The organism is Ornithinibacter aureus, assembly GCF_009858245.1.
Lineage (GTDB): Bacteria > Actinomycetota > Actinomycetes > Actinomycetales > Dermatophilaceae > Fodinibacter > Fodinibacter aureus.
Genome location: NZ_VMSB01000001.1, coordinates 1,658,077 through 1,773,012, shown reverse-complemented (window position 1 = coordinate 1,773,012; position 114,936 = coordinate 1,658,077). Strand labels below are relative to the sequence as shown.

The window sequence follows — 114,936 nt, the reverse complement described above, 5'->3', positions numbered from 1 at the left end:
CAGCGATCACCCAGTCCGCGTCCGTCACCGTCGAACGGATCACCCAATCCACCGGGCTGCTGCTCGACGCTGGACGCCCCGGGGGTGGCACCTCTCATGTCTAGGAGCGCAGTGAGCCGTCGTGGTGGGTCCGAGCGGGGCTCGGCCGCGCTCGAGGCCGCGATCGGTCTCCCCGCGTTCCTGCTGTTCGTCGGGCTCATCATCTTCGCCGGGCGGGTCGCCATCGCCACCCAGGCCGTGGACTCCGCCGCCACCCAGGCCGCCCGCACCGCCTCCATCGCCCGCACCGCCACCGACGCCGGAGCCACCGCCCGCTCCGCCGCCACCTCGTCCCTGACCAGCCAGCAGGTCAACTGCGTGAGCACCGCCGTCACCGTCGACACCGCCGGTTTCGCCGCACCTGTGGGGACCCCGGCCACCGTCACCGCGACCGTACGCTGCGTGGTCAACCTCGCCGACCTGGCCGTGCCCGGAGTGCCCGGCACCCGCACCGTCACCGCCAGTGCCAGCTCACCCGTCGACACGTTCCGGGAACGCCAATGACACGACAGCAACCAACGAGCCGACACGGGGAGCGGGGGTCGATCAGCATCTGGCTGGTCACCACCGGCTTCGCGATGATCGTCCTCGTCGGGTTGGCCGTCGACCTCGGCGGGCAGGTCCACGCGCAACAGCACGCCCGCGCCGTCGCCGACCAGGCAGCCCGCACCGGCGGGCAACAGCTCGACGCAGCCGTAGCCGTGCGCGGCGACGGGGCCGTGACCGACACGCACTTGGCCCGGCAGGCCGCCACTGCGTACCTGACCGCGTCCGGGCTCACCGGCACCGTCGCAGTCACCGGCGGCACCACAGTCACCGTCAACGTCCGCGACACCTACCCCACCACGTTCCTGGGGATCATCGGCATCAGCTCGATGACCGTCACCGGTCGAGGCCAAGCCCGCATCACCCGATCCGTGGAAGGCGTCGAGCAATGACCCACCCCATCCGCGCCCGCCTTCTCGGCCTGGCCGCCACCGTGGCGATTCTGACCGTCCTGATCGGCATCCCGGCCACCCTCGTCGCGATCGGCGCCAACCCCATCCCCAACGGGCTGCCCACGCTCGACCAGCTCACCACCGCCCTGACCACGCGTGACGACGGCACACTGACCCTGCGAGTGCTGACCGTCGCGGCGTGGCTCGCTTGGGCGTTCCTGGCCGCGACCATCACCCTCGAGCTGGCCGCCCGCCTCCGCGGCGTCACCGCGCCACGTGTCCCTGGTCTCGCGCTGCCTCAGTCCGCCGCCCGCGGCCTGGTCGGCGCCGCCGTCCTCCTCTTCGTCGCCGCCCCCACCCTCGCCCTTCCGAGCATGGTGGCCGCACCGGCCGCCGCCGCAGCCCCTGCCTGGGCCGGCACCGTGGCACAGACCGCACAGTCCACCGCCAGCGCGCAGCAGACCACGACACATCGGGCCACGAGCACGCCACCGGCGAGAAGCGTCGACCCCACCGGCACCCACACCGTGACCCGGGGCGAGTCGCTGTGGTCGATCGCCGCCACTCAGCTCGGCGACGGGCACCGCTGGCGCGAGCTCGCCGACCTCAACCCCGACACGCACGGACCCGACTGGGTCATCCACCCCGGCACCGTCCTGACCCTTCCCGCCTCCGCAACGGCCGCCACGCAGCCACCCAAGAACGGGCAGAGGTACACCGTCGAGGTTGGGGACACCCTCAGCCAGATCGCGCACGACCACCTCGGCGACGCCGAGCGGTACCCAGACATCGTCGAGGCCTCCCGCCACCAGCGGCAGCCCGACGGGCGGCACCTGCGCGATCCCGACCTGATCTACCCGGGGTGGCACCTGACCATCCCCGATACCACCGCCACCACCCAGGGAACCTCGACGCCTGAGCGGTCGCCGACGGCGACGCCCCCGAACGATGCACCGGTGGCCGTAGTCCCCGGCACACCTGGGACCGGGAGCAAGCCGGCGGACCCCGGCCCGTCGTCGCCCGCGGCCCTCAGCAGCGGCGCCGCTTCGGCCAACGGGTCCGTTACACCGACACGCTCGACCTCCGCCGCCACCAGTCCCGCCCCCACACCAGCCGTCGACCCGAGCCACGCCGCCACGACCACCAGCCCAGACGACAGCGCCGAGACCCCCGCGCCATGGCTGCTCGCCGGCCTGGCGGGTGGTCCGGTCCTGGCCGGGTCGATGTGGATCCTGCTGCGGCAACGCCGCGCCATGCAGGTGCGCCACCGCCGCCCCGGCCGCACGGTCTCCACCCCGCCGCCGGTCCTCGCCCCCGTGGAGAAGACGCTGGCCACCGCCGGCTCCGCAATGACGCCCAGCGTCGAGTTCGTCGACGCGGTCCTGCGCCACCTCGCCTCCGGCCGGGCCCACGCCGGGCTGCCCATGCCCGCTGTGGCCGCCGTCGAGCTCGGCCGCCACGGCCTGACCTTGCACCTGCACGCACCAGCGCAGCTTTCGCCACCGTGGGCCGACCTCGGGAACCAGACCCGCTGGTCGCTGCCGTCCGGCACCGACCCCGCAGTCCTTGGGGACCTCATCCCCGACCAGGTCGCCCCCTACCCGCTGCTCGTCACCATCGGCACGAGCGACACCGGCAACGTGTGGCTGATCAACTGCGAGGACCTCACGATCTCCCTGACCGGAGACCCCACCTACCGCGACGACTTCGCCCGCTACCTCACCGCCGAGGTCGCCTGCAACCCCTGGTCCTACTCGGTGGCCCTGAACTGTGTCGGCGTCGCGACCCAGGTCGCCGGGCTCAACCCCGACCGGATCCGCCCGCACACCGGTGCTACCGACCCGGCCACCGGCATCCTGGCCCACGCCGTCAACACCATCGACCGCGCCCACGACCACAACGACGACGTGGCCACCGCCCGCGCCCACGGCGCCGGTGACGACAGCTGGGCACCCAGCATGCTGGTCCTGGACGGCAGCGCGCAGCCCACCCCAGCCCTGACCCAGCTCCTCGCCCTCATCGACGCCCACCCGGGCGCCACCGGCACGGGCGTCGTCCTCGGCGGCACCGACACCACACCTGCGGGCGGAGTGGTCGTCGAGCTCACCGCTGCCGGCCGGGCCCGCCTCCCGCACGCCGGTCTCGACCTCGTCGCGGTCGGCCTCACCAGCGACGAGGCCCAAGGCTGCGCGGCCCTGATCGCCGCCAGCACCGACTACGACGACACCCCCATGCCGGTCGACGAAACCGCCACGACCGGGTGGCGCTCCTACACCGACGCCGCCGGCGCCATACGCCCCCAGCACACGGTTGCCCGGCAGACCCTCGACAAGGACATCCTCGTCGCCACCACGACCCTGCTGCCCGACCCCGACGAGGACTACGTCGCCCACGCCGCCACCACCCCAGACGACCTCGCCGCCCTCGCCCCCAAGGTCCCCACGACCGTGCGCGACGCCCTGCACGAAGCTGACCCCACCCTCGACGATGACGTCGCCGCCTGGTTCGCCGACGACTGCCCCCTACCCCGCCTAACCCTGCTCGGGCCAGTACGGGCCCGCACCCGCGGCACACCCCTGGCCGTGCGCAAGGCGTACATGACCGGCGTCCTGACCTACCTGAGCACCCGACCGTACGGCGCCACCCCCGACGAGCTCGCCGACGCACTGGGCCTCACGACGAGCAAAGCCCGCGGGTACGCCAAGACCGTGCGCGACTGGCTCGGCACCAACCCCCGCACCGGCCAGCCGCACCTCCCCGACGCCCGCCGCACCCCCGAAGCCATCAGCCGCGGCGTCGCGATCTACCAGGTCCAGGACCTGCTCGTCGACGCAGACCTCTTCCGCCGCCTGCGCGCCCGCGGCCAAGCCCGCGGCCACGACGGCCTCGCCGACCTGACCCGAGCCCTCGACCTCGTCCAAGGCCCCCCGTTCAGCCAGCTCAACGGAGACGCCTGGGCCTGGCTCTACGAAGGAGACCGCCTCGACCACCACCTGACCTGCGCCATCGTCGACGTCGCCCACACCGTCACCACCCACGCCCTCAGTGCCGGCGACACCCGCACCGCGCGCACCGCCACAGAGACCGCCCTGCTCGCCGCCCCCGCCGAGGAGATCCCGCACCTCGACCTCGCAGCCGTCACCCGCGCCGAAGGCAGCCCGGGCCAGGCGAACCGAATCCTGCGCGACCAGGTGTGCAACCGCACCGACGACGAAGGGCCACCCCTGGACCTGTCACAGCGTTCACACACCATCCTGCAAACGCGTGGATGGACCGGACACGAGAGGACTGACGGCCCACCCGCCGACCAGGCATCACCCGAAGTGGTTTCCCACGCGCGGGTAGCCCCTCGCATCGGCTCCACGTAGCGCCACACTCGCGAGCAGCGTCTCGACAACATCACCGGGGGGATCCGGCACCAACGGCGGAGCGCGCGATGGCAATCGCGGTCGGCGTCGCAGCGTCCGGCGGGCGGCTTGCGCCTCCAGTCCGGTCGACTCGCGGCGCTATGACGCACCTCGATGCTCGCGCACATGCCGATGAGCGCGTGTGGAACTACTTGCCGTTGATGACGTCAACCGCTGAATTCCTGCGGCTCAGCGGCGGGCTTCCATCAGCGCTCCGGCCCCGTCGCCAGTTAGTTCGCCGTCTTTCACGGGGCGTCCCGATACTGCGAGCAGCAGCGCGATGCTCGTGCCGCAGACTTGTGAACCGTCGCCGACCACGAAGTCAGAGTCAGATGCAACCAGGCGGAGCCGTTCACAACGCTCCCTGCCGCCTCCCCAGGCGAACGAGGTGCGGACCTGGTAACGGAGAGCTGTCGCCACGTGCTCCGCCGGGTAACTGCCATGCAGCCCGATCGCGCGCCTGATGTCTTCGCCGTGGACGAAGGCCTCTACGAGCCGGGTGGCCAGCGGGGCTGGAGGCGTTGTCGTTCGATTGATGACCCCGCTCAGGCTCGCGAGTGTCTCGCGGGGGTCCGCACGGCGTTCTCGCCGAATGCCCCGCTCGTTCGCCTTGTCGAAGTCGAACCGGCAGGCGAGCATGTCGAGCACAAACCCGATTCGAGTCGTCTTCGCGGAATCGACCAGGTGCGCTAAGACGTCGTGAACGTCCCAACCAGGGCACGCGGTCGGTGCCGACCATTGCTGGTCGCTAAGGGAATCCAGGTCGCGAGCCAGCGCTGTTCTCTCGGCGTGCACCGCTGCCCAAAGCATTTCGTTGCCCATGTCACTACTAAAACAGTAGTTGCCACTACTAATCAAGTAGTAGATTGAGGATGTGGCATCGCGACGGACCTACGGCTCCTACAACGACGGTTGCGCGGCTGCGCACGCGCTCGACCTGATCGGGGATCGATGGACCCTCATCGTTGTCCGAGAACTGCTCTTGGGACCTAAGCGCTTCGTTGATCTTGAGCGTGATGTCCCTGGCATCGGCCCGTCGGTCCTGACCCAGAAGCTCGGCGCACTCGAGCGGGCGGGAGTCGTCCGACGCGAAACCTTCGGACCCCCGGTACGGGCGGGCCTGTACGCCCTCACCGAGTGGGGATACGAGCTTGAAGCCGTGAACGCGGCGCTTTCCGCATGGGCCGTGTCCTCGCCTGGCCTTCCGTGGAACGCGGACATGTCACCTGACGCCTTGGTATTAGCCATGCGGGCGCATGCGCGTCCCTTGCCAACTCGAAGCCAGGACTGGGTCGTGGAGCTCGTCCTCACCGACTCGCGAACGGCCGCAGATCCGGTCACCTACCACGCCAAACTCACGTCGGCGGGTACCACCGTCCTCCGAGGTCGAGGCCCCGACGGGAGGGCACACTCCAAAGTGTCCGCGACAACACGAGGCTGGAAACACGTCATCATGTCGGCGACGGCTGCCATCGGAGATGAACCCAACATCGCCGTCGCCGGCAGCAGCGTTGCTGCGCAGGCCCTGCTCGACGCAACGCGGCTCCAGCCAACTTCCGCCTGAGCATGCGTGGAGCAGCCAGTCGAGAGAGCGTGGAGAGCAACCAATATCCACGCCCCTGACGCACTCTCATGCCGCGATGTCGGCGTTTCCTACCGTCGGAATAGGCGACTCCACCGTCGACGGGCTTTGCGGTCGGTCGCCGGCGCCGCGATGGCCTCAGCGGCGTCGCTCTTGGCCACCGCATCCTGTCCGAGGACGATGCCTTGGCGTGAGTTCGCGCGCACGGGGGCCTCGATACCCCCGTGCCTACCGAGCTTGACGGCCTGCACGTTCTTCCACAGGTCGGAGCCGAATCCACCGTTGCCCATTGAGGCACTTCCCTTCGTTGGCTCAGTATTGCGCCGCCGCTCAGGCTCCGCTCGGTCATGCCGCGAGGCGGTGAACGCTACTCCGCCGTTCTACCGGTCTGACGGCGTCGATCGAGCTGGTTTCGGATGGCACGCCGAATGGTCGCCGCCGCTAGCCCCGTCAGAGCCAGCAAGCCCACGATGAAGAACGAACGCGTCGCACTGCCGATCGGCAGCGTGTCACTCATGCGGTCGAAGACGATCGCGGTGAACAGCGCCACAGGTAAGAACGCCACAACCCAGGTGATTGCCCTGAGGGCCGTATCGCTCACAAGTCGAGAGCCTAGGCCAAACTCGCAAGGCGAACTCGAGCAACCGAGATCACCGCATTGAAGGCCGATCAGGGCCCGTCCGCAACTGCCGCGATCCGCGAGCAGGCGAGGACTCCGTTCGAGGCTATTCGGCACCGAGACCCAGGACGCGATCGCGGAAGTAACGAGAGGCCTCATCGTCGAGCCATTCGACTTCAAGAAGTTCGCCCGTGTAGCGCAACCTGTTTTGGGACCAGTCGGCGAGCTCCTCGTCCAGCATGTCCGGGCCGACAAGCCAGTCGTCGAATCCGCCGTCGGCAAAGATGACGTAGCCGTGCGGTACTTCATGTGCGTCGGACCACCTCCGCCACCACAAGTGACCACCTGTCTGCGTCCAACGCGTCTCCATGCGCAGGAAGAGCGTTCCGTCCCGGTCGCCGCGGCTGGTGAGGATCGCGGCACGCTCTCGGTAGGGATCAAGCCGGGCGTCTCTGGCCGTGTGCTGGTTGGGAGGTCGCCACGACATGCACCAGACCTTCTCACGAGCACCCAGGCGCGGCCGCAACCATTTTTGGAACGTCCTGTTCTGCCGCGATCCGGGCGGGCGCATACGACGCGATCAGGCGGCGGTAAGACGCAGGCTGTGACTCGCGCCGGGGCTCGTCTTGCCTGCCCACCTTTTGAGCGCCCTTCACCGCACGGGTCACGGGGATGCAGGTACCGATCCGGGAGTCGTTCGACTTCGATCCGCACCTTGGCGCGTGAGTCACCCGCCGCGCACGAAGATCCTGAGACCTCCGCAGGCGCTGTGGGATGGGCTTGGCCGCCAATCTTCCGGCCCCCGTCTACCGCCTGGCGTCTCTGTCATTTGGTCCGCGGGCGCGCCGGGAGCGAGGTCGAGGTCCTCTACCCACGAAAGGTGGCATCGTTGCGCCTGTGCGCGCGGCGATGGCAGAACGAGAAGCGAGGGGGCGGGGCCGCCGCTTCGCGACAATTCTCGGCCTGCTCAGCGTCACTTGGGTGCTATTGACTCTGATCGGCTCGCTGCTGGAGAGCGATCGGCAGGACCCGCCTCAGAACTTATTTCAGTTTTGCGGTGCGGAGATATCGGGGGAAAACCCCAGGATAGTAGAGCCTGGCACTCCGATAACTATAACTGCTGAAGTTTCGAGTTGTGAGAGCGACAAGTTGGAGTTGCACGTTTTCCCCACCGCCGGTGTTGAAGTTGTCAGAACCGGAGAAGAATCTTGGCTCGCATCTATTCCTGAGGGAACCTACAACTACTGGGTCGCCGTAGATAAACAGCGGGATATGCCACAGGCTGAAACGTTGATCGCAACCTCTGATCTTTCGGATAAGGCAAGACTTAGCCGGTTGGCGAAAGCATTGGGCGCATGGGAGGTCTTGGGTGAGAAGAGACGTTTGACCGTGGGCGAAGAGACAGACGTATCGATCGCGAGTTCATTTCCGGCCAGTGCGGTGCAAAGCGGTCCTCCTGGAGACCTCGCCTCGGCAGAGCTCTGCTTGAGACTAGGCGACGAGCCCGCGCGGTGCCTCAAGCAGTCACTGGACCTAGCCCGGCCCTCGCTGCCCGACAATTCATTCGTATTCACCCCGGACAAGCCCGGCGAGGTGCACCTGCGCGCAGATCTCAGCCTCACGGTGCCTACGAAGAATGGCGACATTGTGAGCCGGAGGTCAACAGTGATTGAAGCTGGTTACGCGGAACAAACTTGGCGAAATCGATTTGTCAACTTCTGGAACGCTATCAGCGGATCCTTTATCTCATTGGCCGCCACGGTAGCGGCAATAGTCGCTATATGCGGGGCCGCAATCCGTCTCGTGAAGTTGGTTAGGCGTCGCGGACTCGCGCGCTCTCGGAATCGAGTGGATGGCCTAGCACGGATCTTGGACCAGCTCGATGCGTCTGCAGAGGACTTCACTTTTCCCGATATTCGGCATCCGAACTACCTCACTATCGATTGTCGCCTTCATTGCTTTGCAGATGCGAGTCGTTGGGCATTGATCGTGGAAACCGTTGGCTGCAAACCCCTTCATGGTGAGGTCCTCGACGTCCTTCACACCTACGGCAACTGCCTCACGCGTGGCCAACCCGGCTTGGAGAGCTCGGACTTTCTCGGCCGTATCGAGAACTCTGACGATATCCAGGACAAAGACGAGCCCGGGACCGCCAGCGGCGCGGCTGTTGTTGTTCGCATGCATCGGCTCGACCTGAGCGCCGTTCCGGGCGAAGACCTGACAAACGTATTCCGCAGGCTGGTCCCCGGGTACCGCGACCTGCTTTTCGCCGATGCCGTGGAGCTCCGCCGCAGGATCCCGGCGGATCTTCCGGAGATATTGCGCCTAGAGGAATGGCATCAGCCCGACCTGTCTGAGACCAAGCCAAGCGAGAGCGAGGTGTACCGACAGGTCGCCGAGGTGCTGGCGACGGCAGATCCAGGCCGCTACAGGCCGACCGAACCGCCGAATACCCATTGGTCCAGCTAGACCACCTCTGGCGATCTGTGACAGTTCGACGGCGCCGCGTTTGCCCGACGGCCCGCGGCGCAAGGACGCACCTTCCCGGACCGGAGGCCGACCAGCAATCAGCGCCGTGGCCTGGGCGACACGCCCGGCTTGACCCGATCCACCTCCGAGCGCATGGCGTGGTGGACTGTGTTCATGCCGCTGGGGGACATCTGGACGTGGGTCAACGACAACGGCGCCGGCCTGCAAGCCATCGCCGTCATCGTTACGGGACTAGTGGCGGTAGCCGCGCTTTTCCGTACCGCCGAAGACAGCCGAGAACGCTCACGACCGATGGTCACTGCCGAGCTTCAGCGAGGACCCAACAGTCATAGCGTCATCGACCTTGTCGTGCGGAACTCCGGGTTGACCGTTGCCCGGGACCTGGCCGTCCGCCTCGACCCCCTTCCCGTTGTCCCTGCCGAAGGGGGCCCGTACGTGACGCCCTTCATGCTGAGGCGGTACGCGCAGCCGATCCCCGTTTTGGCTCCCGGTCAGGAATTGCGAAACATCTGGTGGTCAGGTGAGGTCGTTACAGGCAGCATAGAACTCCAGAACCGGGAGCCCACCACCGACGAAGTCAAGGTGTCAGTGACCTACCGAGGACCCGGCCGTCGCCGGTACTCCGACACCTACTCATTACACGTCGACATCGTGAAGATGACCACGTACGAAGTGTCGTCTGACTCTCTGCCCGGGCGGCTCGAGACCATCGACAAGAGTCTCAGGCGACTGTCAGCCGCCGCCACGAGCATCGCTAGTCAACTCGGCCGGAGCCCGGCGAGCCCGACCTCCCGGTCTCACGAAACCTAGGCAAGGTGCTCGCCTCTCGCGGCGAGTGACGTGCGTCGACCCCCACCGGATAGGCCGATGATCGCTCTGCCTTGGTTGAACATGGTCTCCCTGCGAGTCTTGACGATTGAGGGTCTCAAATCTGCTACCAATAGTGGGTGACTCGGGGCGGCGTTGACATTACCTGGGTCGAGCCGACCAAGGGGTCGGACCTGTTCGTCCGCGCGCGGACTCTCGGTGACCAGTTTGCGAGCACGGTAGGGCACTTGCCGTTCGCGGCTTGGGATGATTACGCGGAGGCGGGTCGCATCCTCGCAGCGACTGACGGAACTTCTGCAGTAGACGGCTTGATGGGCTTTGTCCTCTATCGTCTACCCAGAGACGAAGTTGCAATCGCGCAGCTCGTGGTTGAACCCAACTATCGCGATTCTGGGATTGCGCGTGCGCTGATTCACGAACTGTCAGACCGATATGCCCATTTACGCGGAATCCGCCTCCGGTGCCGGCAGGACTTTGATGTCAATCGCATGTGGCCGCGCTTGGGATTCGTCTCGCGCGGAGAGCGACCCGGAAGGAGAGCCGTCGGCTCGACACTCACGGAGTGGTGGCGCGATCACGGGCACGCTGACCTGATGACTTGGCAAGGTTCTAAGCCTCAGGTCGTGCCGGTCCTGATCGATTCCAACGTCTTCATCGACCTGCATCCTCCGGCAGGGAGCAGGTGTTCGCCGTCGGTAGAGATTCTGAAGGATTTCGAGGGAGATCGCTTAGATATCTTACTAAGCCCCGAAACGCTGAACGAGATACAGCGAAATCCAATAGTTGCCGAGCGCGCGCGCCTGCGAGCGATTGCCAACAATTACCCGCGCCTAGTGGTGAAGCCCTCGGTTCTCGAGGATTGGGAAAGGCGGATCCAGAGCCTGGTGGGGAAGCCGTTGACGCGCGACCAGGACGTTAGCGACCTTCGCCATGTTGCCTACGCCGTGAGCGCGGGAGTCGGAGTTCTGGTCACGCGAGATCGGCCTGCGCGGCGCAGATACGAACGTATCGCTGGGGATCTAGGTGTCCAGGTCACCAGCGTGGACGAGCTAGTGCCGCTAATCGACGCCCAAGAGAACCAACCCGCGTACGCACCGGAAGCTCTGCTCGGAACTGGATATCAGTTGACCGAGATGACCGCGGGGATGAGAGCCCAAGTGAGGCATCTCCTCGACCACGGGGGAGGCGAGCGGCGAGTTGACTTTGATCACCGGCTTGACCTGCTCGCCTCCCTCTTTCATGAGAGTCCGCGGTCGGCGGTCTTGAGCTGGTCGACGTGAGTCGTGGTCGTCCGCGTGGTTTCGGGCGTGGTGGATGGCCGCGTGGCGCTGCGGTGCGGGTCTCCGGGTGGTGCTGGTGGTGGGTGGTCAGCGACGGGCGCTCGGGTTCAGGTCCGCAGGGGGATGGCCATGACGTTGGCGAACGTGGTCACGGCGTCGCTGACCCAGGGCCAGGATGCCGGCAGGCGCAGGTGTCGCCGCCGGGCACCGGTGGTCAGGCGGGCGGGGACGTGCAGGAACCGGTACCGCAGCGCTTTCGGCTCGCACGCCACCAATCGGTCGGGCAGTGCGAGCAGGCGCAGCCACGCGGTGAGGTCGGCGGCGATCGCGACGACGGTCAACCACGCGTCGTTGATGGCGTACTCGCGGGAGGGAAATCGACCGAGCCCCATGTCCTTCGCGACCCGGATCCGGTCCTCGACGCGGGCGTGGGCGCGGTGGCGGGCTTCGAGGAAGGCGACCTGCCCGGTCGTGGTGTTGGTCGCGAACGCCTGGTAGCGCCACCCGTGCTCGGCTTCGAACAGCGACAGCTGCGCCCCGGGGTGGGGGTGCTCCCGGCGGACGATTACCCGCATGTCATCGGGCCAGGCTTCACGGATGGTGGCCGGGAGCAGGCCGGTGATCTCCACGACGTCGGCGTGCTCACGCACGTCCCCGTCAGCATCCAAGGCGACCGACCACACCTTCTTCGGTACCAGGTTGATCGCGTCCCGGACGGCTTCGGTGACCGCGAACCCGACCGAGTACTCCACGGCGCGACCCCGGCGCCCGTGCTTGCGTGCGGTGTTCAACCCGGTGAGCCAGTCCACCAGGTCGTGGGACGCGCCGGCACCGTCGGCGCGCACCAGCAGGTTGCGCCGGTGCTCGGCGGGGACCTGGCCGATCGCCTCGCCGAGGACGGCGATGTGGTCGGCGGCGGTGTTGGACCCGGCGTTGCCCGGGCGCAGCACCCCGGCCAGCAGTTCCTGGGTGTTGTCGCACCACACCGCCAGCGGGTGGTACCCGAAGGTCCGTTTGAACGTGGCCGCGGCGTTCTCCTTTTCGGAGTGGACGGGCACGATCGTGGCGTCCACGTCCAGCACGATGACGTCGGCAGGCAGGACGGTCCCGGCCACCTTCGAGGCGGGGACCCCGCCGCGGATCAGGTCCCACACCCGGGCCCGGGTCTTCGCCTTTGCCGTGGCGACCCGCTTCAACGATGCCGGGGTTAGCTCGTCCAGGGCGCGCCACGCCGTCGGTGGGGACGCGACCGACCCCAGCACCCCCTGCTGGTGGCGCAGCGTGTCGATGTCAGCGATGGCCTCGCCACCAGCGGTGACCATCGTGGCCAGATCGACCAGGACCCGCCCCCGGTCGTGCCCAGGGGTGAACCCCCGCCGAGCCAGGGCCCCCGACAACGCTGCGGTCAGACCCGTGCGGTCGGCCAGCATCCGCACCGCCACGCTCCCTGCGTGCGCCACCACGCCGGTGCCGTCCCCAGACACGACCAACCCTGCCGACCACGCTGTACTCTTCACTTACCAGGTGCCTTCCAGCTCGAGATTCTTGGACCTTCGCAAGTCAAGTATCTCGTTGCAGGACAGGCACTTTGGTGCATTCCGGGGGTGAGTCACCCCCTCAATCGTGAAGGGCCGAGGCTCGCTCGCGACCGGCCCAAGTCCTCGCGTCTCGTGCTTACTGATCCAAACGGCCACACCGTGGCGGCTGTCGGCACAAACCCACATCGAGGCGTTCTCGAAGTTCCGTTACTGCGCGTGGAGGCGCAGGCCCTCGAGGGGACGATCGCGGCGCAACTTGTGAACCTAGTACGGGAGTCAGCAGGGAAATCCGATGTGAACGTCATCCGAGTAACCGACCAGCACTGCGGCCCCACCCTTGGGCAGGCGCTAACAGATGACGGATTTGTAGCTACGGACAGCGGATGGATCGGAATCACCATTCGGCGAGCGCTCCGAACAAGGGAAGTTGCCGAGATCGTCGCGAGATCTGCGAGCGCTTTGGGCTTGAACCCACCAGGTGATGATCTATGGCCAGTTCTCCCTGAGATTCCTTCGGCGGAGCAAGCTCGGGCGATAGAGCACAAACTCCGACCCCTTCGATTGGCCGATGCCGAGATACCCACGTTCATTGTCCCCATAAAACCGAAGTACAGCTCCGACCTCTTTGGATACCCCTCCCACCTTTTCGAGAGGCCACACCAGCTCGGCATCAGCATGGAACATGTCTACTACAGGGCGGCGAACGGCAACGAGCAAGGGCCAGCACGGATCCTTTGGTATCTCTCAGGCGAGAAGTTCAGTGAGGTCTTCGCCTGCAGCACCCTGATCGAGGCGGTTGATGCGCAGCCCAAGACCCTGTACAGACGTTTTCGTCGACTTGGCGTCTACTCCTACGCAGACGTCGCGGAAGCCGCTGAGCCCACGGGGATGGCGAGAGCCCTGCACGTCATAGACACTCACCAGTTCCGGCGTCCCATCAGCGGTCGAGTCCTTCGCGCCCTCTACCAAGAGCACCGTCAGTCGTTCTCAGTACAGTGGCCGACGCTGCTGCAGCCCCCCCTTGCGGCAGACCTGCTGATGAGAGGCTACGACGGTGACCGCTGACTTGTCCGCCCCCGACACGGACCTCATGGTCGTTTCAATCCATCCGCGGCACGTGGCCACCATCCTGTCTGGCGAGAAGACCGTTGAGCTCCGACGTACGCGTCCTCACGTCGCGGCAGGGCAGCCCATCGCCATCTACTCGACAAGCCCGGAGTCCGCGCTTGTCGCCGTAGGCTCTGTGGATCGCGTCCAGGTGAGCACCCCGTCTGCACTTCGAACCCCGTCCCTATTGCTCGACGCCAGGGTCTCCGAGCGGGAGTACGACGCCTACTTCACTGGCACTGACCGGGCTGTTGCCGTCCACCTTCGAGATGTAGCGCCCCTGCAAAACCGCGTCACTCTGTCACACTTGCGGTCACGGAGGCGATACACGCCGCCGCAAACCTGGCACTTTTTCGACGCGGCCGGGCTGCGTGCTCTACTGGGGGACCACGCAGCACACGATGAACTCGTGGCTTGGATCTAGCGCGGCGTCGGTAGAACCCCCGACTGCGCCCCGCACGGTGGCGTCGCGCCCAAGTGCGCTCTTCCGCGTCTGCCGCCCAGTCGGAAGAGCGGACAGGCGGCGCAGTGACGCAGGACAGCTGCAGGGGTCAGGTGGTTCGCTGCGGGTGGCGTGACACCAACCGCCAAGCACCGTCTTCCTCGGTCCAAACGTCCACCACTACTCCCTCGGCGATCACGGGCGCAGACGAGTCCTCATCACCTACGGGTTCGCGGGACTGCTTGATCCAAGACTCGACAATGCGGGTCTGGCCAAGGTCTACCTCGCGGTGAACGGAAACCCGGAACCAGTTCCACGTGACACCCAAGGAGGCTTCGATCCACTGCACCTTGCCGCGCGCGTTGTCCTTCAACGGCATGACCCAGATCATGCGGTCGCTCACCATCGCCTCCACGCGCTCCCGGTCGCCTCGTTGTACCGCGGCCTGAAGATCTTCGATGAGCTGTAGGGCGTCAAACATGCCGCCATGGTTGCGCAAGCTCACTCATGAGAGCCACTGGGGTGCCGCCACACGCGCCGGCAGCTGGCCCGAATGACGGCGCCTGGCGGCGCAGTGACGCAGGTCGACACTTGTCAATGGCCAGTCCTAGGTCACCGCTGGTGGCCAAGTAGAAGTCCCCACTCCTCGCGGGTTGTTCAGCTCGTGGTGGGGCGCCCTCCTGTGCGGGTTCGGGCCTGGAGCATGCGGTAGGACTGGCCGCTGGTGACCACGGTGGTGGCGTGGTGCAGGAGCCGGTCGAGCATGGACACGGCGGTGGTGTGTTCGGACGAAAGTGGACAGCTGGTTGGCGGGCCGTTCTGGAAGCGGAGCGCTCGCGGACGGACTGCATACTGGGTCGTGATGACCGCTGATGAGCAGTTCTCGATCGTCGCCGCGAACCAGGTTGCCTGCGATGACCTGCGGGCTGTGTTCGGCAGCCGTGGCGCAGCAGCGAACTGCCAGTGCCAACGGTACAAACTGCGGCCTAAGGAATCGTTCAACGCTCTCCCCGTCGAAGAGCGTGCTCACCGGCTTTGGGAGCAGACCAACTGCGGTGATCCGGACTCTGCTGAAACGAGTGGGCTGGTTGCCTACCTCGACGACCGAGCGGTCGGCTGGTGTGCCGTTGAGCCGAGACCGGCATTCGGCGGGCTTGTGCGCAACAGCCGTATCCCGTGGCTGGGGCGCGACGAAGAGAAGAGTGACGACAGCGTGTGGGCTGTGACCTGCCTGTTCGCTCGTGCGGGGTTCAGGCGTCGTGGCATCAGCCGAGCCATGGCACGCGCGGCTGTCGATTTCGCCCGTGACCGGGGTGCTCGGGCCATCGAGGCGTACCCGCTGACTCACTCGAACGTCATCGCTGAAGAGCTGCATGTGGGCACGTGCAGCACGTACGCGGCCGCTGGCTTCATCGAAGTCGCCAGACCCACCCCCCGCCGGGCCGTGATGCGTATCGACTTCTGACGGTCCGGATCGGTGGCCGCAAACGATGTGTTTCCGGAAATGCCGCGATCCGGGCGGGCGCATACGACGCGATCAGGCGGCGTAGTGACGCACCTCGATGTTCGCGCACATGCCGAATAGCGGACGATTTGCTGCGCCTCGCACGTCGAGGGATCGGGACACTTCAGCTGAGGGCGGACGGTGCGGCCTCAAGCAAACGCGCCTCCATGCGAGCAGCCGAGAACGAGAGATCCAAAGTGAAGGTCGAGAAATCGAATCCGTCGGCCCCGTCCCAGGCGAAGTCGGAGACCTGACCACCATGTTCAGTGTCCTGCAGCACATCCATGTCGGTCTCCCACCGAGACACCTCCACCTTTGAAAACGTCAGCTCGACCACGGGAGTAGCAAGGGCCTCGGGAGGTGTCCACTCAGCCGAGTAAACGAAATAGAAGCGGAACGTCCCACTCGGCAGCCACACCAAGCCAAGGAAATCGGCGTCGTGGAGATAGACGTGGACGCCGCCATCCGTGAAGAACTCGTAGGGTCCCACTGGCTTCTCGACCCCGCGCCGGGGTTCGGTTGACACGCCGACGAAGTCAGCCACCCGATGCCTGGTCATCACGCGATCCTCAGTTCCGATGTCCTCACGCCCGAAATCTACCTATGGCGCCTTTGCCCGCCGGGACAACATGCATGACACAACCGGATCTGCCGCGGTCCGTGCTTGTTCTCTCACGGTGGCGACGGTTCACCTTGCGGGCTCGAAGGGGCGAATTTCGCCGAGGACAGCCCCTTGCTTGCCGTTGACGAGGACTCGTGGCGATCGACGTCTGCTCGAGGCAAGGATGACCCGGCCGTGCCAAGGCACCCGGACTGTTCGGTCATCAATGCTGACGGACTCGACGTCGGCGCTGGTCCGCAAACCGACGTGGCGTATCCAGCGACCGCTCCATGGCCACCTCTCCGCTCTGCCCTGGCTGTCATGGACCCCGCCGCTGCCGTCGATCACGATCAGCCCGGGATCAAGGCCGGTACCCGCGGTCCATGGCAGGCCAAGGTAGTCCGGTAGTCGGGCGGGGCGCGGGGCGAGGAGGTCATCGTCAGCAGAGCCACTGCCGCCACCGAGCATGTGCCAGCTCGCGCCCCGCTTGGCCAGGACCCAGGTCTCAGATAGGACGCAACCCACGCCTCGCCTAGGAGCGTGGGTCAGTAACACGCCAGCGGGTCCGTCACGGGGACCATGGTGTGCCGTGGAGCAATCGGACCGGGATCTGCCGGTTTTGGCCGGTTCGGGCAGCTGAGCGGGTGATCCCCGCCGGTGAAACCCCTGAGTGGCCTTTGAGGAGCGAGTCAGGTCCGCTGACAGGCGGATTCGTGACCTCGGGGGGCCGGGTCAGGCGGTCCGGAGCCCGTTCAGGCCAGCGACGCCGATGTGACCGTGCAGCTTGCGTAGGTTGTGGCAGGCCGCGAGCAGGAGCCACTCGCCGCGGGCGCCGTCGATCCCGCGGAGCAGGAGGTGTTTCGCGTTCTGCAGGGTGGCCATCTGCCCGAACACCGGTTCCACGATGACCTTGCGTCGCGCGTAGGCGGTCCGGCCCTTCTTGGTGGTGAGTTTGCGGGCCATCCGTTCACGTGGTGTCGCGTCCTTGCGGATCCGGCCTCGCGGCGCGGCCGGGAGCGGCGCGTCGTGCTTGGAGCGGCCGGTGGCGATGAAGAACTCGGTCCCGCTCGCTGCGCTGACCGTGGCGGCCTGCTCCAGGTTGTCGGCCGAGCAGTACCCGGCGTCGGCGAGCACCTCACCCGGCGCATGTCCGGTGTTCACGGTGGTTTGTTCGGTCATCGGCATCAGGTTGGCAACGTCCGCGGCGCAGTCGCTCACCTCGGCCGCGACGATCACCTGATGGCCGTCATCGACGACCGCCTGGGCGTTGAAGCACTGGTGGAATGACCCGTCGGAGGTCTTCATGATCCGCGACTGCGGGTCGGTGAAGTTGCGCTGCGCCTTCGGTTTCGGCACCGCCGCCGCGACCGCGTCGGCGACCCGCTGCGCGGTAGTGTCCTCGCCCTCACCCCGCGTGGCGGCCCTCTTTCGGGCCTCCTGCTCGGCGCGCTCCCGAGCCTCGTCCTCGAGTGCCTGCTTCGCTTCCCGGATCTTGGCCAGCCGCGACTCGCGGCGCCGCAGCTCCTGCGGCAGTTCGTCCCCGCGTGAGTCCTTGCCGAACCGGGCATCCTCGCTCTGGTCGATCGCCTCGGCCTGCGCGAGCAACTCGGACACCTCGTCGGCGAGGATCTTCTCCTTCTCGCTCATCCGCGCGTAGCTCATGGCCTTGCGCCGCGAGGCGTTCGCGCGCAGCTTCGTCCCGTCCAACGCGACCCGGCCCAGCTTGACCATCCCCGCGGCCTGGCACAACGCCAACGCCTGCACGAACAGGTGGCCCAATGCGGACAGGTGCCGCTTGCGAAACCGCGCGATCGACCGGAAGTCCGGACCCGCCCCGGCCGCGAGCCACCGGAACGCGACCACGTCCTGACACGACGCCTCCAACTGGCGTGAGGAGCGCACCCCGGTGGTGTACCCGTACAGCAGGATCCGCACCATCAACCGTGGGTCGTACGGTGGGGCGCCCTTGGCCTTGGTGTACGAGGCGCGGATCCGGGACAAGTCCAGGTGCTCATCAACCAGCTCGGCGATAAACCGAGCCAAGTGCTCGGACGGCAGCCAGTCATCCAGCGACGGCGGCAACAACAAGTCCTGCTCCGGCGCGAACGCCCGGAACGTCTTGCTCACCGGCACTCCCGCCGCCGGCTCCGCCGGCGCCGAGCCCCGACCGGTCGACTCATCGCACAACTCGAACAACACCCGCGCGTCATCATCAGGCACACCAGATTCTCCCCCAAGCGCCCACCTCAGCAGCGGAACCCGACTGGCGTGTTACTGACCCACGCTCCTAGCGAACAGGGTGACCGCTACGTCGTCCGCGACGTCAACGGCCATTGGAGCAAACCGACGCCGCCGGCTCAGCCGAAACACGGGCTCCAGGTGCTCGGACTGGATCAACCGGACGCTCTCAGCGAACGCGTCATAGGCCACGTCCACATGCTAGGAGCGTGGGTCAGTAACACGCCAGCGGGTCCGTCACGGGGACCATGGTGTGCCGTGGAGCAATCGGACCGGGATCTGCCGGTTTTGGCCGGTTCGGGCAGCTGAGCGGGTGATCCCCGCCGGTGAAACCCCTGAGTGGCCTTTGAGGAGCGAGTCAGGTCCGCTGACAGGCGGATTCGTGACCTCGGGGGGCCGGGTCAGGCGGTCCGGAGCCCGTTCAGGCCAGCGACGCCGATGTGACCGTGCAGCTTGCGTAGGTTGTGGCAGGCCGCGAGCAGGAGCCACTCGCCGCGGGCGCCGTCGATCCCGCGGAGCAGGAGGTGTTTCGCGTTCTGCAGGGTGGCCATCTGCCCGAACACCGGTTCCACGATGACCTTGCGTCGCGCGTAGGCGGTCCGGCCCTTCTTGGTGGTGAGTTTGCGGGCCATCCGTTCACGTGGTGTCGCGTCCTTGCGGATCCGGCCTCGCGGCGCGGCCGGGAGCGGCGCGTCGTGCTTGGAGCGGCCGGTGGCGATGAAGAACTCGGTCCCGCTCGCTGCGCTGACCGTGGCGGCCTGCTCCAGGTTGTCGGCCGAGCAGTACCCGGCGTCGGCGAGCACCTCACCCGGCGCATGTCCGGTGTTCACGGTGGTTTGTTCGGTCATCGGCATCAGGTTGGCAACGTCCGCGGCGCAGTCGCTCACCTCGGCCGCGACGATCACCTGATGGCCGTCATCGACGACCGCCTGGGCGTTGAAGCACTGGTGGAATGACCCGTCGGAGGTCTTCATGATCCGCGACTGCGGGTCGGTGAAGTTGCGCTGCGCCTTCGGTTTCGGCACCGCCGCCGCGACCGCGTCGGCGACCCGCTGCGCGGTAGTGTCCTCGCCCTCACCCCGCGTGGCGGCCCTCTTTCGGGCCTCCTGCTCGGCGCGCTCCCGAGCCTCGTCCTCGAGTGCCTGCTTCGCTTCCCGGATCTTGGCCAGCCGCGACTCGCGGCGCCGCAGCTCCTGCGGCAGTTCGTCCCCGCGTGAGTCCTTGCCGAACCGGGCATCCTCGCTCTGGTCGATCGCCTCGGCCTGCGCGAGCAACTCGGACACCTCGTCGGCGAGGATCTTCTCCTTCTCGCTCATCCGCGCGTAGCTCATGGCCTTGCGCCGCGAGGCGTTCGCGCGCAGCTTCGTCCCGTCCAACGCGACCCGGCCCAGCTTGACCATCCCCGCGGCCTGGCACAACGCCAACGCCTGCACGAACAGGTGGCCCAATGCGGACAGGTGCCGCTTGCGAAACCGCGCGATCGACCGGAAGTCCGGACCCGCCCCGGCCGCGAGCCACCGGAACGCGACCACGTCCTGACACGACGCCTCCAACTGGCGTGAGGAGCGCACCCCGGTGGTGTACCCGTACAGCAGGATCCGCACCATCAACCGTGGGTCGTACGGTGGGGCGCCCTTGGCCTTGGTGTACGAGGCGCGGATCCGGGACAAGTCCAGGTGCTCATCAACCAGCTCGGCGATAAACCGAGCCAAGTGCTCGGACGGCAGCCAGTCATCCAGCGACGGCGGCAACAACAAGTCCTGCTCCGGCGCGAACGCCCGGAACGTCTTGCTCACCGGCACTCCCGCCGCCGGCTCCGCCGGCGCCGAGCCCCGACCGGTCGACTCATCGCACAACTCGAACAACACCCGCGCGTCATCATCAGGCACACCAGATTCTCCCCCAAGCGCCCACCTCAGCAGCGGAACCCGACTGGCGTGTTACTGACCCACGCTCCTAGGAGGATGTCGACTTCACAACCTTCGCCCTTTGGTGCGACGTCCGACTTTGCCGCGAGCCGTTGCAGGGATGTCGGCGGCGACGGGTACCTTCCTGAGGATGGAGAAGGGAGCACTACATGGCCAACGATGATCTAGCCGTCGTGGACCCCCGCAAGGTCTTTGTGATCCACGGACGGAACGAGTTGGCCCGAAAGGCGATGTTCGACTTCTTACGCTCCATCGGGTTGGACCCCATTGAGTGGTCCCAGGCGATCACGATGACTGGTAAGGGTTCGCCGTACATCGGCGAGGTCTTAGATGCAGCATTCGGCGCGGCCCAGGCGGTGGTCGTTTTGCAGACGCCGGATGACATCGCCCACCTGCACGAGTCGCTCACCTTTCCCGGGGATCCCGAATGCGATCCACAGATGCAGCCGCGTCCCAACGTCCTCTTCGAGGCAGGAATGGCCATGGGGCGCGACGAGCAGCGCACTATCATCGTCGAGCTCGGAACTGTGAAGAGCTTCAGCGACATTCACGGTCGTCACGTCGTGCGCCTCGATAACTCGACTCAGCGACGCCAAGAGCTGGCAACGCGACTCCGGGTGGCCGGTTGCGCAGTGAACACCGACGGCACGGACTGGCATACAGGGGGGGACCTCACCCCTCCAGTCGCACCTGGTGGTGGGCTGCCACTGGGAAGGAAACTGCCCTCAACGAGGGCCTCCGGTCAGCCCCAGTTGACCGCTCGGGTCACCTCCCGCGGCGGCAACAAGACCACTCCTGTGACCATCACGAACCACGGCCCCGGCGACGTCTACGACCTAGATGTCCATCCGGCCGAGGGCGAGGAGTCAGGCCTCTTTCGGGAAGCTTCCGATTTCCCGATACCCAAGCTCCCTGCGGGCAAGTCGGTTACCGCGCTCTACCGCATGCCGATGTCGATGGGATCGAGCCGGAAGACATACTTCAACGTGGTCATCAGTGGAAAGACCGCCGACGGTACGCCGCTGGAGCAGACCGAATTCGTGAGCGGTGATTGAGGTGAGCGATATGGAGTTCTCGATACCCGTGGAGCTGCCCCTGGACGCCGACGGCTTCATTCGCCGCGAGTGTCCTCACTGCGAGCAGAAGTTCAAGTGGCACTCCGGTCCCGCGAATGCCGAAGCCGAACAGCAGCCAGCCCCGGAGACCTACTACTGCCCCTTGTGCGGGCAGCCTGCCGGACTGGACTCCTGGTGGACGAGGGAGCAGTTGGAATACGCGGAGGAGGCAGCCACGCCGACGATCATGGAGGCGATGGATGCAGAGGTTGACAAGATGTTCAAGGGCGTCAAGAGCACGAACATCAAAGTCACCAGGACCGGGCGGCTGCACACTCCGGAACCCCCGATGCCGATAACGGAGCCCAACGACATGGTCATCGTCACTTCCCCATGCCATGCGTGGGAGCCAATCAAAGTGCCGGAGGAGCGGACTGGCAGACTTCACTGTCTGCTGTGCGGTGCCGCTTTCGCCGTTTGACCTTCTCGCCATTGATCTGGACGACTCAACGTAGTTTTCCACAACACCTCGGTGGCCCTCATGTCCGATGCCGCAGAGGCTTGGAGTAGGCCGGCTCGCGATGTGTCCGCGTTTGCCGCAGATGGATCGTCCTGTGAACTACGTCGATCCGCGGCGTCGGCATTGCGATCCGGCCGCTCCAGCCGGACACGCAGCTTCGAGGAGCCGGAGGGATTGAGCCGTTTCTGTGGGTAACCTCAGCGCCCGAGTTCAGGCGCCGCAACCGGGCCGTCGCCCGGATACGGGTCTCCGAACTGAGCCAGCGCTTCGAGATAGCGACCGCCGATCTGGATGCTTGAGATCTGTTCGTACCTCCACCGGTCGACGTCGGCTGCCCACGTCCCGTCAGGTCGCAAGAAGTGGTGCCAGACACGGTTCTTGCCGGCCTTGACCAGGCGGCCGACCATGAGTTGCTCCTCGCCCTCGTCACCGAGCGCGAAGGCTGAGAGCGGGTGAAGATCGGCAGAGGCAACAACAAGGTCCCGAACCGTCGCGTCCTCGGGACAGGCAAACTCAGCGACCGACTGACCCAGCCCCCGGAGTGCCCGATCGATGTAGCCATGGTGTCCATCGATGACGGTGCTGATGTCCCTCACCCTCATCATGAGCAGGCTGTCGAGGTAGACCCCGTCGTCGAGGACATGCATGACTACCCAGTCGCTGGTGAGCTCGATGATGAAGCCATCCGTGAATCCGGAGTCGTCAAGGTCTCGCCACACCCGAGCAACCCGATGTGCCTTGAGCGCTTCGGCGAGCAGCTTGCGTACCTTCTTGGGCCTCATGTGTCGCAGTATCCAGGACGATCCCGGCGGTCGAGAAGGTTGCCGAGCCATGCTCATGCTCGACAGCAATGAACGTCCGGATCTGCCGCGGTCCGCCTACTGTGCGCCGGAGTCGCCGCTCGAGATGACTCGGCCACCCTCGCCGCTGCTGTTCGGCATGTAGTTGCTGCCGGGCGGCCTCGTGGACGCTGGACTGTCATTGACGACTCGCCCCAACTGGCGGAGTAACCATCGGCCACTCGACTGCGCTGCTGTCAGGAACCTACGCATGTGAACACTCCGTTCTCGGCGCCAGGAGTCGACGTGCCGAGCAATAGTCAAGACCTGTGGATCGGCGTGTCACGCGACTTGCTGATCACCTCCTGATTCGAGGCTCGTGTCTTCGGGTCGTTCGACGAGGATCCCTCGCTCGAAGGTGGCTCCGGCTCGCACGAGCGCGACGAGATGGGGCGCGTTGACCGCCCGCCACCGGGCCTGCGCGGCCTGGATCAGCTTGAACGCCATCGCGACCCCAGCAGCGCGCGAGCCAGGGCCCTTGGTGACCCGCTGACGCAGCCGCACGGTCGCGAACGTCGACTCGATCGGGTTCGTCGTGCGCAGGTGGACCCAGTGCTCGGCGGGGAAGTCGAAGAACGCCAGCAGCACGTCGAGGTCATCGATGATCTTCGCGGCCGCCTTGGGCCACTTGACCCCGTACTGCGCCGCGAACGCCCTCGCCGCCGCGGCGGCATGTTCACGGTCTTCGGCGTTCCAGATCTCCGCGAGGGCGGCCTTCGCGCCCGGCTGCGCCGACTTCGGGAGGCAGTTGAGGACGTTGGCGATCTTGTGGAACCAGCAGCGCTGCTCACGGGTGCCCGGGAACACCTGCCGCACCGCGGCCCAGAACCCCAACGCCCCATCGCCGACCGCGAGCACCGGTGCCCTCATCCCGCGCCGCTGGCACGAGCGCAGCAGGTCCGCCCACGACTCGGTGGACTCGCGGTGCCCGTCGTCCAGGGCGATGAGCTCCTTGGTGCCGTCAGCGCGCACCCCGATCATCACCAGCAGACACACCTTGTCCTGCTCGAGGCGGACCTTGAGGTGGATCCCGTCGACCCACACGTACACGTAGTCGACCTCAGCCAAGGAGCGTTGGTTGAACGCCCTGGCCTCGTCCTGCCAGGCCTTGGTCAACCTCGTGATCGTCGTCGGCGACAGCCCGTGGCCGGTGCCCAGGAACTGCGTCAACGCCGGCGCGAAATCCAAGCTCGACAGCCCGTGTAGGTACAACAGCGGCAACACCTCCGCCACCTGCGGGGACTTGCGCGCCCACGCCGGCAGGATCGCCGAGGAGAACCGGACCCGCTGCCCGCTGACCTCATCGACCCGCCTGTCGTTGACCCGCGGCGCCCGCACCGGCACCGCCCCAGCAGCGGTGGTCACCTCCCGCGGCTCGTGGAACCCGTTACGGACCACCAACCGCCGACCGGCCTCATCACGCTCGTGCGCGTGGGCCTCGATGTACGCGGCAACCTCGGCCTGCAACGCCACCGCGAGCAGCTGCCGGGCACCATCACGCACGACCTGGTCGAGCAACGACCCGCCACACCCGGTGCCCTTCTCGTGCGACTCGTTCTCCTCGTGGACTACCTTGAGCATGGGCGTACCTTCCCGAGCCGGCGCGCCAACGCCGACCCTGATCAGACTTGCATGGGCTTCAGATCTTGCTCGGGAGGTACGCCCTCTTCACGACACCTCGCCGAGGCCCATCCACAGGTTCTGATCATTGCTCCGACGTGCCCCCAGCATGGCATTACGACCCAGATCTGTCGGACAACCTTCTCAGGCATACCGATGCGACCGCTTGTGTCGTCCCGGCTGGCGGCTCTCAACGCTGATGCTGCTTGCCGCTAACCTCGATCAGCGGCCGCACGTACGGCGAGGCTTGGACGTTTCCTCATTTGCCGCGATCCGGGCGGGCGCATACGACGCGATCAGGCGGCGTAGTGACGCACTGATGCCGTTGTTGGACGCGGCTCAACGCCTAGCGTGGGGCACATGGCATTCATGCGGCTTGCGTTCTTCCCCGGCGGCACAACTGAGCAGTGGGCGGCTGTCGTTGGAGCCGTTGGTGACGTCTCATCGCCGGAGGGCCGGCGTGCCTTTGCCGCCGGACCCGTTGAGGACGGTTGGCAGGTGATGCAGTTGTGGGACAGCCGCGAGGGCCTCGAGGGTTTCAACCGCGAGGTCTTCTTCCCCGCGGTCGCTGGTCTTGGTGACCGCGGGTTCACCCAACCCCCTGTCGTCCGTGACATCGAAACCGCCATCGCCTGGATCGGCGAACAGCAGATCTGACGATGCCGACCTGGGCCGGGTCACCGCTATTCGCCTTCGGCAGTCGACATCAGCGACGCCTCCACGCTCATCTCGCGGCGAAGAGACGCACGTTTGTAACGTCGACCTACTCGTGCGTCAGGCTCCGATGCCAGTTCCGCCTACACCGTCGGCCTGTTCCCGAACCGCTCCAAGCTTCTCGAGATCACGCCAAGTCACGCCGTGCAGCTGGTCCATGACGGCGGCTCCGAGGTCGCCGAGAACTGCGTTCAGAAGCTGGTCTCGTTCCATCACCAGGTCGCCCAGAGCGATCCGGTGCTTCTGGTAGACGGCGGCAACGCTGCGCGGTGCCTCAAGCAGTCCTTGGAACGGGGTGATGCCCCTTTGCAGAAGGCTGGCGGTGCTCTTCATGGCCTCTACCAACCCACGCTCGACTCGGAACCCGCCGGGCTCATGAGTCACGTGCACCACAGCGTCGAGGATCGCTCGGCCCCATTCGTGCGCGTCCGGGCTGGCTCCGGTAGATGCCAGCGTCGCTGAAAGGAGGTCAGCCAGCGCGAAGTCGCTGCGGTTGGTATCAGAAGAGCCTTCGTCGCTGAGGGTCGCGGGGTCGCCTCCGATGCTCCACCAATCGATCCTCGTCGGCGGGGGCAGTGCGCTATTTGCGTCGGAGAAGGGGGTGCTCTCGAGGAAGCCACGGTAGGCCCCGAGCGGGGAGGGGTGGGAGGAGGTGATGACGATGTGAGGTGCCGTGATGCGCTTGGCCTTCCGCTTGGCGTCGGCACCCCACAAGATGAACACCACCCGCTTTGGCTTGGCGTTGATGGCGTCAATGACAGCGTCCGTGAAGGTGGCCCATCCCTGTCGCTCCCACCGCCAGCGTCGGTGAACCAGGTGGTCTTGCTTCGAGCCGGCCCGCACGGTCAGGGCGGTGTTCAGCAGGAGGACCCCTTGGTTTGCCCAGGCCTCCAAGTTGCCGTGTGCCGGAGCGTGCCCACCAAGATCAGATTCCAGCACCGCATGGACGTTCCTGAGCGAGGGAGGCTTCTCGACGCCGACTGGGACCGAGAAGGCCAGCCCATGCGCCTCGCCCGGGTTCGGGTAGGGGTCCTGTCCGAGGATCACGACCTTGACGTTGTCGAAGGAGGTCAGCTCGAATGCCCTGAAGGTCTGAGACGGCGGCGGGTAGACCTCGTGCTTGCCCCGCTCATCGCCCACGAACTCGAGGAGCTTCGACCAGTACTCCTTCTCGAACTCCCCTGCGAGGCGATCACCCCAGTCATCCGGGAGGAGTGGTTCGCCGCGCTCGAAAGCCCAGATTTCGGGTTCCTCCAGGCCAGTCTCCTCGGGCCAGGGCGGGGCGGACCCGGACATGTAGACCTCGCCCTCCGTGGGGACCACAAGAGGCCCGTTGCCTACGAGTACCTCATCGGGACGGTCAGGGTCGTGATGCCCAACGATCCAGAGTCCCTGGAGCGGGTTAGGTGTCGCCGAGATTGCCACGTCGGGCATTGCCTGATCGCGAAAGTAGGCATCCGCTTTCGCCATGGCTTCGACGCGAGCTAGCATCCGGCGCGGCGGCAGGCCGGCGAGCCCCTCCTGTTGCGCTGAAACCGCGGACTCCCAGGGGTCCCGCTGGCCGATCTCACCCATCCAATCGCCCAATCTCCCTCACGGGCAGCTTCGTTCACTGCCCTCCCAGACTACTCAGCACATCCGACACCGCCGCAGGACAAGCTGCCCGAGCCCAAGGGTCAAACGCATGCTGTGACGCTCGTGGGGCCTCTGGCCGCAGCGGCGCAGTGACGCACCTCCAGGGATTGGCCGGATGTCTGGCCTCGCACCTGCTAGCCGCACACGGGCTCAGGCTTGCGGGCCGCCTTGTAACCCATTATTGTTGCGGACAACATCAATGGGTTACATCAGAGGAGTTGGCATGGCCCGGTCTTGGATACCAGTGCTGGTCGACATCGAGGACTACCACGAGATCACGGCCATGGTGGCTGAGCGCGCGAGGGCTCGGGGCGCTTCCGGGGCATCAGAGTTGCCGGCGATAGCCGTTGTGGGACCAACGAGCCAAACCTTGAACACCCCCGACGGCGACCAATATGCGCGTACTGCCGCCGCCGCGCTGGAGAGTCAGATCGCGTGGGAACTAGAGGACCTCGAGCGTCTTGCTGATCCCGAAACCCGTTTCGAGACCGCGAGGCGATGGGCGCTCGCCATGGACGCTTGCCTTAAACACATCGACGACCCTTTTCCGTTTATCTCAACGGAGCAGGTCTGCAACGAGTCCGGCATGACCCTTAACCAGTGGCGTGATGCCCCACGCAAACTGCCTGCACACCTCGCCAAGCACTACCCAAACGTGCGGAACTGGCCGTTGGCGGCCATCGAGGGTCGCAAGGTCGGCAGGGACAACCAGATCTATTGGGCTCTGACCCAGGAACAGGCCCAGCGCTGGAGGCAGGTTCGCGGTGCCTGACGTCAGCTTTACGCCCGGCTCGTACCTCCGCGAGCTTCGGGGCGGATCGGCAGCCACGCGCCCACAGGCCATCGCCTACAACAGCGATTGGACGGACTACGACCGGCAGGTCGTGGCACGCGAACTGGACCGTGTGGCTCCCAGGACGGCGTATCTGTGGCGGACTGAAAGCAACGCCTACATCCGGGCCACTGACACTCAGGGGCACGCACTGCTCTACATCGCTGCGGGATACCTGTGGTGGCACGCGGACTATGCGCCGGAACTGCCTCAAGGTGTCGAGCGTGACGGGGACGGGTGGATCCTCGCGTTGTCAACTCGCCGCGAGTCCGGACCCCGCCGTAGCCCAATCGAGGACGAGGCGGCCGAGATCTGTCCGAAGTGCCGCATGTACGTCTTGTCCGCGAGCGGAGTTTGCTTCAAATGCGATGAGTGAGCCCCCTCAACGGCAGCGGCGACGCGCCGGCTCGCGGCGCTAGGACGCAGGTAGAACTTCGCAGATCAGGGGGACTCCGCACTGCTGGGCTTCACGGCAGAGCGGGCTCGCGCTGGTCTTGCTGGAACTGTAGGGCGGCGTCTTCCGTGATCAGTCCTTCGTCCGCGAGCCACTGGATGGCGCGGATCTGGGCCCGGGAATCGCGCAGTGCCTGCCAGGCCGAGATCAGCTCGGGGTGTCCCTGGTAGAGCGCGTTCTTGAAGCGCCGGAATGCGCCCTTGCCCTCCAGCGAGCGGCGCAGGCGCTCGCCGATCCCGCGGTCGCTGATGCCGTCGGCGAAGTCGACCATGTCCTGGTACCAGACGTAGGACGGCAGGGGGTCGATCAGGATCAGGTCCAGCCCGTCGAGCTCGACCGGGTTCTCCCCATCGATTCCCAAATCGCTGGTCCAGAAGGCAACCTCGCCCGTCTTCGGGTCGATCAACCAGCGGCGCCCGTAGTCAGTCTGGTCTGCGAGTGCGGTGGCGATCTCCTCAACGTCGATGGCATCCAGGTCGAGCATCTCCCAAGCGTAGAACCGAGGTTGGTCACGTGCACCGGTCGACGGCTGACGGGTACGCGCGGCTCGCGACGCAGAGACACGAGGAGCGACCCTGCGCACGAGTCCGGCGGCGAGCGGGCGCGGTGGGTGTGCTTGTTGCGGAAGACTGCTCCGAGTGACCGACCTCCATCCCGCGGCGAACTCGGACGAGGGGAAGTGGTTGCTTCGATTCGGCGTGGACTGGCGCGACCTTGTTCGGTACGGCCCGCCGTGCTTCGAGGTCTACGTGCGCGTCGCCTTTGACCACGCGCCTGACAGTGCCGGTCCGGCCGGAGAAGATCCTTCCGTTCGCCTGGCGCTCGCGACGCTCGCCGCATTCACCGCCACGCCCGCCCGTGGGTACGCCGCGGTCTGGGAGGGGTGGACGAGCGAGACCCCGGCCCCTCCAGCGCCACGTGTGCCGATCCCTCATCGAGCGATGCTGCTGTTCACCGGACCGGTCCATGAGCTCCGAGACGCGCCCGCCCTAGCGTGGTTCGGCTCCGCGCAGGGGACGTATCAGGAACCGCACTTGGTGTGGCCGGAGGACCGAATGTGGTGCCTGGCCTGCGAGGTCGACGAGGAGATCGAGTTCACCGTGGGATGTTCCGACGATGCCGCCCGCGCCCTGGACAGTGCGCTTCCCGGGGCTGTGCGGCGGGCCCAGTATGGGGAATCGACGCCGCTGTACCGCGAGCCCCGTCAGCGTTCATCGAGCTGAGCGCGAACGGCTCGCCAGCTGTCAGGCGGCGATGTGGGGTACATCCAGTTGGGTAGGTGGATGCCTGGCGGGAGGACGTCACCAGTGACCCCACGCGACGAGAAGGAGGAGGAAGGCACCAAGCAGATACCACGGGAGACCCGTCGAGAATCCGCGCCATGACTGTGGCCGGAAGGTGCCGTCCAGCGGACCTCGGTTGGGACCTTTGACCTTCTCGGAGATCACGACATCCGACACAATCCCAACGCCCAGGCAGAGCAGCGCGAGAATCAGCACCCCGCTCTGGATCGTCATCGACGACATCCTCTCAGTCTCATGCCCAGCCCGACTCCGCTGGGGCGAGTGTGCGGGCGTGGCCGGTCCACTGACCGCGGTATGACGGCTGCCTGAGGGCCTCTACTCGGGTTGGTTCCACGGGTTGATGATGCTCACGCCGAGGGGTTCGAAGTGCTTGGTGTTGCGGGTGGCGATGGTCATGCCGGCGCTTTGGGCGATGGCGGCGATGAGCGCGTCGTCCAGTGGTGCTCGGTCGGGGACGGGGTAGGTCGCCAGGATCCGCGCGGCGGGCAGGTCGAACGGGAGTACCCGGCCGGCGAAGGCGGGCAGGACGTGCTCCTCGAGCCACCGGCGAAGGACAGCTCCCTGAGCTGGGTCGGTGCGTTCCTTGGCGACGACGCCACGCTCGATCTCGGCGATAGTGAGCGCCGAGACATACTGGTCGGCCACCGGCATCGCCGCCACCCATGCCTGCACCTGCGGCTCGCGGCCGCGGACTCGCAGCGCGGAGACCACGTTGGTGTCCAGCAGGTACCTCACAGCGCAGCGGTGCGCGCCGTCAGGCCGAGCCGGTCCGGCTCGAACTCGATTTCGGCGCCCTCGTCCATGGCGACCAGGTCCACAATCGATGCCGGCTCACTGGCGACCGCCTCGGCGAGGATCTCGCGAGCCTCGGCCTCCACCGATCGGTGGTGCTGCTCGGCGCGGGCCCGGAGCGCCGCCTTGGTGCCGGCGGGTAGGTTGCGGATCAGGATCTGCTCCATGACGCCACTCCTCTCGATATCGCCTCGATGATATCAACATCTCCTGGCGCAGGTCGAGACCTTCCTAGGTAGCCCCTTGTGGGCGATAGGACGCCACCCTGTGGGCGCAGTTGGCCACACCCCGTTGGCGGCGTACGCGCGCGAACCGGCATGTCCAGTCGCCGGGCTGGCCGGTCCGGCGCCCACAACCTGTGGAGTTCCGAGGCGCTCGGTGGATGGAGTTCAGCGAGTGAGCCTTGGCCTGCCGCGTGTGTCGTCGCGCACCTCGACCCGGCCGAGGCTGGTCTGGACGTACCCCGCGTCGAAGGAATTCTGAGAATCCTAGGAACTTTGCGTCTTCGCAGGTCAGCAGCATTGTTCCTACCCGCGGGGCACGTTCGTTCCTAGCTGATGGGGCTCTTGTGGGGACGAATCCGGGTACATGAGATCGAGATCTTTCTGCCGTGAGTCAACGGTGGAAGGAGCTCGAGATGAGTGTCGCGGAGCAGCTGGGTCTGGATGACCCGAACGACGGGTTGCGGGTGCTGGCGCGGGCGCGCTGGGCGTCCTGGGTTGAGCGGTACCCGAGTCTGGGTGTCGCGTCTGGCCCGGAGGACCTGCGCGTCTGGCTGAGGTGCCAGGACCCGGATGAACGCGACGCGGTGCTCGGCGTGCTGGCCCACCTCGGTTCCGCCCGTGGGGGAGATGACTGCGCTGCGGCCGGGCTCCTGCTGTGGGTGCTGCTGCCCGGTGCCACGGCGATGGCGCACCGGCTCCGGCTGCTCTCCCCGCTCATCGACGAGCTGACCGCCGCGCAGCTGTGGGTGGAGGCACGAACCCTGCCTCCCACCGCGACGGGGCGGGTCGCGGCCACGATCCTGCGCAACACTTACCGGGAGGTCCTGCGCGAGCTGGGACATGTCCCGCCACGGGACCCCGTGTGGTCCAGGTGCGACCTGGTGGACCCGTTCTCGCGGGAGTGGCTGGACACCCCGGCACCGGGCGAGGGCGCCCACGCACGGGCCGAGCTGGAGCTGTTGTTGGACCGGGCCTGCCGTGACGAGGTGATCAGCCCCACCGCGCGACACCTGCTGCTGCGCCTGGTCGCCACCAGCGACGCCACGGACCTTCCACGCCGATGTTCACGCGGTGGGGTGACCGCCCACTCGGTGACGGTCGCGGTCGGGGCCGAGCTGGGGGTGGCGGAGCGAACGGTGCGCCGCCGGGCCAAGCGCAGCCTCGACTCGCTCACCAGCGCGTACGCGCTACACAGGGCGACGGCATGAACAGCGGCGGGGGTCGGCGGCAGCAACAGGCACCGCAGTCCCGGGTGGCAGCCGCACCCCTCAACCTCGTACCCCGGCTGGCCGCTGTGGGCCACGAGGACGACCTCGCCCGACTCCCGGGCCTCGGGCCGACCGCAGCGGTGGCCCGCCGCGTCTCGCCGGATCGGCCTGCCGCACCGGTCCGTGTTCGTGGCCAGTGCTCTCCGTCGAGGGAGCGGTCATGACCGCGGTCACCAGCACCCGCCCGGTGGGCGTCGACGAGCTGAAACGGGCCTACCGGGCGGTGCAGGCGGGTACGTTCCGCCGCGGCCACCACCCGAACGTCCGAAGCCCTCGGTGGTCGCCAACTGGCCCGGTGCTCGCCGTGGTGGGCGCCTGCTCCGGATCCGGCGCCTCCACCCTGGCCCTGGCGTTGGGGACCGCGGCCGAGACGGCCCGCGTGGTCGAGTGCTCCACCCCAACGGCAGCCGGCCTGACCGCGGCAGCCACCGCCGAGCTGGGTCGCGACCCGGGCGGCTGGGTCCGCGGCACCCGCGACGCCGTGCTCATCGAGCGTCCCGCGGACACCCTGGGTGGGCCCCACGAGGTGCCCCATCCGTGCCCGAGCGGCGACCCCACCCTTGTGGTGGTCGACGTCGCCTGGGAGCTGGGCACGGTACTCGCCGGGCACGGGTGGCTCACCGATCTCCTCGAGGGCCCGGGTCCCGTCGTGGTGACCGCACCGGCGACGGTGCCCGGCCTGCGCCGGCTGGACGCCGCGCTGGCAATGCTCGAGCACGCCCACCCCGTGGTCGCGCTCATGGGACCGCGCCGCCGCGCCTTGCCCCGGCCGGTGACCAGCGCCTTGACCGCGCTGTGCCGAACTCACGTCCTCACAGGGCGCGTCGTCCACGTCCCCGCCGACACCCGCTTGCGAACGCGGGGCGTCGACTCCACCCCGCTGCCCCCGGCCCTTCTCCGCGCCGCGACCGAGCTCCTGACCCTCACTGACCTGACCCGAAGGGACCACACGTCATGACCACCACTGCCTCAAACACGTTGGCGGGCCTCGCCGCGCAGATCTGCCCGGTCGCCCCACCCGGTGCTCAGCAGTACGCCGACCAGCTCATGGGCTACCTGCTGTGGGGCGTCGGGCTGCTGTTCATCCTCGGGGTGGTCGTGGGCATCGGCGCGATCGTCGGGGGACGCGCGTTCTCCATGCCGCACGCGTCCAAGGCGGGCGTCGTCGGGATCGTCCTGGTGTTCGCGGCGATCATCGGCTACCTCGTCCTGCCCGGGATCGTGCGGGCGATGACCGGGTCCGGGTGCGTCTGATGACCACCATCCAGCAGGCTCCCGGGTGGGGGCGCCGGCGGCTGCTCGTCGCCCTGACCGGGGCGGCGCTGCTGGCGGCGGCCCTGCTCGCCGGGCTGGCCTACGTCCTCGTCGACGCCGTCACCGACCAAGCCCCCGCAAACCCCGTACTGGTCTCCTCAACGGCTTCTCCGGCGTCAGGACTGGGTTGGCGCGACCAGGTCGCCGCCGCGCCGATGCTCCGGGTCGATCCGGCCGCCGCCCGGGAAGGGACCCCGGCCGCGACCCCGGGCCGGGCCATCGTCGTCCCGCCGGCGACCCGTGAAGGACCGGCCGGGGTCCCCACGGGGTACCCGCGCACCAGCGCCGGGGCGGTTGGGCAGCTCGCCGCGATCGACACCACCGTGCTGACCGGCATGTCCCTGGAGCGGACCTGGCAGGTCCACCGGGGGTGGGCGCTGCCCGGCGCCTCGCACGTGGGGCAGTGGGTGATGACCGAGAACGTGCGAGCGTTCCTGGCGGCGGCCGGACCCGCAGCACCGGCCGGGGCACCCGCCGCGGTGGTGGCCATCCCTGCGGGCGGGCAGGTCAAGGGAACTGACGGGCCGAACTGGGTGGTGGCGTGCGTGCTGCTGCGGGTGGACGCCACGATCGCCCGCACCGCCTCGATCGCGTACGGGCACTGCGAACGGATGCAGTGGCACGAGGGGCGGTGGCAGATCGCCCCCGGTACCCAGCCAGCGACCGCCCCGTCGACGTGGCCGGGCACTGAACTGGCCGCTTCGGCTGGGTGGCTGGCCTGGGCCGAGACGGGGCAGCCGTGAACACCATGCCCGTGACCGTCAGTGCTGTCCCCGTCGTGGTGCCGGGGGAGGGCTGGGGTCACCTCGTCAACCCGTTCACCGCCCTTGGCAACGCCGCCGGCAAGGTCGCCGCCGACGCCTGGACCGCCGCGATGCTCTCGTTCTGGAACGCCGGGCTGTGGTTCCTCCAGCTGGTGCTGGGGTTCATCGACACCTTTCTCACCCCCGACCTTCGCGAGTCCGGACCGGTGGGCGCCACCTACCGGACCACGTTCTGGGTCGCGGTCACCCTGGTGGTCGCCCTGACCGTGGTGCAGTCCGGGGTAGCGGCGTTCCGCCGTGACGGCCGGTCCGTGGCGCGGCTGCTGGTCGGGTCGGCCCAGTTCGTCATGGTCTGGGCCGCCTGGGTCTCCTACGTGCTGGTGCTGCTGTACGCCTGCTCCGGCCTGACCAAGGCGATCATGGCGGCCACGATGGGCGTCGACACCTGGGTGGCGTGGCAGCCCTGGGGCGAGGTCTCCGTTGAGGACCTCAGCGACGGCACCCTGGCCACCGTGCTCGGGGTGATGGGGTTCGTGGTGTTGTTCGCCGCGATCGGTCACCTGGTCGTCATGCTCACCCGCGCCGCGGCCTTGGTGGTTCTGACCGCGACCGCCCCGATCGCCGCGGCAGGTCTGGTCTCCGAGGTCGGGCAGTCCTGGTTCTGGAAGAGCGTGCGCTGGACCCACGCCGCCGCGTTCACCCCACCGCTCATGGCGCTGGTCATCGGCGCCGGCACCCAGCTCACCACCGCCGTCGTCACCGACGAGAGCGCGTCCCTGTCGTCAGCGATCGGCACCGCCGTGCCCGGGGTGATGCTGCTCCTGGTCTCCACGTTCGCGCCGCTGAGCCTGTTCAAGCTCCTCGCGTTCGTCGACCCCGGCACCAGCTCCGGCGCCGCGATGCGCTCCGGGATGGCCGCCGTCGGCGGTGTCCAGGGCCTCCTCGGCGGCGGAGCAGCCGCCACCGGGGGCGGGAGCGGTGCCGCGTCAAGTACGGACAGCACCGGCCGCGCCAGCGGCGAGTCCACCGGCGAGGACGCCACCGGCGCCCGCTTCGCCCACTCCATGGGAGGCCTGCTCGGCGCCGTCGCCGGCCCGGTCGGCGCCGCCGCCTCCACCGCCCTGAGCGCAGCCGCCTCGATCGGCACCACCGGCGCCGCCGTCACCGCCGACACGACCAACCTGATGGGCGTCGGCCACAACACGTATGTCCCCGACTTCACCAGCTCCCGCCGCGGCAGCGGTCAGGGACCAGCCGACAGCACCGCCCCCGACGTGCGCGGCGACACCCCCGGCGCCGGCACCCCAACCAGCACGACACCGCCGGTGCCGTCGGCGGCCCCTGCGGCCGGCGCGTCGCCCGCAGCCGCCAGTGGCGCTGGTGGTGGTGGTGCGGGGGCCGCCGCTGGTGCTGGTGGTGCGGCTGCCGCCGTCCCGATCGTCCCCGTCTGACCCTTTGGAGGTCCACGCTCATGAGCCACGTCTACGCCGACTACACCAAGGCCCGGATCGGGTTCTTCTTCGGCCTCACCGCCTGGCAGCTCGCCGCCGTCACCCTTGGGGGTCTGCCGGTGCTGTGGAACGCCAGCCGCGGCGCGTGGGTGCCCGCGGGCGCATGCCTGCTCGCCTGGGCGCTGCTCACCGTGCTGGTGATCACCCCGGTGCGGGGCCGCTCAGCCACCGGCTGGTTGCTCGCCGTGGCCGCCCACACCGCCGGCAGCATCACCGGCTGGGCTCGGTTCACCTCGAATGCCGCCCGTGGGGCCGCTGACGACCTGGACGTTGCCGACCTGCCCGGGGTCCTGGCCGGGGTGCAGGTTCACGACGCACCCCCGACCGGGCCCGACCAGCGCCGGGTCGCGCTCATCCAGGACCACGCCGCCCGGACCTGGGCGGTCACCGCTGCGGCGGTCCACCCCGGCATCGGGATGGCCGGGCCGGCCGAGCGCGACCGGTACGGCGACGGGCTGCCCGCGCTGCTCGAGGCCGCGGCCCGCACCGAGCTCATCGACGAGATCATCGTCATGGTCCGCACCGTCCCTGACGACGGCGCCGAACGCGACCAGTGGATCACCCGGCACCGCCGCGCCGGCGCACCCCGGGCGGCCCGGGCCGTCAACGACGACCTGCAGACCACCCTGACGTCCGCGTCAGTGCGCACCGAGGTCTTCGTCACCGTTGTCGTGCCCGAGTCTCGCCTCGCCAAGGAAGCCCGCCAGTCCGGGGGCGGGTTCGAGGGCCGCGCCCGCGTTCTGGCTGCCCTGACTTCCGAGGTGGAGGCGCACCTGCGCGGCGGGCTCGGCATGACCTCGGTGTCCTGGCTGACCTCCCCGGAGCTGGCCGCGGCCTGCCGGACCGGGTTCGCGCCGGGGGACCGGGTCGGGATCATCGACGCCCTCGCCGCGGCCACCACCGACCCCGGCGTCAACACCGACGTGCCGTGGGCGATGGCCGGACCGTCCGGCGCCAGCGCCGTGGTGCGGCACTACCGCCACGACGCGTGGAACTCGATCTCGGCCACGCTCAAGCTCCCCGTCAAGGGCGCGGTCATGGGCGCCCTGGCGCCGGTGCTGATCCCGGGGGCGGGGGAGCGGCGCTCCTTCATGGTCGCCTACCCGATCATCACCGGCCGCGACGCCAACCGGCAGAGCTCGAACTCGCAGTGGAAGGCCGACATGGCCGACGGGCTGCGCGACAAAGCCAAGATGAGACAGCGCACGGCCTCCGCCGACGAGGCCGACAAGGTCCGCGGCCTGGACCGCAAGCTCGCCCGCGGCAACGCCCTGACCCGCCCATACGCCGTGTGCACCGTCACCGTGCCCACGACCGCAAGGGTCGCCGAGCACGGCCGACGCCTCGACGCCGCGATCCGCTCCGCCGGGTTCGCCCCCCTGCGCCTGGACCTGTCCCAAGACGCCGCGTTCGCCGCCTCGAGCATCCCGCTGGGAACCTCGCTCACCCGAAAGGGGGCATCATGACCACCTACCCGCACCGGTACGGCGACACCGACCGCGCCGTGGAGCACTACGCCACCGCCTGCGTGGCCTCCGCGAAGATCCTGAGCAGCGCAGGACTGCCCGACCAGGCAGCCGACCTCCAAGCCGAAGCCGAACGCGCCCGCGCCCAGACCCACCCAGACCACCCCGACTACCCCGAACTGCCGGGCCACGCGGTCGACCGGCCTGCGCTCGACCGAGACGACCTCGCCCTGTCCGACCCCGACCTGTTCGACGCTGACGGCCAGGTCCCGAGGTGGTGGCGATGACCCGCCCCCGCCGTAGCCGTCCGGGCCGCGACGTGGGCCGGCTGCTCGCCGACTTCGGCCACGACCTACCCGCCGCGGCAGTCGAGCCCGCCCGGGCCAAGGAGGCCCGGCTGTTCACCCGCGCCTCACGCCGCGGGCCACGCCGGGCCGGCCGCGGCTGGGCCGCGTCACCGGCTGCGCCAGTGTCGTCCTGGCGGATGACGAGCGACCAGGCGCCGGTGCTGTGGCCACTGATCGCCACCCCCGGCCTGCCCCCCACCGGTGCGCAGATGGGCATCGACGTCCTGTCCGGCGGGTCGTTCTACGCCGACCCGTTCGGGTGGGTCCTGCGCGACGACGTCCCGGTCACCAACCCCAACGTCATGTGCTTCGGCAAACCCGGCCGGGGCAAGTCCGCCACCACCAAGGCGTTCCTGCTGCGGATGATGGACTTCGGGTACCGCGCCCTGGTCCTGGGCGACCCCAAGGACGAGTACGAACCGCTGTGCACCTTCTTCGGGGTCGACCCGATCCGCATCGGCCCCGGCCTGCCCGCCCGGATCAACCCGCTGTCGTTCGGGCCCCTGGCCGCCGGGTGGGACACCCTGGACCGCCACGGCGCGCACACCCGCTCCGGGATCGTCTTCGGGCGCTGGCTCACCCTGATCCGCGGGCTGGTCGGCTCCCAACGCATCGGTGCCACCCCGGTGCCGTTCGGGCCCGTGGAGGAGCAGGTCGTCAAGGCCGCCCTGCGCGACCTCACCGGGTACGCCACCGGCGCCACCCGACTGGCCGAGACCACCATCCCCGCCCTGTGGCACCAGCTGACCACCCCCACACCGCAGCTCATCGAGGAGTGCCGGTACGCCAGCGCCAGGCAGTTCCTCGACGAGACCCGGCTGCTGCGCGACGCCCTCGGGCAGCTCGTCGACGGGGCGCTGGCCGGACTGTTCGACGCCCACACCACCATCGACGTCGACTGGGACGCCCCCATCGCCTCGTTGTCCCTGTCCCGGTTGATGCCGCTCGGGGACGAGGCCGTCGGCATCGCCCTGACCTGCCTGTCCTCCTGGGGACGGGGGATGCGCGAGAACGCGACACCGGGGGACCTGCGGATCAACGTGCGCGACGAGGTGTGGAAACAGATGCGCCTGGGCCCCGAGGCGGTGAAGTCCTTCGACCAGGACCTTCGCCTGTCCCGAGCCGCCGGTGACATCCAGTGGGTCAACGCCCACAAACCCGCAGACCTGCTCTCCGTCGGCGACGCCGGCTCCCAAGCCGTCACCATCGCCAAGGACCTGCTGCACCTGACCGACGTCAAGATCCTCCACGGCCAGGACCACGGCGTCGCCGCCGACCTCGAAGACCTCCTCGGCCTGGGGCCGATCGCCCGCGACGTCGTCACCCGGTGGGCCATGCAGGGCAAGGGACGCGCCCTGTGGTGCGTCGGGGACCAGCAGTACAAGGTCCAAACCGTCCTGCACCCCCTCGAGGCGGCCCTGACGTTCACCAACGACGCCATCACCGGCGCCGCCTGAACCAGGAAGAAGGAAGGAGGCGAGCATGGGCAGCAGCAGCAGCAGCAGCAGCAGCAGTCGGGTCGGGTGGGTCATCGCCGCCCTGGCCGCCGCCCTGCTCGCGGGGCCGTTAGGGGCCGCGGTCGTCCTGACCGCGGTCATCACCCCGGCCGTCGCCGAGCAGCAGCGCCTGGACTGCGCGACCACCGTGGCGGCCAGCGGGCCCTGGCGGCCACCGTTCCAGCAGGCGTACGTGCGCACCTCGGTGTTCGGGATGCGGTTCCACCCGATCCACCACGAGTGGAGGCTGCACGCCGGGGTCGACCTGGTCGCCCTCCCCGGGCCCGGACCGGTCGTCGCCGCAGCCTCGGGCACGGTCACCGCCGCCGGGGACCGCGGCGGGTACGGCAACGCCGTCGACATCGACCACGGCGCCGGCATCGTCTCCCGGTACGCCCACCTCGCCCGCCTCAACACCACCATCACCGTCGGAACCGCTGTGACCGCCGGGCAGGTCCTGGGCGTCGAAGGGTCCACCGGGACCTCCACCGGCAACCACCTCCACTTCGAGATCCTCATCAACGGCGCCCCGGTCGACCCGGTGGCCTTCATGGCTGAGCGCGGTGCACCCCTGGACGGACGCGCCGTCACACCCACCCCCACCGCTCCGGTGCCGGCGGGGGTGGAGGGCGGGATCGGGTTCGACCTGCCCCCGGCGGGCACCCCGCGCCTGAACTCCCTGCACACCCCTCCCGCCCCCATCCCGGCCACGGTCAAGGCCCTCTACGTTGCGGCGGGGAGCAGGTACCAGCTGCCGTGGACCCTGCTCGCCGGGATCGGGATGGAAGAGACCGCCCACGGACGCACGACCGCCACCTCAAGCGCCGGGGCGCGAGGACTGATGCAGTTCATGCCCGCCACGTTCGCCGCGTACGGCGTCGACGGCGACGGCGACGGCCGCGCCGTCATCACCAGCGACGCCGACAGCGTGTTCTCGGCGGCGAACTACCTCACCCGGTCCGGGGTCACCAGGGGCCAGGCCGGGGTCCGGCGGGCGCTGTTCGCGTACAACCACGCTACCTGGTACGTCAACGACGTCCTTTACTACGCCCACGCCTACGGCGGCGGGCTTGTCCTGGGCGACCCGACGAGCTGCGCTGGCGGGCAGGGCGACCCGAGCGCGACACCGCTGCCGGCCGACCGGGTCGCCGCCGTGCTGGCCTGGGCCGGGCAGCAGGCCGGGGAACCGTATGTGTACGGCGCGAACGGCCCGAACGCGTGGGACTGTTCGTCCTTCACCCAGGCCGCCTACCGGCAGGCCGGTGTGTCCATGCCGCGCACGGCCGGTGCCCAACGCGACTGGCTCGCCGCCGGGGCCGGCACCCGGATCGCACCCGGGCAGGAACGCCCCGGCGACCTGATCTTCTGGGACAGCTACCTCGGTCCCAACGCCATCGGGCACGTCGTCATCGTCAAAGACCCCACGACCAGGACGACGGTCGAGGCCAAGAGGACCCGAGCCGGGGTGGGCACCTTTACCTACCGCTACACCGGCCACTCCATCTTCGAGATCTGGCGGCCCGCCACCCCCACCGGGAGCACCCGATGACGACCACGCCGGAACGTCGCGAGCTGGACATCGTTGCCCTCGTCCGGCGTGACGTCGGAAGGGCCGTCCGTGACGCCGCCGACCACACCCCCTCTCCGTACTTCGCGCACGGGCGACTCGACGGCGCCCTGACCCCGTTGCGGCAGAAGCTCGCCCTGCTCGCTCAGGGGCGACCTGACCTGCACGGCAGGGTCGCAGACCACTTCGACGTGACCGACCCCCCCGATGGCGTCGCCGCAGCCGTGACCCGGTACGCGCAAGCCCTGCTCGAGCGACGGCTGCAGCAGACCCCGCCGCCAACAGGGCCCACCATCCTCGACCCGGCTCAAGAGCCAGACCCGCACCCCGCCCGCGGAGCGCGCCACCGTGCCCCACCGCGACCGGCAGCGACACCCCCGCCCGGGAGGTCCCGATGACCACCCAGCCCCCTTGACCGCGAGACCCCACAACCGATCGACCTCGGTCACGCACTCAACTCAGGAGAGGACGCAGAACCATGCAGCAGTCACGACGCACCACCCCCTACCCGTACACCTGGGAGATCCCGCTCACCGCAACCATCACCGTGGTCCTCACCCTCGTCCTCGCCGCGCACACCGCCCGCACCATGGCCAACGTGTTCGCCGGCGCCGGCTGGGACTTCACCCCCCACGCCGCCCTGTTCACCGCACTGCCGGGCATCCTCGACGGTGACGCCCGAGCCGGCCTGGACCCCGGGGCCTCGGCCTCGCCCGCGCTGCTCTACACGTGCCTGGTGCTCGTCGAGGTCGTCACGGTGATCCTCATCGTGTGGGCCGTCATCGCCGGGATGCGCCAGTGGGGCCCGGCACGGGTTCGTGGCATGGCCAGCCGCGCCGAAGCCGACACCCTCCTCGGCGTCGGACGCCTGCGAAAGGTCGCGCCCGTGGTTCGCCCCGACCTGCACGGCAAGGGAGATCGGCGATGACCCGCTTCGACCCTTGCCAGGTCGGGTGGCGCCTCGGGAAGGCGCACGAACCCCGCGGTGGGGACCTGTGGGTGCCCTGGGACCGCACCGCCGGCGTCATCGGCCCCCAAGGCTCCGGCAAGACCCTGGACCTGCTCATCCCCGCCCTGCTCGCAGCCCCCGGAGCCGCCCTGGTCACCCTCACCAAAGCGGATGACCTGCTGCTGTCCATCGGGCACCGCTCCACCAATGACCGCCCGTGCGTCGTGCTCGACCCGTTCGGGCTCGCACCCGGCCTACCCGAGCTCGTGTGGGACCCCATCTCCGGCTGCGTGGACCCCATGGTCGCCGAGAAACGCGCCAAGGCCTTCACAGCCGGCACCGTCTCAGGTGCCGGCGCCCGCGGCCAAGGCGACGACGCCGCCCGGTTCTACGCCGCCGAAGCCGCCAAGGTCATCCAGGGCTACTTCCACGCCGCAGCGCTGACCGGCCGCAGCTTGGACGACGTGCTGCGCTGGGTCGCCAACCCCGTCGCCGCCGTGGAGCCGACCGAGATCCTGCGCGAGCACCCGCACGCCGCACCGTTCTGGCACGGACTCCTCCACGGGGCGCTGCGGGGGGACGACCGCACCGCCGGCAACACCATCACCACCGTCCAACAAGCCCTGGCCCTGTTCTTCCAGGAAGAGATCCGCCGTCGCTGCGTCCCCGGCCCGGGACGCCCGGCGACGGACATCGCCGACGTCATCAAGTGCGGGGGCACGATCTACCTGCTCGGCCGGGAGAGCCCGTACGAGTCCGCGTCACCGCTGATGACCGCCGTCGCCGAACACGTCCTCGACACCGCGCTGACCCTCGCGACCCGGTCCCGGTGGGGGCGGATGTGCCCGCCGATGCTCGCTTGCCTGGACGAGCTGCCCTCCACCGCACCGCTACCGACCCTGCAGACCAGGATGGCCAACGAACGCGCTCTCGGGATCTCGTTCATCTGGGCCGCCCAAACTCGGGCCCAGCTCACCCAGATCTTCGGTGAGCACCAAGCCCGCGCTGTCCTGGGCCTGACCAACACCCTGGTCCTGTTCGGCGGGTCCAAGGACGTCGCGTTCAACCAGGAGATCTCCGACCTCCTCGGCCCCGTGCGCGTTGCCCGCACCACGTGGCAGTCCGGCCGGTCCCAACGCTCCGTCACCGGTGAGGACATCCCCATCCTCACCGGCGCCGAAGTCCGCCAGCTCACCGAACGCCACGCCTTGGTCGTCGCCGAGAACAGCAAACCCCTCATCGCCAAACTCACCCGCTGCATCGACGGCAAACCCGGACGCGCCCTGCTCGACGCCCAACGACAGACCCGGGACCGGCTCGCCGCCACCCAGGACACGCAGATCGCCCCTCAGGCGCGCGCCACCGCAGCCCTCGTCGAAGCCCGCCGCCACGGACTAGGCAACGACCCAGGAGGCAAGCCATGAGCACCGAACCCACACCCGGCCAGCAGCCGCGACCGCTGGCCCGACCGTTTCCTCGCCCTGGACGGCTCGTCGACCACGCCTACTGGGAGCTGAACATCGCCGCGACCGGCACCCCCGAACAGGTCAAGGCCCTCGGCGACCTCCGCAGACTCCCCAGACCCTGGGACCCACCCACCTGCACCCACCCCGACCTACGCCTCGAGCTCTGGGTCTGGCTCGACGACGTCGTCACCTGGATCAACCACGAGCACATCTGGGACACCGAGGCATTCCTCCCCAGCTGCTGGCCCGAACACCCACACCTCGTGCACGACCTCGCCGTCCTCGCCGACCAACGACGACGCGCCGGCATGGCCAACACCAGCGACGCCCTCGAGGACTGGCACCGGTACGCCCTGCCCGCTTTCCTCGACCGCATGAAGGACCGACTCAAGTCCCACTGCGAAAACGGACACCAGCCCTGGCCGTCAGCCAGTCGCCACGCCCGCCACAGCAGCGACCCCCACCGCCGTCAGCGAATCCGGACCTACAAGAACGATGCCGGGCTCCTCAGTCCTGAACCCGGCGCCAACCCGCCGTCTAGCCCTCATCTGACAATCGTGCACGGTGACGTACTCGACAGCGGCACCGGCGAAGTCCTCGACTAGGGCGTGTCTCCTAACGCGTCGAGCCAGATCAGGACGGCGCGTAGGAGAGCTCCGGCTCGGTAGGTCAGGGCGAGCTTGTCGTAGCGGGTGGCCAGGGCCCGCCACTGCTTGAAGGTGTTGAAGCTGCGTTCGACGACGTTGCGGTTCTTGTACCGCTGCGTGTCGAACGCGGGAGGTCGCCCGCCCTTGGCGCCGCGGCGTGTGCGGTTCGCCTTCTGGTCTTGGGGTTCGGCGATGACGGCGGTGATGCCCCGCCGGCGGAGCAGGGCACGGTGGCCGCGGCTGGAGTAGGCCTTGTCACCCAACACCGCGTCGGGGGTGGTGCGGGGACGCCCGCGGCCGCGGCGGTGCACACGCAGCGCGTCCAGCAGGTGCGAGAACATCCGCGAGTCGCTGCCCTGCCCCGGGCCGAGCAGCACCACCAGCGGCCGGCCGTTGCCGTCGCACAGCTGGTGGATCTTGGTCGACAAGCCTCCACGGGAGCGGCCGACGGCGTGGTCAGGCGGCTCCTCGCCCAGATTCTTGTAGTTCGGTAGGTCCCCCTGTGACCTGCTGCGCTCGGGGCAGGTTCGTGCCGTGCTGATGCGCACGGGTGACGGTGGAGTCCACGCTGACCTGCCAGTCGATCAGCCCGGCAGCATCCGCGTCGGCCAACAACTCGGCCAAGACCCGGTCCCAGGTGCCGTCCCCAGCCAAGCGACGGTTGCCGCTTCCACACCGTCTGCCACGGACCGAACTCCGCCGGCACGTCACGCCAGGCGATCCCGGTGCGGTATCGGTAGATGATCCCCTCGACCACCTGCCGGTGATCACGAAAAGGCCTGCCCTGCTTGCCATCCGAAGACGGCATCAGCGGCGAGATCAGTTCCCACTGCGCGTCGGTCAACACTCGGGTTCGAGACATGGGCCCAACAATCACCGACGACCACGCTCAACTTATGGAGACACGCCCTAGCGCAGAGAGCGAGGGCCCAGGGTTCGACACAACCCTCGCAGCCCGCGGGTCAGCGACGAACCCACAACCTACGGAGTGCTGAGCAGTCGTGCTGAACGGGGAGTTCTACGCCTCTGACCCGCGACCATGCCCTCCGCGCGTGGTGGTTGTCTGTGGGGCTTCGCAACCTGATGTGACCCCACATGTGTCCCCACTGTCAGGCGCCGGCCCCACTGACTAGTCCGGATCTAATACCGAGTCCTCCGGCGGTCGTGGGACCGTCACCTTCACAGGGCCTCGCCACGAGGCAATTGCCATGCGCATCTCCTCGTCGAGCTCACGATGGTCGGCAGGGCGTAGATCCACGGGCGTCACGGAAGGTTTCGGAGGTGACGGTCAACCTCGGTGGGTTGAGGTTCGTCTGGCCCCAATCGTCGAGCGACCAGGGCCTGAACCCGCAAGGATCGGGTGAAACCGGCAATAGCCCATATGACTTGGCACTAACGTGCACAGCGTGACCGAACCCTGGGTGTCTGCCGACGTGATCGCCGCGCATCTGGGTGTCACGAAGGACAGCATCTATACCTGGATCGCCAAGAAGGACATGCCGGCCCACCGCGTCGGCCGTCTCTGGAAGTTCCAGGTCACTGAGGTCGACGACTGGGTGCGCAACAGCGGTGCAGACGAGACGTCGAGGCCCTCCACGAAGGAGGCCCGCTGATGGAGATCATCGACAACCTCAACAAGCTTCTCGGCGACGACCTCAAGGTCACGCTCACCCGCGGCTCCAAGCTCCGCATCGCCGCCTCAACCTTCTCGATCTACGCCTTCGAGGCGCTCCGCAAGGAGCTGGAAGGCGTCGAGGAGCTGGAGTTCATCTTCACCGCTCCGACGTTCGTGGCCAGCCAGGCAACGGACAAGGTGAAGAGGGAGCGTAGGGAGTTCTACATCCCGCGGACCAAACATGAGTCGAGCCTGTACGGCTCCGAGTTCGAGATCCGGCTGCGCAACAAGCTGACCCAGCGGGCGATTGCCCGGGAGTGTGCGGACTGGATCAAGCGCAAAGTCACCTTCAAGTCCAACAAGACCGGCGCGCCCATGCAGCAGTTCGCCGTCGTCGACGACCGCGCCGCCTACATGCCGCTCCAGGGCTTCACGTCAGCCGACCTCGGCTACGAACGCGGCGACGCGGTCTCCAACCTGGTCAACAAGCTCGACGAAGCTCCGCTCGCGTCTGCCTACCTCCAAACTTTCAATCAGATTTGGTCCAGCCCTCAGCAGGTCGAGGACGTCACCCAGCTCGTCTACGAGCACATCGCGAGCGTCTACGCCGAGAACAGCCCCGAGCGGATTTACTTCCTGATCCTCTACAACCTGTTCTCGGAGTTCCTCGAGGACATCAGCGAGGACGTCCTGCCCGACGACCTGACCGGGTGGCGCGACTCGGAGATCTGGAAGAAGCTCTACAACTTCCAGCGCGACGCCGCGGTCGGCATCATCAACAAGCTGGAGACCTACAACGGCTGCATCCTCGCCGACAGCGTCGGCCTCGGGAAGACGTTCACCGCGCTCGCGGTCATCAAGTACTACGAGAGCCGCAACAAGTCGGTCCTGGTGCTCGCGCCCAAGAAGCTCGAAGACAACTGGACCACCTACAACAGCCCGTACGTCACCAACCCGTTCTCGTCAGACCGCTTCAGCTACCACGTCCTCGCCCACACCGATCTGTCCCGTGACAGGGGGTACTCCGGTCAGCTCGACCTGAGCAAGGTGAACTGGGGCAACTTCAACCTCGTCGTGATCGACGAGTCCCACAACTTCCGCAACGCCGACTACTCCGAGGACAGGGAGAGCCGCTACCAGCGGCTCATGCGCAAGGTCATCCAGAGCGGCGTGAAGACCAAGGTCCTCATGCTGTCGGCCACGCCCGTCAACAACCGCTTCAACGACCTGAAGAACCAGCTCCAGCTCGCCTATGAAGGCGAGTCGGAGCAACTCGCGGCCAAGCTCGACATCAACACGTCGATCGAGCAGGTCTTCCGCGAGGCCCAGGTCGCCTTCAAGAAGTGGTCCGAGCTCCCCGCCGAGGAACGCACCACGGACACGATCCTGCGCATGCTCGACTTCGACTTCTTCGAGCTGCTCGACGCAGTCACCATCGCCCGCTCCCGCAAGCACATCCAGTCGTTCTACGACACCGCTGACATCGGCGCCTTCCCCAGCCGACTCCAGCCAGAGTCGATCCGCGAGCCGCTCACCGACCTGCCGCAGGCGCCGACGTTCAACGAGATATTCGAGCAGCTCCAGGTCCTCAACCTCGCCGTCTACACCCCGCTGTCCTACGTCTTCCCCAGCAAGATGCAGAAGTACGTCGACATGTACGCCATCCAAGGGGGCACCGCCCGCGGCAACCTCGGCATGACCGGCCGAGAGCAGGGCCTCAAGACCCTGATGACGGTCAACCTCCTTAAACGCCTGGAGAGCTCGGTCGAGGCGTTCCGCATCACCCTTCGCAAGGTCGAGGCCGCCATCGACAACGCGCTCCAAGACCTGGACGACATGGATGCCAAGATCGCCGACCTCGGCGCCGCCTTCGGTGATATCGAGGCCGATGACGACGACTTCGAGGTGCCCACCGCACCATCAGTCGGCAAGAGGTACCAGATCGACCTCGACGACATGGACACCGTCTCGTGGCGCAACGACCTGTGGCACGACCGCGAGACCATCCGCGAGCTCGTCGAGGCAATGGATCTCATCACCCCAGAGAACGACCGCAAGCTCCAACGGCTCCAACAAGTCATCACGGGCAAAGTCGCGAGTCCGCTCAACGGCGGCAACAAGAAGGTGCTGCTCTTCTCGGCCTTCGCCGACACCGCGCGCTACCTCTACACCAATCTGGAGCAGACCGTCCACGCCGACAACTCTCTCCACCTCGGGCTCGTCACCGGCGCAACTCGCCCCAAGACGACCCTGGGCGACGGCTTCGACTTCCAGAAGCTGTTGACGTTCTTCTCCCCCGGCTCCAAGGACAAGGCGGTCGTCTTCCCCGACGAGCCCGGCGAGATCGACCTGCTGATCGGCACCGATTGCATTTCGGAGGGCCAGAACCTTCAGGACTGCGACTACGTCGTCAACTACGACATCCACTGGAACCCGGTCCGGATCATCCAGCGCTTCGGCCGAGTCGACCGCATCGGGTCAAAGAACTCCGTGATCCAGATGGTCAACTTCTGGCCCGACATTAGCCTTGATGAGTACATCAACCTCAAGGACCGAGTCGAAAACCGGATGGTGATCGCCGACCTCGCGGCCACCGCCGATGACAACCTCCTCACCCAAGAGTCCAACGACACCAAGTTCCGCAAAGAGCAGCTCCGCCGCCTCCAAGACGAGGTGATCGAGCTCGAGGACGTCCGCACAGGCGTCTCGATCACCGACCTCGGGCTCAACGACTTCCGCATGGACCTGCTCAAGTACATGGAGCAGTACGGTGACCTCGCTTCCTCACCCAAAGGGCTCCACGCGGCCGTCCCTGCCGATCCCGAGCGTGGGCTGCGCCCCGGCGTGATCTTCGCGCTGCGCAGCGTCGATGAGCAGGCGAAGATCAACCGCCACAACCGCCTTCACCCGCACTACCTGATCTACCTCAGCGACGACGGCACCGTCGTCACCGACCACACCGAGGTCAAGCAGCTCCTCGACCTGATCCGCGCGAGCTGCCAGGGCGCGCACGAGCCGATCCCCGCCGCCTACCACGTGTTCAACCAGCGCACGAACGAAGGCGCCGAGATGGGCGCCTACTCCAACCTGCTCAACGAGGCCATCAGCTCCCTCATCGACGTCACCGAGCAGCGCGACATCGACAGTCTCTTCTCCGGCACGAAGACCACCGCCCTGCAACAGAACTTCGAAGGGCTCGATGACTTCGAGCTGATCGCCTTCCTCGTCATCGTCGTGCCCGGGGCGACAGATGGCTGACCTGATCCAGTGGCCCGAGACCGCGAAGGTCGACCGGGTCATCCCCAAGGAGCGCCTGTACGCCGAGGCCAGCGCGGGCACTGCCCTCAAGCAGCGGTTCGTCGGCGAGGTCCAGCGTGTCCGATGGGCCTACAAGCTCGGGAAGGAGTCGGTCCGTCTGGCTCCCGGCGAGGCCGTTACCGAGATACAGGTCTTCGTGCTTGACCTCAAAGGGTCCAGCCTCGACAACTCGGTGCTCGCCGCCATCGACAAGACCATCCCCAGCACGATCATCTTCGAACTGCACCGCGAGGACGGCCTCTGGGCCGAGCAGGCAATGGCCGCCGCCTACAAGCGTGCGGGCGGCAAGACCAAGGGCACCGACTACTTCCGCACCGGCTGGATCAGCATGGATCGGCCGCGCCTCCCGTTGCCCGTCGCCCTTGATATGGACGGTCTCTACGACCAGTTGCTCGGCCGTCTGCTCCCCCACCCCATCAGGCCCGTCGAGGAACTGTCGGACGCCCTCGACAGAATGGGACGCATCCGCGGGCTCACCCGCGAGATCTCCGCGCTGGAGAAGAAGCTCCGCACCGAACCCCAACTGAATCGCAAGTTCGAACTCCGCAAGCAGATTAAGGAACACGCCGAAGTGCTCACCGAGTTGACCGACCCCGCACCGACCAACAAGGAATGACCGTGGACAAGCTCAAGATGCACGCGCCGGACCTCACCCAGCGCAACATCGACGCCATCGCCGAGCTGTTCCCCACGGTCGTCACCGAGAGCATCGACGCAGACGGTAACCCAGTCCGCGCAATAGACTTCGACGCGCTCCGCCAAGAGCTCTCCGACCACCTCGTTGAGGGGCAGCAGGAGCGCTACCAGCTCGACTGGCCCGGCAAGCGCGCAGCCGCGTTCGCCGCCAACGCCCCCATCGCCAAAACGCTGCGCCCGGTGCGCGAGGAATCGGTCGACTTCAACTCGACGAAGAACCTCTTCATCGAGGGCGACAACCTTGAGGCACTCAAGCTGCTCCAGGAGTCCTACCTCGGCAAGGTCAGGCTGATCTACATCGACCCGCCCTACAACACCGGCAACGACTTCGTCTACGAGGACGACTTCGCCGAGTCGAGGGCCGACTATCTCGCACGCTCGGGCCAGAAGTCGGAGATGGGAGACCGCCTCGTCGCGAACACCGAAGCCAACGGCCGCTTCCACTCCGACTGGCTCAGTATGATTTATCCCCGAATTCGACTCGCCAAGGCGTTGCTTCGGCCAGACGGGTTCATGTTCATATCTATCGATGACCACGAGTATGCGAACCTCAAGAGGGTCTGTGACGAAGTGCTCGGGTCGTCGAACTACGTAGCTACGTTCGCTTGGCAGAAGACGCTCACGCGCAGGAATGACGCAACGCTCGTCTCGACTGCGCATGAGTATGTGCTCTGCTACGCGCGTGACTTCACGGTCGGGCGCTTCAATCGCGTCGGTACTGACGCAAAGCAGCGTGCAACGTACACCAACCGTGATGGGGATCCGCGGGGTGACTGGCTTGCGGTGCCCTTCCATGCACCGAACTTGCGCCCCAACCTGACATACCCGATCACGACTCCAAGTGGTCGTGTGCTCATGCCGCCCTCCGGGCGGCATTGGAGCACGACGAAGGAGAAGTTCGAGGAGCTGCTCGCTGACGGCCGGATCTACTTCGGCAAGGACGGCGATGGCATGGCTCAGAGGAAGAAGTTCTGGTCCGAGCGCGAGGAGGGCATGATCCCTTGGACCTGGTGGCCCCACGAGGAGGCGGGCGAGAACCGTGGGGCGACGAAGGAGATCAAAGATCTATTCGGCGGTGAAGTCGTGTTCTCGGCGCCAAAGCCGACCAAGTTAATCGCCAAGATCCTTGAACTAATACCCGCAGGTGAGGACGACATCCTTCTTGACTTCTTCGCCGGCTCAGGAACCTCAGCGGACGCGGTCCTTCGATGGAACGCCACCCATCCGACGAAGTGGCGCTTCATTGCGGTCCAGCTGGCCGAGCCACTCGAGCCTGGCTCGGCGGCCGCGTCACTTGGACTGAGCTCGATCGCCGCGCTCTGCGCCGAGCGAGTCCGGAGGGCCGCCGCGGCGCTCCATAACGGGACAATCGACCTCGAAGAGAATCAGGATCGCGGGTTCCGTTACCTGCGTGCCGACTCCGAGAGCGCGCTCTCGGTGCTTCGTTCGCCCGATGACCTCGCCCAGGCATCCCTCGACGAGCTCACCGACAGCGTGAAGCCGGACCGGACCGACGAGGACCTCCTCTTCCAAGTACTACTCGACTGGGGCCTCGATCTGGCCGAGCCGATCGTGGTCGAGGACATTGCTGCACGACGAGTGCTGTCGGTCGCCGATGGCGCTCTTATTGCGTGCTTTGCAGACGAGGTCACCGAGGCCGTCGTGCGGGAGATTGCCAATCGGCGGCCGCTCCGCGCTGTCTTCCTTGACGCGGGCTTCGCCACGGACGCCGCGCGGATCAACGCCGAGCAGATCTTCCGCGAGGTTTCCCCCGAGACTGAGGTAAGGGCGATCTGACCCCATGAAACTCCAGTTCAAGGTCCAGCAGTATCAGACCGCGGCCGTCGATGCTGTGGTCGAGGTGTTCGCCGGGCAGCCTTATGCCGACGGGGTGAAGTACCGCATCGACCCGGGCGGGAATTCTGCGCTGACGCTTCTGGAGGGCGCGGGACTGCGCAATGCAGAGGTCGCACTGACGCCACCACAGGTCCTGACGAACGTGCACCGCGTGCAGCAGGGACGCGGGTTGGAGCCGTCGAAGGACCTGAAGGACCCCGTCAAGAAGACCGCGGCGCCTCTCAATCTGGACATCGAGATGGAGACCGGCACAGGTAAGACCTACGTGTACATCAAGACGATCATGGAACTGCACAAGCGGTACGGGTGGTCGAAGTACATCGTGGTCGTGCCGTCGATCGCGATCCGCGAGGGAGTGCAGAAGTCGTTCGACATCACTGCCGAGCACTTCCAGCAGCTCTACGGCACCAAGCCGCGAACGTTCATCTACAGCTCCTCGCGGCTGCACGAGGTGGAGCGGTTCTCCTCCGATTCCGGCGTGCAGGTGATGATCATCAACATCCAGGCGTTCAACGCCACCGGCAAGGATGCCCGCCGCATCTACGAGGTGCTTGACGACTTCCAGTCTCGCAAGCCGATCGACGTGATCGCGGCGAATCGGCCGATCCTGATCATCGACGAACCACAGAAGATCGAGGGCGACGCGAAGAAGCCGTCCAAGTCGTTGGAGGCGCTCGGGCTGTTCAATGCCCTGTTCGCGCTGCGCTACTCGGCGACCCACAAGATCGAGCGAACCAAGGTGCACCGACTCGACGCAGTCGACGCCTACAACCAGAAGCTCGTCAAGAAGATCGCCGTGCGCGGCATCACCGTCAAGCACCTGGCTGGCAGCACCGCCTACCTCTACGTGGACGGCCTGGAGATCGGTAAGGGAACGGACTTCCCGAAGGCGCGCGTCGAGCTGGAGGTACAGACCGCGCAAGGCATCAGGCGGCAGGTCAAGCGCCTCAGCCAGGGCATGAACCTGCACGACATCTCCGGCGGCATCGAGGCCTACAAGGGCCTGTTCATCCGAGACGTCGACGCGAACCGCGACATCATCGAGCTGAGCAACGGCGACATCATGGGCGCTGGCGAGGTGACCGAGGACGTGGCCGAGGAACAGAAGCGGCGCATCCAGATCCGTGAGGTCATCCGCGCCCACCTCGACAAGGAGCGCGAGCTCTTCGCGCAGGGCATCAAGGTACTGTCGCTGTTCTTCATCGATGAGGTCGCCAGGTACCGCGACTACGACCGCGAGGACACTCTCGGCGAGTACGCCCGGGTGTTCGAGGAGGAGTACGAGGCGGTGCTTGCCGACTATCTCGGCCAGCTGGACCTCGACGAGGCGGCCGAGCGGTATCGCCAGCACGTCGAGGCGATCCCGGTCCGGTCGACCCACGAGGGCTACTTCTCGATCGACAAGAGGACCGGCCGCTCGGTCGACGGCAAGATCGCCGCGCGCGGTGACTTCGCGGGCCAGTCGGACGACGTCGATGCCTACGACCTGATCCTGAAGGACAAAGAAAGGCTGCTGTCGTTCGAGGAGCCGGTACGGTTCATCTGGTCGCACTCGGCGCTGCGCGAGGGCTGGGACAACCCGAACGTGTTCGTCATGGGCATGCTCAAGAAGAGCGACAACACCACCACGAGGCGGCAGGAGATCGGCCGCGGCCTGCGTCTGTCGGTCGACCAGCACGGGGAGCGGATGGACAACCCCGTCACCGTCCACGACATCAACGAGCTGACCGTCGTGACCGACGAGTCGTACACCGACTTCGTCACCGCCCTGCAGAAGGAGATCATCGAGTCGCTGTCGGCCCGCCCACGCAAGGCGAGCGTCGACTACTTCACCGGCAAGCAGATCAAGCGTGAAGACGGCTCGACCAGCGTGCTGGAGAAGGCACTCGCCCAGGCTCTGTACAACCACCTGATCCGTCACGACTACATCGACGACGACGGCTTGGTGACGCAGGCGTACAAGGACGCCCGCGCCGAAGGAACGCTCGCCGCGCCCACCGCGGAGGCGCTCAAGCCGATAATCGACTTCGTGTGGCCGCTGGTCGATGCGCTCTACCTCGACGTACCCAAGCCGACCGACGGCCGCAAGCCGAAGAAGATCCCGTTCAACGAGACCAACTTCAAGAAGCGCGAGTTCCAGGAGCTGTGGGGACGCATCAACCACAAGGCCGTCTACCAGGTCGAGTTCGACTCCGCCGAACTCATCAGGCACTGCATCCGCACCCTCGACAAGTCGCTCAACGTGACAGTCATGCAGTACCTCGTCGAAGCCGGCAAGCAGGTCGTCGGGCTCGAAGTCGAGCAGCTCGAAGCGGGCACCGGCTTCAAGGTGTCAGAGACGAAGGTCGAGCACTCGGCCGTCTCCGCGGGTTCCACGGTGAAGTACGACTTGCTCGGAGAGATCGCCGAGAAGACCCAGCTCACCCGCCGCACCTGCGCGGCGATCTTCACCGGTATCAACCCGGGCACCTTCGCGAAGTTCAAGCAGAACCCCGAGCAGTTCATCACCGAGGCCGCCCGACTCATCAACGAGCAGAAGGCCACCGTCATCGTCGAGCACCTGACCTACGACCCGCTCGACAACCGCTACGACTCCTCGATCTTTACCGAGAACCAGACCGCCCAAGACCTCTCCAAGGCCGGCGACAAGCTGAAGAAGAGCGTCTACGAGTACGTCGTCACCGACTCCAAGGTCGAGCGGTCGTTCGTCGAGAAGCTCGACGTCAGCGACGAGGTCGTCGTCTACACGAAGCTCCCCCGCGGGTTCTTCATTCCGACGCCCGTCGGCGACTACAACCCCGACTGGGCCATCGCCTTCCGCGACGACACCACGAAGATCAAGCACGTCTACTTCGTCGCCGAGACCAAGGGCTCAATGTCCACCCTCCAGCTCAAGGGCGTCGAGAACGCCAAGATCGAGTGCGCCCGCAAGTTCTTTGCGTCCCTCAACGAGAAGGCCGAGCACGAAGGCGTGAAGTACGACGTCGTGAAGGACTACGACACCCTGCTCCAGTTGGTGGCCGGTTGACCACCACCGCTCAGGAGTCCGGAAAGGCACGCGTTACCCGGCTGAAGATCGAGAAGTTTCGCGCCATCGGCTCGTCCGAGATCGAGTTGGGCGACACGGTTGCACTCGTTGGACAGAACGGCGCCGGCAAGTCGAGCGTCCTGCGCGCCTTGAACGCGTTCTTCAACTTCGAGGCGGAACGAGACGCCTTCGAGGCCGGCCTACACCGCTACTCATCAACCACGCAGTCGATCATCGAGGTGGAGATTGCGGGTCTGCCTGCGGGGGGCTTGCCACTCGACGGCGCAACGGGCATGTTCCTGGGTCGGCTGAAGTTCCAGAGGAAGCCGATCTGGCAGGTGTGGAAGGCAGGCAAGTGGGAGACAGTCCCAGAATTCCACGACGCCTTGAGACAGCACATCACCTACGCCCTCGTTCCGATTCGCCGTGACCACTGGGTCGCCCATGATCCTGCGGGAGGCCTCTTGGAGAAGGCTGTCGAGCCGAACGGCGTCGACATCCAGCGCCACGTGTGTGTGCTGTCGGTGGGCCTGCGCCCGGTGCCCTCGACCGGCAAGCCTCGAAGGCACTTGCGGTCGAAGACGAGCTCTCGACCGGGTTGTCGGGTCTGAGCACCCGCACCTCAGGCTGGTACCGCGCCGCCGTCTCAGGGGCCACGCAGGACGAGGCCCTCTACCGGGCCACCGCGGTGCGCCAGCTCTGCGCGCCCCAGGCCCGACTCGTGCCACCGGGGTGTGTCACTGAGTGGGCGAGCCGAGGTCGTCGAGGATCGATTCCGCCGCGGGGGTGAGGGGGTCTTGAGCGAGGTGTTCGTGGCCGGCGATGCGGACGGTGACTTGCTGCAGCGGCCGCAGCGTGTTGACGATCTTCTTGATGCTCATCCCCGTGGCGTCCTGCAGGTAGCGGGCGACGGCCAACGCGGCGAACACGATCGTCAGGTGGGCCTCGATCGCGTCGCGGGTGTGGTGGAAGATCGGCCGGGCTCGTAGGTCGCTCTTGCTCATCCGAAACGACGCTTCGACGTGCCACAGCTCGTGGTAGCTGGCGATGACTTCACCGGCGGGCATCACCGTCGCGGGGATGTTCGTGACGTACCCCTTGAGCCCGACCACCCGACGCGCCCGCGCCAGCGAGGTCTCGTCCAGGCTGCGTGAGCCGTTCTTGACGGTCACGAACCGCGGGGTGCGGGCAGCCTTCTCCCCGGCGATCACGGCCTTGGCGCGGTTCTCCTGCAACGTCAATGTCTTGGCGTCGCGGGCAGCACGTTTGGCCGAGTACGCCCACACCGCCCGCCACGACCGCTCGTGCACGCCCGGGTCCCACACCGGCTCCGCCCGCTTCTTGTCGTCGTTGACCCCGCGGGCCGCGGTGGTGGCCACCCTCGGGGTGATGGTGTCGATGACCTGCCCGTCGGTGAACGCGTCCCCGTGCCAACGGAAGTGCGACGCCAGGTCGGCCGGGGCCTTGGTGACCCTGGAGCCGACGATGAACCGCAACCCGGCCTCGTGCAGGTCCTTGAGGTTGCCCGCGGACAGCATCCCCGCATCAGCGACCACGACCATGGCCTCGATGCTGTGCCGCTTCTGGAACTGGCGGATGATCGGGAGCATCGTGGTCGTCTCGGCCTTGTTGCCCTCCCAGCAGCCGATCTCCAACGGGAAACCGGCCCGGTCCACCAGCAGCCCGACAATGATCTGCGGGTCCACACGGCGTTCCTTGGAGTAGCCGACCTTGCGCAGCTCGTCCTCGTGCTCGGCCTCGAAGTACAACGTGGTCACGTCGTACAAGCACAGGGAGACATCCCCGCTGGTGGAGGCGTGCTCGAAGCACGCCGACGCGACCGTGTCGCGGTAGCCGCGCTCCTGGGCGCGGGCCAGGCAGCGGAACATCGTGCGCAGCGACCCGTGCCCCACCCCCAGCTCGGCGAGCACCCGCAGCGAATCTGCCTTGCTCGTCGGCTCCACGATCCGGGCCAACACCAGCTGCTCGAACGCCTCGTCGCCCACCACGTCGAACCCCAGCCGGGCGTACACGCTCGACAGGACCTGCCAGAGCACCGCGGACCGCTTGCCCGTGATCACTCCAGGCCGCTGCGGCAGGCCCTCCTGCTCCAGGCCCACCCCGTCCAGGTCGAACGCGTCCTGACCGGGCCGCAGTCGTCGACGGGCCTCAGCCATTAGCACCGCCAACTCGCCCTCGCTGCGCGCGGTGCCTACGTGCTCGAGGACGACATCGCGGCCAGCGCGACGCTCCGCGATCTGAACCTTGGTGCTCCCAGTGCGACCCGGGGACTTCCGCACGAACACCACGAGCCCGACACTACCGACCCCGGGGTGTGTCATCCCGGCCACGACCGAGGCCCTGACCAGCACCTTTGCCGTCAGCGCCGAGCTTCACCCATCCAGTGGCACGAGTCGGGTCAGGTGACCATCTCGAGGCCCGCCGACAAGTACGCCGTGGCCCGGGAGTTCATCCCGGGGGAGAAACTCGGGACGACCGCACACAAGCGCCGGAGGCCGGTGACGACGTTGGCGGCCGCGGTCCCGACAGCCACCGCGAAGGTTGGCGACCGTGTCCGCATCCACCTGGGCGAGACATCGCGCACGCGAGGAGAGTGGCTGTGCTTGGACTTTCATGGACATCGGGTGGACGCCACTATCGAATCGGTCTCACGTTGCGCCCCACCCGGGTGTCTCGGACGACGTGGTGCGCCTGGCGCTCTCGACTTGACTCTCGAGAAGCGGCCGCATGTAGCCCGATCGGATTGGGCGTGACAGAGTCCAGGGGACGTTGAACCCGGGCCCCCGAACCGCGGGCCGCGGCCGCGGCCGCGGCCGTAGTTGCGTAGTGGGACGGAGCCTTGTTCCAGCTCGCGGCGGCCTCAGCGATCGCGCTCATCACCTCGTCGATGTCGTGCCGTACAGCGTCGGCAATCTGTCTGCCCCGGTGGAGCCAGAGGTCCGGGGTGTCTGCGGCGATGATCGTGGCCACTGACCGGAGGGGCGCTTGGCAAGGTAGCTGAGCTAGTCGCTCAGATATGAGGTTCTGCGCAAGGGGATGAGCGCCCGTCAGGGCCGCGGTGAGCGCTGCGTGGCCGTTGCTGCTGAGGAGGCCGGCGGGGTCGTACCCATCTGGCAGCGCCAGCGTGCGCGGCATGACTGCGTGTTGGGTCAGCAGCCAGTAGGCGCGTTCGGCGGCGGCGCGGCCGGCGGTGTCGGCGTCGGTGGCGACGATCGGCTCCGGGTGGAGGGTGGCGAGGAGCCTGGCTTGGGTCTGGGTGAGGGAGGTGCCGAGGGGAGCGACTCCGACGAACCTGCCGGCGCCTGCCGAGGTGATGGCGAGGGCGTCGAGGGGGCCTTCTACGAGGACGGGAACGGCGCCACCTTCGACCAGTTGCGGGTCGACCCCGTAGAGCACCTCGCCTTTGTGGAACAGGGGTGTGGTGGGGGTGTTGAGGTATTTCGGCCCGTGCTCGTCGCCCGCGTCGGGGTGGCGGCGGGCGACGAACCCGAGGATGGTGTCGTCGGCGGTGATGGGCAGGACGAGGCGGTCTCGGAACCGGTCGATGAGCCTCCCGGTGCGTGCGCGGGTGACCAGGCCGACGGAGAGCATCTCGTCATCGCTCACGCCTCGGTTTCGCAGGTGGGTGACGAGGTGGGTCCACCCGGGTGGGGCGTACCCGGCCCCGGGTGGGGTCTGGTCGGTGCGGAGCCGGTCGCGCAGGTAGGGGCCGGCCCAGGCCGTGTCCAGGCGCTCGGCGTAGAAGCTTCGAGCCATGTCGTTGATGTGGGCGGCACGCTGTGGGGTGAACGGCGCGTCGTCCCATTCGGCGGCGTGGGCGACCATCACCTCGATCTCGGCCGGGGTGGGTTCGAGGACGCCCATGCCGGCTCGGCCGAGGGATGCGGCGTTCAGGGCGGTGTACACGTCGTCGAGCGTGCTGGCCGCGTGGTCGATGTTGACCGGGCTGAGGCTCGCGGCCGAGGTGCCTTCGATGCCGGGCGTGCTGGGCGGGAGCCACTCGAGGTCCTCGTCGTGGTCCTCCGGCGGGGGAGGGGCCGTGTCGTCACCGGGTGTGGGGTCGGTGAGCAGGCTGACCCGCCAGACCATTGCTTGGGCGTCGTCGAGGTCGACCTGGGGGTCGCGGTTGCCGGCAATGGACAGCAGGGCGTCGAGGGTCTGGCCGCGGGCGAGTGCGTGGTCGACCACGGTGACCAGGGCGGGCCACCACGCGCTGGTTTGCATCGCCGCGGAGCGGTCCTCGCCGACGGAGTCGGTGAGGTGGTCGACCCACACGGGGGAGAGCCGGTGGTGGTCGTTGTCGGCTTGGGTGGCGAAGGCGGGCGCGAGGTGGCGGCTGATCCGCCACCACAGGGCGGATGCCGCGTGGTCGTCCGGTAGCGGCGCCGCCAGGGTGGTGCGGAGCAGTGCATGCGCGTCGATCCCGGCGCGCCCGACCGCGGCGAGTCGCGCTGCTAGCTGCGGGGTGAATTCGTCCCGGCGGGTGTCCGGGGCGAGGGTGTGCAGCAGGCGGTTCCACTCGGCCAGCGCGGGGGTGTGGGCGGCGCCCAGGCGGTGCTCGAGGCTGCGCTGCCACAGGGTCGGGGCCTTGGCGAGCTGCTTGGGTCCGGTGGGGCGGTGGTCGCTGTCGGGGACGGTGTTCGCGGCCCGCCATACGGCGAGGTCGCCGAGCAGGTCGGGGGAGGGCCGGGCCTGCCCGGACGGACACCAGGAGGGGGTGGACTCGTCGGCTGAGACGGTGTCACGGATCTGGTCGGTGAGCGTGGTGACGAGGGCCGCCCTAGCTGTCAGGTACGGCCCCCAGTGCATGTTCTCGCGCAGGGCCTGGGGGATGCCGGGCAGCCACGGCAGGGGTCCGGCGCTGGCGTTGCGCAGACCGGTGTCGTCCAGGCGCCAGTCCAGGACCGCGGCGCGGTCGCCGGCGGTGCCGAGCTCGCGAGACGTAGCCGCGCACTGGAGCGCGGTGAGGGGGTCGGTGCCGGTGGCGCCCAGCAGGACCAGATGAGCCCGCAAGGCCGGCCACGCGGGATCCTCACCGATACCCGGCACGACCCGCTCGGCACCGGCCTCGAGTGCGGACGTCGCGGCGGGGCCCAGGTGGTGCTCGGCGGCCACGTGAAGGGCATCGAGGTAGCGGGCGGCGGCATCGCCGAGCCGGGCCTGCGGGGAGGCGTGTTCACGCTGCGTGCTGGTCGCGGAGACGGGGGCGTCGTCGCGGGCGAGGATGTTCTCGAGGAGGTCGGTCGCCGTCGGGGGGTGGACGTTCTCGGGCCGGATGACCGTGTGCGGGTCGCCGTCGCCGACGACCTGGAGGTAGACGTGGTTGGCGACCGCGCCGCGGGTGAGCATCGTGTATAGCTGCTGGCGGGTCTCAGTGCCGGTGGCCAGGCCGTGCATGGTGTCCACGGAGATGCCTTGGGCGCCGTGGATGGTGGTGGCGTACCCGAGCTCGACGGACGCGGTGACGTACTCCGCCGGCAGGGTCAGGTACCGCCCGGTGCGGACGTGCTCGACCGCCAACGACCCGTCGCGGCCGGCGTCCTGGACGGTCCAGCGGTCGCCGTTCTTGACCCAGTCGTGCAGGGTCAGGCGCAGCCGGCGGTCGTTGGCCCGGGTGACGACCGTGTCCCCGACAAACGCGGCGTTCCCATCCGCGAGCCGTGCACCGGTCCCTGACTCGGCGCCGAAGATCCCCGGGTGTTGGCGGGTCATGCGGTGGGTTTGGGCGCGTTGGTTGAGCTCGGAGACGAGGTCCCTGGTGGGGGCGAGCATGATCGCGTCCAGGCCGTGGTTGCGGTCGTGGGCCCAGGCGGTGAACACGTCCTGGGTGAGCGTGGCCAGGTCGCCGACGTGGACCCGTCCGTGGTCGAGGTAGAACCCGAGCGCCTCGGTGCGGCCGTCGCGCAGGGCGAGGGAGGCGGCGCCTTCGGCAGGGTCGGTGAACCGCATCAGCTCGGACAGGTGCAGGGCGCCGTGGGTGGCGGCGATGTCGCGGAGGACACCGCCGGCGCCGATCGCGGCGAGCTGCTGGGTGTCGCCGATGAGGCGGACCTGACCGCCGCGGGCGGTCACGAACTGCACAGCGGTGTCCAGGGTGAGGGTGTCGGCCATCCCGGCCTCGTCGATCACGACCAGCGTGGCCGGCCCGATGTCGGTCGCCCAGTCCTGGAGGTCGTCGTGTTCCAGGGACCAGGTGAGCTTGGCCAGGGTGTCGGTGGTCGCGCCGATCTGCTCACGCAGGACGGTGGCGGCGGCGGCGGACGGGGCGAGCCCGAGGACTGTGCCGCCGTCCTCGACCCACGCTCGTGCGAGGGCGCGCATGGCGGTGGTCTTCCCGGCGCCGGCGGGCGCGATGGCGAGCTGGAGGCGGGCACCGGAGGTGGCCATGCCACGCACCAGGGCGGCTTGTCCGGTGTTGAGGGTGACGCCGTTGGCGGCCTGCTCGAGCAGGGTCACCGCCACCGACTCGTGGCTGGCTGGGTGGCGGTCCGCCTTGCCCGCGGTGGCCAGGAGGCGGGCCTCGGCGGTGAGGATATGCGTGCTGGTGAACAGGGTGGACCCGGCGACCTCGTACACGCTGGAGCCGTCGGTTCGGCGCAGCTCCTGGGGTTCGTCGATGCCGTCGCTGGTGTGGGTCAGGCGCACTGACGCCACGGTTGCGGCCTCGTGGGTGACGAGGTCGACGACGGTCTCGACGTGGTCGGAGGGCAGGTTCGCGGCGCGGACCTGGCGGTGGGCTTCGGCGCGCAGGTGCCACAGCTGCCAGGTGGCGCGGCGGGCCTGGACCTCGTCGCGGACCTGCACCGCGGTGGTGCGGACCCAGGCCGCATCCACGGTCACCGAGTCACTGGTCACCAGGCCCGCGAGGCGCCCGGCCGTGAGCGCCGCGGTGACCATGGCGGTGACCCCTTGAGGGCCGCTCAGAACCTCTTCGGCTTGCTCAGCCCATGCCTGCCGTTGCTCGGTCAGGGTGCGGGGTTCGTGCTTGGCCTCACGGGTTTCCAGGGTGGCCTGCTGGGCGAGCTGGATGGACTCGACCACCGTCGGTGGGCGGCCGTGGTCGGCCTGGAATGCCGCCGCGAGCACGGCGCGGCGGGCCTCGATCGCGGCTCGGCGGGTGGACCAGCGCTCGTTCAACCGGGGGTCGACCCCGACGACCTCTCGCACTGGGCGTTTGCCCCGGTCAGTGCCGGGACGCTCATCGAAGACCAGGCCGAGGCGGGTCCGCAGGTGTTTCTCCAGGGACGTGTTGTACGTTTCGGAGGCGGTCACGTTGGCCTTGAACAGGATCCGCCCATCGACCGAGAGCCACTTCCCGGTCAGCGTTTGCACCTTGTTCGCCACGGCGACGTGGGTGTGCAGGTCGGGGTCGCCGGCGCGGGAGTCGCGGTGCGTGAACGCGGTGGCGACCAGTCCGGTGACGTCGACCTGACGGACCCCGTTGGCGCCCTCCCTCGTGTACAGCGCATGCGCCTCGATGAACCCCAGTGCGTCAGCGACGGCGTCGTGGTGGGCGAGCTCTACCTGCGCCGCGATGTCCGGGGGTGCGACCGCCCACAGAGCGCTCACGGATTTGACGGGGGAGAAGGTCAGGTCGTACCCGCCGACTGCGGTCGTGCGCGGCCGGGAGTGTTTGGCGATGGTCCCGGCCAGCTCGCGGGCGTCGACCGGGTCCCGGTGGTGTTCGTCGCGGAAGAACTCCAGCGCGACCTGGGTGCGGATCCTCGCCCGGTCCTGCGATGGAACCGGGTAGTCGCGCGGGTGCCCCAGGGAGGCGGCGTGGTCCTCGATGCGCTTCGCGACTTCAACTTGAAACGCGGTGACGTCCGCGTCGTACACCTTGTACGGCATCCCGAGACGGGTCACCGCGCGGTAGTCCGCGTCGGTCAGGTCCGGGCCTTCGAGGCGTTCCCGCCGCTGCTGCGCCAGCGGGTGCAGGCCGCTACCGAACAGGGCCTGCATCTGCGACGCGGTGACCTCGTCCCCGACCGCCAGGCCATCGATCCCGGCCACCCCGGACCCGACCCACTGGCCCGGGGTTTCGCCCTTTTCGGTGTAGTACGTCGCCAGCGGGGTCCGCGCCCCGCCGGTGCGGTCCGCAGCCGCCACCTGCCGGGTCAGGTACGTGTACCCGGTCCCGGCGGTGAGCTTGTGCAGGCTCATCGTCATATACCCCTACGCACGCGGGGAGGCCCTTGGGGGCCAACTAGTTGCGGCTTGCAACTACCTGGATGCATGAGGTGTGCAGTTGACGAGCATTTTCGTTTCGGGGGTCGTCGGCGGGGTCGCGGCGTCGGGGAGGAACTTTCGCGTCGCGCGGTAGGGGTGTGCTCGACATCGGGAGTCGGCGGGGCGGGGGTGTCTCGGGTGGTCGGAGAGCCGTCGCGGAGGGCGTCACCGGGAACCGTGGCTGAGAAAGTTCGGCGAAGGTGGCCCCCAAGCGGCCCGCGACGTGCGTAGGGAGTAGAAGGCACTTTCCACAGTGGAGCCGGGAAGAGGGTGGTTCGGGTGAGCCGACGACAGGACTGGAACCGGGCGAGGCGCACGGCGCTGGACGGGCAGAGCACCTGGCGGGCCGAGCGCAAGGCCAAGGACGACCGGTGCAGCGCCCTGGGTGTTCAGGTCGCGCTCGCGCTGCAGGAACGCGCCGCCTGGGTCGCGCAGTGTGAGCAGCGCGCCGGGCAGGCGCTGACGGAGCTGGTCGAGGCCGAGGGTCTCAGTGTTGGGGAGGCCGTGCGGTGGTGCGCCGGCACGGTCACGGTCGCCGATGCTGCCCGGCTGCGGCGACTGGCCAAGGGCGCCGACAAACAGCAGCCCGACGCCGACGCCGACGCGGGTGACACGTGACAGGACCCGGCACGGAGTCAGCGCTCTCGTACCGGGTCCTGGGTGTCCTCGGTATCAGTGGGTCAACGGTTCGGTGGATGGGTGCCGGTGAGAGTCGCCCACGCGGTGTGCTTAATCCGCGTCGGTGTCGCGCTGGTGAGCAGCCGGGTGGCGCGGGCGGTGGCGACGTCGGACGTGGTGGTGCGGACCGGGGCGTAGTGGTCGACATACTCCACGACGGCCTGGTACCCGGCCCAGGCGGTGCCGCGTATCCCGTCTTGGGTGTCGGCGTCGTGGAAGAGCTGGGACAGGGTCTGCCAGCGTCGGCGCGCGAGGTCACGGGCTCGCCCTGGTGAGTCCCGGGGTGGGGTGCGGAACGTGGCCCTCACGAGGTCGGCGAACGCGGCGTCGGTCAGGTCCTGCTCGATGAGCTGGTCGGCCTGGGTCTGGAACTCGGCCGCGTAGGCGAAGGTCAGGCCGAGGGCGTCGCGGGCGGCGGTGACGGCTGACCGTGCGCCCCTGGTGTGCCGGATGCTGACGGTGGCGGCGTGGTTGCGCAGGGCCGCGGCCTGGGTGTTGGCGCACACGACCCGTACCGGGGTCAGCAGCAGCCGGAACGCGCTGGAGCCGTCGTGGCTGTTCAGGGCGGCGATGTTGAGGTCGAGCCGGTCGATCCCGCCGACGAGGAGGTGCTCGGGCATGGTCATGGTGACGAACACCTGACGCCCGCCGCGCAGGGAGCCGGCGGTGTCGAACACGGCCCCGGAGGCGTCGGCCAGGTGGTTGAGGAACTCGCAATGCTCCTCGTTCTGGATGGGCTGGTACCCGCCGCCGACGACGCCCAGGGCTTGCGGGTGCCCGGTGAACGGGTTGGTCCGCACGGTCGCGTACCCGGGAACGTCCAGGGCGGTGACACCGTCGCTGGTGAGCTCGTGGGCGGTCAGCGGAACCTTGCGCACGTCCCACCCGCCCAACCGTCCCAGGGTCATCGCCTCCTGGGCGCTGAAGGCCCGACCGGCGACGGTCACCCCCAGGCGGTGCCAGGGGTCGGTGCGGGCGAAGATCGCGGCGGCCCGCTCGCCGTGCTTGTCGATGTGGTGGCTCATGGTCTGGGTCTCCTTGCTCGTCAATGGGTTGTGGGTGGGGGCCCGGGAGGGGAAGCGGGGGAGGGGGCTGCCCCTCCCGGGCGGTTCGTGGGGCTCAGGCGGCGTCGCTGTCGTCGGCGCCGGTGTCGGACGTGACCGTCGCGGTGAGGAGCTGCTCGACGTCGCTGGGCTGGTACCCCCACCCGGTGATGACGCCCATGACCCGGACGTCCCACGCGGTGGGGTGGCGCCAGGTGTGGACCCCGGTGCTGGCTTCCCACGACGCCAGGACCGCGGCCAAGGTGCGCACCGTCGCAGCCTTCGCCGTGGTCGGGGTTGCCAGGGGAGTGGCGGGTGACTTTTGCTCGTGTCCGAGCAGGGTCCGCAGCAGCGGGTGGGACTCACCCATCGCCTTGGACAGGGTGTACTGCCCGGTCAGGACCGCTTCGCAGATCAGCGTCTCGGCCCCGGCCGGGACGCTGGCCCGGGTGATGAAGCGTCCCAGCCATGCCCGGCGGACCGTCTGCGCAGACCGCCACGCGGCGTTGTTGGCGATGACCTCCCGGCGGCTGCGCCCGCTATCGCTGGCCCCGTCGTCGTCGTCGTCGGTGGCGCTGGTGTTGGCGGTGGTCGGGCCGGTGCTGTCGTAGCGCGACCGCAGCCCGGCCGCCGGCGGGTCGGTGCAGATCCACACCTGCACGAACCGCAGGGCCGGTTCCGCGTCCCAGTCAGTGCTGGTCGTGTCCGGGTCGTCGGGTTCGTCGGGGTAGGCCCACTGCGCCCGCAGGACCACCGCGGCACCGGGCACGCTGGGCCAGTCGTGCTCGGGGACGGGCTCGCCGTCGGCGGTGACCAGGGCGTCCAGGTGCAGGGTCCATGCCCGGTCGGGAACGTCCTGGGGGTCCAGGACGGGCACCCCCTGCCCGCGCAGGAGCTGGGCGTGCGCCCGTAGGGCGGTCTCCTCGGCGCGGGCGTCGCGCAACCGCTGGGCCGTGTGCTCCAGGGGCCGGCCCCAGGACAGCGCCTGCTCCAGGGCCTGCATCGCGTGCGGGTCGTCCTCGAACTCGGCGAACGTCGCGGCCGCCTCCAGCGTCATGCCGGCGGCGTCCATCCGCTCCCGGGCCGTTGGGCTGGCGGACACGGTGAGGGCCGCGTCCACCGTCGTGCGGGTGATGGAGGTGCGCTTGGTGATCTGTGCGGCCGACACCCCGAGCAGGGACAGCTGCTCGATCGCGTCGCGTTCCTCGGCGGCGCGCATCGCAGCCCGGTGCACGTTCTCCACGAGCTGGTCGGTGACCCGGTCCACTTCCGCGGGGCGGGCGACGACATGAACCGGGACGAACCCGTCCGGGGTTCCGACCGATGCCGCGGCCAGGGTTCGGCGCTGCCCCCGGTAGACCACGAGGCGGCCGTCGTCGTCGACCCACGCGGTGATCGGCTCCAACACCCCGCGGGCCTTGATCGACGCGGCGAACTCCTTCGCTCCCGGGTGGGTGTCACTGCGGACGTTGGCGCCGATGACCAGCGCCCCCGGAGGGACCCGGTAGGTGCCCCCGACCTCGAAACCGGTACTGCCCCGCCTGCTGCTGCGTGTGCTCATGATGCTCAACTCCCCTGATGGACAACCGAACTGGATGCACTCATCCTCCGCGGAGGAACCCCGCCGGGGCAGCCCATGTGGGGGCCTGTGGAGAACGCCGCCGCGGTGTCCCCACCTGGGGATAAACCCGGTGCGTTGCCGCCGGTGAGCTCTCCGTTCCGCACACCACGGGGTTGAGCTGCTCGAGCCGATCTGCTCGCGCCCGATTACCGGGGCGTCTCGCGTCGCCGGGTCTCGGCTGGCCCCACGCGGTGCGGCCCCCGCCATTCCTAGGCGGAGATCTGCAGGAGCCGGCGCCGCACCGGCGCAGGCGGCGGGCCTGCTTCCAGTTGTCGACGTCGTGCCCGCGTGCTGGAGTGTGCGGTGTGGGTGACCCGGTAGGAGCGCTGGAGTGGTTGTCGCGTCGACGCGATGGCGAGTCGGTCCCGCTCATCGCCGCCGGTGCCGGGGTGAGCGCCCGAACCGTGCGGGCGGCGACGGACCCGTACGGACCGTTCCCGGCAGCGTCGAAGCAGCGGGGCCGGACCGTGGCTGATGCCGCGACCGTGCGGGCGCGCACCGACCGGTGGGTGCAGGCGCGCCGGCGCGGGCAGCGGGTGACTGACATCGCCGCCCGTGAGGGCGTGGCCCATCAGCTGGTCTCCCGGTGCACCCAAGGTGCTGGCCCGTACCCGGCGCCGGAGGTGGTGCAGCAGTGGGTCGCGGCACGCCGGGAGGGCCGCACCCTGGAGGCGATCGCGCAGGAGTTCGGAACTGTGAGCGTGGTGGTCTCTCGCGAGACCCGCGCCTTCGGCCCGTTCCGCCCGCCCGGCCCGCGGCTGCCCGACGGGGTGGTCGGGTCACGCGGCATCGCCGCACTGGCCGGGGTCAGCGACACCGCAGCGTTGCGGTGGGTGCGCACCGGCAGGGTCCCCACCCCGGACTTCGTGATCGGCGACGGCCGAGAACTGTGGCTGAACAGCACGATCACGAGGTGGCTGGCCATCGCCGACCTGACCACGTGCCCGACCTGCGGGGCCCGGTGCGTGCAGGTCGCCTCGCACCGGGCCGCCGCGCACCGCTGACAACAGCGGGTCCCTCCGCACAACGGGTCCGCGGCACGCACCTGCAAGGCGCGGGGGCCGCGTCACTCAGGTCAGGGAGAGCACAACACCGCCGGTGCGGTCCGTGTCTCGCGGCCGGGTGAGGCGGGCGTGGCGTTCCAGGTCGACGCGGTGCCCGGAGAGGGCGAGCAGCCCCGCGTAGTGCCCACCCAGCCCGTGCTCGGCCAAGGTGTCGTCGCCGACCAGGGCTAGTCGCCGGTGCCAGTGCCGGGTCAGCGCAGGCTGCGCGTAGGTCGCGCCGATGAGGACCACCAAAAGGGCAGCCATCCAAGGGTGGCCGTCGGCGGCGTTCTGGGCGACCGCGATCCCTGCGACGACGACTCGGGCACGCCATGCCATCCGCAGCAGCGCGACGCCACGCAACGTTCGTCCCGCGGCCGCCACGACGCCCTCCAGCACGACCCAGGGCAGGCACCACACGGCCAGGGCGACCTGGCCCCGGGTCAGCCCGGCTGAACAGATCGCGGCGGCATGGGCGATGCTCGCCGCGGCCTGCTCGTGGGTGACGCGGCCGTGGTGAACGGCCACGACCAAGTCGCGGGGCGCCACGACAGTGGAGCCGCCGCACGCAAACGCGACCAAGCCCTGTCCGTGCGGCTGGACTGCCAGCCGCACCAGGGGCGGGCCCAGCCCGGCGGCGCACGCCCGGGTGATCGCCGGGGCCATGACCGCGGCCTCCGCAGCGGTGGGGGATCGCGCGCCGTGTAGGGCGCGGCACGCCAGCTGCTCACCCACCCCGAACCGCAGCAGGACGGTGGCCGCGCCCAACCCGCCGACCAAGGCCAGCGCCGGCAGGGCGGGCATGGACCCGGCGGCGATCAGCAGCACCACGCCGCTGACCGTGATGGGCACCAATGCGCGGCACCACCCCACCAGTGACGTCGACGCAGTCACGACGATCGCCTCCTTCGTCCCCGGTCCCGACGGGGGGAACGGCTCCCTTCACCCGGGCCTGTGGGTCCTCACGGTCACTGTCGCGCACACCACTGACACCCCGGCACGGGTTATCCACAGGCCGCCGAGAGGTCGGCCCAACAGTCCAGGACCGGGTGACAGTGGGGCCTTCAGCGGCGGGTCAACAAAAGTCGTCTGCCCAGAAGTGGCCCCCAAGGACGCCTTGGAATGCGTAGGGATATATGAACACTTCACACGTTTCGGGCCTCGTGCCCGGCCTGTACGTCCTGCCCAGTGCGGAGCGGACGGTCGCACTGCACCACCTCGCCGCCGCGTTGGCGGTCCTGGGAGATGACGCTTCCCGCGCCAGCGAGCACTCACGTGACGTCCGGTTGCACGTCGTGGCCTGCCAGGCGCAGCACCTGGCAGGAGAGGTTCTCGCCCTCCTGCCCGCGCGCGACACGGCTGGGTTCGTCGTGCCGGACCCTGCCGGGCTGCCCGCGGCGGCGACCGCGGTGCGGGTCGCGCTGGACGCCGAGCACGTCCAGCCCCTTCCCGGGGGGCTCGGCATTTCGCTGGGTTTCCTGCTCGAGCTCGCGCAGGCGGTCACGCCATGAAGGCACCGAGCCGGCTCAGCGTCGGCGAGCTCCTCCTCGAGGGCGACCTCACCGCCCGGCGGCTGCTGCTCGACCCGGACGCCCTCGACGCGGCCGCGATGGTGCGCACGTGGCCCGAGGTCGTCCAGGCCGGCCACGAGTTCCTAGCGATCCTGCCCCGCCGCGGCGGCGGGCCGGGGGTCCACGCGCTGCCCGGGGCGCGCAGCCAGGACCAGACCGGTGAACGGCTGCAGCTCATGGCCACCTCTATGCACCAGCACTTGCGCAACCGGTTCTGGCCAGGCGACGGACCCCCGGACGACCAGCTCCTGGCCATCGCCGGGAACCTCATCCGCGCGCACGACATGGTCGCCAGCCACCGTCGCCCCGCACCCTTGCTCACCCCCGCCGTATTGGCGGACGCTGGCGTCGCCCGCGAACGCGTCCTTCACACCCTGTACGTGGCCGCCCACGCCATCAACGTCGCCGTCCAGGCCCAGCTGCGCGCCCACCCCCGGCCCGGGACGTCCACACCCCGAATCGGCTCGGCGCTGCGCAGCACCCAGCAGCGACTGGCCACGTTCGAGGCCGTCGCCGGCAGGGAGGTCTACCGGACCTTCCCCAGCGACCCTGCACTCGAGCACCGTGCCCCCCCCTCCCAGGACCGGCTGTCCGCGGCCCTGGCCGGGTGGGACATCGCCACCCACCGGGCCCTGGCCCGCGAACCGACCACGGCCAACCTGGCCGAGCTCACCCGCGTCCAAACCCACACCCTGGCCATGACCCGCACCGTCCTGGACGCCGCCGCCTCCCAGGGCGTTCTGGACGCTCCGGCCTACCACGCGCGACTGCAACCGCACCTCACCGCAGCCGAATCAGCCTGGGGAACCCTGCACGCCACCGTCCGGGACCTGACCAGCCACACCCACCGAAGCGTCACCCCAGACCTGCGAGCCGCCGGCTCAGAGGTCGCCCACACGTTCTCCGAGATCGTCATGACCGGCACCACCCTGGCCGACCCCGCCACCATCGCCACTCGCGTCCACCTGCCCGCCACCACCGCGACCCTCCTCGGCGCCCTGGAGGCACCCCACCAAATTTCGCTGCTCCTGCACGACGCCGCCCTCCACCCCGCAACGACAGTCAGTGCCCGAGCCGCCCAACAGTTCCTGACCCCGCTCGAGGCCGGCCGCAAGCCACCAGGTACTGAGCGCCCGGATGCCGCCTGGGTCGACCCCCGGGCCCTGGTCGCCGACCGCGCCGTGCCACCTCCACCACCAGTACGCGAGCTCATCACCGCACAGCTTCGTCACGTCAGCACCACCTCCCACGCGATGTCCAGCGCAGCGACCCCACTGACCGCGCCGGCTCAAGCCCGCCCCCCGCAAGCGCGAAAGGCCCGACCCTCGGCCGCCCGTCAGCCCCGAGCCCGCGTCTCGAGCGCGGCGGCCACTGCGCGCACCGGCGCACAACGGTGACTACCGCCGCCCCATGCCAGGTCCGACGATCGCGACCCCTCCGACCCGGGACATCGACGGACGCGGCCAGCCAGCTGCCCGGTCTCAGCCGGGCCGGGGTTTGGGCTTATCCACAGGGCCACGACCCCTCCGCGGCGCCATCAACAGCGTCTCGGTCGCCTGACCAGCAGGACCCGACGTCGGGCAACCTGCACCCACACAAGACATTTGGGCACCCCGCCTTGCAAGGAGGACAGCATGACCATCACGACCGACGCTGACCGTGACGCCCGACTGCGGCAATGGGCCGCGGGCATCTACCCCGACGAGGCCGCCGTTGAGCTCCTCATCCGCAGCGGATGGACCAGACGCGCCGCCCTCGTCACCATCGTCTCCACCCCAGGCGAAGACCCTGCCGAGATCATCGACTGGGACGTTCTCGGTCAGATGCTCGACGGGCATCTCGATAGCCACATCCTCGCAGCCTCCAGCGGCGAGCTCCGCGTGCTGCGCATCGCCCACGGCATCGCCCGCGGTTTCCTGCATGAAACGGTTCCCGGGCTCGACCGGCACCACACCGACCTCGTCCTGGCAGCAATCGCCCACGCCAACGGCTCCCACCAGCACAGCGAACCCAGCGAGACGCCGGTCAACGGCAGATGGGTGGACAGCGAAACCGGCCTACGCGTGTCGTTCAACGCCTTGCAATCCCTGCACCGATGGCCGAGCACGCCCTAAAGCGCCCGTCTCCTGCGAGCACACCCTGCACGGCACGGCCCCGGTTCTCTGAGCCCGACTCATCGAGGGCGACGCGGCACGGCATCGACGAGCGGATACATCCCGAGGTCGCGTCTCTGCGCCCACTGTGGGCTACCCGGCCAGGGCGTTCTACCGGTAGGACTTGGCAGCGCTCTGCTGCAGGGTTGAATTGGCCCACCGGACGTTCCGTTCGCCCCCTAGAGGGGGCCTGTCCCGGTCGCCTAACCGGACGGGTCTTTCGGGACGCGAGGTGTCCCGGTCGTTCCAGGAACTCACCGCGCCCCGCAAGAGGTTCCCGCTGCGGTCATTCCATGCGTGGGTATGCGACGCCGGCAGCGCCGCGTTGGTCGACGTACCTCGAGGCGAGGATGGCTGGGCTACGAGTGGTCGATTGACCCGGGCGACGCGGTGGCGTGGATTGCAACTTGGCTCACTGAACCGCCCCGGCATGTCGGGAGACTCCAAACCTTGGGAAGGTTGGAGTCATGTCTGGGAACACGTCGAAGAGGTACCCGCCTGAGCTGAAGTCGCGGGCGGTGCGCATGTTCGAGGAGATCCGCCAGGATCACGCCACGGACTGGGAGGCGATGGGCAAGGTCGCCCAGCTGCTGGGGGTGAGCACCGCAGAGACCGTCCGTAAGTGGGTGCGCCAGGCCCAGGTCGACCAAGGCGCCCGTCCTGGCGTCACCAGCGAGGAGTCGGCCGAGGTCAAACGGTTGAAACGAGAGAACGCCGAGCTGCGGCGGGCAAACTCGATCCTGAAGGCTGCGGCGGCTTTCTTCGGAGCCGAGCTCGACCGGCCCTCCCGTTGATCGTGGAGTTCATCCGCGAGCACGCCGACCGCCGTGAGGAGCGCGACAACGGTGGCCTGCGTTGGGGTGTCGAGCCGATCTGCACCGTGCTGACCGAGCACGGGCTGCCGATCGCCCCGTCGACGTACTACGCACACGTGAACCGGCCAGCCACCGCGCGGGAGCATCGGGATGCGGTGCTGCTCAGCGAGATCCGCCGCGTCCACGCCGGCAACTACGGCGTGTACGGGGCGCGCAAGGTGTGGCTCCAGCTCAACCGCGAGGGTATTGCGGTGGCACGGTGCACGGTCGAGCGGCTGATGCGCGAGGACGGCCTTACCGGCGCGGTCCGGGGCAAGGTCAAGCGCACCACGATCGCTGACCCAGCCGGCCCGCGGGCGCGTGACCTGGTCCGGCGCGACTTCGCCCCGCTGGCTCCAGACCGGCTCTGGGTCGCCGACATCACCTACGTCTCGACGTGGAGCGGGTGGGTGTATGTCGCGTTCGTCATCGACGCCTACGCCCGACGGATCATCGGCTGGCGGTGCGGCTCGAGCATGTCCACCCAGCTGGTCCTGGACGCCCTCGAACAGGCCGTCTGGACGCGCGAACGTGAGGGTCGTTCGCTGGAATCGGTTGTGGCGCACACGGATCGAGGGTCGCAGTACACCGCGATCCGGTACACCGAACGCCTCGCCGAGGCGAACATCGCCGCCTCGGTCGGCTCCGTCGGCTCGTCCTACGACAACGCTCTGGCCGAGTCGATCAACGGGCTGTACAAGACCGAGCTGATCAAACCACGCGGGCCATGGCGCACCCTGGACACCGTCGAGATCGCGACCGCCGAGTGGGTCGACTGGTTCAACCATCGCCGGCTCTACGAGTACTGCGGTGACATCCCACCGGCCGACCTCGAGATCGCCTACTACGCTCAAACACGAGCCCAGCAGGAACTGGAGCTCTCAAACCACTGAGTCTCCCGACTCACCGGGGCGGTTCACACGTCCATTTGACATGCGCGGTAGGATTCGCGTGATTTTGACATGCGCGGTAGGATTCGCGTGATTTGCTACGCATTGGAAGTGAGTTCAACGCTGGGCCATCATCATTCCGGCCTGCATCTCCGCCCCAGTGTTCCGCCTCGACCGATCGACGTCGGGAGGACCTTCCGAGACCGTCAGGAGCAGTGTCGATGTCCTTTTCGATCCGGCCAGTCAGGCAGCGCCAGTTGCCTGCGAGGATGGCAGTACTCATCGGCACCCGGACAGAGCTTGCCGCGCCGCTGATCGCGGACCGCCATTGCCTATCAGCGGCCGGGCGCGCTCAGAGTCTTGCTCTCAGCCTGTGAGCGCAGTCGACGTCGCTCTTGTGGCGATCGGGCTGGTCATCTTGGTCGGTGGCGGTGAGCTTCTGGTGAGGGGGGCATCGGATCTCGCGGCTCGTGTCGGCCTCTCCTCGCTGGTCATCGGGTTGACGGTGGTGGCCTTCTCCACGTCGTCGCCAGAGATGGCCGTCACTGTCGGCGCGGTCTTGGAAGGGCAACCCGACTTGGCGGTCGGCAACGTTGTGGGCAGCAACATCGTGAACGTCCTACTGATCCTGGGTGCCTCCGCGCTGCTCCTACCGTTGACGGTGCGCGCACAGTTGATTCGTCTGGACGTGCCGGTGATGGTCGGGGTGTCAATGTGCTTGTTGCTGCTGTCGCTGGACGGCCGCCTGAGCCTTGCTGACGGGTTCTTTCTGGTCACGGTGATAGTCGTCTACACCGCGGTGTCGGTCGTTGTGGGGCGACGCAGTGCGCCGTATGTCCGCGAGTCAACAGTGGGCGAGAAGGAACGACCGGTGTGGCTGCTCCTCCTGGCGGTGCTCGGCGGGGTGGCGCTGTTGGTCGTCGGAGCGCAGCTGCTGGTCGAGGGTGCGGTCGGCATCGCTGAGGGGTTTGGGGTGAGTGGCCTGGTGGTCGGGCTCACGGTGGTTGCGGTAGGTACCTCGCTCCCTGAGCTGGCGACGTCCCTCATTGCTGTTCGACGCGGTGAGCGCGACCTGGCGGTCGGCAACATCGTCGGCAGCAACATCTTCAACATCGCTGCTGTGCTGGGCGTCGCCGCCTTGGTGGCCGATGACGGGGTACCGGTCGCAGACGCGGCCGTGGCCCTCGACATCCCGCTCATGATCGCCGCAGCGGTCGCGCTGCTGCCCGTGGCTTTCACCGGGATGGCCATCGCCCGTTGGGAGGGCGCGCTGTTCGTCGGGTTGTACGCCGCGTTCACCGCTTACGTGGTGCTGGCAGCCACCGAGCACGACGCGCTCGGGGGCTTCACGGCCATGATGATCTGGTTCACCTTGCCGTTGGTCGCGATCACCTTGGTCGTCCTCGGGGCCTACGAGATTGGTCGGCGTCGCGCGGCTCGCGAGCCGCTGGCGCCGTCCTGAGGCTCCGGATGTCCGACGAGCGTCACGACCGGAGGAGGCCGACGTGCTGCTCGCCCTGAGCGCCTTGACGGTCTTGGCCGTCCTGGCTCCGCTCCTTGCCCGCTTGGGCTTGGGCCGGGAGCTCGGCTACGTGTTCGCCGCTGGTTTCGCGGGGGTCGCGATCCTGATCGCGTTCCACGTGCCGCAGATCCTTGACGGGGGCACGGTCGAGACCTCCATGGACTGGTTGCCGTCGTTGGGGGTCTCGTTCGCCCTGCGGCTCAACGGACTCTCGTCGCTGTTCGCGTTGATGGTGCTCGGCGTAGGCGCCTTGATCATGGCCTACTGCCCTCGCTACTTGAGCTCGCACGATCCCCATGGGGCCATCTACGGACTGCTCACGCTGTTCGCGGCCGCCATGCTGGGGCTGGTGCTTGCCGCCGATGTTGTGCTCCTCTTCGTGTTCTGGGAGGCCACCACCTACTGTTCCTTCCTGCTGCTCGGGCTGGCCGGGGGCCGGGCCACCCGGCCGGCCCGGCGGGCTCTGCTGATCACCGCAGCCGGCGGTCTGGCCCTGCTGGTAGCCGTGGTGCTCCTCACCGTGGTCACCGGGAGCACGGCAATCAGCGACATCCTGGCCGACCGCGAGGTGATCCTCGCGTCACCGCTGGCATTGCCGATCGGCGCCCTGATCGCGTTCGCCGCGTTTACCAAGTCGGCCCAGGTGCCGCTGCATTTCTGGCTACCCGGTGCGATGGTGGCGATGACCCCGGTCAGCGCCTTCCTGCATGCGGCGACGATGGTCAAGGCCGGTGTGTACCTGCTGATGCTGGTCTCGCCCATCTTCTCGGGCGTGCCCGCATGGTCGGCGCTCCTGGTCTCGATCGGATTGACCTCGGCGTTGTGGGGCGCCTTCATGGCCCTGCGCCAGCACGATCTGAAGGCCATCCTCGCCCACTCGACCGTCAGCCAGCTCGGGCTGCTGGTTGCCGCCATCGGCGTCGGCACCCCGATCGCTCTTGCCGCCGCCATGCTCCACACCATCGCCCACGCGCTGTTCAAGGCGACGTTGTTCATGCTCGTCGGAATCATCGACAAGGAGGCAGGTAGTCGCGACATCCGGGAGCTGTCCGGGCTGTGGCGGGTGATGCCGGTGACCGCGACGATGACAGCGCTGGCCGGACTCTCGATGGCCGGCATCGTGCCGATGCTCGGCTTCGTGAGCAAGGAATACCTCTTCCAAGGAATCTTCCAGGCCGACTTCGCCCCAGCGGCGGGGCTGGTCGCCGGCTCGATCGCAGTCGCCGCATCGGCGCTGACCACGGCCTACGGGCTGCGCATCGTCTACGGCGCTTTCGGCGGCAGCACTCACCAACCCGGCCTCTACGAGCCGTCGCCGGCGTTCCTGGCCCCAGCGGCGATCGCGGCGTTGGCCGGGTTGGTCCTGGGCGCCGGCATCGACTTGTTGAACCCGCTCGTGGCACGAGCCGGCGCCGATGTCGTGCCTGGCGAGCCATTGGGGGCGTTCCAGTTCTGGCACGGACTCAGTCCTGAGATCGTCATGTCCGTCATCGCATTCAGCTCTGGGCTGATGCTCTTCCTGCGTCGACACCAGGTGGACCGACTGCTCGACCGGGTCGTGGTTCCCGACGCCGGGGCAGCGTTCGACCGGGCCCACGCCGGACTGATTGCGTTCGGATACCGGGTCGGGCAGCCGGACCGCGCGGGCGGGACGATGAGCCACCTTGTCCGGCCCCTTGGTGGCGTCGTTTTTCTCGCGGCAGTCGGATTCGTGACGCTGCGCAACCTCCCGCCGGTGCGACCCGCCGACACGGTGGGTGACTGGGTGGTGGTCGGCTTGTTCGCTCTCGGCGTCGCGGCCGCAGTGGTCGCCCGTGACACCCTCGCGGCCGTTGCTGCGCTCGGGTTCGTCGGCTTGCTGATGGCGGCCCTGTTCGTGACCGCTGGCGCGCCGGACGTCGCGCTGACCCTCGTGCTGGTCGAGGTGTTGACCGCCGTCGTCGTGGTCTGGGTGCTGCGTCGGCTGCCGGCGCGATTGCCCACCGGGGACGGGCCGCGACTGCCGTGGTCGGTGCTGCTCGCGCTCGCCTGCGGGCTCGCCGCCGCATCGGCGACGTACGCCCTGACCGGGCGGCGAGGTCCGTCAACCGCCTCGTCGTTCTTTCTCGACAACGCCGAGGCGGCGACCGGAGGCACCAACGTGGTCAACACCATCCTGGTGGACTTCCGGGCGATGGACACCCTTGGCGAGGCAGTCGTTCTCGGCGCGGTCGCGCTCGGGCTGCTCGCTCTGCTCGGCTCCACCGCCGCAGATGATCACACCCCGGAGCCACCCGCCGACGCCGACCATCTCAGCGCCGCCGCATCGGTGTTCCTCCAAGTGAGCGCACGGCTGGTCGTGCCGGGCGCGGCGCTGGTGGCTGCCTACCTGCTCTACGTCGGCCACGACGCCCCCGGCGGAGGATTCATCGCCGCCCTCGTCGCAGGCGCCGCGGCCGCGACCCACCAGATCGCACACGGACGGCTACCGAGGTGGTCGCGACCTGAGCTGCTAGTCGGGAGTGGGATCTTGGTCTCCCTCGGCACCGGACTGCTGGCGAGCGCCAAGGGCGAGGCTGTGCTGGCGCCGTTCAAGCTGCCCGGACTGGACGCGGTCGGTGTCGGCTCGGCACTGCTGTTCGACATCGGTGTCATGCTCATGGTCCTCGGTATGCTGACGGCCGCCCTCGACCGCTTCGCGGCGCGCACCCACCGGCCCGAGTCGTCAAGGGTGCACCCGTGACCACGGCGATCATCGTCGGCCTGCTGGTGGCCGGCGGGGTGTGGTTCCTCGCACAGCCCGGGCTCCTGCGCGTGATCCTCGGATTCGTGCTCCTGGGCCATGGCGTCAACGTGCTGTTGCTGGCGTCGGGTGGTCTCGATCGCCGCCGGGCGCCCTTCGTCGGCGATGGTGCCGGGGACCCCGCCGCCTTGGCGGACCCGCTGCCCCAGGCCTTCGTCCTGACCGCCGTGGTGATCACGTTCGGGGTCAGCGTCTATCTGCTGGCGATCCTGCGCGCGGAGTCCGTCGAAGACCCGGACGTGAGCGCAGCAGATGACATGGACGAGACGGACGAACCGAGGGCGGGCCGATGAGCCCGATGCTGCTGGCGCTGCCGGTCTTCGCTCCCTTGGCAGGCGTCGGAATGGTCTTGCTCCTGTCCCGACGCGGCGCGGGCTCGGCGGGTGCCCCGCCAAGGATCGCTCGAGCGGTCGGGTGGGGCGTCACGGTCGTTGTGCTGGTGGCGTCCATGGTGTTGCTGACCTCCGCCCTCGACGGGGACATAGCGACCCTGCGGCTCGGGGGCTGGCCGTCCGGCATCGCGATCGTGCTCGTCGCCGATGTCCTCGGCGCCCTCATGATGGCGGTCACGTCGCTGCTGGTGCTGCTGAGCCTCGTTTTCGCGACTGTGACAGGCGAGGACGACGGCCACTTCGTCGCGTTGGCCCTGGTGCTCTCCACCGGTGTGTACGGCGCGATGCTCACCGGCGACCTGTTCTCGTTGTTCGTGTTCGTCGAGGTGATGCTGGTTCCGAGCTACGTGCTCCTGATCCGATCCGGAGGGCGGCGTCGGCTGGCGGCCGGACAACGCTACGTCAGCGTCAACCTGCTCGCCTCCACCCTGTTCCTGGCTGGCGTCGGCCTGCTCTACGGCGTCACAGGCACCGTCGACCTCGGCGAGCTGGCAGGTGCTGCCCGCAACCCGGCGGCTGCGCTCGCGACCGCAGTGGTGCTGTTGGCCCTGGGGATCAAGGCCGCGATCGTGCCCCTGCACAGCTGGCTCCCGAGCAGCTACGCCGTAGCCGGCCCCGCCGTGGTCGTACTCTTCTCCGGTCTTCTCACCAAGGTTGGTGTCTATGCGCTGTTCCGGATCTATGCCGTCGTGTTCGACGGCGACCGACGCTGGTTGTGGATCTTCCTCGTCCTCGGGCTGCTCACCATGGTGGTCGGCGTCCTCGCTGCACTGGGGGAGCGCTCCGTTCGATCTGTGTTGACCTTTCACATGGTCAGCCAGATCGGCTACATGCTGCTCGGCCTGGGGTTGTTCACCACCGCCGGGTTGGCGGCCGGCATCTTCTTCCTCGTCCAGTACGTCCTGGTCAAGGCAGCGCTACTGATGTGCGCCGGCGCCATCGAGGTCCGCCACGGCACCGACGAGCTGCGTCTCTTGGGCGGAATCGGCCGCACGGAACCCGTGCTCGCGGGGGCATTCGGGATCTCCGCACTGGCACTGGTCGGTGTCCCGCCGCTCTCCGGCTTCGTCGCCAAGCTGAAACTCGTGCAGGCAGCCGTCGCCGAGCACCAGTACGCCGCAGTGGCAGCGGTGGCGGTCGTCAGCCTGCTCACCTTGGTCTCGATGCTGAAGTTGTGGAACGCCATCTTCACCCAGCCCGAGCCCCAGCCCGAGTCCCAGCCCGTGACGAGACCGGGTGCTGGACCGTCGACCGAAGCAACGATCATGGTGGTCCCGTCGCGCTCTGGTCCGATCCTGCCCCCGGCCGATGCGATCGCGTCGCGGCCGCTGCTGCTGGCCCCCGCGGTCGTCCTGGCCGGGGTGGCGGTGTCGCTCGGCCTCGCTGCGGAGCCGCTGCTCGTTGTCTGCGAGCGGGCGGCCGATGGTCTGGTCGACGTCGGAACGTATGTCGAGGCGGTGACCTCGCCATGACCGGGGCCCGTGCTCCTCGTCCTGTCCGCCTGGCTCTGTTCGTGGTGGTCTACGGGTGGCGCTACCTGAAGGCCAACGTGCAGGTCGCAGCGACCATCCTGACGGGCCGGCCGCGGCTCGCGCCGGCCCTGGTCGAGGTGCGGCTGCGGTGCCGGACCGACGCAGAGGTGGCCGCCTACATGGGCTTGATCACCCTGACTCCCGGCACTATGGCCGTCTCCCTCAGTCCTGACCGCACGCGGCTGATCGTGCACGGCATGCACGCCTCCGACACGACGGCATTTCGCGCAGACCTGGCGCGGCTCGAGGCGGAGCTGCTTGACGCCGTCCGCCGGCTGGAGCGGGGCGGCACGGCCCCCAACGGAATGGAAGAAGGGTGAGTGGCGTGGAGCCGTCTCTGGGCTCGGTGCTGGACCTTGCGCTGTTGGTGCTCGCAGGCACGCTCGTCGCGGCCATAGTGCGGATGGTGCGCGGCCCCACCGACGCCGACCGGGCACTGGCGGCCGACGTTGGCTTCGCGGTTCTCATCGCCGCCGTGGCGCTCCTGGCGGCGCGACTCGACGAGCCGACCCTCTACAGCCTCGTCATGGTGGCAACCCTGGCCGGATTTCTCACCACCGTCGCGCTTGCGCGGCTGGTCGATCGGCGTTCGCCGTGAGTGCCCAGGAGCTGGCCGCTGGAGTGCTGGTGCTCGTGGGCGTCGCGCTGTTCGCGAGCGCCGCGGTAGGACTGCTGTGGCTGCCCGACGTATACGCCCGAATCAACGCGGCCGCGAAGGCCGCCGGACTTGGCGTGGTCAGTGTGTTGCTCGGTGTCCTGATCCTCGACCCGAGTCCGGCCTCGGTGATCACTCTCAGCCTCGCGATCGTGCTACAGCTGCTCACCGTGCCTATTGCCGGCATCGCCATCGCCGAGGCGGCCTGGCTCTCGAGAGCCCCTCGGACACCAAGCACCCAGGACGAGCTCGAATCTCCACCCTGAAGGTCGTGCAGCCCGTGAGGGGCGAGTTGGTGGTCGACGAGCGAGTGGGCCAGCGCGGGAACTGACGTAGCCACGCTCGCGGACCCCGACTGATCAGCTCGGCGACCGGGTTCCATAACCGGGACGGGAGAGACCACTCCTGATCACCATCCGGGCAACGAGGCCCGGACCGACGACAACGGTGGTGATCAGCATGGACGACCTACTCATCCTCCTCGGACTGGCTCTCTGGCTCGGCCTCTGGGCGGCTCGTCAGCTCGGCTGGTGCGGTGTCAGGCGCGGGCAGGCGAGCGCAGCGGCACGGCGCAACCGGCGACACTCGTCCCACGGGTCCGTGCCCGAGGGTGGTTCCGACGGCCCGTACGTCGACGCGGCGGGGAGGCGTCCATGATGCTCCTCAGGCTGTCTGGTGCTGCGATGCCCGCGAGCGGCGACCCGTTCCACCCCCACGTGCGACTCCCTGTCTCGGGTGCCTGGTCGCGCACGGATGCTCGACGAGGTCGTACGTCATCTCCAGGCAGGGTGCTGCGTGCACGTGACCCTGACGATCCCGCACCGCGGACTGCTCTCGTTCGTGCGACGGCGCAGCACTGCCACGGCGGACAGCAACCTTCGCGACCGTCTCGAAGACCTCGCGGGGGTTGCGGGACCCGACGCGAGTCGCGTGACGGTGAGGTTCGAACACGAGCCGAGCGCGTTGAGGGGGGCCTGGAGGGCTTGGGCATGGCGGCGCGGCATCGGAGGACCTGGACACCCGCGCTCGAACGAATGTGCGCTCGACACACTCCTGGCTCCGGCCGAGCCCCACCCCGCTGAAACGACGGCCCATCGGGGCGAATCGACGCTGCGAGGGCAGGCCCCACGTGCGCGCCGACGCAGGAATGCCACTGTCGTGGGACGTCGTCGATGAGCTCCACCGCTGGGTGTCCGTCGGCGATGAAGCCCACCTGGTGCTGACGGTGCCCCACTCCCCGGTCTCGCGCGACCCAGACCTCCACCTCCTGTGGGAACGACGCATGACACTCGACGTCGCCGACCGCGAAGGGGAGATTGCCCAGCTGTGGCCGGGAACCCCGCTCGTGCGGATCGACATCGTCAGGACCCACCCCACCGCGGGCCGCGTTCGAAGGGCACGCCGGTTCGCCCGGCGGACGCCATGACGGTCAGCGAGCGGCGTACCGCCGCAGTGCAAGGTCCGGAAGGAGAAGGATCATGATCCATAGTGACCGGCGCGGCGCCTCAGTCCACGCTCCCGATATGGAGGATTCGCCCCTCACCACGGTTGCCGACCACGTCGGCGGGGGCGGCCGAGCCATTCCCCGGGACCTCACACCGGAGGCTGCCGCGCATCTGACCGCGGCCGGTGGTTACCCCTGCATCTCCGTGCTGATGCCGACGACCCCGGCTGCACGGATGGCGATCGCGGACCGCGAACGCCTCGAAGGCCTGCTCCTCGACGCCGAGCGACGCCTCGACGACCAACCGTTGGGCGACCGCGAGGGGTTGATGTACGAACTGCGACGACAGGCCCGCATGGCCCAGGACTCGAGCACGCAGAACGCTCTCGCGCTCTTCGTCAGCCACAGCGTGTCGCGAGCCTGGACGCTTCCGGTGGCGGTCCACCAGAAGGTCGTGGTCGAGTCCACCTTCGCCACCCGTGACCTGCTCCGGGCGCTGCACCGGACCCCACCGCACCTGGTCCTACGCGTCGACGAATTCGGAGCTCGCGTGTACTGGGTTGCCGCACGCGTCACGCTGCTCGACACGATTGAGTGTCTCCCCGTAGGCAGTGCGCGGCTGGTGGCCTCGCCGAATCTCGAAAGGCCCTACCCGGGGTCGGGGCTCGGGCTCGGCGCGGAGAGCGAGGCCGACGACCGCAGCGACCTGCTCGCCCGGATCGACCCCTGGATGGCAGGCCTGCGAGCAGAGCGCCCGGCTCCGCTCGTCCTGGCCGGCGACGCGGTGCTCGTGAACGAGCTGAGGAGAAGTGCGCGGTGGCTGCATCGGCTCGCGGGGGCCGTCGTCGGCCCCACGGCCAACAAACCTGACCAGCTGTTCACAGCGACAGCGTTGTGTCTGGAGGACTACCTGCACCGACGGGGTCAGCAGACTCTGGAGACTCTGCGCGAGGCCGGAAGGTGTCAAGCCGGTTGAGACACGTCTCGTCAAGCGGTCTGTATCAGGGCCTCCTGCGAGGGCTGGTTGATCCACGCGACGGCGGGCAGTTTCGGTGGCTGTGGTCGGCGGTTCCCGAAGCGCTCGGGGTGGGCGGTGTAGGCCGCGTTCAGGGTCTGCTGCCGTTGGGCGCGGACCTCGGTCGCGGTGCCGAAGTGCACTGACGCCGGGGTGTGCAACCCGATCCCGGAGTGGCGGTGCTCATGGTTGTAGTAGCTGAAGAACCTCTCGCCGAACGCGCGGGCGTCGGCCAGCGAGCCAAACCGCTCGGGGAAGACCGGGGCGTACTTCAGCGTCTTGAACGCGGCCTCGCTGTAGGGGTTGTCGTTCGAGACGTGCGGACGGGAGTGCGAGCGTGCGACGCCAAGGTCGACCATCAACTGGGCAACCGGTTTGGAGGTCATCGAGGTGCCCCGATCGGCGTGGATCGCCTCGGGGATGCCGTGCACTCCCATCGCCTGCTCGAGCATCGTTTTGGCGATCTGGCTGTCTTCACAGGCGGCGATCGTCCAGGCCACGACGAAGCGGGAGAAGATGTCGAGCACAACGTAGAGGTCGTAATAGACCCCGCGCTCTGGGCCACGGAGCTTGGTGATGTCCCAGGACCAGACCTGCCCCGGCTTGGTGGCCACCAACTCGGGCTTGGTCCTCGCCGGGTGCGTGGCCTGGGCACGGCGCTCACCTGCAGCGCCGTGGGCGCGCAGGATCCGGTGCATCGTCGCCATCGAGCACAGGTAGGTGCCCTCGTCCAGCAGCGTCGCCCACGCCTGGGCCACCGACTTGTCGACGAACCGGTCACTGGTCAAAACACCGAGGACCTGGGCGCGTTCGTCGTCGCTGAGCGCGTTCGGCGGCGCCGGCCGCGGCCCCGGCTGCCGGGCCGGCTTGGGCGCCTTGGCCCGGTAGTGACTGCCGCGGGGTCGGCCCAGCAGGTCGCAGGCGGTCTTGACGTTGGTGTGCGAGGCGAGCTCCTCGACCAGCGGGTTAATCACCGCGGCGACCGCCTCGGCGGCTCCGCGCTCTCGGAGAGCGTCTCCAAGAGCGCGTGTGCTTTTCCCACCAGGTCCAACGCTGCGCGGGTCCGGGCCAGCTCGGCCTCGGCCTTCTCCGCCCTGGCCCGCAGTTGCTCGATCTCGCGGTCGCGCCGGTCCCTGGTGGCCGGGGCCAGCCCGGAGCGGGCGCCGGCATCGGCGGCCTTGCGCCACTCAATGATGTGCGAGGAGTACAGGCCCTCACGGCGCAGGATCGCACCACGCTCACCACGATCTGCTGCCTCGTACTCGGCCAGCAGGTTCGCCTTGTACTCCGCGGTGAAGGTGCGGCGCTTGGGCCGGTCAGCTCGAGGTCCCATACCCCCATCATCGACGCAGGAATCAGCCAGGGTCATCGTCATCGGTAGCAACTCGCTTCTCGCCCCGTGCAAGGGAAGGAACTCAGCAGATGTGTCACACCTCAGCCTGACGCACAGGGGGCTGCCGTCAACGATCCCGAACAGGTAGTGGCCGGGCTGGACCAGTGCTGGACGGCCGTGGCAAGCCGGACCCCGGGCACCCTTGTCGTCGAGCAGGGCTACGTCCACCCTCGACCGCCCGGAGAAGGTGGGGGGCCTGTGTCCCACGACCTGATTGACGACCTCCTCGAGCACGCAATTCAAGCCGGCAACCTCATCGCCTTCGTCGACGACGCACAGCTGCATGAGTTCGGGGGAATCGCCCTCCTGAGGTCCAGGTGAATGGAGGCCGCAAGGGTGTTCGCCCGTCACGAACGCAGCGCACGAGGTGCGACACACGTGCGCCTACATCCGACATGCCACACGAACAGGAGGCCACGTGAGCGTCAGCCGATCGGGAGCTGATGGCAGTCACCCCACCGACCCCCGACGGCAGTCCACGGCACGCGAGGACTTCTCACCACTGGAACCATCTCGAGACATCGGATGGCTGTTGACCCTGCTGAGCGCAGTGGGAGCGCTGTGGTCCTCGTGGGGGCTGTTCCCCAACGATCCGGTGGGTAACGCCGCTGGGTATTGGGTCTCCGCCGCAACGACCATCGCCATCATCGGCACCATGTGGTTGCGCGCGACCGACGCCTCGTCGGCAGTAGCAGTCACGGCGCTAGCAGGTGGAACACTGCTACTCCTTGGCGCGCTTCGCGAGTACCCCACCTCCGTCACCGTCACCATGGTGGGCGGTGGCGCCGGCATCGTCGTGGGCGCGATCATGCAGGTTCGTCACGCCCCCGGAACGCGTTAAGCTCACGCAAGGCCCACGCATTGCTGATCGCCGGGGACAGCCCACCCGCCGCAGACGGAACGCCAGGGCCCACGAGACATCCGCACCCACTGATCAGCCGCCAGGCATGACCAACCTCCAGCCCTGCGGCGCGTCCTGGAATCGACGCAGTATCTGGCCATTTTCGCTTGAGCAGGCGGAAGGCCGTCCAGTTCATGGCAGCCGTGACCTTCGCACTGGCCCACGGGAGGACCCCTTGGTCTACCTCTTCGAGAGCATCGACACGGTCCTCGCCGGTGTTGTGCTGCTCCAAGTGGGCTTGGGATTGTGGGAGCTCTGTGTCGGCGACCTGGTTTTGCCGGAGAGTCTGGCAACCCACACCTTCGACGAACTAGAAGCCAAGGTCGCCGGAACTTTGGTGCTTGTGCTGGTGGTGCGCTTCCTGGAGGAACTCGTCCAGGACCCAGAGCCGCAACAGTTGCTCGGACGGCATCGCGGTCACTCTCGTCCGCGGGCTCCTAGTTCCTCTTCAGGCGCTGGCGCCACTGACCGGCGCCCACCGCCGTTCCACTGGAACTGTCCCGATGAGCGATCGGCATCCGGTGACCGACGCGGAGCCGAGGGGTGCCGTCGCAGAGGGTCGCCCTGAGAGGTGGCGCTGACTTGTCGTGGCGTAGGCACGTTGATGTGATATCGTTGATGTGATATCGGAGGTGGTCTCTATGGAACAGATCCTGATTCGCAACTTGCCCGCGGGGACCAAGGCCGCGCTTCGTGCGCGTGCCAAGCAGCGTCACCGGTCGGTCGAGGCGGAGGCGCGCGACGTCTTAACCAAGGCTCTGGAGGGCGAGCCCGTCACCATCGTTGATCTCTTGAGCACCGACGAAGGTGCCGACATCGACTTCGAACCCGAGCGCCTGGGCCTGACGGCACGCTCGGCACAACTGTGAAGTACCTCTTGGACACTAACGTGGCGTCCGCGTTGCGGGTCCGAGGACGCAACCGACCAGTCGAGGTCTGGGCAGCATCGGTTCCCGTCGGTGACCAGTTCGTCTCAGCATTCACCATCGCGGAGATCGAGCGTGGAGTGATTGCCAAAGAGCGATCCGACAACGAGCAAGGAGCCCTCCTGCGTCGCTGGCTCGAGGAGAATGTCCTGCCCACTTTTGCCGATCGGGTGCTGCCGTTCGACCTGTCGGCGGCCCGGATCCTCGCGACCTATCGGGTTCCCGAGCACGCACCCTTCGACGACGCCCTCATAGCCGCCGTCGCGGAAGCCGCCGGAATGACCATCGCGACACGCAACACCAAACACTTCGAACCCCTCGGCGTCTCGTGCCTCAATCCATGGGACGCGACCCCGCCCATCGTCTGAGCCACCCATGAGTACTGGGCGTCGACGGCGGCCACGAGCGGGACACACGGCCGAGGCGGTGTCGCGTGCCTGGCGGCCTTGCACCTGAAGGCGTGCTCAGCGCTGACTGGTGCAGTCGGGACATTGCCCGATGCTCGGGCCGGACCACAGCCCGTGGCCCGGCCGGGCCAACCCTTTGAGGTGCGCCATGAACGCCCTGCTTGTCGGGTACGCCCGATGCTCCACCGATCAACAAGACCTCACCGCGCAACGCGACGGTCTCCTTGCCCTCGGCGTCGAGGTCGACCGTATCTACGTCGACCATGGCCTGACCGGCACCAACCGCGAACGGCCCGGACTTCGTGAGGCACTCGCCGCGTGCCGCGCAGGAGACACGCTCGTGGTCACGAAGCTCGACCGTTTGGCCAGATCGCTACCCGATGCGCGGGCAATTGCCGACGAGCTGACCACAAGGGAGATCAGCCTCAGCCTCGGCGGGTCGGTCTATGACCCCACCGACGCTGTCGGACGGCTGCTGTTCAACGTTCTGGCCATGGTGGCCGAGTTCGAGTCCGACCTCATCCGGCTCCGCACAGTGGAGGGGATGAAGGTCGCGAAGGCCAAGGGCCGGTTGAAGGGCAAGCAGCCCAAGCTCAGCCGCAAGCAGGAAGCGCACCTGGTCTCGCTGGTACACAGCGGCGAGTACAGCACCTTAGAGGTCGCCGAACTCTTCGGCGTCGGACGATCCACCGTCTACCGGGCAATCGAGCGGCAGCGCACCGCGGCGAAGGCCGAACTCGCTGACACCTCGGCACGACGCTGACCTCGCGCGTTGTCGGCGTCCCGCAACCGACACCCTCGCGGGACGTCGACCAGCGAAGCTCCATCGAAGCCGACCGCGGGGCTCCGCGTCCCGACAACGGTTCTGCTTGTGGAACGCCCGGGACTTCAACCTAGCCAGGCGCTCGAGTCGGCTACGAGGTGTGCCACCCCGAGCTGTCACCGGCCAAGGACCCTCGGCGTGGGCTGCTCTCTGCCAACGAGCAACTACCGCTGCGACGTAGACCGATCGTGCAGTCCGCCGGCTTCCTGTGGCGAATCAGCCCGCCGTGGCGACTTTCCACAGGTGGCCATCGGGGTCGGCGAAGTAGCCCTCGTAGCCGCCCCACTCCAACGTTGTGGGCTGCTTGACCACCGTGCCGCCCGCGTTCACGGCGCGCTTCATCGTCTCGTTGACGACACCTCGGGAGTCGGCCGTGAAATGCAGCGAGACACCGCGATAACCGGTGCCTTCGGGATCGACTCCTGCGTCCACAGCCGAGGCGCCCCATTCGTAGAGCGCCAAGTCGGACGATCCTTCACTAGTGCGGCATCTGACGAACCCTGGGTAGTCCTGGCGGACCTCACAGCCCAAGCCCTCGACGTAGAACCGCTTGGCACGGTCAACGTCTCGAACTGCGAGCATCACGACGCTGATCTGGATCGACATGCTGTCTCCTCTGTAGGGGAACCATAGGGATCATGCTTGACCCTTGGAGCCCTCCGCCAGATCTCCCAGCTGCATTCTGGCGAATAGCAGAATCCGGGCTCGGGTACCGCCCGACCGAATCGACACGCCTGAACCGGGCGGCCGAGAATGTCCGGAAGGGGGCATAACCCGACGGCTATCGCCCCTCGCTGGGGAATCGCGCGACGTAGCGTCGCTGCCACGGTGTCTCAACTGCCCTTGCGTCGTAGTGTTCGCGAACGAAGTCGACGGCCTCATCGGCGGAGACGCCGTCGAGCACCGCGATGCAAGCGAGGGCGGTACCCGTCCGGCCACGCCCTCCGCCACACGCGATCTCGACTCGTTCCCACCCGGCCCGTCGCCAGGCTTCGCCGAACGCGTTTCGAGCGGCACGCTTGTCGGTCGGCAACCAGAAGTCCGGCCAGCGAATCCACCGCTGCTCCCAACCCATGGGCACTGGAGGCCGTCCGAGCAGATACAGCCCGAAGTCCGGAGGCGCAACATCGAGCGTCGGTCGCCGTAGTCCGCGACCCCGGATGAGTCGCCCAGACGGCAGACGCAGCACGCCTGCACCCGACGGGTCCCACGCTCTAGCCACCGTCTCAGCGTAGGCACACAGGCTGCGACCGTCCCGTGTGCCGACCCACCTGGGGAATACTCGACCTGGTGAACTCCGTCGACAGGATTGCGGCTGACCTCGGTCATCTGGGCATCGCCTCGGGAGATGTCGTGATGGTGCACGCGTCGCTGCGGGCGATCGGCCCGGTCGAGGAGGGGGCGGTCGGTGTCGTGCGGGCACTGGAGCGGGCCGTCGGCTCGACCGGCACGCTGCTCTTTCTCCTCGGCGCGCGCGACGATCTCAGCTGGGTAAATGCCCGGCCCGAGCCAGAACGGGCCGACCTGCTGGCAGCTGCCGCCCCCTTCGACAAGGACGCCACCCCGGCCGACCCCGAGGTGGGCGTGCTCGCCGAGGTGTTCCGGCAGTTGCCCGGAACGGTGGTCAACGACCATCCCGACGCGCGGTTCGGGGCCCGTGGCCGGCAGGCTCGCGCCCTGCTCGCAGAGCCGCTGCCGTGGGATGACTACTACGGTCGCGGCTCGATCCTCGAACGCTTCGTTCGCGCCCGCGGCAAGGTTCTGCGGCTGGGGGCCGACTCGAACACCGTGACGTTGTTGCATCTGGCGGAGAACCGGGTGGACCTTCCCACCAAGCGCCGAGTCCTGCGTCATCACAAGGTGCTCACCTCGTCCGGGACCCCTCGCATCCGAACGGTCACCTGTCTCGACGACACCGACGGCATCCTCGACTGGCCGGGCGAGGACTACTTCACGACCATCTTGCAAGACTACCTGCATCACCGGGCTGCCCGCCTCGGGACGGTCGGTGCCGCGCATAGCGAGCTGATCGAGGCCGGTGACCTGCTCGACCACGCCGTGGCCTGGATGCACGCACACTTCTCCCCGGACTGAGCCTCCGCGGTTCGCCGGGGAACGCATTGCGGCCACCGTCGGGCGGACAACCTGGGAGACGAGCAGAGATCTCCGCATGGGGATCCGCTTTCGGGACGTCTCGGGCTCCGCCGCGAGTTTGCCCCACACCGCCCACATAGGGCGTCATCGTTCGGCCCCTCGCACTCGGCCAGTTCGCCGATGAGAGGCCGCCTCGGAATCGCTGCTACGAAGGCGCTTCGTTGACCGACGCGGGCAGACTCTGTGCAGTAGCGAGGCCGGCCCAGCCCCCTGGATAGTGTCTCGACCGGCACGCCGCCGTCAGAAGCAAGGCGGTCACCGCGTCGACGGGCGGTTGTGCCCGCTCCGCCTCGACCTGCGCTTCGAAGGGCAGGAAGTCCACACGCGGCACGGGCCAGACCTGTTCGCCGCCCCTCGTCCACTGCGCGGTCGCTTCGTCAGCGGCAGTCGCCTCGGGAACGATCCTCAAGGCGGCAATGCTTTCCCGGACGGCCTCAAAGAGGGCCCTTGCATCTAGAAAGAGGGCAAGGTCGAGCACCGCAGTAGCAAGGTAACTGGCCGGGCGGCGATCGAGCGTTGTGCTTGAAAGGGAGCCACCAAGCAGGCGCGCTGCGGTCACCTCCTCGTCCTCGCCCAACCCTGCCAAGCCCAGTCCGGACATTGCCTCGTCATGTCGGTCGAGCACCCACTTTGCGACACGGCGCAGATACTCGACCGCCCCGTCATGGTCGTAGGTACTGAGAAGCAGCGTCGTCGCAATGACGGACGACGCGAAAAGATCGCTGACAGGCCTAGCCGCTCCGGGCAGCTGGGCGAGGAGCCTGAGCGTCCGCTGAAAGGCTTCCACGCCTGCCGAGTCGCCCTGCTCCCGCGCGACAGCAAGGCCCAGAGCCACGGCCTCCGCGGCGCGGCAGCAAATCACCGGGTAAGTGAGCAAAGCCGGCTCGCTTCGCAGATATCGAGCCACATCGAGCGGGTCGTCTAGAAGCGGGTCCATCTGGTCGCGCACCTGGCTTGCCAGGCTGCAAACGAGACGCCGAGCCGCCTGTTGAAGCCCTTCGGGGGCGAGCGCATCTTGCTCCGCGCACCGGACGAGCTGCAGTGCAACACTCATCGCGAGGTCCAGGCGGCGAACCCGAAGAAGTGTATTGACGAGGATTGCCGACTCGATCGTCGCCCGAAGGCTGCTTCCCTCCTTGGCCAGCCAGCGCCTCCCATACGACTCAATGCGGCGGTCGTTGACGCCCTTATCGAGGATGCTGGTGACCATCTTCAGGAGGTCGACTTCAAGGGCTCCCCCGGCTACGCCAACCGTCGGGTCGTCCAGCATCCAATCAATCAGATCCGAATTCTCCCAGATCTCGACGAGAGCATCTCCGCGGGCGGCTGCCGCCTTCCGGTACTCCGCGGCGTCTGCCGGGGCGGCACCTTTCAAGCGGCCAGTTGTGACGAGCACCGCCACGCGCGGCAAATTGGGGTCAAAGGAAGGGTGCCCGATGGTGTTGTACTGGCACTCGTCGAGCTGTGGTCGAACGCCACGCCATTCGGGCATGCCAATGTCTCCGGCCTTGGACTGGATTAGGTACTGGTGCACCTCACCGGTCTCCGGATCAACCCGCTTCGCCAGGACGTCCTTCCCGAACTCAAAAGCTCCATGAATGAAGTGCACGTCCTTGAAACCTCGGGCGTCGAGGAGGGCCAATAGCGGGCCGTCAAACTCTCGTTCGGTCAGGGTGTCAAGGTAGATCCGGACGACGTCTCGAAGCATGCCACTCCTCCCGTCGACGCTCTAGAACCGCATTCATGCGGGCCTCCTGCTCGGCCGTGGGCTCCCTGTCCCGCAACTTGGCCGCCTGCTCGGGATGTAGAACGACGGTTAGGTCTGGCTTGCCGTCCTCATCGAAGGACATCTCGATCGTCTCCATAGCCTCAATGAGAACGTCGAAGAAGTCTCTTCCCCCCGCATCGATGACGTTCCCCGTCTCGTCGGTCACGTCCGACAGTAGGTCAAACAACCCCCGAACCATCTGCGTCCCTGTGTCGTCAGCCAAGCCGTATAGGTCCGCCAGAAACTGGTCGATCTGGAAGTCGACCACGTCCTGTATGGACACCGTCCACTCATGCCTGACCGTCACCGGCCGATAGAGCGAAGAGGCCTCCTTGGGAGGGACTTCTCCTGCGGCGAGTGGAGCAGGACCGCGATCGGCGAGTTCGGTTCTAGGGATTTGGGCCAAGAGCGGGTGCAAGGCGCGCTGGAGTTCGCCGACTGCTCCCCACAACCAGCGAATGCCGCCGATCGAGTATTCCGTCGGCGCGAGCCACGGCTCGCGGTCGGCCGCATCGAGACCCTCGTCGCTCGCCTCAGCGCCCCCGTCGACCGCCTCCATGGGAGCCATCCTGCTCCATGACCTGCGGAAATGCCCGTCCAACGGTGAATTCAAGTCCTGCGGGTAGAGCAGCCCCGAGCTCTGGCTGGTAGGAAACCGCCACTTGCGCGGACCATCTCGCTCGTCATGGCCGCGGAACCCACGGACGCTACAGGTGCTCGCTTTCGGCGGGACGGGCAGGAGCGCCGGTCGTGGCCAGGACTGGCATGAGGCCAACTTGGCTCGAGCTGCGTCATAGCGCCGTCAGCCGGTGCCGATGGCGGGGCACCTCCTGATCCCGTCAGACCCTCGGCCCTTCCAACAGCTCAGTGTCGCCGGCTCGCCTTACGGTGGCCGACATGGCGCTCTCTTACGAAGACGTTCGAAATTTGCCCTTGCCCGATCTGAGCTTGCGTTTGCTGCAGTCGCTGGGCGCTGAACCCAACTTCAACAACCTCATCCAGGGATTCAGGCAGCGCGGCGGCTACGGCGACCCGGGACCAGCTGACCTTGCCGAGCTGCTGTGTCGGCTATCGGATGCTTGGGCCTGGCTTGAGGCCCACGCACTAATCGGCCCGTCTGCTAAGAACCCACCGGGCGAATGGCAACGGGTGACCTCGGCCGGCGCTGAGGTCTTGAACGACCCAGCCGCGGTGGCCAAGGTGTGGGCTGCGGGTCGTTTGGCTGGCGACCTTCATCCGGCTCTCGCGTCGGCTCGGTCGAATTTCGCCCTTGGTGACTACGAGACAGCGTCGTTCGCTGCCATGAAGGCGGTTGAGGTGGAGGTGCGCAGAGTGGCCGGCCTGCCGAATGAACTACTTGGCGTCGCGCTGATGCGGAAGGCGTTCAGTCCGAAGGACGGGCTACTTCGTGACCCCGAAGCGGAGGGGGGCGAGCAGCAAGCCACTGCTGACCTCTTCGCGGGAGCCATCGGCGCGTACAAAAACCCGGCCAGTCACCGGACTGTTCAGTTCGACGACCCGATGGAGGCTGCCGAAGTCATTCAGTTGGCGGACCTCCTCCTACGCATAGTCGAACGAGCCGAGAATCGCCTTCGGGCATAGAACTGCGACCGTGCATCCTCCCGCCGGTGGTCAAGGCCTCTCTGGCGACTCCATCGGGCGGCAGTCCCTGAATACTCATGGCGCGTCGCAGCGCCGCCAACGCTCGATGCCTGGGGCTCTGCTCGTCACTGGGCGGGGTTCCAGTCATCCACACGCCGAAGAAGTTCCGAGGCCAGACTCAGCCACCCGTCGGGGGCGACGCCGCCGTCGATGCTCGCCGCCACCTCCTCAGGAACGACCCCGTCGGGCCACTCCCTGAACGCACGGATGACAAAGTCTGACCCCTCGCGCTCCCAGTAAAGGTGATGTGAGTGCTTGCCCCCGTCCGCATGCGTAAGAGCGATGTAGCCGTTGAGTCCTTTCGCTATGTCAGTGGAGACCTGACGGAACTGGGACTTGTTTGGGTCAGCCCACCGGCGCCATGCCCCCTCGAATGCGAATGACAATCCCACGCCGGACGGCATGCGCTCCCGGCCGCACATCAGGATTCCCAGTGCGGCGCCTTCGGATACAGCGTTCCTTTGTCTCGACGGTGTGATGGCCATCAGCGAAGGCTACCTAGGAACTTGAGAGTCGGTGGGGCGGGGTCCCAGCAAGCTGCGTCTCATCGCCGCGTGTCATCTCGGCGACCGCCTCGGTGGAGACGATGGCTCCTGCGCGCAGCGCGCGCCAGAGGGCCGCCAGGTCGGCGGCCGTGGTGGAGAGCCCGCCGTCGCCGCTGCCCCGCACCGGGAGGTGCAGCACATTCGTGCTCAGCCCCGGATCGAGATAGCCCAGCGCTGCCCGACCGGGGAGTTCGTCGGAGGGCAGAAACGCGGTGTCGGTTATGCCGGGGGGCCGACATAACCGCTCCATGACCAGGTCCTGGAAGACGACACCCGTCGCGCGCTCGGCCAGCAGCGCGAGCACGACGTACCCGGGGTTGCTGTACGCGAAGCGTTCGCCCGGGGTGAACTTCTGCTTCTGCCCGCCGAGGACCACGAGGTAGTCCTCGATCGTCGCCAGCCCGTGCGGAGAGACTGCGAGGGTGTACTCGTTCAGGTCGCCGACCTGCTCCTCGTCCAGGTAGTCGCCTATGCCCGACCCATGTCGAAGCAGGTGATGCATGGTCACGGCGTCGTCCACCAGGGGCAGATCGTTCCCGAGCAGTGGTCGCGCGGTGGTGTCGAGTGTGAGCTCGCCACTCTGGACGAGGCTCATCACCGTCAGCGCGGTGAAGCTCTTCGGGCCCTCACAGTTGAGGGTGTAGCCGCGGCCTGAATCCGCCTGATTCGAGCAGGCACCGGGCGATGTAGTTGGTGAGGTTGCGGAACCCGAGGGCGGAGCCGCGTAGGTGCTCGAGCCGTCCGTTGATGGCCTCGGTGGGGCCGTTGCTGGTGCCGGGTCGGTGGAAGTAGGCGAGCACGTCGGCGGCTCGCTTCTTCAGTGTCCGGCCGAGCGTGATGATCTCGGTCAAGGCTGCAGGGACGCCGGTGCTGACTGCCTCGATCAGGGTGCGCATCAGCTCGTGCCCTTGGCTGCGGTCCTCGTGTCGGTAGGCGGAGATCATCTTCTGGTAGATGCCCCAGGTCGCTTCGACCTCGGCGTGAGCGTCGGCCGTGAACAAGGCGGTGAGGCGATCGCGTTGTCTGTCGGTGAGGAGGTCAGCGCCGGTGTGCAGGGTCCGCCTGGCCCGGTAGAGCGGGTCGTCCTTGCGGCCGCGGTGACCGTGGATGGACTGCTGGACCCGGTGCCGGCACTTGTCCAGTGCGTCCCCGGCCAAGCGCACCACGTGAAAGGGATCCATCACCGTGACCGCGTCGGGCAGCTCCTTGGTGGTGGCGGTCTTGAACCCGGTGAACCCGTCCATCGCGACGACCGCAACGGCCTCGCGCCAGGCTTGTGGGCGGCCGGCGAGCCAGGTCTTGAACGCGGCCTTGGAGCGGCCCTCGACCAGGTCCAGCAGCCTCGCTGGGCCGGTGCCGTCACGGATGCCGGTGAGGTCGATGATGACCGTGACGTACTTGTCGCCGGCGCGGGTGTGGCGCCACACGTGCTCGTCGACGCCGATCGCGCTCACCCCGTCGTACCGGGCCGGGTCGTCGATCAAGGCACGCTTGCCCTCGGCCAGGACGGCGTCGTTGGCGGTGTTCCACGCGACCGCGAGCCCTGCGGCGACCCGTGCCACCGTGAGGTGCTTGAGCACGATCGCCTCCAGAGCCCACCGCAGCCCACGCCGTGACAACTTCGCCCGCGGCTCCGCCGCCTTGGTGGTGTCCTGACGCCACACGTGGCCGCAGTGCGGACATCGGTAGTGGCGGACCGTCACCACCAGCGTCGTCGGGCGCCACCCCAGCGGCTCGTGCGCCAACTCCCGGGGTGACCATGTCCCTGGGCGCGCCCTCGCAGCCACACCGTCGACACCACTGGTCAGGCTCGACCACCCGACACGCCAGGACCGCACGGTCAGGCTCCAGCCGCTGCCCCACCGCCTCCAGGCCCAGCTCGTCAAGGCGGGCGAACGTGGTCAGGTCAGGGCAAGCGAAGGTAGCGTCAGGCACGTCTAGGTCTTCCAGATGGTCAGTGTGAGAACTTCCATCCTGCGAAGGCCTCGACGCCTACCCCCGCACCGACGCGCCGATCACCCCGAAGTCAGCTCATACACCCTCAACTGTGAAGAGCCGCTCTTCGTGCCGCTGGCGATGCCGAACAGGGTGTCAGGGCCGTTGGGGATTCCCAGGTCGCGCCGGGCCATGCCGTAGCCGCGGCTGACGGCCGGCGCTCCCTCGCGGTCGACACGGATCACCCCGGAGAAGCGCACGTCCGCAGCGATCTCGTCGAGTGCACTTTCCAGACTCACGACCTCACCCCTGTCCTGCCATCCACACCGTCCGTGCCGTGTACAGAGTCGGGCGCCTGACCGGTCAGCGTGGAGATGAGGTGATCTCCGACCCACTGCTCGGCCTGGTCCCAGCTCCACGAGCGGCCGCGGACGAGCAGCGCCCAGAACTCGGGCGACATGGCCATCCAGACCAGGTCGACGGCCTGGGCCTGCCCGAGCGTGGGGGACAAGGGGGTTACTGATTGCAGGTCGCGGACGATGCCTCGGGCGCCGAACAGCCGCTCGGCATCAGCCGTGGCTACGAGCTCGCGCAACTGATCGTCGCCGTCGCCGGCCGTGACGGCGGCCACCAGCTGGCTGTAGATGGGCAGCACCCGCTCTGCGACCGTGCGCATCAGACCCGCGTAGCCGCGAAGCTTTGCCGCCGGGTCGAGCTCCTCGAGCACCGCAACGAACTCGGGCCGGTGCCGGAAGGCGACCTCGGCCTGGTCACCGACCAGGGCAATGTCGTAGGCCCGCTTCACCAGGTCGGCCTTGGTCGCGCAGATCTTGTAGAGCATCGCACTCGAGATGCCTGCCTCACGGGCCACCTCCGCCATGGTCATCGCGGCCCACCCCTTGCTCGTCAACAGGTCCCTAGCCGCGGCGACGACTCGTTGCTGGGTGCGTTCGGCCTGGGCGCGGCGCTGGGGGCTGTGGTAGTCGCGCCGGGGGTTCTGGGACGTCGCCATCGGATCACCGACTTTCTATTGGGTTGACACAGACTCTACCAGTATCTACATTGGGTGGAGTCACTTTCTATCGAAAGGGGGGTCCATGACGCTCACCACCGCATTCGGCGCCTTCTCGGCCGCGCTGTTCGCGCTGAGCCAGGTCCCCACCCTGTTCAAGGCCGTGCGCACTCGTGACCTGGCGTCGTACAGCCTGACCAGCCTGGTGATGGCCAACGTCGGCAACCTCCTCTATTCGGTGTACGTGATCAGCCTGCCGGCGGGACCCATCTGGTTCCTGCACGGCTTCTCCTTCGTGATCACCGCCCTCATGCTCGGGCTCCGCATCGCCTACCCCACCCGCACCCTCACTTCAGTCCAGGAGGATTGATGTCTCAACGCACCCACAACCACGTCGGTCACCACCGGCTGACGCCCGGCACCCAGGAGCATGCCGCGGCGACGTCGGCATGGAACCGGCTTACGGTCCACCGGCCTGCCGCCGTGTTCGCCCCCGCCGACGTCCACGACGTCGCCCACGCGGTGCGCTGGGCGGTTCGAGAGGAGCTGGGGGTGGCCGTGATGGCGACCGGTCACGGAGTCGCCGGTGTCGGCGAACACGGTGTCTTGATCAACACGGCCTCGCTTCGCTCGGTCTGCATCGATGCAGCGCGACGCACCGCCACGGTCGGGGCGGGAGCACATTGGTCAGACGTCCTCCCGGCGTGCGCACCCCACGGTCTCGTCGGAATCTGCGGGTCCAGCTCGCAGGTCGGCGTCGTCGGCTTCACCCAGGGAGGCGGCTTCGGCTGGCTCAGCCGGAGCCTCGGCTTCGCCTCGAGCTCGGTGCGCGGCGCGGAACTGGTCACCGCGTCGGGCCGGGTCAGGACGCTGCGCCGAGACCGTGACGACGACCTCGACCTGCTGTGGGGGGTGGCGGGCGGCGCCGGCAACTTCGGAGTCGTCACCAGCCTGACCCTGGACCTGCACCCGATCCGCGGGGTGTACGCGGGCAGCCTTTACTACCCCGTCGACCGGGCGAGCGAGGTGATCGCAACGTACGCCAGCTGGTCGGCCTCGCTGCCCGCGGATGCCATGAGCGCGCTTGCGCTGAGCGGATTGCCGGACGCGCCGAGTGTGCCGGAGCCGTTCCGGGGTCGTCGCTTCGTCGTAGCCCGCGGCTGCTTCCCCGACCTGGCAGCCGGCGAGGACCACGTGCACGAACTGCGTCGCCAGCTCGGCGACCCCGACATTGACACCTGGACGAAGCGAGCGGCCACCGATCTCGACGGGGTCAGCCTCGACCCCACCAGCCCGCTGCCGTTCGTCCAGCGCGGAGAGTCACTGACCGACATCACCGACGAGGTGACTTCGACACTGCAAGAACACGTCATCCCGGACCTCGGCACCTCGCTGGTGATGTGCGAGATGCGGCAACTCGGCGGCGCAATGGATACCTCACCTCGCGGCCCGCACCCGATGGCGGACACCAGCGCCCGGTTCAGCATCAACTGCATCGGCGTGGCCCCCACGCCCGACGCCGTGGCCGCGGTGCGCACAACCCAGGAGCGGATCTTCACCAGCCTGCGCCTGCACCTAACCGGGGACACCTACCTCAACTTCCTCGACGGCGACGCCACACCGGAACGAGTCCGCGCCGCCTACACCCCGCAGGACTGGGAGCGCTTGGTCGCTCTCAAGAACGAGCACGACCCCCACAACGTGCTCCGGTTCAACCGCAACATCCCTCCACACGCACCCTCCTCGATCCCATCCATCCATCAGAACGGAGCACCCTCATGAAAACCATCCTCGTCACCAGCGCAACCGGAACCATCGGCCGACATGTCGTCCCCGCGTTAGCCCGCCATGGGCACCGACCCCTCGCCTTCGGGCGAGACCCACAACGACTCGCGGCGACCCATCCGGGAATCCAGGCCAGAGTCGGCGACTTCGGCGACCCCGAGACCCTGCGGGCCGCCATGGCAGGGGTCGACAGCGTGTTCCTGGCCAGCCCCAACACACCAGATCAGGTCCAGCACGAATGCGCCGTCATCGACGCCGCCGCCGCGTGCGGCGTCAGGCGGATCGTCAAGCTCTCCGCCCGCGGCGCGGACGAGACCTCCCCGGTCGCGTTCTGGCAATGGCACGCCGCCATCGAGTCCCACCTCGAGCGCAGCGGCGTACCGTACGTTGCGCTGCGGCCGGGCTTCTCCATGGCCAATGTGCTCGGGCATGCCGACCAGGTCCGCGACCACGACATCTTGCCGGCACCCGCCCTCGCCGCCCCCGTCGCCATGGTGCATCCAGCCGACGTCGCCGAGGTCGCGGCGCACCTGCTCGCCACCGACCCGTTCCCCACCGAGCGTGTCCTCGAACTCACCGGACCTCAGGCCGTCACCTTCACCCAGCTGGCCGAACTGCTCACCGATGTTGCCGCACGCCCCATCGCCTACGCCAGCGGGACCGACGACCAGGTGCGGCAGTCACTGGATCAAAGAGGAGTCCCCGCATTCGTGACCGATCAGATCCTCGCCATCTTCGACCAGCTCCGGACAGGAGCCCAGGCGGCGACCACCTCGGCGGTCACCGACGTGCTCGGAAGGCCGGCACGCCCTGTGGGTGCGTTCCTCGCCGAGAACGCCGCCGCCTTCAAACCAGCACGTCAGACCCGGAGCGCATCATGACCACCCCTGCAGACGCAGCAACCTCGCAGCCAGTGATCCAGGCCAGCGCACCCGGTGGACGCGCTCCGGACATCCTGCGGCGGCTGCTGGCCGTCGTGGCCCCCATCCCGATGATGGCAATGGGCACGTTCTACCTGATTAGCCCATTCCCCGGTGACGCGCCGCTTCCGGAGCAGGTCGCCGTCGCAACTCAGGACCCGGGCCGCATCCACCTGATGGAGTGGCTCACCGTCCCCTTCATGTCCCTCCTTCTCCCCGCCGTCGCTGCTGTCATCTGGGTGTCATATCGAGGGGCACCGCGATTGACCACCGCAGCAGCCGTGGTGGCCGGCGGTGGACTGCTGGTCGGTCTGACCAACCTGCAAGGCCCGGTGTTCCCAGCGGCACTCATCGTGGAGAAACACATTCCTGTCGACCCCGTCGTCCAGCTTGAGGCGGCGATCGAGGACCACCCGATCATGCTGCTCGCCGGCCTGTCCTTCATCATCGGGATCACCTTCGGGCTGCTCCTGCTTGGTTTGGCCCTGTGGCGCAGCCACGCGGCGCCAGCCTGGGCGGGGATGAGCCTGGCCCTGGGCGGGGATGAGCCTGGCCCTGGGCGGGTTCACTCACCCGTTCATGCCTGGCCCCGTCGCGGCCGGAATCGGGTTGTGGGTCGCTGCCCTCGGCTTCGCCGGCGCTGGCGTGGCGCTATGGCGCCGAGACCGCTCGCGCTGATGGCCACCCTCTCACATCGGAGACCGCTACACCGAGGCTCCGCTGCCAAAACGGTGCAGGGTCGCCACGCCGCCGAGCCCAGACGTGACGACCTCGAGCATCGCCCCACCGGCACAGCCCCCGATCCTGCCGCCGTCGCAGGCCGACTACGCCGAACCTTCCACCTCACTCCCGCACAACACCCAGCCGCGGTCGGGCTCGGAAACGAGCACCGCGCGATTCCGCCCGTCAAGAAAGTTCTCCCGTGAACATCATCTTCACCCTCGCGTCGTCCTTCGCGCTCGGCTACTTCATCAAGCAGCGTGGTCTGGCGATCCTCACCTATCTCGCACTAGACGCGACCGTCTTCGCCTACCAGACGCTCGCCGTTCTCCTCGAGTGGCTTGGACCCCAACAAGGCTTCGAAGGAGAGGCATTCGGCCCCAAACCGCACGGCTTTCCCGTCCAGTTCAGCCCCCACGAACTCGCTGGCTACGGCGTGGTGAACCTACTCGTCATCACCGCTGGCGTCGGTCTGGTGGTGCTGGGAAGCCACCTCGCGCGCCGCCGCGTCCGGACCCGCCCGGCGCCACAGCGACTTGAACCGGCAGCATGAGCACCAGCCGGCCCGCCGCCGCGCTCCGCTCGGACTCCACAGGCGAGATCAGGCACGGCAGGACACCAGTCATCACGGCTCCTCCTCGAGTGGATCGACGAGGCCAACCATGCCGCGCCAGTGACCGAGAAGATCACCTACATATCAAGCATGAGCGGAAACATCGAGGCGCGGCTCATCGCCGCGTGCGGGTTGGCGGAGATGATGTTGCACCGTTAGGAACCCGGACCCGGAGCAACCTCAACGAGGTCGCCATGGATGGACCTTGAGCGTAGGCAGGTCGCCGGGACGCCTTGGAGGAGTGCCGCCACCCCAGCGTCATCCACGATGCAGATGTGGTTTCCCCAGCACCGTTGGTTTTCCACGTACACCAGATTCTGGCTGCGAACATTCACTGGTTGTCCGCCTCGAGCGCGCACCATGGCGAACAACCGAGTGCGGAGGACATGCTCTCCGGCGATCCTGCTCTTGCCGGTGAACAGGACCCACTTGGTCCCTGAGGGTCGTCACCACTCCAACGCAGGGCGCCCTTCCGGGGCGAGAAGACATGTGGACAGCGTGTCAGACGGCCTCAGCTTGCCGCCAATGCCTCCGGTGAATCTCAGGTCACGGATAGGGATGCAGGACCGGTGCATCCACTGGCGACCCAGCCACTTGGTGCCTCCAGCGACTCCTCCGGTCGAAACTAATCAAGCCCCGACGCATTAGTTTCGAGCGACGCTTAGCCCAATAGAGATTGGGTGGCCAACGAGCGTCCTGTGCTGTTCAGATGGTGCCAATGGCCCGCAGGGGCCCTGGACAGGAGACACGCAGATGACATCACGACCCGCCCTGGTCTACGCCACGGCCGCCCACCGCGGGGACGTCGACCACTACCTGCGCGACAACCACATGTACCGCTGGGACGACCTCACCGAGTACGACGCGCACCTCGACCTGCCCCCGGTGCAGCGACCCGTCCTGCGACGCCTGCTCTGGCTCGCGGAGGCTGCCTGCCGCCAAATCGACGGTGGAGAAGCGGAAGCGCCCTCCGACGTCGTCATCGATGACCTGTCCAGCCTGGGATCCGACCGGGCTTCCCAGGTGGCTGTCATCGGGGCCCTCTTTGACTTCGACCTACGAATTCACCTCGCCTATGCCGAGCTTCCTCAGCGATGGTACTTCGACCAGCGCGAAGCCCTGAAGGACGAACGCGTCGACGACCTGTCGCGCCGGCTGCAGGAACTCGACTCGATGTATGACGCCGTCGCGGCCAAGCGACCCGAGTTGACCAGAGGCTTGGCATGGTTCCTGCCCAGCAGCTTAACCCGTAGCGCCGCTGACACGACTGCTCGCCTCCAGACCCTGATGGGTGACCTCGGGCTCAGCCCAACCCAGGCGGCTGAACAGCTGAGCGTCGAGGGCTACCCCAACCGCCACGGGCGCGTGCGCTGGTACACCAAGGCCGCCCGAGACGCCTTCGAGGCCGGCCGATGAATCCCCGCCACGCCCGTCAAGCGCGTGCACTCGCCCGCCTCGTTGACGATGCCGACGTCACCCTCAGCGCACACTGCCAAGATCGAGCCACGGAACTTGGATACAGCCTCGATGACTTGCTGCGCTGCGTCATTCAGCCCGAGCAGACCTACTCCTGCCACCCGCGCTACGGACCTGGGCGCCGGATGTACCAGCGCGGTCCTGTCTCACTCGTCGTGCACGAGCAGACACGCACGGCCATCACCGTGCTGTTGCGCACCACCAGAATCTGGTCCCACGGCGTCGACACTCGTCGAACCGTGGTCGGGTGACCCAAGACCCCGTTGCTGAGTTTGATCACGACTCGTCGTACGCTCGCCATGACGTGCGTCTCTACGCCGCCTGACGTCCCGAGTCCTATGGTGCGCTAACCGTCGCCGCTCGAGCCTTGGGGCCGCGGTCAAAGGGTTCCCATGTGTCCCGTCAGGACCACCGATCCAACGTCAGGGTGAGCGCCGGCGGCGAGGACATGCGCGCGGACGTGGCCGACGCCGTGACGAGCGAGCACGTCCACGACAGCAGCATGCGTGACCATGAGTTCTTGGGCGATGGCGTCATCGGACAACTGCGTATCGGGTGTTCTCGGTGTATTTCTGAGCAGTCGAGGGTAGGCGTACATTTCGGGTCGCGACATCCAGCGCCAGTGCGTCTTGAAGACCAGAAACAGCCTCAACCCCGACGGACTGCGTACGAGCTTCGAAACATCGCCAGCCACCTGCGGATCGAACCAATCAGCAAACCGGGGTGCCAACGCGTCCGCAGCCGTGACCACCTTGGCCTCGACCGCCGCAAGCAATTGACCGCTCGGGAGGTCCTGGAGGATGAGGTCCGTCCGTGCCACCCCCAGGGACGCCTCTCGACGGGCAAGGTGACCCGCCGACGCACCCGTGCGGTTCAAAGACCCACGGAGCGCGTCCGTGGCCTCCGCTTCAGGCTTCCGCAGGCACATCGCCACCAAGTCCTCGCCGGGGCGCTGGGCCAGGCTGGTCGCCAAGGCTGCCTGGACGAGCTCATAGAGATGATGGGTGCCTGGGCCGCTGAGGTCTACGGCTTCCGTCGGCATGCTGGCACCATACTCGTGGCGACGCTCCTGACGCCTTGACACGCGCCACCTCGTGCCGGTCGTTGCTCTCTGGCGCCAGAGGAGCGTCTCTGCGCCGCGTAGATCGACCTCGGTGGGGCTATGTCTCGTGGCCGCGGTCGATGCCCAGGGTAGCGAGGAGGTCCTCGTGCAGTTGCATCCACACCGCGTGGCAGGAGTCGATGCCGACACCATCAACCCATCGGGCCTCGCCGCGTACGGCCTGGTCGAGCGCCAGGTCGAAGCGATCCGAGTATCCGCCGAATCGTGCCAGGACGGCCGTGAGCTCAGTCTCCAACGGCCTCAGCCGTCGTCCGAGGGATCCCAGCACCTCCAGGACACGGTCGTCCCAGCTGTGGTCGGTGTGGTCGTTGGCGGCCATTGGCACGCCCGGCAACGGCCGGATCTGCCATCGGGTGACGGTCTCCTGGAAGCGTCCGTTCAGTGGGAGGAACCTTTCGTGGACCGCTGCCACGGCGGTCCGTGCGCCGGCGGTGTCCACCTCGAGAGCCAGTCGTCGCTCGCCCTCGGCTCGGCCGCGTTCGGTGAGTGACCACCCACTGGTGCCACCGAACTCGGAGCGAGTGACCCACCCCAGAGCCTCCATGTCGAGCAGACGTTCCGTGGACTCGTGGAGGTCCTGCTGGAACCGACGCGCTACCCTGCGGACATCCGCGAATCCCAGCAGCCTCACCGCGTGCAGGGTGAGGCTGTCGGGACCGGACTTAGCGAAAGACACATCGGCATCGTGCCAGCCCCGCTGTTGTGCGGCGGGCTGGGCCGCTCGGTACGAGTGTCGACCTGCGTCTCTTCGCCGCGAGTTGGGCGGTCAGTTCTGGATCGGCAGTCTGCGCCCAAAGGGAGCGGCGTCGCCGCCTGGCTTCCGCAGGCAGACGTGCCCGTTGCGCCCAGGGAGCGCGGCGTGTGGCGATCCTCGATCCTGTCCGTGCCGCGCAGGTTTGTGGGCTCGCCCAACGTTCCCGGCCACTTGCTACGTCACACCGGAAGTTGGGAGCCACCCGGCGATCGTCTTCCGCGGCCTCGACGTCCTGACGCTCGATGGGGTGACTGCCTTGCTCGGGGCGTGGCTTGGAAATCGCAGCGCCTATCTTTAGGGGATGGACGAACAGACTCGTGCAACTGCAGTGTGGAACCGAGCCACGGACTTCATGGCCGGCGAGGTCCCTTCGAGCGCGGGAGCTGGTGACCGGTATCTCGTGGACGCCCTGACGGTGGACGGCGCGATCCAGGCCAATGGCGTCTCGCAGGCGCTTGAGACCGTTGACGTGCCTCGGGGGATCGAGGCGTTTGGCTGGTTTGACCTCACTGCCGTTGCGGATCTGCTGATCGAGGCCGAGACGGCGCTGGCGGCCGATCACGGACGGCCTAGCGGATGAGGAGATCAGCAGCCGGTACTACGCCTTGGACACCGAGGCTCTCCTGACCCAGGCACTCGAGCGGCGACTCAAGACGGATCCTGAAGCGTTCCTTCCTGTCTGAGGATGCACCAGGCGGCTTCGAAGTGTCGCGCGTTCAAGTCCTCGTTGCGCATCCATACTTCGAGGGTCGTCTCCTCGCCCAGCCATTCGGCGAAAGGCGGTGTGAGCGAAGCGATGAGTCGGTGCGGATTCGCCTCGCTTGCTGGAAGGATACGGTCGAGCACGGGTTGCAGGGCCTCTTGGCCGAATCTGGAGTGACCGTAGAGGTATGTCATTCTCCGATCCGGTCCACCGGAAGGGGTGAGCCGCCAGGCCTCGTCGAGCTGTCGCCAGGCGGTGTCTGAGGCACAGGAGTACGGGGGATCTGCCGCGGCCGGCACCGTGAAGCCGGAGTGGGCCAGGGCGCACACGACCTCCGGCGGCTGGGAGGCCGGAGCCGACAACAGCTCCCGGGACTCGCTCTGGCTGTATCTGATCGCCCACGACCGCTGATCGGCGGCGCCGGCGCCGTCGGCGACACCATCGTGGAAGACCGAGAGGGTGCCCTGGCGCGGCAGGCCCTCGCGAAGCGCCCGGCCCCATGTCTCCTTGGAGGGAGCATCCAACGCCGCATCCACGGCTGTAAGGTCCAAGGTGATGACGTGCAGGAGCGGCGATCCGACCGCATTGGTAGGCCATGGCGTCACACCGGCCGGAGCGGGTCCACCCCACCAGCACACCGAGGCCCCACTGGGCCAGAAGTCCTCGAGCTCGGCTGTCCCGACGCTGAACGACTCGGTCGAGATCACCGGTGCGTACGTGACGGTGTCGGCGAGTGGCTCGCCGCCTGTGATGTCGGCGGCGAGCCACTCCCGGACAGCCTGCGGGCTGCCAGGTGATGCAGGAATCATCAGATGTTCACTCCGCACCTGCGCAACAGGTCGACGCCGATTCGATGCTGCACGGAGTAGGACTGCTGCCCGACCCATTGACGCATCGTCTGGCTCGAGGATGCCGCGACTCCGAACTCGCGGACACCCTTCCTTGCCATCCAGGAGTTGAGGCACTTCTGATGCACCTGAGTGGGAATCTGGACGAGGTTGCGAGGGTTATGGGGCTCTTCACAGTTGAGGGTGTAGGGCTGGGCGGCGCGTCGGTACCGGGGTAGGCGCCGAGGCCTCCCGAGGATAGAAGTTCTGACACTGCCCACCTGGAAGACCTCGACGTGCCTGACGCTACCTTCACCAGCCCTGATTTGACCACGTTCGCCCGCCTTGACGAGCTCGGCCTCGAGGCGGTGGGGCAGCGGGTGGAGCCTGACCGGGCGGTCATCGCGTGCAGGGTCGTGGAGCCGGACCAGTGGTGCCGGCGCTGCGGCTGCGAGGGCGCCCCGCGGGACACGGTTACCAGGGAGTTGGCGCACGAACCGTTCGGGTGGCGCCCCACCACGCTGGTGCTCACGATCCGCCGGTATCGGTGTGCGCACTGCGGACACGTGTGGCGCCAAGACACCACCGCCGCGGCGGAGCCGCGGTCCAAGCTCTCGCGGCGTGGGCTGCGGTGGGCTTTGGAGGCGATCGTGTTGGCGCACCTGACGGTGGCCCGGGTCGCTGAAGGGCTGGCGGTCGCGTGGGACACCGCCAACGACGCCGTCCTGGCCGAGGGCAAACGCGCCCTGATCGACGACCCGGCCCGGTTCGACGGCGTCAGCGCGATCGGCGTCGACGAGCACGTGTGGCGCCACACCCGGGCCGGTGACAAGTACGTCACCGTGATCATCGACCTCACCGGGATCCGTGACGGCACCGGCCCAGCCCGGCTGCTCGACATGGTCGAGGGCCGCTCCAAGGCGGCGTTCAAGACCTGGCTCGCGCACCGCCCCCAAGCGTGGCGTGACGCTGTGGAGGTGGTCGCGATGGACGGGTTCAAGACCGCCACCGCCGAGGAACTACCCGACGCGGTCACCGTCATGGATCCCTTTCACGTCGTGCGCTTGGCCGGGGACGCCCTGGACACCTGCCGGCGCCGCGTCCAACAAGACCTGCACGGCCACCGCGGCCGCAAGAGCGACCCGCTCTACCGGGCCCGGCGGACCCTGCACACCGGCGCTGACCTGCTCACCGACACACAGGCCGAGCGGCTCACCGCCCTGTTCACGCCAGACGAGCACGTGCAGGTCGAGGCGACCTGGGGCATCTACCAGAGAATGATCGCCGCCTACCGGCACGAAGACCGCGCGACAGGACGCGAGCTGATGGTCAAGCTCATCGACTCCGTCAGCACCGGTGTGCCCGCCGCGCTGGTCGAGGTCACCAAACTCGGCCGGACCCTGAAGACCCGAGCCGCTGACGTCCTGGCCTTCTTCGACCGCCCCGGCACCAGCAACGGACCCACCGAAGCCATCAACGGACGACTCGAACACCTACGCGGCTCCGCCCTCGGGTTCCGCAACCTCACCAACTACATCGCCAGATGCCTCCTCGAATCCGGCGGCTTCAGACCCCAACTCCTACACCCTCGATTGGGATGAGCCGGTTATGCAGGCAAACGTAGAACCGGCCGACACGTGGTGTACATGGCCCGATGGAGCCATGGTCAGGCCGGGCGACGTGCTGTACTCCGTGACCTCGCTCCGGACCGGCGCACCTCGTCGTGACCGCGTTGGGGTGGGCGAGCACGCGCCTCGCGCTCGTGCCAGACGACCGCGTGAACTTGGAGGCGGACCTTTCAATCGAACAGGTCTTCGGAGATTGAGACCCCTCCGTTCCAGTCGAGACTGCCGCTTGAACGCCGCTCACCGCCGTGGGTGATCCCACCGACGCCGCACACCGTAGGCTCTCTCCCCGTTGTCCAGCAACCAATACCAGCACCATGACCGATGGGTCGACTGGAATGAAAGAAGAGCCGATGAACCGCAGTACCTCAACCCTCGCAGTAGTGGGCGTTTTCGTGGCCATCAGCGGATGCGCGGGAGGCGGTGACCCAGTCGAAAGTCCAGCAAGTCCGACGTCGAGTTCCATCATGGCTTCCCCCACAGGTACTGCGGCCTGGACGATGGAGGACGCCGGCCGGGAGTACCTTGCGATGGTTGAGCCGAGCAATGCCGCGAACGCGAAGCTGCGCACCGTGTCCGGGCGGGAGGGAGCGACCCTTAAGGAGGTGACCGCGGCGTGTCGACAGGCTGCTGACGCCGTCAACCAGCTGGTGGCTGACCTCCAAGCAGGGAGATGGCCGGAGGAGGTCAAGGCGGACGCTGCGGCCCTCTCGGTTGCACTTCGCGAGAACGCCGCCGGCAACGAGCTCTGCGCGGACGCGTCGGACGTCTCGGGCATCGAGAAGGGCTTCCAGAAGTCGGCCGGCTCCGGTGTCTCCGAGGCCGCAGCCGCTCTCAGGGCCGCAGTCGGCCTCGCCCCTGCACCGGCCCAGTGACGCCCTCGGTGGCGAGCTGCACGGGTCCGTGCCCCGGACCCACCCCGAAACAGCGCACCACCACAACCGGGAAACGGGGGCGCCCAGGAGGCCGATCACCCAGCGCCGGCGCGGTCGGGGTTGGTTCCCGCTGCTCGGCGCGACAACTACACCCCGCAACTGGCGGAGCACCTCGCCGAGCTCTCGACCGCCGGCGTCGACGCCGAGGCCCTGCTGCGCACCGCCATCGGGCCCGGGGTGCCCCTTCCCGACGACCACGCCGCCTCAGCCCTGTGGTGGCGCATCCAACGACACCTTCCCGACCCCAACGACCCTGACGCGCCCAACCCACCCGAATGGTCGGCGCCGCAAGAACCACTGGCGGTCCCGGAGCCGCGCACCGGCCGCGAGGACACCCGCGACCCACGCGACCGCCCCGACCGCGCCCGTCGCAACATCCCAGTCCGCCGTCCCCAGCCTCGAGGGCCCGGGATGGCGCGATGACCCACCACGCGCATGCTTCCTCCCCTGGCTGCGCCAGGTCGTGGCCGGACGGATCTGCCGTCCCTTGTCCACACACGCCGCTCTGCGGGCTTTAGCCTCGATCCGTAAGTTGGTGGGTGGCCCGGGAGGGTCGGATGTGGCTGAGCCTTGATCGTCCTTGGTGGCTCCGGTGGATTGGCCGTCCGACCCTTCGGGGCGCCCTGACTGCTGATTGAGATGTGCGTTCTGGTCGCTGTTTACGGATCCGTCGGCGGGGTGTTCTTCGGGCCATCAGGTTGGTCCAACCCCGTGCGGAGGAGGGAAGCGGTGGGAGCAGAACAGGTCGCCCATGGCTGGGCAGGTATCGACGTCGGCAAGGGGCACCACTGGGTGTGCCTGATCGACGAGGCGGGCTCGACCCTGTGGTCGAGCAAGGTCGTCAACGACGAGGCGGCGATCCTGGACGCGATCGCCGAAGTGTTGGCGCGAGCACAGCAGGTGTCGTGGGCGGTGGACATCACTGGCACCAGCAGCGCCCTGCTGCTGGCCCTGTTGAGCGCCCATGGGCAGGCTGCGACGTACGTGCCGGGACGAACGGTCAACCAGATGTCGACCGCGTACGCGGGGGAGGCCAAGACTGATGCCCGCGACGCGTACGTCATCGCAGAGACGGTGCGGCTGCGTGGTGACCTCACACCCGTGGACGTCCCGGCGACGTTGGTGGCCGAGCTGCGGCTGCTGGTCACCCACCGCACAGACCTCGTCGCCGACCGGGTCCGGATGATCAACCGTCTGCGGGACGTGCTCAGCGGCTACTTCCCCTCTCTGGAGCGGGAATTCGACTACGCGACCAGTCGCGGAGCGGTGGTCCTGTTGACCGGCTACCAGGCACCAGCCGCGATCCGGGCACGTGGCCGTGCTCGCCTGACGACGTGGCTGCGGGCCCGCAAGGTCCGAAGCGCCGAGCAGATCGCGACGGCCGCGGTCAAGGCCGCCAACGCGCAACACACCACCGTCCCCGGCCAGGACGTCGCGGCGAGCATCGTCGCGGAGTTCGCCACCGCCCTGCTCGAGCTCGACCAGCGCATCCGCGTCCTGGACGCTCGGATCGGTGACACCTTCCACGCCCACCCCCAGGCACAGATCATCGAGTCGATGCCCGGCATCGGCACGATCCTGGGCGCCGAGCTCATCGCGGCCGCCGGCGACCTGTCCCGCTATGTCGACGCCGGACACCTCGCCTCAGCGGCCGGGCTGGTCCCCGTCCCGCGCGACTCGGGTCGTCGCACCGGGAACCTGCACCGCCCGATGCGCTACTCACGCAAGCTCCGCCGGGTGTTCTACCTGTCCGCGCAAACCTCGATGATGCGCGAGGGTCCCAACCGCGACTTCTACCTCAAGAAGCGCGGACAAGGCCACGGACACGTCCAAGCGCTCATCGCCCTCGCCCGCCGCCGCGTCGACGTCCTGTGGGCACTGCTACGCGACAACCGAGTCTTCGAACTCACCCCGCCCACTCGCGAAAAGCTGCCCCAAACCGTTTGACAACATGGGACTGCTGCACCGATAGGTGACGCAGTCCCTCATCGTCCCTGTTCTCGCAGAATGCGGCTCTCGGTTCCGGAAACGTGAACCGATCATCATCGTGAGTCCTCGCGCTTGTAAAGGCTGGTTTCTGGATGGCACGTTCTTATCCGACCATCAGCCGTGGAACGCCGAGACGTTCTGTGATGGGCGTTGTGCACTGACGGTCGAATCCATCGTCTCGGCGTGTACCGTGCTTTGGATCATCTTCAACAACGAGGAGCAAGTATGGCGAAGCGTGTGATTGAGCAACTTGTCAGCGATCTGAGCGGCAAGGACATCAAGGACGGCGAGGGTGAGACGGTCAAGTTCAGCATCGGCTCGACCTCGTATCAGATGGATCTGACCGAAGCAGAGGCCGGTCAGTTCTACGCCGCCGTCAAGAAGTACACCGACGTTGCGACCAACACCGGCGGTCGCGGTGCGCGCTCTGGTGGTGGCTCCAAGAACAAGTCCGACCGCAACCAGACTCAGGCGATCCGTACCTGGGCACGTGAGAACGGCCGTGTGGTCAGCGACCGCGGCCGGATCAGCCAGGACGTTCAGGACGCGTACAACGCTGCGCACTGAACCCCTGCAGCACAAGGCCCCCTCCCGAAGCTGAGAGGGCCTTGTCAGTGGCGGCAGTTCTCGCGGGCGGTGCGGCACCCGGCGGTGCGGGGTTCAGCGACGTTCCCAGCCAGGTTCCCGAGCAGGCCTCCTCCTCCCGCGCACGCCGGACCGCACCGTATGTGGTGGGCACTCTCACGAGCGAGGGCTGGCGGTGTTGGCCTACCTTCCACACAGGATCAAGCACCGGGACATCGCCGCCGAGCTAGACATCACCCTGAACACCCTCAGGACCCACCTGGCAAGCATCTACCGCAAGCTGGGTGTCACGGACCGCGACGACGCAGCCACCCGAGCCACCGAAACGGGACTGCTCTGATCTGAGCTGGCGCGCCCCTGACAGGGCCTCGCCTCCTTCGAGGCTCGCGCACACCCCGCTAGGTCGTGGTGTTGTCGCCCGCAGCAGGGCGAGGCGGACAGTAAGGCGATTCCCGATCGTGACAGGATGGAGATCGTCACGCGAGGCGCAGCGGGCCTGGGTTAGGTGCAGTCCGATGGTCTCGCCTGCACGTGTTCCCGGTAGCGCTTCGACATGCGTTGGGCTATCTCGCGGTCGCGCTCCGCTGCGGCGTGCTGGTAACGCATCGCCGCTGCGGGAGTGGTGTGGCCGAGGCGGTGCATCAACTCCGCCAACGTTGCACCTGACTGAGCCGCGAGGACAGCGCCGGTATGGCGGAGGTCGTGAAAGCGAAGGTCAGGTCGTCCGGCGGCCTCACGGGCTGGGTAGTACCAGCGACCGATAGCGGACGTCCGCAGGTGCTCACCACGTGCTGAGGGAAACATCAGCCCCTGACCTCCTTGTTGGGCATGTCGAAGGAGGTGTTCGCGAACCATCGGCACGAGATGTTCTGGAATAGCGACGTCGCGCTTACCCGCCTGGGTCTTGGGGTCCTTGACCACGGTGCGGCCCGGGACGAAACCGACGCCTCGCCGCACTCTCAGGACCCACTGCGTGGTGTCCACGTCGCTGCGGCGCAGCTCGGACAGCTCACCCTTGCGCAGGGCGCACCACGCCGCGAGAAGCACCATGAGCCGGTACCGCTCAGGGGTCGCCTCGGCAAGGGCCTCGAGTTCGTCAAGGGACGCGGGTTGAGTCGTACCCGTGCGTTTGACGTTGCTTGCGCCGCGGATGTGCACCGGGTTGCGATCGATCAGTTCGTCATCCAAGGCCATGTTGAGGATGTTGCGAAGAAGGTCGTAGGCGTGCTTCCGGGCGTGCGGCCTGCCGGCTCCGACGCGTCGATACCAGGTGGCGACGAGCGCTCGGTCAATCTCCGATAGCGGGACGTCGGCGAACGTTGGAAGAAGGTGATGCTTGAGCAGCTGTGCGTAGGTATTCCGTGTGCTCGCCGCGAGGTCCCGATGCGCGAGCCAGTCCTCTGAGTACGGTCCGAAGGTGAAGCGCCGCAGCCGGGCACGACGGTCGTACTCCTGCTCCAGCCGCACCTTCGGAGCCCGCCAGTTCGCCGGGTCTTCGCTCAGGTGCCGTTCGGCAGCGAGCCAAGCCTCGGCATCGATCTTGGCCGTGAACGTCTCCGGGGCTGTGTGCGTCTGCAAGTCAGGACCGGTGTACCGCGCTTGGTAGCGACCTGAGCTCAGTCGGCGGATCGACCCGAAGGACCTCTTTCCCGGCATCCCGGACCCCCTCATTTCGTGCCAGATACGTGCCAGATGAACACCAAATCGTGCCAGATGCGTGCCAGATGAGAGGGTACTCGTGCCTCCTCTGTCACCATAAACGCGCAGGTCAGGGCAATTCTAGGGAAGATTTACGCTCGGCTGGGAGAATATTCGAATCCTTCACCTGCCACCCGTGCTGAAAGGGCCCGGACGACCCTGTCGTCCGGGCCTTTTCGCACCCGGCGCACCGCGCCCGAACCGACGTCTTGCGCTCCAGCCACCTGGTTGTCCACAGGCATCCGCGGCCGGCACGCGACCAGCGGGTCCACGACATAGATTGAGCGCCATGCACACCGAGGCCGCCACGGCCGCCCCCGCACCATCCCTCGCGCGCCGGGTCTGGCTCGTCGTCGGGGTCCTGGCGCTGACCGCCGCCCTGGTCTTCATGCTCTGGCGGGGCGCCTCGACGTTCTACTACGTGATCATGGCGTGGTTCGCGGCCCTGGCAATGGAGCCGGTGGTCTCGCGGCTGACGCAGCGAATGCACCGCGGCCTCGCCACGGGCCTCGTCATGCTGCTGGCCGGCGTCTTCCTCGTGATCTTCCTCGGCCTGTTCGGCAGCCTGTTCGTCGAGCAGCTGACGAGCTTCATCACCGCCCTGCCGGGGATGGCCGAGGACGCGCTGCGCTGGTTCAACTCGGTGTCGGGGTCGACGTTCACGTTCGAGACGATCCTCGACGAGATCGGCCTGAGCCCCACCGACCTCACCGCGTACGCCGACGACCTCGCGTTCGGGGTGCTCGGCCTCGTCGCCAAGGTGCTCTCGGGCTTCTTCGGCGTGTTCATCCTCGTGTTCTTCACGTTCTACATGTCCGCGGGGATGCCCACGCTGAGGGGCTGGATCGCCCGCCGTCTGCGGCCGCAGCTGCAGGTTCCGTTCCTCACGGCCTGGGACCTCACCGGCATCAAGGTCGGTGGCTACATCGCCGCACGCATCGTGCTCGCCTCGATCAACGCGGTGCTCAGCGGCGTCGTGTTCGCCCTCATCGGCCTGCCGTACTGGCTGCCCCTCGCCCTGTGGACCGGCCTGGTCGCCCAGTTCGTGCCCAACATCGGCACCTACATCGCCATCGCGCTCCCGGTGCTCGTCGGGCTGACGTCGGGCGACCCGATGGTGGGGGTCTGGGTGCTGGCGTGGGGCGTCGGGTACCAGCAGGTCGAGAACCTCGCCATCGAGCCGCGCATCTCCTCGCGCGCCGTCAACCTCCATCCGGCCGTGTCGTTCGGCTCGGCCCTGCTCGGCGCCCAGCTGTTCGGGCTGTCGGGCGCGCTGCTCGGGGTGCCCGTCGCCGCCACCGTCATGGCGATGCTCGAGATCTACCAACGCCGCTACGAGCTGAGCCCGCAGACCGAGGAGATCGTCGCCGCACACGTCGCGCCACGCGACAAGCCGCGTGATGCCGAGGGAGGTACCGGTGAGAACGGCGTACTGGATGCCGTCCCACCGCCCCTCGCTGGCTTGGCGCCCCCCGTCGCGGCCGAGGATTCCCATCCGCCGGACGAAACCCGCGCCGACTGAGAAGATCGCGCCATGGGCACTCGTTCCCGCCGCATGCTCGCCATCGCCCTGCTCGTCCTCGCCGGGGTGCTCGTTCCCGTGGTGGTGGTCGCGACCTGGACGGCCCGCACGGTGACCGACACCGACGCGTTCGTGTCCCGGGTCGCACCGGTGGCGTCGGAGCCCGAGGTGCAGGCGTTGGTCTCCCAGCAGCTCGCCGACCAGGTGACGGGTGCCGTGATCGATGACCGGGTGGCACCGAGGGTGGGGGAAGCCATCGACGAGCTGGCGGCGCCGGAACTCGTCAAGGGCCTGCTGCGTGACGTCGCGGCCTCGCTCGGAGGTGCCGTGGAGGCCCGGGTGCAGAAGGTCGCCGACACGATCGTGACCTCGCCCGAGTTCCGGTCGGCGTTCGACACCGCGCTCGACGAGGCGCATGCCGAGCTGGTGGCGACCCTCGAGGGGGATGCGCCGCAGGGCACCGTCATCACCGAGGGCACAACGGTGAGCATCAGCCTGGCCACGATCGCTGGAGCCGTGCGGGCCGAGCTCGTGAACTCCGGGTACACCTTCGTCGACCGGCTTCCGCAGCTGGAGGCCACCGTGCCGATCGGCACCGTCGAGCAGCTCGAGAAGTGGCAGGGCTACTACAGCCTGCTCAAGGTCATGGTGTGGCTCGGGCCGCTGCTCGTCGTCGTGCTGCTCGGCACCGGCGCGTGGCTGTTGCGCGACGCCGCAATGTCAGCCCTGTGGTTCGCCGGGTCCGCCTTCCTGGCTCTGATCGCCGTCACGGTCGGCGTGCGCGCAGTCGTCGGGTCAGCGACCTCCGACATCGCCGACCCCTTGGCGGCCGATGCGGCCCGGGCGATCGTGGCCACCCTGACGGCCACCCTCGTGCGCAATGCGACCGTCGTCGGGCTCCTGCTCGTCATCACGCTCGCCGCGGCGTCCTACGTCGCGGCCCGGCGCCGCCTCACCCCCACGCCAGCTTCCTGAGAGGCCAGGCCAGGCCAGCGGCAGGAAAGGTCAGGCCTGCGGGTCGGGTTGCTCGAACAGCGGCTGAACGAGCGGGTCCTCACGCGGCGTGAACCACCCGGCGGCCCGGGCGATCTGGGCGCCGGCCACGCCCACCAGGACGATGAGGCCACTGAAGGCCAGCAGCCAGGTGACGAGTGCGAGGGCCACGCCGATGACGCCGTAGCGCGCGGCATCCCGTTCGAAGATGCCGGGCAGCACGGTGACCGTCCAGATGGCGATGGCGGTGCTGCCGACACCGCCGACGAGCGCGCCCGGCCACAGCCGTGCGACCGACAGGCGCCCGTGGGTCAGGGCCCGCCCGATCGCGATCCAGAACGCGGTCGCCACCACCGTGCGGACCAGCCCTTCGAGGAACCCTTGAGCGGCCGACGTGCTGACCCACTCCACCGCGATCACCGCCAGGGTCACCTGCATCACGATGAGCAGCACCACGCCGAGCAGGCCGCTCAGCTGGCCCTTCCACCCGACCTTCGGCAGCTCCCAGGGCCCTTCTATGCTGCGGCGCAGGGTGCGGGTGAAGCTGTTCACCGAGAAGAACAACAGCGCCAGGCTGAGACCGGATGCCGTGCTGACCTCCGCGCTGCCCTCCGGTCTCGAGAACAACAGCGTCACGGTGTCGGCGGTGACGCCCGTGAGCCCCAGCCGGGTGCTGAGGGCCGTGGCGAGTGCCCGCCCGTCGCTCTGCGAGAGCCAGCTCGAGCTGATGATGAGCAGCGGGATGACGGCCAGGAACGACTGCCCCGCCATGCCGAAGACGCGGTCGCGCACGTCCACCGCGAGCAGCTGGCGCACGATGCGCAAGGTGGTGCCCGGGACGGGGTTGCGGTCGGCCCAGGCGACGAGCGGGGCCAGCCGGGCAGCGGTCCGGGCGGCAGTGGTGCTGGGCGCGGCGGTACCGGTGGACGAGCCGGTGGCGGACACGTCGGAGGGCCGGTCGTCGGACGGCTCGGTCTTCCGGTCCTTCACGACAGGGTGACTCAGCAGGTAGGGGCTCGAGCGTGACCGAGCTCCACTCGGCGACCTCGACACCCTCGTGCTGGCTGTACCCGAGGCGGGTCGGGTCCTGCTCGAGGGCGCTCGAGTCGTCAGACGCCGCAAGCTCGAGCTGGATCATCTCCCAGTGGCTCTCGTGGTTGTTGTCGGAGTCGTTGAACGGGAAGTACGTCCTGTACTGCAGCGCCAGACCCTCGCGGTCCGGCTCGGATCCGACCCGGGAGTCGTCGCCGGCCCGGTGAGCGGCTCACCGGGCCCGCACTCACTCACCAGCTCCACGAGGCGCACCACGGTGGCGTACCTCCGGGCCAGCGCCAGCTCGTCGGCCGGTTTCGCGGATGCGCTCGCGGCTGCGGGGGACGCCGGGGTGCAGCAGAAGAGTGCCACGAGCGCGACGGCAACGGCGGCGATGCGCGTCCGGCCACGATACGGCTCAACTTTCCAGCCAGATGCCACATCACTCACCTTGGCACCCCTTCGTTTCCGGTGCTGAGATGAACCTGCTGGGGCGAAGGTCACGCACAGCCGACGGGCGAGCTCGATCGCAGTCATGACGCGCGCAGTCTGTTCATTACTCGCGCGTCACGGCGCACAAGTGACAGGCTCGGACGGACAGCGGGACAGCCCCGCCGAGACGACGCGCACACCGGACCCCCGGGAGGACCACCGATGTTCCAGCGGATCGCCATCGTCAACCGCGGAGAGGCCGCGATGCGGCTCATCCACGCGGTACGCGACCTCAACGCGCAGTCCGGCCCGGGCGGCCACCGCATCGAGACGGTGGCCCTGCACACGACCGCCGAGCGGTCGGCGATGTTCGTGCGTGAGGCCGACGCGGCCT

The 114,936-nt window shown here is 68.0% G+C and carries 106 protein-coding genes and 7 pseudogenes (2 of these 113 cut by a window edge); 75 read left to right on the top strand and 38 right to left on the bottom strand.

Features of this window, described 5'->3' with window-relative positions:
• The 4 genes in view from C8E84_RS18375 to C8E84_RS08360 are tightly spaced (at most 7 nt apart) and all read left to right on the top strand, a layout consistent with a single transcriptional unit that may run on beyond the window.
• A protein-coding gene (locus C8E84_RS18375; RefSeq protein WP_159901201.1) for a TadE family protein crosses the window boundary here: on the top strand, window positions 1–104 show its 3' portion. Its footprint begins 367 nt before the window's first position; the window shows 104 of its 471 coding nt (coding positions 368–471); its start codon lies off the left edge, out of view; its stop codon occupies window positions 102–104.
• Window positions 105–111: 7 nt separating this feature from the next.
• A complete protein-coding gene (locus C8E84_RS18370) occupies window positions 112–543 on the top strand; it encodes a TadE/TadG family type IV pilus assembly protein (protein WP_281348926.1) in 432 nt (143 codons plus the stop codon).
• A complete protein-coding gene (locus C8E84_RS08365) occupies window positions 540–977 on the top strand; it encodes a pilus assembly protein TadG-related protein (RefSeq protein ID WP_170296272.1) in 438 nt (145 codons plus the stop codon). Before C8E84_RS18370 ends, C8E84_RS08365 begins: the two co-directional genes overlap by 4 nt.
• On the top strand, window positions 974–4,345 hold the full coding sequence (locus C8E84_RS08360) for an AfsR/SARP family transcriptional regulator (protein ID WP_159901197.1): 3,372 nt from the start codon (window positions 974–976) through the stop codon (window positions 4,343–4,345). The genes C8E84_RS08365 and C8E84_RS08360 overlap by 4 nt, the downstream gene beginning before the upstream one ends.
• A 228-nt stretch (window positions 4,346–4,573) precedes the next feature.
• On the opposite strand, the gene C8E84_RS08355 is transcribed toward C8E84_RS08360, so the two are convergent.
• Window positions 4,574–5,206, bottom strand: coding sequence for a maleylpyruvate isomerase family mycothiol-dependent enzyme (locus tag C8E84_RS08355; protein WP_211675406.1), 633 nt, complete (start codon window positions 5,204–5,206; stop codon window positions 4,574–4,576).
• Window positions 5,207–5,258: 52 nt separating this feature from the next.
• Here C8E84_RS08355 and C8E84_RS08350 point away from each other — a divergent pair, with 52 nt between their 5' ends.
• Window positions 5,259–5,948: a winged helix-turn-helix transcriptional regulator gene (locus C8E84_RS08350; protein WP_159901187.1), complete on the top strand. Its 690-nt coding sequence runs from the start codon at window positions 5,259–5,261 to the stop codon at window positions 5,946–5,948.
• Between the two features lie 89 nt (window positions 5,949–6,037).
• Here the strand turns inward: C8E84_RS08350 and C8E84_RS08345 are convergent, their stop codons facing one another.
• The 3 genes from C8E84_RS08345 to C8E84_RS08335 form a co-directional block, all read right to left on the bottom strand.
• Window positions 6,038–6,256 (bottom strand): hypothetical protein, encoded by a 219-nt coding sequence (locus tag C8E84_RS08345; RefSeq protein ID WP_159901185.1) that lies wholly within the window; start codon window positions 6,254–6,256, stop codon window positions 6,038–6,040.
• 77 nt (window positions 6,257–6,333) lie between these two features.
• Complete coding sequence (locus C8E84_RS08340; RefSeq protein WP_159901183.1) at window positions 6,334–6,567, bottom strand: hypothetical protein; 234 nt, start codon at window positions 6,565–6,567, stop codon at window positions 6,334–6,336.
• Window positions 6,568–6,691: 124 nt separating this feature from the next.
• On the bottom strand, window positions 6,692–7,072 hold the full coding sequence (locus tag C8E84_RS08335) for a hypothetical protein (protein WP_159901181.1): 381 nt from the start codon (window positions 7,070–7,072) through the stop codon (window positions 6,692–6,694).
• Between the two features lie 410 nt (window positions 7,073–7,482).
• Between C8E84_RS08335 and C8E84_RS18050 the strand changes: the two genes are divergently transcribed.
• The 4 genes and pseudogenes from C8E84_RS18050 (at window position 7,483) to C8E84_RS18045 (ending at window position 11,183) form a co-directional block, all read left to right on the top strand.
• Window positions 7,483–9,054, top strand: coding sequence for a DUF7003 family protein (locus C8E84_RS18050; protein ID WP_246196851.1), 1,572 nt, complete (start codon window positions 7,483–7,485; stop codon window positions 9,052–9,054).
• A 174-nt stretch (window positions 9,055–9,228) separates the two neighbouring features.
• A complete protein-coding gene (locus C8E84_RS08325; RefSeq protein ID WP_159901179.1) occupies window positions 9,229–9,885 on the top strand; it encodes a hypothetical protein in 657 nt (218 codons plus the stop codon).
• A gap of 137 nt (window positions 9,886–10,022) precedes the next feature.
• Window positions 10,023–10,415 (top strand): annotated as a pseudogene (locus C8E84_RS18535) (GNAT family N-acetyltransferase); the annotation flags it as partial.
• A 111-nt stretch (window positions 10,416–10,526) separates the two neighbouring features.
• On the top strand, window positions 10,527–11,183 hold the full coding sequence (locus tag C8E84_RS18045) for a PIN domain-containing protein (RefSeq protein WP_246196850.1): 657 nt from the start codon (window positions 10,527–10,529) through the stop codon (window positions 11,181–11,183).
• Window positions 11,184–11,290: 107 nt separating this feature from the next.
• Here C8E84_RS18045 and C8E84_RS08315 read toward each other — a convergent pair whose 3' ends face one another.
• Window positions 11,291–12,700 carry an IS1380 family transposase gene (locus tag C8E84_RS08315; protein WP_159901175.1) on the bottom strand — a complete coding sequence of 470 codons (1,410 nt, stop codon included), beginning with the start codon at window positions 12,698–12,700 and terminating at the stop codon, window positions 11,291–11,293.
• Window positions 12,701–12,787: 87 nt separating this feature from the next.
• On the opposite strand from C8E84_RS08315, the gene C8E84_RS08310 reads away from it, so the two are divergent.
• Entirely contained in the window at window positions 12,788–13,786 is a 999-nt protein-coding gene (locus C8E84_RS08310; RefSeq protein WP_159901173.1) for a hypothetical protein, read from the top strand.
• Window positions 13,787–14,379: 593 nt separating this feature from the next.
• Here the strand turns inward: C8E84_RS08310 and C8E84_RS08305 are convergent.
• Window positions 14,380–14,775, bottom strand: a complete 396-nt coding sequence (locus tag C8E84_RS08305) for a nuclear transport factor 2 family protein (RefSeq protein WP_159901171.1) — start codon at window positions 14,773–14,775, stop codon at window positions 14,380–14,382.
• Between the two features lie 357 nt (window positions 14,776–15,132).
• Between C8E84_RS08305 and C8E84_RS08295 the strand changes: the two genes are divergently transcribed.
• On the top strand, window positions 15,133–15,735 hold the full coding sequence (locus tag C8E84_RS08295) for a GNAT family N-acetyltransferase (RefSeq protein ID WP_159901169.1): 603 nt from the start codon (window positions 15,133–15,135) through the stop codon (window positions 15,733–15,735).
• Between the two features lie 163 nt (window positions 15,736–15,898).
• Here the strand turns inward: C8E84_RS08295 and C8E84_RS08290 are convergent, their stop codons facing one another.
• The 3 genes from C8E84_RS08290 to C8E84_RS08280 form a co-directional block, all read right to left on the bottom strand.
• Complete coding sequence (locus C8E84_RS08290) at window positions 15,899–16,318, bottom strand: hypothetical protein (RefSeq protein ID WP_159901167.1); 420 nt, start codon at window positions 16,316–16,318, stop codon at window positions 15,899–15,901.
• Window positions 16,319–17,107: 789 nt separating this feature from the next.
• Complete coding sequence (locus C8E84_RS08285; RefSeq protein WP_425495962.1) at window positions 17,108–18,502, bottom strand: IS1182 family transposase; 1,395 nt, start codon at window positions 18,500–18,502, stop codon at window positions 17,108–17,110.
• Window positions 18,503–19,014: 512 nt separating this feature from the next.
• A complete protein-coding gene (locus C8E84_RS08280) occupies window positions 19,015–20,409 on the bottom strand; it encodes an IS1182 family transposase (RefSeq protein WP_425495962.1) in 1,395 nt (464 codons plus the stop codon).
• A 281-nt stretch (window positions 20,410–20,690) separates the two neighbouring features.
• Between C8E84_RS08280 and C8E84_RS08275 the strand changes: the two genes are divergently transcribed.
• Window positions 20,691–21,596 (top strand): TIR domain-containing protein, encoded by a 906-nt coding sequence (locus C8E84_RS08275; protein WP_159901165.1) that lies wholly within the window; start codon window positions 20,691–20,693, stop codon window positions 21,594–21,596.
• A gap of 1 nt (window position 21,597) precedes the next feature.
• On the top strand, window positions 21,598–22,077 hold the full coding sequence (locus C8E84_RS08270) for a hypothetical protein (RefSeq protein WP_211675448.1): 480 nt from the start codon (window positions 21,598–21,600) through the stop codon (window positions 22,075–22,077).
• A 236-nt stretch (window positions 22,078–22,313) separates the two neighbouring features.
• Here the strand turns inward: C8E84_RS08270 and C8E84_RS08265 are convergent, their stop codons facing one another.
• Together C8E84_RS08265 and C8E84_RS08260 are read right to left on the bottom strand one after the other, a co-directional pair.
• Window positions 22,314–22,898, bottom strand: a complete 585-nt coding sequence (locus tag C8E84_RS08265; RefSeq protein WP_159901163.1) for a hypothetical protein — start codon at window positions 22,896–22,898, stop codon at window positions 22,314–22,316.
• A gap of 339 nt (window positions 22,899–23,237) precedes the next feature.
• Window positions 23,238–24,536: an IS256 family transposase gene (locus C8E84_RS08260; RefSeq protein ID WP_159901161.1), complete on the bottom strand. Its 1,299-nt coding sequence runs from the start codon at window positions 24,534–24,536 to the stop codon at window positions 23,238–23,240.
• Window positions 24,537–24,935: 399 nt separating this feature from the next.
• Between C8E84_RS08260 and C8E84_RS08255 the strand changes: the two genes are divergently transcribed.
• On the top strand, window positions 24,936–25,232 hold the full coding sequence (locus C8E84_RS08255; protein ID WP_159901159.1) for a hypothetical protein: 297 nt from the start codon (window positions 24,936–24,938) through the stop codon (window positions 25,230–25,232).
• 117 nt (window positions 25,233–25,349) lie between these two features.
• On the opposite strand, the gene C8E84_RS08250 is transcribed toward C8E84_RS08255, so the two are convergent.
• Window positions 25,350–26,864, bottom strand: a complete 1,515-nt coding sequence (locus tag C8E84_RS08250) for a uracil-DNA glycosylase (RefSeq protein ID WP_246196849.1) — start codon at window positions 26,862–26,864, stop codon at window positions 25,350–25,352.
• A gap of 430 nt (window positions 26,865–27,294) precedes the next feature.
• On the opposite strand from C8E84_RS08250, the gene C8E84_RS08245 reads away from it, so the two are divergent.
• The gene (locus C8E84_RS08245) at window positions 27,295–27,696 is read left to right on the top strand and encodes a hypothetical protein (protein ID WP_159901157.1); all 402 of its coding nucleotides are present in this window, start codon (window positions 27,295–27,297) and stop codon (window positions 27,694–27,696) included.
• Window positions 27,689–28,132 (top strand): hypothetical protein, encoded by a 444-nt coding sequence (locus C8E84_RS08240; protein WP_159901155.1) that lies wholly within the window; start codon window positions 27,689–27,691, stop codon window positions 28,130–28,132. Before C8E84_RS08245 ends, C8E84_RS08240 begins: the two co-directional genes overlap by 8 nt.
• Window positions 28,133–28,223: 91 nt before the next feature.
• Here the strand turns inward: C8E84_RS08240 and C8E84_RS08235 are convergent, their stop codons facing one another.
• Window positions 28,224–28,694 (bottom strand): UPF0158 family protein, encoded by a 471-nt coding sequence (locus C8E84_RS08235; protein ID WP_159901153.1) that lies wholly within the window; start codon window positions 28,692–28,694, stop codon window positions 28,224–28,226.
• 154 nt (window positions 28,695–28,848) lie between these two features.
• On the opposite strand from C8E84_RS08235, the gene C8E84_RS08230 reads away from it, so the two are divergent.
• Window positions 28,849–29,433, top strand: a complete 585-nt coding sequence (locus tag C8E84_RS08230) for a hypothetical protein (RefSeq protein WP_159901151.1) — start codon at window positions 28,849–28,851, stop codon at window positions 29,431–29,433.
• Between the two features lie 78 nt (window positions 29,434–29,511).
• On the opposite strand, the gene C8E84_RS08225 is transcribed toward C8E84_RS08230, so the two are convergent.
• The 3 genes from C8E84_RS08225 to C8E84_RS08215 all read right to left on the bottom strand — a co-directional run bounded on the left by C8E84_RS08225 (window position 29,512) and on the right by C8E84_RS08215 (window position 30,473).
• Window positions 29,512–29,727, bottom strand: a complete 216-nt coding sequence (locus C8E84_RS08225; RefSeq protein WP_159901149.1) for a hypothetical protein — start codon at window positions 29,725–29,727, stop codon at window positions 29,512–29,514.
• Window positions 29,728–29,829: 102 nt separating this feature from the next.
• Window positions 29,830–30,249, bottom strand: coding sequence for a type II toxin-antitoxin system VapC family toxin (locus tag C8E84_RS08220; RefSeq protein WP_159901147.1), 420 nt, complete (start codon window positions 30,247–30,249; stop codon window positions 29,830–29,832).
• Window positions 30,246–30,473: a FitA-like ribbon-helix-helix domain-containing protein gene (locus C8E84_RS08215; protein WP_159901145.1), complete on the bottom strand. Its 228-nt coding sequence runs from the start codon at window positions 30,471–30,473 to the stop codon at window positions 30,246–30,248. The genes C8E84_RS08220 and C8E84_RS08215 overlap by 4 nt, the downstream gene beginning before the upstream one ends.
• Window positions 30,474–30,943: 470 nt before the next feature.
• Here C8E84_RS08215 and C8E84_RS08210 point away from each other — a divergent pair, with 470 nt between their 5' ends.
• From C8E84_RS08210 to C8E84_RS08150, 13 genes are all read left to right on the top strand, one after another.
• Window positions 30,944–31,738: a hypothetical protein gene (locus C8E84_RS08210; RefSeq protein ID WP_159901143.1), complete on the top strand. Its 795-nt coding sequence runs from the start codon at window positions 30,944–30,946 to the stop codon at window positions 31,736–31,738.
• Window positions 31,739–31,958: 220 nt separating this feature from the next.
• Window positions 31,959–32,756, top strand: a complete 798-nt coding sequence (locus C8E84_RS08205) for a hypothetical protein (protein WP_159901141.1) — start codon at window positions 31,959–31,961, stop codon at window positions 32,754–32,756.
• Window positions 32,753–33,052, top strand: a complete 300-nt coding sequence (locus C8E84_RS08200; protein ID WP_159901139.1) for a hypothetical protein — start codon at window positions 32,753–32,755, stop codon at window positions 33,050–33,052. The genes C8E84_RS08205 and C8E84_RS08200 overlap by 4 nt, the downstream gene beginning before the upstream one ends.
• Window positions 33,052–33,855 (top strand): hypothetical protein, encoded by an 804-nt coding sequence (locus C8E84_RS08195; RefSeq protein WP_159901137.1) that lies wholly within the window; start codon window positions 33,052–33,054, stop codon window positions 33,853–33,855. Before C8E84_RS08200 ends, C8E84_RS08195 begins: the two co-directional genes overlap by 1 nt.
• A 5-nt stretch (window positions 33,856–33,860) precedes the next feature.
• A complete protein-coding gene (locus tag C8E84_RS08190) occupies window positions 33,861–35,327 on the top strand; it encodes a TrbL/VirB6 family protein (protein WP_159904627.1) in 1,467 nt (488 codons plus the stop codon).
• Between the two features lie 20 nt (window positions 35,328–35,347).
• The gene (locus C8E84_RS08185; RefSeq protein WP_159901135.1) at window positions 35,348–36,853 is read left to right on the top strand and encodes an SCO6880 family protein; all 1,506 of its coding nucleotides are present in this window, start codon (window positions 35,348–35,350) and stop codon (window positions 36,851–36,853) included.
• Window positions 36,850–37,140: a hypothetical protein gene (locus C8E84_RS08180; protein WP_159901133.1), complete on the top strand. Its 291-nt coding sequence runs from the start codon at window positions 36,850–36,852 to the stop codon at window positions 37,138–37,140. The genes C8E84_RS08185 and C8E84_RS08180 overlap by 4 nt, the downstream gene beginning before the upstream one ends.
• Window positions 37,137–38,657 (top strand): ATP-binding protein, encoded by a 1,521-nt coding sequence (locus C8E84_RS08175; protein ID WP_159901131.1) that lies wholly within the window; start codon window positions 37,137–37,139, stop codon window positions 38,655–38,657. Before C8E84_RS08180 ends, C8E84_RS08175 begins: the two co-directional genes overlap by 4 nt.
• Before the next feature lie 25 nt (window positions 38,658–38,682).
• Window positions 38,683–40,245 (top strand): peptidoglycan DD-metalloendopeptidase family protein, encoded by a 1,563-nt coding sequence (locus C8E84_RS08170; protein ID WP_159901129.1) that lies wholly within the window; start codon window positions 38,683–38,685, stop codon window positions 40,243–40,245.
• Window positions 40,242–40,661 carry a hypothetical protein gene (locus tag C8E84_RS08165; RefSeq protein ID WP_159901127.1) on the top strand — a complete coding sequence of 140 codons (420 nt, stop codon included), beginning with the start codon at window positions 40,242–40,244 and terminating at the stop codon, window positions 40,659–40,661. The genes C8E84_RS08170 and C8E84_RS08165 overlap by 4 nt, the downstream gene beginning before the upstream one ends.
• Window positions 40,662–40,741: 80 nt before the next feature.
• On the top strand, window positions 40,742–41,191 hold the full coding sequence (locus C8E84_RS08160) for a hypothetical protein (protein ID WP_159901125.1): 450 nt from the start codon (window positions 40,742–40,744) through the stop codon (window positions 41,189–41,191).
• Window positions 41,188–42,636 (top strand): type IV secretory system conjugative DNA transfer family protein, encoded by a 1,449-nt coding sequence (locus tag C8E84_RS08155; RefSeq protein WP_159901123.1) that lies wholly within the window; start codon window positions 41,188–41,190, stop codon window positions 42,634–42,636. The genes C8E84_RS08160 and C8E84_RS08155 overlap by 4 nt, the downstream gene beginning before the upstream one ends.
• Entirely contained in the window at window positions 42,633–43,283 is a 651-nt protein-coding gene (locus tag C8E84_RS08150; RefSeq protein WP_159901121.1) for a hypothetical protein, read from the top strand. The genes C8E84_RS08155 and C8E84_RS08150 overlap by 4 nt, the downstream gene beginning before the upstream one ends.
• On the opposite strand, the pseudogene C8E84_RS08145 reads toward C8E84_RS08150, so the two are convergent.
• A pseudogene (locus tag C8E84_RS08145) lies at window positions 43,280–44,187 on the bottom strand (IS5 family transposase). The gene C8E84_RS08150 and the pseudogene C8E84_RS08145 overlap by 4 nt on opposite strands.
• 544 nt (window positions 44,188–44,731) lie before the next feature.
• Here C8E84_RS08145 and C8E84_RS08140 point away from each other — a divergent pair.
• The 6 genes from C8E84_RS08140 to C8E84_RS08115 are packed head-to-tail and all read left to right on the top strand — an operon-like array spanning window position 44,732 to window position 54,450.
• Window positions 44,732–44,938 carry a helix-turn-helix domain-containing protein gene (locus C8E84_RS08140; RefSeq protein ID WP_159901119.1) on the top strand — a complete coding sequence of 69 codons (207 nt, stop codon included), beginning with the start codon at window positions 44,732–44,734 and terminating at the stop codon, window positions 44,936–44,938.
• On the top strand, window positions 44,938–48,198 hold the full coding sequence (locus C8E84_RS08135; protein WP_159901117.1) for a helicase-related protein: 3,261 nt from the start codon (window positions 44,938–44,940) through the stop codon (window positions 48,196–48,198). The genes C8E84_RS08140 and C8E84_RS08135 overlap by 1 nt, the downstream gene beginning before the upstream one ends.
• Window positions 48,191–48,874, top strand: coding sequence for a DUF4391 domain-containing protein (locus C8E84_RS08130; protein ID WP_159901115.1), 684 nt, complete (start codon window positions 48,191–48,193; stop codon window positions 48,872–48,874). Before C8E84_RS08135 ends, C8E84_RS08130 begins: the two co-directional genes overlap by 8 nt.
• Before the next feature lie 2 nt (window positions 48,875–48,876).
• On the top strand, window positions 48,877–50,751 hold the full coding sequence (locus tag C8E84_RS08125; RefSeq protein ID WP_159901113.1) for a site-specific DNA-methyltransferase: 1,875 nt from the start codon (window positions 48,877–48,879) through the stop codon (window positions 50,749–50,751).
• Between the two features lie 4 nt (window positions 50,752–50,755).
• Window positions 50,756–53,839, top strand: coding sequence for a type III restriction-modification system endonuclease (locus C8E84_RS08120; RefSeq protein ID WP_159901111.1), 3,084 nt, complete (start codon window positions 50,756–50,758; stop codon window positions 53,837–53,839).
• On the top strand, window positions 53,836–54,450 hold the full coding sequence (locus tag C8E84_RS08115; RefSeq protein WP_159901109.1) for an AAA family ATPase: 615 nt from the start codon (window positions 53,836–53,838) through the stop codon (window positions 54,448–54,450). Before C8E84_RS08120 ends, C8E84_RS08115 begins: the two co-directional genes overlap by 4 nt.
• Window positions 54,451–54,576: 126 nt before the next feature.
• On the opposite strand, the gene C8E84_RS08110 is transcribed toward C8E84_RS08115, so the two are convergent.
• From C8E84_RS08110 to mobF, 3 genes are all read right to left on the bottom strand, one after another.
• Window positions 54,577–56,148, bottom strand: coding sequence for an IS1634 family transposase (locus C8E84_RS08110; protein WP_159901107.1), 1,572 nt, complete (start codon window positions 56,146–56,148; stop codon window positions 54,577–54,579).
• A gap of 110 nt (window positions 56,149–56,258) precedes the next feature.
• On the bottom strand, window positions 56,259–56,393 hold the full coding sequence (locus C8E84_RS18365) for a hypothetical protein (protein WP_281348925.1): 135 nt from the start codon (window positions 56,391–56,393) through the stop codon (window positions 56,259–56,261).
• Window positions 56,394–56,494: 101 nt separating this feature from the next.
• Window positions 56,495–62,023 (bottom strand): MobF family relaxase, encoded by a 5,529-nt coding sequence (gene mobF / locus C8E84_RS08105; RefSeq protein ID WP_246196847.1) that lies wholly within the window; start codon window positions 62,021–62,023, stop codon window positions 56,495–56,497.
• A 345-nt stretch (window positions 62,024–62,368) separates the two neighbouring features.
• On the opposite strand from mobF, the gene C8E84_RS08100 reads away from it, so the two are divergent.
• Window positions 62,369–62,707: a hypothetical protein gene (locus tag C8E84_RS08100; RefSeq protein WP_159901103.1), complete on the top strand. Its 339-nt coding sequence runs from the start codon at window positions 62,369–62,371 to the stop codon at window positions 62,705–62,707.
• Between the two features lie 62 nt (window positions 62,708–62,769).
• Here C8E84_RS08100 and C8E84_RS08095 read toward each other — a convergent pair whose 3' ends face one another.
• Together C8E84_RS08095 and C8E84_RS08090 are read right to left on the bottom strand one after the other, a co-directional pair.
• Window positions 62,770–63,792 (bottom strand): DUF932 domain-containing protein, encoded by a 1,023-nt coding sequence (locus C8E84_RS08095; protein ID WP_159901101.1) that lies wholly within the window; start codon window positions 63,790–63,792, stop codon window positions 62,770–62,772.
• 94 nt (window positions 63,793–63,886) lie between these two features.
• Window positions 63,887–65,371, bottom strand: coding sequence for a ParB/RepB/Spo0J family partition protein (locus C8E84_RS08090; RefSeq protein WP_159901099.1), 1,485 nt, complete (start codon window positions 65,369–65,371; stop codon window positions 63,887–63,889).
• Between the two features lie 365 nt (window positions 65,372–65,736).
• Here C8E84_RS08090 and C8E84_RS08085 point away from each other — a divergent pair, with 365 nt between their 5' ends.
• Entirely contained in the window at window positions 65,737–66,435 is a 699-nt protein-coding gene (locus tag C8E84_RS08085; protein WP_159901097.1) for a hypothetical protein, read from the top strand.
• 66 nt (window positions 66,436–66,501) lie between these two features.
• Here C8E84_RS08085 and C8E84_RS08080 read toward each other — a convergent pair whose 3' ends face one another.
• Window positions 66,502–67,368: a hypothetical protein gene (locus C8E84_RS08080; RefSeq protein ID WP_159901095.1), complete on the bottom strand. Its 867-nt coding sequence runs from the start codon at window positions 67,366–67,368 to the stop codon at window positions 66,502–66,504.
• Between the two features lie 242 nt (window positions 67,369–67,610).
• Between C8E84_RS08080 and C8E84_RS08075 the strand changes: the two genes are divergently transcribed.
• The 13 genes and pseudogenes from C8E84_RS08075 (at window position 67,611) to C8E84_RS08015 (ending at window position 81,245) form a co-directional block, all read left to right on the top strand.
• Entirely contained in the window at window positions 67,611–67,985 is a 375-nt protein-coding gene (locus C8E84_RS08075; RefSeq protein ID WP_159901093.1) for a hypothetical protein, read from the top strand.
• The gene (locus C8E84_RS08070; protein ID WP_159901091.1) at window positions 67,982–69,442 is read left to right on the top strand and encodes a hypothetical protein; all 1,461 of its coding nucleotides are present in this window, start codon (window positions 67,982–67,984) and stop codon (window positions 69,440–69,442) included. The genes C8E84_RS08075 and C8E84_RS08070 overlap by 4 nt, the downstream gene beginning before the upstream one ends.
• A gap of 237 nt (window positions 69,443–69,679) precedes the next feature.
• Window positions 69,680–70,159: a hypothetical protein gene (locus C8E84_RS08065; RefSeq protein WP_159901089.1), complete on the top strand. Its 480-nt coding sequence runs from the start codon at window positions 69,680–69,682 to the stop codon at window positions 70,157–70,159.
• 506 nt (window positions 70,160–70,665) lie between these two features.
• Window positions 70,666–71,945 (top strand): annotated as a pseudogene (locus C8E84_RS08060) (IS3 family transposase).
• 370 nt (window positions 71,946–72,315) lie between these two features.
• Complete coding sequence (locus C8E84_RS08055; protein WP_159901085.1) at window positions 72,316–73,404, top strand: calcium/sodium antiporter; 1,089 nt, start codon at window positions 72,316–72,318, stop codon at window positions 73,402–73,404.
• Between the two features lie 43 nt (window positions 73,405–73,447).
• Window positions 73,448–76,186 (top strand): hydrogen gas-evolving membrane-bound hydrogenase subunit E, encoded by a 2,739-nt coding sequence (gene mbhE, locus C8E84_RS08050; RefSeq protein WP_159901083.1) that lies wholly within the window; start codon window positions 73,448–73,450, stop codon window positions 76,184–76,186.
• Entirely contained in the window at window positions 76,183–76,539 is a 357-nt protein-coding gene (locus C8E84_RS08045; protein ID WP_159901081.1) for a sodium:proton antiporter, read from the top strand. Before mbhE ends, C8E84_RS08045 begins: the two co-directional genes overlap by 4 nt.
• A complete protein-coding gene (locus C8E84_RS08040) occupies window positions 76,536–78,110 on the top strand; it encodes a monovalent cation/H+ antiporter subunit D family protein (protein ID WP_159901079.1) in 1,575 nt (524 codons plus the stop codon). The genes C8E84_RS08045 and C8E84_RS08040 overlap by 4 nt, the downstream gene beginning before the upstream one ends.
• Window positions 78,107–78,490 carry a Na+/H+ antiporter subunit E gene (locus C8E84_RS08035; protein ID WP_159901077.1) on the top strand — a complete coding sequence of 128 codons (384 nt, stop codon included), beginning with the start codon at window positions 78,107–78,109 and terminating at the stop codon, window positions 78,488–78,490. The genes C8E84_RS08040 and C8E84_RS08035 overlap by 4 nt, the downstream gene beginning before the upstream one ends.
• Before the next feature lie 5 nt (window positions 78,491–78,495).
• On the top strand, window positions 78,496–78,768 hold the full coding sequence (locus C8E84_RS08030; RefSeq protein WP_211675446.1) for an MrpF/PhaF family protein: 273 nt from the start codon (window positions 78,496–78,498) through the stop codon (window positions 78,766–78,768).
• Window positions 78,765–79,091 (top strand): monovalent cation/H(+) antiporter subunit G, encoded by a 327-nt coding sequence (mnhG, locus tag C8E84_RS08025; protein WP_068324857.1) that lies wholly within the window; start codon window positions 78,765–78,767, stop codon window positions 79,089–79,091. Before C8E84_RS08030 ends, mnhG begins: the two co-directional genes overlap by 4 nt.
• Window positions 79,092–79,954: 863 nt before the next feature.
• Window positions 79,955–80,251, top strand: a complete 297-nt coding sequence (locus tag C8E84_RS08020) for a hypothetical protein (RefSeq protein ID WP_159901075.1) — start codon at window positions 79,955–79,957, stop codon at window positions 80,249–80,251.
• Window positions 80,252–80,348: 97 nt separating this feature from the next.
• Window positions 80,349–81,245 carry a hypothetical protein gene (locus tag C8E84_RS08015; protein ID WP_159901073.1) on the top strand — a complete coding sequence of 299 codons (897 nt, stop codon included), beginning with the start codon at window positions 80,349–80,351 and terminating at the stop codon, window positions 81,243–81,245.
• A gap of 11 nt (window positions 81,246–81,256) precedes the next feature.
• Here the strand turns inward: C8E84_RS08015 and C8E84_RS08010 are convergent.
• Window positions 81,257–82,617 (bottom strand): annotated as a pseudogene (locus C8E84_RS08010) (IS3 family transposase).
• Window positions 82,618–82,875: 258 nt separating this feature from the next.
• Here C8E84_RS08010 and C8E84_RS18360 point away from each other — a divergent pair.
• The 6 genes and pseudogenes from C8E84_RS18360 to C8E84_RS07980 all read left to right on the top strand — a co-directional run bounded on the left by C8E84_RS18360 (window position 82,876) and on the right by C8E84_RS07980 (window position 85,674).
• Complete coding sequence (locus tag C8E84_RS18360; RefSeq protein WP_281348924.1) at window positions 82,876–82,998, top strand: hypothetical protein; 123 nt, start codon at window positions 82,876–82,878, stop codon at window positions 82,996–82,998.
• A gap of 211 nt (window positions 82,999–83,209) precedes the next feature.
• Entirely contained in the window at window positions 83,210–83,518 is a 309-nt protein-coding gene (locus C8E84_RS08000; RefSeq protein ID WP_159901071.1) for a hypothetical protein, read from the top strand.
• A 106-nt stretch (window positions 83,519–83,624) separates the two neighbouring features.
• Window positions 83,625–83,888, top strand: a pseudogene (locus C8E84_RS18530) (hypothetical protein); the annotation flags it as partial.
• Window positions 83,889–84,219: 331 nt separating this feature from the next.
• Window positions 84,220–84,447, top strand: a complete 228-nt coding sequence (locus C8E84_RS07990; RefSeq protein ID WP_159901067.1) for a FitA-like ribbon-helix-helix domain-containing protein — start codon at window positions 84,220–84,222, stop codon at window positions 84,445–84,447.
• 8 nt (window positions 84,448–84,455) lie between these two features.
• Window positions 84,456–84,872 carry a PIN domain-containing protein gene (locus tag C8E84_RS07985; RefSeq protein WP_246196846.1) on the top strand — a complete coding sequence of 139 codons (417 nt, stop codon included), beginning with the start codon at window positions 84,456–84,458 and terminating at the stop codon, window positions 84,870–84,872.
• A 187-nt stretch (window positions 84,873–85,059) separates the two neighbouring features.
• Window positions 85,060–85,674 (top strand): recombinase family protein, encoded by a 615-nt coding sequence (locus C8E84_RS07980; protein WP_159901063.1) that lies wholly within the window; start codon window positions 85,060–85,062, stop codon window positions 85,672–85,674.
• Window positions 85,675–85,950: 276 nt separating this feature from the next.
• On the opposite strand, the gene C8E84_RS07975 is transcribed toward C8E84_RS07980, so the two are convergent.
• Window positions 85,951–86,340, bottom strand: a complete 390-nt coding sequence (locus C8E84_RS07975) for a VOC family protein (RefSeq protein WP_159901061.1) — start codon at window positions 86,338–86,340, stop codon at window positions 85,951–85,953.
• A 175-nt stretch (window positions 86,341–86,515) separates the two neighbouring features.
• Complete coding sequence (locus C8E84_RS18525) at window positions 86,516–86,809, bottom strand: protein-tyrosine phosphatase family protein (protein WP_425495950.1); 294 nt, start codon at window positions 86,807–86,809, stop codon at window positions 86,516–86,518.
• A gap of 215 nt (window positions 86,810–87,024) precedes the next feature.
• Between C8E84_RS18525 and C8E84_RS07970 the strand changes: the two genes are divergently transcribed.
• The gene (locus tag C8E84_RS07970) at window positions 87,025–87,828 is read left to right on the top strand and encodes an AAC(3) family N-acetyltransferase (protein WP_159901059.1); all 804 of its coding nucleotides are present in this window, start codon (window positions 87,025–87,027) and stop codon (window positions 87,826–87,828) included.
• A gap of 205 nt (window positions 87,829–88,033) precedes the next feature.
• Here C8E84_RS07970 and C8E84_RS07965 read toward each other — a convergent pair whose 3' ends face one another.
• Entirely contained in the window at window positions 88,034–89,596 is a 1,563-nt protein-coding gene (locus C8E84_RS07965) for a hypothetical protein (RefSeq protein ID WP_159901057.1), read from the bottom strand.
• The gene (locus C8E84_RS07960) at window positions 89,565–90,215 is read right to left on the bottom strand and encodes a hypothetical protein (RefSeq protein ID WP_159901055.1); all 651 of its coding nucleotides are present in this window, start codon (window positions 90,213–90,215) and stop codon (window positions 89,565–89,567) included. Before C8E84_RS07960 ends, C8E84_RS07965 begins: the two co-directional genes overlap by 32 nt.
• A 338-nt stretch (window positions 90,216–90,553) precedes the next feature.
• Between C8E84_RS07960 and C8E84_RS07955 the strand changes: the two genes are divergently transcribed.
• On the top strand, window positions 90,554–91,258 hold the full coding sequence (locus tag C8E84_RS07955; RefSeq protein WP_159901053.1) for a TIGR02391 family protein: 705 nt from the start codon (window positions 90,554–90,556) through the stop codon (window positions 91,256–91,258).
• Between the two features lie 125 nt (window positions 91,259–91,383).
• On the opposite strand, the gene C8E84_RS07950 is transcribed toward C8E84_RS07955, so the two are convergent.
• From C8E84_RS07950 to C8E84_RS07930, 5 genes and pseudogenes are all read right to left on the bottom strand, one after another.
• A complete protein-coding gene (locus C8E84_RS07950) occupies window positions 91,384–91,803 on the bottom strand; it encodes a hypothetical protein (protein ID WP_159901051.1) in 420 nt (139 codons plus the stop codon).
• 13 nt (window positions 91,804–91,816) lie between these two features.
• Window positions 91,817–92,470, bottom strand: a pseudogene (locus C8E84_RS07945) (serine hydrolase domain-containing protein); the annotation flags it as partial.
• A 19-nt stretch (window positions 92,471–92,489) separates the two neighbouring features.
• Window positions 92,490–93,798, bottom strand: a pseudogene (locus C8E84_RS07940) (ISL3 family transposase).
• 80 nt (window positions 93,799–93,878) lie between these two features.
• The gene (locus tag C8E84_RS07935) at window positions 93,879–94,097 is read right to left on the bottom strand and encodes a serine hydrolase (protein WP_159901049.1); all 219 of its coding nucleotides are present in this window, start codon (window positions 94,095–94,097) and stop codon (window positions 93,879–93,881) included.
• Window positions 94,094–94,810, bottom strand: a complete 717-nt coding sequence (locus C8E84_RS07930; protein ID WP_012834364.1) for a TetR/AcrR family transcriptional regulator — start codon at window positions 94,808–94,810, stop codon at window positions 94,094–94,096. Before C8E84_RS07930 ends, C8E84_RS07935 begins: the two co-directional genes overlap by 4 nt.
• Window positions 94,811–94,895: 85 nt before the next feature.
• Between C8E84_RS07930 and C8E84_RS07925 the strand changes: the two genes are divergently transcribed.
• The 6 genes from C8E84_RS07925 to C8E84_RS07900 all read left to right on the top strand — a co-directional run bounded on the left by C8E84_RS07925 (window position 94,896) and on the right by C8E84_RS07900 (window position 100,264).
• Entirely contained in the window at window positions 94,896–95,180 is a 285-nt protein-coding gene (locus C8E84_RS07925; protein WP_012834365.1) for a PQ-loop domain-containing transporter, read from the top strand.
• Window positions 95,180–96,592, top strand: a complete 1,413-nt coding sequence (locus C8E84_RS07920; protein WP_159901047.1) for an FAD-binding oxidoreductase — start codon at window positions 95,180–95,182, stop codon at window positions 96,590–96,592. Before C8E84_RS07925 ends, C8E84_RS07920 begins: the two co-directional genes overlap by 1 nt.
• Window positions 96,589–97,476: an NAD(P)H-binding protein gene (locus C8E84_RS07915; protein ID WP_159901045.1), complete on the top strand. Its 888-nt coding sequence runs from the start codon at window positions 96,589–96,591 to the stop codon at window positions 97,474–97,476. Before C8E84_RS07920 ends, C8E84_RS07915 begins: the two co-directional genes overlap by 4 nt.
• Complete coding sequence (locus C8E84_RS07910; RefSeq protein WP_159901043.1) at window positions 97,473–98,441, top strand: hypothetical protein; 969 nt, start codon at window positions 97,473–97,475, stop codon at window positions 98,439–98,441. The genes C8E84_RS07915 and C8E84_RS07910 overlap by 4 nt, the downstream gene beginning before the upstream one ends.
• Entirely contained in the window at window positions 98,438–98,788 is a 351-nt protein-coding gene (locus C8E84_RS07905) for a hypothetical protein (protein ID WP_159901041.1), read from the top strand. Before C8E84_RS07910 ends, C8E84_RS07905 begins: the two co-directional genes overlap by 4 nt.
• Before the next feature lie 813 nt (window positions 98,789–99,601).
• Window positions 99,602–100,264 (top strand): hypothetical protein, encoded by a 663-nt coding sequence (locus tag C8E84_RS07900; RefSeq protein ID WP_159901040.1) that lies wholly within the window; start codon window positions 99,602–99,604, stop codon window positions 100,262–100,264.
• Window positions 100,265–100,703: 439 nt separating this feature from the next.
• On the opposite strand, the gene C8E84_RS07895 is transcribed toward C8E84_RS07900, so the two are convergent.
• Window positions 100,704–101,366, bottom strand: coding sequence for a hypothetical protein (locus C8E84_RS07895; protein ID WP_159901038.1), 663 nt, complete (start codon window positions 101,364–101,366; stop codon window positions 100,704–100,706).
• A gap of 118 nt (window positions 101,367–101,484) precedes the next feature.
• Window positions 101,485–102,078 carry a transcriptional regulator gene (locus C8E84_RS07890; RefSeq protein WP_246196845.1) on the bottom strand — a complete coding sequence of 198 codons (594 nt, stop codon included), beginning with the start codon at window positions 102,076–102,078 and terminating at the stop codon, window positions 101,485–101,487.
• Window positions 102,079–102,502: 424 nt separating this feature from the next.
• On the opposite strand from C8E84_RS07890, the gene C8E84_RS07885 reads away from it, so the two are divergent.
• Window positions 102,503–102,781 (top strand): hypothetical protein, encoded by a 279-nt coding sequence (locus C8E84_RS07885; RefSeq protein ID WP_159901034.1) that lies wholly within the window; start codon window positions 102,503–102,505, stop codon window positions 102,779–102,781.
• 68 nt (window positions 102,782–102,849) lie between these two features.
• Here C8E84_RS07885 and C8E84_RS07880 read toward each other — a convergent pair whose 3' ends face one another.
• Window positions 102,850–103,713, bottom strand: a complete 864-nt coding sequence (locus C8E84_RS07880; RefSeq protein WP_159901032.1) for a DUF1963 domain-containing protein — start codon at window positions 103,711–103,713, stop codon at window positions 102,850–102,852.
• Window positions 103,714–104,027: 314 nt separating this feature from the next.
• On the opposite strand from C8E84_RS07880, the gene C8E84_RS07875 reads away from it, so the two are divergent.
• The 6 genes from C8E84_RS07875 to C8E84_RS18520 all read left to right on the top strand — a co-directional run bounded on the left by C8E84_RS07875 (window position 104,028) and on the right by C8E84_RS18520 (window position 109,205).
• Window positions 104,028–105,332: an ISL3 family transposase gene (locus C8E84_RS07875; RefSeq protein WP_159901030.1), complete on the top strand. Its 1,305-nt coding sequence runs from the start codon at window positions 104,028–104,030 to the stop codon at window positions 105,330–105,332.
• Between the two features lie 491 nt (window positions 105,333–105,823).
• Window positions 105,824–106,231, top strand: a complete 408-nt coding sequence (locus tag C8E84_RS07870; RefSeq protein ID WP_159901028.1) for a hypothetical protein — start codon at window positions 105,824–105,826, stop codon at window positions 106,229–106,231.
• A gap of 120 nt (window positions 106,232–106,351) precedes the next feature.
• Window positions 106,352–106,714, top strand: coding sequence for a hypothetical protein (locus C8E84_RS07865; RefSeq protein ID WP_159901026.1), 363 nt, complete (start codon window positions 106,352–106,354; stop codon window positions 106,712–106,714).
• Between the two features lie 306 nt (window positions 106,715–107,020).
• Window positions 107,021–108,238: an IS110 family RNA-guided transposase gene (locus tag C8E84_RS07860; RefSeq protein ID WP_159901024.1), complete on the top strand. Its 1,218-nt coding sequence runs from the start codon at window positions 107,021–107,023 to the stop codon at window positions 108,236–108,238.
• 267 nt (window positions 108,239–108,505) lie between these two features.
• On the top strand, window positions 108,506–108,847 hold the full coding sequence (locus C8E84_RS07855; RefSeq protein WP_159901022.1) for a histone-like nucleoid-structuring protein Lsr2: 342 nt from the start codon (window positions 108,506–108,508) through the stop codon (window positions 108,845–108,847).
• Between the two features lie 193 nt (window positions 108,848–109,040).
• The gene (locus tag C8E84_RS18520) at window positions 109,041–109,205 is read left to right on the top strand and encodes a LuxR C-terminal-related transcriptional regulator (RefSeq protein WP_159901020.1); all 165 of its coding nucleotides are present in this window, start codon (window positions 109,041–109,043) and stop codon (window positions 109,203–109,205) included.
• A 161-nt stretch (window positions 109,206–109,366) separates the two neighbouring features.
• On the opposite strand, the gene C8E84_RS07845 is transcribed toward C8E84_RS18520, so the two are convergent.
• The gene (locus C8E84_RS07845; protein WP_211675444.1) at window positions 109,367–110,521 is read right to left on the bottom strand and encodes a tyrosine-type recombinase/integrase; all 1,155 of its coding nucleotides are present in this window, start codon (window positions 110,519–110,521) and stop codon (window positions 109,367–109,369) included.
• A gap of 331 nt (window positions 110,522–110,852) precedes the next feature.
• Here C8E84_RS07845 and C8E84_RS07840 point away from each other — a divergent pair, with 331 nt between their 5' ends.
• Both C8E84_RS07840 and C8E84_RS07835 read left to right on the top strand, forming a co-directional pair.
• Window positions 110,853–112,085, top strand: coding sequence for an AI-2E family transporter (locus C8E84_RS07840; RefSeq protein ID WP_159901016.1), 1,233 nt, complete (start codon window positions 110,853–110,855; stop codon window positions 112,083–112,085).
• A gap of 12 nt (window positions 112,086–112,097) precedes the next feature.
• Window positions 112,098–113,060 carry a hypothetical protein gene (locus tag C8E84_RS07835; RefSeq protein WP_159901014.1) on the top strand — a complete coding sequence of 321 codons (963 nt, stop codon included), beginning with the start codon at window positions 112,098–112,100 and terminating at the stop codon, window positions 113,058–113,060.
• Between the two features lie 30 nt (window positions 113,061–113,090).
• Here C8E84_RS07835 and C8E84_RS07830 read toward each other — a convergent pair whose 3' ends face one another.
• Complete coding sequence (locus C8E84_RS07830) at window positions 113,091–114,068, bottom strand: YihY/virulence factor BrkB family protein (RefSeq protein WP_159901012.1); 978 nt, start codon at window positions 114,066–114,068, stop codon at window positions 113,091–113,093.
• 696 nt (window positions 114,069–114,764) lie between these two features.
• Here C8E84_RS07830 and C8E84_RS07825 point away from each other — a divergent pair.
• Window positions 114,765–114,936: the 5' end (the start) of an ATP-binding protein gene (locus tag C8E84_RS07825; RefSeq protein ID WP_159901010.1), read on the top strand. Its footprint extends 5,366 nt past the window's final position; 172 of the gene's 5,538 nt are visible here — the first part of the coding sequence; it begins with the start codon at window positions 114,765–114,767; the stop codon falls past the right edge of the window.

Bases quoted from the DNA above. Each gene is read 5' to 3' on its own strand.
- C8E84_RS08365 (WP_170296272.1), top strand. From the start codon at position 540: ATGACACGACAGCAACCAACGAGCCGACACGGGGAGCGGGGGTCGATC.
- C8E84_RS08360 (WP_159901197.1), top strand. From the start codon at position 974: ATGACCCACCCCATCCGCGCCCGCCTTCTCGGCCTGGCCGCCACCGTG.
- C8E84_RS08355 (WP_211675406.1), bottom strand. From the start codon at position 5,206: ATGGGCAACGAAATGCTTTGGGCAGCGGTGCACGCCGAGAGAACAGCG.
- C8E84_RS08345 (WP_159901185.1), bottom strand. From the start codon at position 6,256: ATGGGCAACGGTGGATTCGGCTCCGACCTGTGGAAGAACGTGCAGGCC.
- C8E84_RS08335 (WP_159901181.1), bottom strand. From the start codon at position 7,072: ATGTCGTGGCGACCTCCCAACCAGCACACGGCCAGAGACGCCCGGCTT.
- C8E84_RS08325 (WP_159901179.1), top strand. From the start codon at position 9,229: ATGCCGCTGGGGGACATCTGGACGTGGGTCAACGACAACGGCGCCGGC.
- C8E84_RS08295 (WP_159901169.1), top strand. From the start codon at position 15,133: ATGACCGCTGATGAGCAGTTCTCGATCGTCGCCGCGAACCAGGTTGCC.
- C8E84_RS08275 (WP_159901165.1), top strand. From the start codon at position 20,691: ATGGCCAACGATGATCTAGCCGTCGTGGACCCCCGCAAGGTCTTTGTG.
- C8E84_RS08265 (WP_159901163.1), bottom strand. From the start codon at position 22,898: ATGAGGCCCAAGAAGGTACGCAAGCTGCTCGCCGAAGCGCTCAAGGCA.
- C8E84_RS08260 (WP_159901161.1), bottom strand. From the start codon at position 24,536: ATGCTCAAGGTAGTCCACGAGGAGAACGAGTCGCACGAGAAGGGCACC.
- C8E84_RS08255 (WP_159901159.1), top strand. From the start codon at position 24,936: ATGGCATTCATGCGGCTTGCGTTCTTCCCCGGCGGCACAACTGAGCAG.
- C8E84_RS08250 (WP_246196849.1), bottom strand. From the start codon at position 26,864: ATGGGTGAGATCGGCCAGCGGGACCCCTGGGAGTCCGCGGTTTCAGCG.
- C8E84_RS08235 (WP_159901153.1), bottom strand. From the start codon at position 28,694: ATGCTCGACCTGGATGCCATCGACGTTGAGGAGATCGCCACCGCACTC.
- C8E84_RS08225 (WP_159901149.1), bottom strand. From the start codon at position 29,727: ATGACGATCCAGAGCGGGGTGCTGATTCTCGCGCTGCTCTGCCTGGGC.
- C8E84_RS08215 (WP_159901145.1), bottom strand. From the start codon at position 30,473: ATGGAGCAGATCCTGATCCGCAACCTACCCGCCGGCACCAAGGCGGCG.
- C8E84_RS08210 (WP_159901143.1), top strand. From the start codon at position 30,944: ATGAGTGTCGCGGAGCAGCTGGGTCTGGATGACCCGAACGACGGGTTG.
- C8E84_RS08205 (WP_159901141.1), top strand. From the start codon at position 31,959: ATGACCGCGGTCACCAGCACCCGCCCGGTGGGCGTCGACGAGCTGAAA.
- C8E84_RS08200 (WP_159901139.1), top strand. From the start codon at position 32,753: ATGACCACCACTGCCTCAAACACGTTGGCGGGCCTCGCCGCGCAGATC.
- C8E84_RS08195 (WP_159901137.1), top strand. From the start codon at position 33,052: ATGACCACCATCCAGCAGGCTCCCGGGTGGGGGCGCCGGCGGCTGCTC.
- C8E84_RS08190 (WP_159904627.1), top strand. From the start codon at position 33,861: ATGCCCGTGACCGTCAGTGCTGTCCCCGTCGTGGTGCCGGGGGAGGGC.
- C8E84_RS08185 (WP_159901135.1), top strand. From the start codon at position 35,348: ATGAGCCACGTCTACGCCGACTACACCAAGGCCCGGATCGGGTTCTTC.
- C8E84_RS08180 (WP_159901133.1), top strand. From the start codon at position 36,850: ATGACCACCTACCCGCACCGGTACGGCGACACCGACCGCGCCGTGGAG.
- C8E84_RS08175 (WP_159901131.1), top strand. From the start codon at position 37,137: ATGACCCGCCCCCGCCGTAGCCGTCCGGGCCGCGACGTGGGCCGGCTG.
- C8E84_RS08170 (WP_159901129.1), top strand. From the start codon at position 38,683: ATGGGCAGCAGCAGCAGCAGCAGCAGCAGCAGTCGGGTCGGGTGGGTC.
- C8E84_RS08165 (WP_159901127.1), top strand. From the start codon at position 40,242: ATGACGACCACGCCGGAACGTCGCGAGCTGGACATCGTTGCCCTCGTC.
- C8E84_RS08160 (WP_159901125.1), top strand. From the start codon at position 40,742: ATGCAGCAGTCACGACGCACCACCCCCTACCCGTACACCTGGGAGATC.
- C8E84_RS08155 (WP_159901123.1), top strand. From the start codon at position 41,188: ATGACCCGCTTCGACCCTTGCCAGGTCGGGTGGCGCCTCGGGAAGGCG.
- C8E84_RS08150 (WP_159901121.1), top strand. From the start codon at position 42,633: ATGAGCACCGAACCCACACCCGGCCAGCAGCCGCGACCGCTGGCCCGA.
- C8E84_RS08135 (WP_159901117.1), top strand. From the start codon at position 44,938: ATGGAGATCATCGACAACCTCAACAAGCTTCTCGGCGACGACCTCAAG.
- C8E84_RS08130 (WP_159901115.1), top strand. From the start codon at position 48,191: ATGGCTGACCTGATCCAGTGGCCCGAGACCGCGAAGGTCGACCGGGTC.
- C8E84_RS08120 (WP_159901111.1), top strand. From the start codon at position 50,756: ATGAAACTCCAGTTCAAGGTCCAGCAGTATCAGACCGCGGCCGTCGAT.
- mobF (WP_246196847.1), bottom strand. From the start codon at position 62,023: ATGAGCCTGCACAAGCTCACCGCCGGGACCGGGTACACGTACCTGACC.
- C8E84_RS08095 (WP_159901101.1), bottom strand. From the start codon at position 63,792: ATGAGCCACCACATCGACAAGCACGGCGAGCGGGCCGCCGCGATCTTC.
- C8E84_RS08090 (WP_159901099.1), bottom strand. From the start codon at position 65,371: ATGAGCACACGCAGCAGCAGGCGGGGCAGTACCGGTTTCGAGGTCGGG.
- C8E84_RS08075 (WP_159901093.1), top strand. From the start codon at position 67,611: ATGAACACTTCACACGTTTCGGGCCTCGTGCCCGGCCTGTACGTCCTG.
- C8E84_RS08070 (WP_159901091.1), top strand. From the start codon at position 67,982: ATGAAGGCACCGAGCCGGCTCAGCGTCGGCGAGCTCCTCCTCGAGGGC.
- C8E84_RS08065 (WP_159901089.1), top strand. From the start codon at position 69,680: ATGACCATCACGACCGACGCTGACCGTGACGCCCGACTGCGGCAATGG.
- C8E84_RS08040 (WP_159901079.1), top strand. From the start codon at position 76,536: ATGAGCCCGATGCTGCTGGCGCTGCCGGTCTTCGCTCCCTTGGCAGGC.
- C8E84_RS08035 (WP_159901077.1), top strand. From the start codon at position 78,107: ATGACCGGGGCCCGTGCTCCTCGTCCTGTCCGCCTGGCTCTGTTCGTG.
- C8E84_RS08015 (WP_159901073.1), top strand. From the start codon at position 80,349: ATGGAGGATTCGCCCCTCACCACGGTTGCCGACCACGTCGGCGGGGGC.
- C8E84_RS07990 (WP_159901067.1), top strand. From the start codon at position 84,220: ATGGAACAGATCCTGATTCGCAACTTGCCCGCGGGGACCAAGGCCGCG.
- C8E84_RS07980 (WP_159901063.1), top strand. From the start codon at position 85,060: ATGAACGCCCTGCTTGTCGGGTACGCCCGATGCTCCACCGATCAACAA.
- C8E84_RS07975 (WP_159901061.1), bottom strand. From the start codon at position 86,340: ATGTCGATCCAGATCAGCGTCGTGATGCTCGCAGTTCGAGACGTTGAC.
- C8E84_RS18525 (WP_425495950.1), bottom strand. From the start codon at position 86,809: ATGGGTTGGGAGCAGCGGTGGATTCGCTGGCCGGACTTCTGGTTGCCG.
- C8E84_RS07965 (WP_159901057.1), bottom strand. From the start codon at position 89,596: ATGCTTCGAGACGTCGTCCGGATCTACCTTGACACCCTGACCGAACGA.
- C8E84_RS07960 (WP_159901055.1), bottom strand. From the start codon at position 90,215: ATGGAGGCGGTCGACGGGGGCGCTGAGGCGAGCGACGAGGGTCTCGAT.
- C8E84_RS07955 (WP_159901053.1), top strand. From the start codon at position 90,554: ATGGCGCTCTCTTACGAAGACGTTCGAAATTTGCCCTTGCCCGATCTG.
- C8E84_RS07950 (WP_159901051.1), bottom strand. From the start codon at position 91,803: ATGGCCATCACACCGTCGAGACAAAGGAACGCTGTATCCGAAGGCGCC.
- C8E84_RS07930 (WP_012834364.1), bottom strand. From the start codon at position 94,810: ATGGCGACGTCCCAGAACCCCCGGCGCGACTACCACAGCCCCCAGCGC.
- C8E84_RS07925 (WP_012834365.1), top strand. From the start codon at position 94,896: ATGACGCTCACCACCGCATTCGGCGCCTTCTCGGCCGCGCTGTTCGCG.
- C8E84_RS07920 (WP_159901047.1), top strand. From the start codon at position 95,180: ATGTCTCAACGCACCCACAACCACGTCGGTCACCACCGGCTGACGCCC.
- C8E84_RS07915 (WP_159901045.1), top strand. From the start codon at position 96,589: ATGAAAACCATCCTCGTCACCAGCGCAACCGGAACCATCGGCCGACAT.
- C8E84_RS07910 (WP_159901043.1), top strand. From the start codon at position 97,473: ATGACCACCCCTGCAGACGCAGCAACCTCGCAGCCAGTGATCCAGGCC.
- C8E84_RS07900 (WP_159901040.1), top strand. From the start codon at position 99,602: ATGACATCACGACCCGCCCTGGTCTACGCCACGGCCGCCCACCGCGGG.
- C8E84_RS07895 (WP_159901038.1), bottom strand. From the start codon at position 101,366: ATGCCGACGGAAGCCGTAGACCTCAGCGGCCCAGGCACCCATCATCTC.
- C8E84_RS07885 (WP_159901034.1), top strand. From the start codon at position 102,503: ATGGACGAACAGACTCGTGCAACTGCAGTGTGGAACCGAGCCACGGAC.
- C8E84_RS07880 (WP_159901032.1), bottom strand. From the start codon at position 103,713: ATGATTCCTGCATCACCTGGCAGCCCGCAGGCTGTCCGGGAGTGGCTC.
- C8E84_RS07870 (WP_159901028.1), top strand. From the start codon at position 105,824: ATGGCTTCCCCCACAGGTACTGCGGCCTGGACGATGGAGGACGCCGGC.
- C8E84_RS07855 (WP_159901022.1), top strand. From the start codon at position 108,506: ATGGCGAAGCGTGTGATTGAGCAACTTGTCAGCGATCTGAGCGGCAAG.
- C8E84_RS07845 (WP_211675444.1), bottom strand. From the start codon at position 110,521: ATGCCGGGAAAGAGGTCCTTCGGGTCGATCCGCCGACTGAGCTCAGGT.
- C8E84_RS07840 (WP_159901016.1), top strand. From the start codon at position 110,853: ATGCACACCGAGGCCGCCACGGCCGCCCCCGCACCATCCCTCGCGCGC.
- C8E84_RS07835 (WP_159901014.1), top strand. From the start codon at position 112,098: ATGGGCACTCGTTCCCGCCGCATGCTCGCCATCGCCCTGCTCGTCCTC.